Here is a 113,688-nt window from a genome sequence, read left to right as displayed (position 1 = left end):
GTGCGCTGGTAGACGAGGCCCATCCAGCCTTCCATGGACTCGTGTGCGTAGTTTTTGGCCTGTCCTGTCGCGGCCAGTGACGCGACCACTATGTCCCGATCGACCTGCCGCCAGGTATTCTCCGAAATCAGAACCGGCGGGGCGTGATCTGGAGTGGCGCACCCCGCCAACGCCACCATCAAGGCGACGGTCAAGGCGAAGATCCGGGAACATCGACTCAACATCGCAGCCCCCTAAAACAGATTCGACAGCGGTAGCCTGCCCGCCATCGGATATGTTTCAACCAAGCACTTCACACGACTCATACGGGTTTAATTGCTCCGCAGACCTGAGTGGGCTGCTCTCTTCCTCCTAGCAAGCTTCCTATGGTGCTTTTGCAGCTTTGCCGCCCTCTGCAACGGAACGTCCAGCACGTCCGATCACAGTGATTTGAGTATAGGTGTCGAGAACGGCATCAAGAAAATACGGTGAGAAGGTATGACTCGGCTCGCATCGTTGGTGCTTCGATGCCCACCCAAGCAAGAGACCGTGCAGCAAGTTGATCCGCTGCGTGCGGCTTGCGTAATTGCACTTACTTGACCACCCGCTTGCACAGCAACTGACCAGCCATTTGCATTCACGCTGACCAACTGTTTGCAGTTAATGGGTGTCAGCGGGTACCACTCAGGGGAAGTGCGTCAGCCAAGCACTGAAGGACAGCAACCGACCCCGTCTGCGTGAAAACAGCCAGCATCTCGACCAACATCCAGGCGGGTCGCGCTTTGGCGGCCAAAGCAATCGATGACCGCAGATCGCGGTATAGGCGCAGAGGTAAGCCCTGACATTGGTTGAGTGCCCTGCTGGAGGCTTATATGAGGCGGAAAAAGGCCATTACTCTTTAGGCCCGCATTGCTTCAAGCGCTCCAGCGATGCCGAGGATGGCAGGTTGTTATCGCCTGTTTGTTGGGCGAACCATTGCATGATCCGCGAACGCGCCGGGTGCAATGCGGCTGAGGGTTGCAGGTACATCGAATAGACCCCCTTGGTCTTCAAAGGAGAACCGAACGGGACAACCAGTACTCCGCGATCAATAGACTCCTGAGCCAGTGTCATGTCGGTCATGGCTACCCCCAGACCTCGTGCTGCGGCATCGAGCGCCAACTCGTCGAGGTTGAAGGGTATCTGCCTATAGTCTTCCAGCGACTTACCGCCATTGGCTGCCAGCCAATGCTTCCAGTCCTGCTTGTCCGTCGAACGATGGAGCAGCGGGAAGCGTACCAAGTCATCCAGCGACTCAAGTGGCTGGGCCGAGCTGCCCAGGCCGGGGGCGCATACCGGAATCAGCGCCTCCTCGAACAGGTTCAGGCAGGCCGGATCACTGGACGGCGCGGGCAGATAGAGGATGTAGGCATCGCTATCGCTGGACGGTTCGACGACTTCCGTCGCAACAGTCTCGATCGACAAGGATATGTCCGGGTAACGCCTATAGAAGTCGGTCAATTTCGGCAGCAACCAGCGGACCGCCAGCGACACATGCATACGTATGCGAAAGGGGCGCTCCTGCGGAGAAATCCGGCTCTCCAGCACTTTCAATTGCTCCAGAATTTTCTGCGCAGTGCTCAGGACCTGTTCACCTTCCGCGGTCAGACGGACACTGCGGCTGTTCCTCACGAACATGGGGGTACCGAAGTGACTCTCCAGCTGCTGAATCTTTCGGCTCACTGCGCTTTGGGTCAAACAGAGCTCTTGTGCAGCTTGGGTGAAGCTGTCCGAAGCGGCAACCGCTACCAGGGCCTGCAAGTCCTGGAGAGAGGGAAGGCGATGAAATCTATCCATGCGTTTTGAGAATAGCCCAATGAGTTTATAACGTTGGTTATATCACTCTGAGCCTCATACATTCTAGCCATAGAGTCCGCCACCCTAAAGCTCTCCATGCTTGTTCTGCATGTTGTCATCCTTCGGTCAGGCGCGGCTCATAAGGGACGGCAGTTACTCGGCTAGTCCAGGCGACAGTATGTGAGGCGATGCTATGAAGAATGAGTGTGGTTGGATTCCGCTGGCTGGACACTCGCCCCGCCGGGAGTGCCTGAGCGGTACGGAAAAGGCCGACTGGCTGGTGATAGGCGCGGGTATTACTGGGCTTTCAGCCGCTCATGCGCTGGCTGACATGCATCCTCATGCACGGATCGTGATCGTTGACCGGCAGCGGGCGGCGCAGGGGGCCTCGGCGCGCAATTCCGGGTTCGTGGTGGCCCACGAGCAGCCCGGCGTCGATGAACTGGTCGGTAGCCGGGACTTCGCCGGTTACGAAGTGGATACCTCGATCTCGCGTGCCGCCAGTGAGGAAGTACGCATGCGTATTGCCCGCCTGGGCATCGAGTGCGAATACAAGGACTCCGGCTATTTCTTCGCGGTCAGCGATCCGCACAAGCTGACGCATGTCGACGCTCGGCTGGAAACGCTACGGGCCGTCGGTGCTTCTGCGCAACTTCTGGAAGGCGAACGCCTGGCCCAGAAACTGGGAACCCGGCATTACCGAGCGGCGATCTGGTGCGGCAACGGCAACGCGCTGCTGCAGCCGGCGAAATACGTGAAGGGCCTGCTGGATACGCTGCCGGCCACTGTGACCCTGTTCGAGGATACCGATATCTCCGGCCTGGAGCGTCTGGGCAGGGGGCGTCTGCGCACCAATGGCCCTGGCGGCAGCATCGAGGCGAAGCAGGTACTGGTCTGCCTGAATGCCTTCCTTCCCCGCGTGGGTGTACGCGACAGCGGGACTTTCCCGATGGAGCTCAGCGCCAGCCTCAGCCGGCCGTTGAGCGACGAGGAGTACCGCCGCATCGGTGGTGTGGAACCTTGGGGCGTGCTGTCCACCCGGCCGCTCGGCGCCACCGTGCGGCTTACCCCGGATCGGCGCGTGCTGATCCGCAACACCGCGGAATACCGGACTCGGGACTTGTCCGGCAGTGAACTCTTGAGCCGCCGCAAACACCATTTGCTCGGCTTGCAGCGACGCTTCCCCTGGTTTGCCGAGCAGGACATCCAATACACCTGGACCGGGCACCTGAGCGCGTCGCGCTCCGGACAGCCCTATTTCGCCAAGGTCGAAGAGGGTCTGTTCGCCGTGGCTGGATGCAACGGTTCGGGCGTTGCGCGCGGCACCCTCTGGGGGCGGCTGCTTGCCGAACTGGCATCGGGTGGCGATTCGCCAATTTTACGCGCGGTCATGGGCAGGGCCCAGCCTGGCTGGTTACCCCCGCGCCCTTTGCTCGACATAGGCGCAATGCTGCGGATGCGAGTGGAGGCGGTTAGAGCCAGGACGGAAATCTAGAAAACTCGGCTGTCACAACAAGAACGAAAGCTCCTCAACAAGAAGGTGACTGAACATGAACGTCAATAAGAACTACCTCGCGGCATTGCTCACCACGTTTTCGGCAACGACTTACGCTGCCGGAGAAGTCAACATCTCCAACTGGACCGGGTATATCGCCGACGACACCCTGAGCAATTTCACCCGTGACACGGGAATCAAGGCGACCTACGACACCCACGACAGCAACGAGGTGCTCGAGTCCAAGCTGATGACCGGGAATACCGGCTATGACGTGGTCAGCCCCTCGAACCATTTTCTCTCCAAGCTGATCAAAGCGGGCGCGATTCAGAAGCTCGACAAGAGCCAGTTGCCAAATTGGGAAAACCTCGATCCAGTGCTGATGAAAGTGCTAGAGGCCAACGACCCGGGCAACCAGTATGGTTACCCCTACATGTGGGGTACCGTCGGCATCGGCTACAACGTCGAGAAGATCAAGGCGATATTCGGCGACACCGAGATCACCCGTTCCTGGCGCATGCTGCTGGACGAAAACAACATCAAGAAGCTGAACCAATGCGGTGTGGCGATGATCGACAACCCCACGCAGATCCTGCCAATCACCCTCAACTACCTGGGGCTGCCCCACCATAGCCACGACCCAGCGGATTACCGTAAAGCCGAGCAGGCCCTGCTGAAGATCAGGCCTTACATCCAGTATTTTCAATCATCCAAGTACGTCACCGACCTGGCTAACGGCGATATCTGCGCCGTCATCGGCTTCAACGGCGACATTCTGCAGGCGGCACGCAGCGCCAAGGAGGCGAACAACGGAGTAGAAATAGCCTATTCGATCCCCGAGGAAGGCTCCACCCTGTGGTTCGACATGATGGTCATGCCGAAGAACGCGCCGCACGAAAAGAACGGCTATGCCTACATGAATTACCTGCTCGATCCAAAAGTCATCGCCAATATCAGCAACGCTATCCATTATGCCAATCCCAACACGGCAGCCGATGCCTATGTCCACCCGTCCCTGAGAGCCGAACCGGCGGTTTATCCGCCGAAAAAGGCGATGGACAAGCTGTTCACCGTAGAGGAGTTGCCATCCAAAATCGTGCGTCAGAACACCCGCCTGTGGACCAAGCTGAAAACCAATACCTAGACGCTTTCGAGTGCCCCTCCTGGCCGTTCTCTGCTGGTCGTCACTACGGCGTGTGCTGGTCAAGTCGAATGCAAACGGTTGGTCAGCACGAATGCAATTGACTGGTCAGTGGCAATGCAAATAGGTGGTCTCAAGTGCGATGCAATTACGCACGGCCTTCTTGGAGCACTACTGTTTTTCGCTCTCCGTGGGTAAGCGCCTAACTATGCGCTTACTCGTCAAACTCGGCATACTCACAACCGTAATGACCAACAAGGACTGTTAAATATGATCCCCAAGCTGCTTATCACCATAGGCATAACTTTCTACGCCATCGTTGTTCCTGTCCTAGAACTGAACGAGTCTCACGTATTCAATCCTATGTGGGAACCTCACGCTCGCCTGCATGAAGCCTGGCAACTCGTTACCAATACTGCGATTGGAGTCTTCTGTTTCTGGCTCACCTGGTTCAGAAACAACATTCGCCTAAGCAGCCTTATGACCTTCTTTGTCACGGGCGGCTTTCTTCTTGCCTATGTACTCCGCGATAGCTACGGCGGCTCAATGACGCTTTCTGATGGCACTGAAAAAACAATCTTCGAAATCAACTTGGGTTTGTTTGCATATACCCTTGCAATCCTCTTGGCCGTCGGCGCCTTGATTATGGACAAACCTTCAAGACCGACAATTCAATCATGAGTCTTTCCACCTAACAGGCGCTGCAAAAAGCTCGACACCTTGGCGCAGATGGCCGCGACACGATCAAACCGATAAGCCGTGGCAGAGCGTAACCCCGGCACATAACTTGTATGCACCGCACCAGCCGCCTACCTTGTCAGCGGAGCGCTTTGAACCCTGGGGCGACCCGGCACACGCTGCCACCGACAGGTTGGCGGCTGCCGCAGCCCCATCACTGAACCACCGGCCATCGGCAGGAGAACCGTATGTCCAGCGTCGGTTATCACGAACCCATTGAAGAGCTGTCCGCTGAAACCCGCGACATGCACAGAGCCATTGTTTCGCTGATGGAGGTACTGGAAGCCATTGATTGGTATAACCAACGCGGCGATGCCTGCAAGGACGCGGAACTCAAGGCCATCCTTGCGCACAATCGCGACGAAGAAAAAGAGCATGCGGCCATGGTGCTGGAGTGGATTCGGCGCAAAGATCCGAAGCTTTCCACACAACTGAAAACGTATCTGTTCAGCGATAAGCCCATCGCGCACAAGTCATAACCCCTCGCCGGCCGCTTGCGGCGCGTGCGGACTTGCATGCCAGCCCCTGGAGACATCACCTTGAGTACACTTGCACCCTGGCTGATTGCCGGCAGCGCAGCGATCATTCTGCTGCTGGGTGTTGCTCACCTTGTTTACACCTTCCACGGCCCCAAGCTGTTGCCCCGCGACACAGAGTTACGGGCGCGGATGCAGGCGGTGTCGCCGGTCATTTCGCGTGAAACCAGCATGTGGAAGGCCTGGGTCGGCTTCAATGCCAGCCATAGCTTTGGCGCTCTGCTGTTCGGTGGCGTGTATGGCTATCTGGCACTTATGCATGGCGCCTTTCTGTTCCAGTCCGGTTTTCTGCTTGCGCTTGGGTTGTTGATGCTGCTGGGCTATGTATTCCTGGGCAAACGCTATTGGTTCAGCATTCCGTTTCGCGGCATCGTGCTGGCCACCGCCTTGTATGCACTCGCGCTGCTCAGCCATTGGGCATGGGCATGAACAGGCCACTGCCGCCGCACCAGGCCACCTGGCAGGTTTATTCCGGCTTGCCGGTATTAACCTGGCCGGGACGGTTACAATGGTCGCCCTCTTCTTTGCGGCCCTTGTCATGACAGACCCCATTCGCCTCTCCAAACGCCTTGTCGAACTGGTCGGCTGCTCTCGCCGGGAGGCGGAGCTGTACATCGAAGGTGGCTGGGTCACGGTCGATGGCGAGGTGATCGAGGAGCCGCAATTCAAGGTGCTGGAACAGAAGGTCGAGCTGCTCGCCGAGGCCGTGCTGAGCAAAGCCGAGCCGGTCACCTTGTTGCTGAATCAACCGCCAGCGGCCGACTCCAGCGCAGCGCTGCAATTGATCAGCCCGGCGACACTGTCGGTCGACCACCGCTATGGCACGCGCCCGCTCAAGGGCCATTTCGTGCGGCTGAGCCCGACCGCGCCCTTGCAGGCGGATGCCGGCGGTTTGCTGGTGTTCACCCAGGACTGGCGAGTGCTGCGCAAGCTCACCGATGACGCGGCCAAGCTCGAACAGGAGTATGTCGTCGAAGTGGCCGGCGAGATCGCCGAGCACGGGCTCAACCGACTCAACCGACTCAACCACGGCCTGACCTACAAGGGCCATGTGCTGCCACCGGTGAAAGCCAGCTGGCAGAACGAAACCCGCCTGCGTTTTGCCCTGAAAAACCCACAACCGGGGCAGATCGCGCGCATGTGCGCCAGCGTCGGCCTCACGGTCGTCAGCATGAAGCGCATCCGCATCGGCGGCGTCTCCATGGGCAAATTGCAGCCCGGCCAATGGCGTTATATGGCCACGACCGAGAAGTTCTAATTTCGGCGCATGCCCGCCTGACGACGTTGCGGCGTCGTCTCCATGAATCCATCAGGACACCACAATGATCAATAACGATGTATTGCGCAGCGTGCGCTACATGCTCGATATCAGCGACGCGAAGATCGTCGAGATCATCAAGCTCGCCGATTACGACGTGCCGCTGAACGATGTCAGCGCTTTTCTGAAAAAGGACGAAGAAGAGGGTTATCTCGATTGCAGCGATGAAGTGATGGCGCACTTCCTCGATGGCCTGGTGTTCCACAAGCGCGGCAAAGACGAAAGCCGCCCGACGCACCCGATGGAGTTGCCGGTCACCAACAACATGGTACTGAAAAAGCTGCGCGTGGCTTTCGAGCTGAAGGAAGACGACATGCACGCCATTCTGCAGGCCTCCGACTTCCCGGTCTCCAAGCCGGAGCTGAGCGCGCTGTTTCGCAAGTTTGGCCACAGCAACTACCGCACCTGCGGCGATCAGCTGCTGAGAAACTTCCTCAAGGGCCTGACCCTGCGTATTCGCGGCTAAGCCACCACCCTCCCGCGCATGGCCGTGCATTCCCAAGCGCGATAGTGCCTCCGCGATTGCCTCTCGCCGATTAGGGTATGCCCACCCATCGCTAAGAGGACTCGCCATGCACCCCTACTTCTCCCTGCAAGGCCGTACGGCCCTGGTCACCGGCGGTACCCGCGGCATCGGCAAGATGATTGCCAAGGCCTTCGTCGAGGCGGGTGCCACGGTGTATGTGTGCGCCCGCGATGCCGAGGCCTGTGCGCAGACCGCTGCCGAACTCTCGGCCTTCGGCGCCTGCCACGGCCTGGCCGCCAACCTGGCCAGCGAGGAAGGCGTCGAAGCGCTGGCGGCACAGCTGAGCCGTGACATCGGCCAGTTGGACATTCTGGTGAACAACGCCGGCACGACCTGGGGCGCGCCCCTGGAAAGCTACCCGGTGAAGGGCTGGGAAAAGGTCATGCAGCTCAACGTCACCTCGGTGTTCAGCTGCATCCAGCACTTGCTGCCGCTGCTGCGCAAGGCGGGCTCGGCGGCGAACCCGGCGCGGATCATCAATATCGGCTCGGTAGCCGGGATTTCCTCCTTCGGCGAAGACGCCTATGCCTATGGCCCGAGCAAAGCCGCGCTGCACCAACTGTCGCGGATACTGGCGCGCGAACTGGTCAGCCAGCACATCAACGTCAACGTCATCGCCCCCGGGCGCTTCCCGAGCAAGATGACCAGCCATATCGCCAAGGATGCCGAGGCCATGGCCGAAGACACCGCCTTGATCCCGATGCAGCGTTGGGGCCGCGAAGAAGAGATGGCGGCACTGGCGATCAGCCTGGCGAGTACCGCCGGGGCCTACATGACCGGCACCATCATCCCCATCGATGGTGGCTTCAGCCTCTGAGGCGCGCCTACCCTTGGTCGGCTGTCGCGGCCCCGCACGCCGGCTCTGCTAGCGTTATCTGGTGGGGATAACGCGACCTCTCGCAGCCACACCGCGAGAAGGAGGACAGCCATGAACAAGGCAAACTGGCGCTTGCAGGGCGTGGAATTTTCTTCCTGCAACTGCAACTGGGGCTGCCCATGCCAATTCAGCGCCTTGCCCACCCACGGCAATTGCGAAGCCGTGGTTTCGATGCGGGTCCAGCACGGGCACTTCAACGACACCTCACTGGATGACCTGTGCTGGGTTGGCACGTTCGCCTGGCCCAGAGCCATCCATGAGGGCAATGGCCGCTGCCAGCTGTTTATCGAAGACAAAGCCTCGCCCGCGCAGCGCGAGGCACTCCTGAGCATTCTTTCCGGCGCGGAGACGGAGCCCGGCGCCACGGTGTTCCAGGTGTTCAGCAGCACCGTCACCGAGGTGTACGAACCGCAGTTCGTGCCGATCGAATTTTCGGTCGACATGGCCAGTCGTCAGTCTCACACGCTCATCCCCGGCGTGCTGGAGGTAACCGGTGAGCCGATCCGCAACCCGGTCACCGGTGAGCCCCAGCAGGCCCGCTTGATCCTGCCCGACGGCTTCGAATTCACCGAAGCGGAAATGGCCAGCGGTAGTTATCAGACCCACGGCGCCATCAAGATCAGCTCGAAGCAGAGCCACGGGCACTTCGCCCGATTGCATTTCACCGGTGAGGGTGTGGTGCGCTAGTGGCGCTCAGGTTATCCGCTGGGGCGGCTGGCAGCGTCCAGCACAGCCGGCGCCTGTGGCCATTGCGCCCGGAACAATGGCTGCTGTTGCTTTGCCTGCTGGCGCTGAGCGGCCTGGCGTGGCTGGCACTGCAACGGCTGGCGGTCAGTATGGCCGCGCCCGGTGGTATGGCAGACGTGGCCATGGCCGGCATGCCGATGCCCTGGAGCTTCGGCGATGCCGTGCTGATGTTCGCCATGTGGGTGGTGATGATGATCGGCATGATGCTGCCCAGCACCATCCCGATGCTGCTGATGTACCAGCTGATGTTGCGCAAAAACCAGCCCGATGCGCAGAGGCGTTGGGCGCTGTCGCTGTTCTGCCTGGCCTATGCGCTGGTGTGGAGTGGCTTCAGCCTGCTTGCCACCCTGCTGCAATGGGGTCTGGAGCAACTCACCCTGCTCAGCCCCGGCATGCGCGGCCGCCCGCTGCTCGCCGCGGGCCTGTTGCTGGCGGCCGGCACCTACCAACTGTTGCCCAGTAAAACCGCCTGCCTGGAACACTGCCGCGGGCCGTTGCATTTCCTGCTGGCGTACTGGCGGCCCGGTGCCTGGGGCGGTTGGCGCATGGGCCTGGCCCACGGCCTTTACTGCCTGGGCTGCTGCTGGATGCTGATGGGGTTGCTGTTTGTCGGCGGGGTGATGAACCTGCTGTGGGTCGCCATGCTCGGCGGCTACGTCCTGCTCGAAAAGACCTTGCCCGGCGGGCGCTGGCTCAGCCGGCTGGCTGGTCTGCTGCTGTTGGGCTGGGGCCTGTTCCTGTTGGTCGGCCTGTTGCGTACTTGAGCACTGGCCAAGCGCCCGCACGCAGGTATGATGGCGCGGTTTCCAGCCAGTCTCGTGCCCATGCCCTACTCCGTCTCGCCCATCGGCTTCGTGCGCTCCTGCTTCAAGGAGAAATTTGCCATTCCGCGCCAGCCGCAACTGGCCCCGGCCGCCCGTGGCGTGCTGGAACTGCTGTCGCCGTTCGATCACGCCGACGCCATTGAGGGCTTGGAGCAAGTCAGCCATGTCTGGCTGCTGTTCCTCTTCCATCAGGCGCTGGAAGACAAGCCACGTTTGAAGGTCCGACCGCCGCGCCTGGGCGGCAATCGCTCGCTCGGGGTGTTCGCGACCCGCTCGACGCACCGGCCCAATGGCCTTGGCCAGTCGGTGGTCAAGCTGGAGCGGGTCGAACCCGGCAAACTCTGGCTGTCCGGCATCGACCTGTTGGACGGCACGCCGGTGCTGGATATCAAACCCTATGTACCCTATGCCGACCGGCTCGATACGGCCTTCAACCGGATTGCAGACGCCGCTCCAGCGCTGATCGCCGTGGATTGGGCCGCTGCCGCGCTACCCCAGGCCCAGGCCCACGCGCAGCGCCTGGGCGAACCGCTGCTCGAGTTGATCGAGCAATGCCTGGCGCAGGACCCGCGCCCGGCCTATCAGCAGCCTGAGCCCAACCGCCGCTACGGCACCCAGTTGTGGGACGTGCAGGTGCGCTGGCACTACCCCGAGCCCACGCGCATCTGCGTGCTGGAAGTAGTGGACGCCTGAACGGCGGCTGGCATGTTCTGCATCCATTCATGGCGTAGAACAGAGCAGACGCGAAGCGTTTGGCGCTGCACTCCCACGCGGAGCGTGGGAACGATCAACACCCGAGTGCGTCAGCTGCGTGCGGGGTTAAGCGCCAGCCCGTCGGCCTCGATCACCTCCTGGGTGACGATCAGTGGGTTGACCAACGGCCGGCTGGCGAGGAAGTGCGCCGTCAGCATATGCGCCTCAAATGCCGCCTCGTCGGTGTAAACCTCGTAGAGATAAAGCAGATCTGGATCGCTGCGATCACGCAGCACATCGAACGCCAGGCAGCCTGGCTCATCGCGCACCGAGGCCGCGGCGTTGACACGCATGGCGGCCATGAAGGCCTCGAAGCTGTTGGGCTTTAGCTGGGTCTTGAGAATCAGGCAGTACACAGAGCAGTCCTTTTTGTCTTATATTCCAGGTAAATTGTATACAAATTGGAGTACAAGAAGATGCTCGACCGCCCCAGCCAGCTTAACGGCTTACGCCACCTGGCCCTCTTGGTACCGAATCTGGAAGACTGCGAGCGCTTTTATGTCGAGGTGCTCGGCATGCAAGTGCTGCACCGCGCCAATGAAGACCTGGTGTACCTGACCTGCGGCAACGACAACCTCTCCCTCGGCCGCGCCTATGCCAAGAGCAGCGGCGCGCAGGCGGTCGATCACTACGGTTTTATCGTCGACAGCGTCGAAGAGCTAGAGGCCTGGTATCAGTATCTGAAGGCGCAGGACGTCACCCTGCTCGACCGCCCCTTCGATCACGGTGATGGCGCACGCAGCTTTCATTTGCTCGACCCCGCCGGCAACAAGGTGCAGCCGATCTATCACCCCGCGCTGTCCGGCCAGCGTTTCAGCCACACCTGAGAGGCGGCTGCACTCGCCGACGTTGAAGATAGCGCCTACGCAGACACAAAAAAGCCCGCCAATTGGCGGGCTTTTTCAGCCACTGCGGGCAGCTTACTTCTCGACGAAAGCACGCTCGATCAAGTAATCACCCGGTTCGCCCATGCGTGCCGAGATTTTCAGGCCGAAGCCGTTCAGCACTTCGCTGGTCTCGTCGAGCATGCTCGGGCTACCGCAGATCATCGCGCGGTCGTCCTGCGGGTTGATCGGTGGCAGGCCGATGTCGCTGAACAGCTTGCCGCTGCGCATCAGGTCGGTCAGGCGACCCATGTTCTCGAATTCCTCACGGGTTACCGTGGGGTAATAGATCAGTTTTTCTTTCAGCGCGTCACCGAAAAATTCGTTCTGCGGCAGGTGCTCGGTGATGAATTCCCGGTAGGCCACTTCGTTCACGTAACGCACACCGTGAATCAGGATGACCTTCTCGAAACGCTCGTAGGTTTCCGGGTCCTGAATCACGCTCATGAACGGCGCCAGACCAGTACCGGTGCTGAGCAGATAGAGGTGCTTGCCCGGCAGCAGATCGTCCAGCACCAGGGTGCCAGTTGGTTTGCGGCTGACCATCAGCTCGTCGCCGGGCTTCAGGTGCTGCAGTTGCGAGGTCAGCGGGCCGTCCTGCACCTTGATGCTGAAGAACTCCAGGTGCTCTTCGTAGTTCGGGCTGGCGATCGAGTAAGCACGCATCAGCGGGCGCCCGCTCTCTTGCTGCAGACCGATCATCACAAACTGGCCGTTCTCGAAACGCAGGCCAGGATTGCGAGTGGTCTTGAAGCTGAACAGGGTATCGTTCCAATGGTGGACGCTGAGCACACGCTCTACGTTCAGGTTGCTCATGCAGGCTTCCTCGGAAAATCGCTCACACCCGACGGGTGCTGTTGCGCGGCATGTTAATGGTGGCCACAATATCTGTTAAGTGAATTATTAAGATATAGGTTATCGGTTATATAGATATGCGATTCACTCTCCGCCAACTGCAAGTGTTTGTCGCTGTCGCGCAGCAGGAAAGCGTGTCGCGCGCGGCCGAGTCGCTGGCCCTCTCGCAGTCGGCCGCCAGTACCTCGGTGACCGAACTGGAGCGGCAATCCAACTGCCAGCTATTCGATCGCGCCGGCAAGCGCCTGTCGCTCAACGCCCTCGGCCATCAGCTGTTGCCGCAGGCCGTGGCCTTGCTCGATCAGGCCAAGGAAATCGAGCGCATGCTCAACGGCAAGGGCGGTTTCAGCTCGCTTTCCGTTGGCGCCACCCTGACGGTGGGCAATTACCTGGCCACCTTGCTGATCGGCAGTTTCATGCAGGACCACCCGGAATGCCGGGTCAAACTGCACGTACAGAACACCGCTCACGTTGTACAACAGGTGGCGCATTACGAAATTGATCTGGGCCTAATCGAAGGCGATTGCCAGCACCCGGATATCGAAGTGGAGCCCTGGGTCGAGGATGAACTGGTGGTGTTCTGCGCCCCGCAGCATCCGCTCGCCCGCCATGGCCAAGCCAACCTGGAAGAGCTGACCCGCGAGGCCTGGATTCTGCGCGAACAGGGGTCGGGCACGCGCCTGACCTTCGACCAGGCGATGCGTCACCACCCGACAGCGCTGAATATCCGCCTGGAGCTCGAACATACCGAGGCGATCAAACGGGCGGTGGAATCCGGCTTGGGGATTGGCTGCATCTCGCGCCTGGCGCTGCGCGATGCGTTCCGCCGGGGTAGCCTGGTGCCGGTGGAAACCCCGCAGTTGGACCTCACCCGACAGTTCTACTTCATCTGGCACAAACAGAAGTACCAGACCAGCGCCATGCGCGAGTTTCTCGAGCAATGCCGCCAGTTGACCGCTGGCGTCAGCCGCAGCGACGAGATCGTGTTGCCGTCGATCGCCTAGCGAAACCGCCTTACAGCAGAATCACCGCCCAGACGCTGCCGATCAAGCTCAGCGCGACAAACTGCGCGGCGCTGCCCATGTCCTTGGCATTTTTCGACAGCGGGTGCAGATCCAGCGAGATACGATCGATTGCCGCTTCGACTGCCGAGTTGAGCAACTCGACGATCAAGGCCACCAAGCACACGGCGATCATCAAGGCCCGCTCGACACGGCTGACGTCGAAAAAGAACGCCAGCGGAATCAGCAGCGCATTCAACAATACCAGCTGGCGAAAAGCAGCCTCACCGATGAAGGCGGCGCGCAGGCCGTCGAACGAATAGCCAGCGGCGTTGAGGATGCGTTTCAGGCCGGTCTGGCCCTTGAATGGCGACATGGGAAAACAACCAATATGTTGTGAGGGCTGCAGGCTAAGCCAGAAGCGGTCAAAAAAGCGTGAAAGTGGGCGCGACGAATGGGCTCAACTGGCGGGAATGGATTCCAGATGTTGCAACAATAGCGCCGCCTGAGTGCGCGTGCGCACGTTCAGTTTGCGGAAAATGGCCGTGACGTGGGCCTTGATCGTCGCCTCGGAAACGCCCAGTTCATAGGCGATCTGCTTGTTCAGCAGGCCGTCGCAGACCATGGTCAGCACCCGGAACTGCTGCGGCGTCAGGCTGGCCAACCCGGCGCTGGCGGCCTTGGCTTCGGCCGACACACTGGCGCCTTCGAGCGCCTGCGGCGGCCACCAGACATCGCCGTCGAGCACCACCCGCACAGCCTGCTGGATGGTTTCCAGCGAACTGGATTTCGGAATGAAGCCGCTGGCCCCGAAAGCGCGGGAGCGGGCCACCACGGCGGCCTCTTCCTGGGCCGAGACCATCACCACGGGAACCTGCGGGTACTGCCCGCGCAGCAGCACCAGCCCGGAGAAGCCATAGGCGCCAGGCATATTCAGGTCGAGCAGGACCAGATCCCAGTCGGCCTTTTCCCCAAGGCGGGCTTCCAGTTCGGCGATGCTGGCGGCTTCCACCAACCGCACCTGCGGGCCAAGGCCAAGGGTCAGCGCCTGCTGCAGGGCACTGCGAAACAACGGATGATCGTCGGCAATCAGGATTTCATAGGCGGCCATTGGGCATATCCTGTTCTTGTTGTGGGCCGGAGGCGGCGCTCAGCATGCCGAGCCGTGATGGGGTGGTCAAGTTCAAAGCTTTCCGGCACAGTTCGCGGCTTTTCTTGCCGAGAATGACCATGCGAAGCCAAGCCTTGCGCGCCGACCTGTTAATGCTGATCACCGCGGTGATCTGGGGCGCGTCCTTCGTTGCCCAGCGCCTGGGCATGGATACGATCGGACCCTTCCTCTATACCGGCCTGCGCTTTGCCCTGGCGGCGCTGGTTCTGCTGCCTCTGGTGCTGCGGCGCCCGGCGAACGGCGCTCAGCCTGAACCCTTCCTCACTCGCGGCCTGCTGCTCGGCGGCGGGTTATTGGGCCTGGCGCTGACCCTCGGCATCAACCTGCAGCAGGTCGGCCTGCTGTTCACCAGCGTGACCAACTCCGGCTTTATCACCGGGCTCTACGTGATCATAGTGCCGCTGCTGGGCCTGGCACTGGGTCACAAGACCGGTCTCGGCACCTGGCTGGGTGCGAGCCTGGCGGTGCTTGGCATGTTCCTCTTGAGCGTCGGCGAGAATTTCCATGTAGCCTCAGGCGACTGGCTGCAACTGGCCGGCGCCTTCGTCTGGGGCGTGCACGTGCTGCTGGTGGGCTTTCTCGCCAGCCGGCATGATCCGATCCGCCTGGCCTTCCTGCAATTCGTCGTCTGCGCGCTGGTTAGCCTGCTGCTGGCGTTGACCCTCGAGGAGATCCAGCTGGACGCCGTTCTCCAGGCCGGCCCGGCGATTCTCTATGGCGGCCTGTTCGGCGTGGCGATCGGTTTCACCCTGCAGGTGGTGGCGCAGAAACACGCAATCGCCTCCCACGCGGCGATCATCCTCTCCCTGGAAGCGGTGTTCGCCGCCATCGCCGGCGCGCTGTTCCTCGGCGAAACCCTGGTACTCAAAGGCTATATCGGCTGCGGCCTGATGTTCGCCGGCATGCTGGTGGCGCAGTTATGGCCGAAGAAGGCACCCGACGACCAGACGCTCGAAAGCAAAACCGTGTGACACCAATACGGGTTTGCGTTCGTTGCTAGCTGCGCACTACCAGCACTCAAGCGTGAATCTATAGATAGGCCGCCAGCCGCTGGTGTGTCTCGTCCTCCAGATCAACCGCGCGCTGATACTTGGCGCCCAGGTAATGCGCGGTGAATACCTCCAGGTACGCATCCAGCGCCGCGCCGGCGGTTGCTTCACCGGCCAGCTCCAGGCACAACGCCGCCACCTCCGACGTACAGAGGTGGTCGTCACGCTTGGAGCGCCGCAGGCGATAGCGCGACAGTTGCTCGGGTTGCAGGCTGAGCACCGGCAGGCTGTCGAGGTAAGGGCTTTTGCGGAACATCTTGCGTGCTTCGGTCCAGGTCGCATCGAGCAGGATAAACAACGGGCGCTTGCCCTCCTCCAGCGTGACCTCGGTCACCACCCGTTCAGGCGCGACGAATTCACCGGGGAAGACCAGGTAGGGCTGCCACTGCGGGTCATCGAGCAGTTGCGGCACCTCGGGCTCGACCGAGGTGCGAAACCAGCTATAGGCAAAGGTGTCCGGCACCACGTCGGCAATCAACCAACCGGTATTGGTCGGCTTCAACGGCTCCACGTCGTGCATCAACAGGCAGACTCCCGCCCGTGTCTGCATCCGCGGTCGCCAGGCGCACAGGCAATAGCTGTCGATCACTCGGCACTGCGCGCAGCGTATCGCCCGCGAACCACGCGCGACGAAGGGTTTGGTGCTGCGTTCCAGACGCTCGGCGCGCAGCCGGGATACGGCATGGCTCATCGCAGCGGGCGCGCAAAAAGAGTAACGCTGAACATACGGGCAATCCGACCGACAAAAGAGGTCGCCGAGTTTATCAGAGGCCAGGTGCAAAACCGCCTGCCGCCGGGCTGAGGCAGGCCAAGACGCTGCGGCAGCCCGCCCATCAGCCCATGCCAGGCGAAGAGCCGTCCCGGCGACTTTCCAGATTGGCCCCCGGCCCCAGAACCGCTGGTTGAATGCCAGGCTTGATCTCACCTGGCGGCTTGCTCAGGATGCGCGCAGCTAAAGCTGCGAACTATTGGCTACGCGGGTGAACACCTGCCACGATCCGCAGTCAAAACCGTTTCATCGCTATGGAGATTTACATGTTGCGCGTTATGGCCCTTGCCCTCTGCTTCGTCCTGCCCACAGCACACGCCGCCTCGCTCAAGGATTACGAGCTGGCCAAAATGCTGGATAAAGTGGCCAAAGAAAGTAGCGTTGGCACGCCACGGGCGATCAACGAAGACATTCTCGACCAGGGCTACACCGTCGACGGTAACGAGTTGGTCAATCACCTGAGCGTGCGTGAAGGCCACGCCGCACAGATGCGCGGCAACCCCGACGCGGTTCGCGCGCAACTGGCCAACAGCGTGTGCCGCAATACCGGCTATCGGCAGTTGCTGGCCCGTGGCGCCGGGCTGCGTTACGACTTCACCGAGTACAAGAGCAATAAACCGATCACCACCGAGCGCTTCAGCAAAACCGACTGCGGCCTGAAGTAATCCGCCTGCTGCGCCACTGGCGCAGATGGCAGACCTGCGCACAACGCCCACTTCGTGCTACAAACTTGAGAAGCTGGCATCGCCAGCGAGGTGTCTACGGCGGCTAATTGCAGTAGTAAGCTCGGCACCTTGAGCTTTACTGAACATCAGGAAGAGCGAAAACCTCAATCACTGCGCGAGCACTTCACGCAAAAGCCCTGATCGAGCAGGCCCGCTTTTGAACCACACACCGCTCGCACTCGAAGTCAGCGCTGATCGATACACAACCCTATCGATCGTCGACTGCCAGACCCCAACGGGTCTGATTGCGCAATTCAAGCCAAGCCGCCTGAATTGCCCGCGACACCGCCCGTGTCGCAGCCGTGCCCAGTGGCACAGCCAAAGGTTCTGCAGCACAAGGAGACGTTGAATGCCTTACGAACCGGACGACTACCTATCTCGTCACTTCCAGACCAGCGGAATCGACCTCACCAGCAAGATCGACGAACTGGTCGCGCTGACTGCCCCTGGCAGCAGCCTCAATCGAGCGCTTTACCGCGACATGCTGATCACCGTCATCCGCATGGCCCAAGCCGACCGCAATCGCTGGGACGCGAAAATCATGCTGCAAACCTTGCGTGAAATGGAGCACGCCTTCAGCAACCTCGAACAGTTCAAGCGTCGGCGCAAAGTCACTGTCTTCGGCTCCGCGCGCACCCCGGTCACACACCCGATCTATGCGTTGGCCCGCGAACTCGGCGCCACGCTGGCGCGCTATGACTTGATGGTGATTACCGGTGCCGGCGGCGGCATCATGGCGGCAGCCCATGAAGGCGCAGGGCTGGAGAACAGCCTGGGCTTCAACATCACCCTACCCTTCGAGCAAGGCGCCAACGCCACCGTCGAAGGCAGCGCCAACCTGCTGTCGTTCAAGTTCTTCTTCCTGCGCAAGTTGTTCTTCGTCAAGGAGGCCGACGCGCTGGTGCTTTGCCCAGGCGGCTTCGGCACCCTGGATGAAGCCCTGGAAGTGCTGACCCTGATCCAGACAGGTAAAAGCCCGCTGGTGCCCGTGGTACTGCTGGACGAGCCGGGCGGCAGTTTCTGGCAGGACGCCCTGGCCTTTATCCACAAGCAACTGGAGAGCAATGGCTACATTCTTCCCAGCGACATGAAGTTGATTCGTCTGGTCCACAGCGCCGAAGAGGCGGCAGAAGAAATTGCCCAGTTCTATAGCAACTTCCACTCCAGCCGCTGGCTCAAGGAACGCTTCGCGGTTCGCCTGAACCACCCCATCAGCGAGACAGCACTGGCGCGGCTGCATGACGATTTTGCCGATCTGTGCAAAAGCGGCAGTTTCGAGCAGCAATCACTGTTCGAGGCCGAACGCGACGAACCCGAATTGAGCTACCTGACCCGTCTGGCCTTCACCTTCAATGGCCGTGATCACGGCCGTTTGCGCGAACTGCTCGACACCCTCAACCTGCCGGAAAATTGGGCAAAACCTGCCTAGCTCCGTCCCGCCGTAGCTGAATCCTCCTCGACATCCAGCCATGCGCAAAGCGCGTGGCTTAAGGCTGCCGACGAAAAACTCAGTCGTCTAGGACGCCGCGCAACAGGCGACCAATCAAATCCAGTGGGTAGCCGCGGTAACTGAGGAAACGCCCCTGCTGAGCACGCTCACGCGCATCGCGGGGCAGCTCTCCGGCAAACTTGCGGCGCCAGACTTCCTCCAGCTGTTCACGCCAGTTGATGCCGCTCTCGCGTAAGGCCTGCTCGATATCCGCGCGGGCCAGACCGCGCTGCGTCAACTCTTCGCGGATGCGCAGCGGCCCATAGCCGGAGCGCGCGCGGTAGGAGACGAAGCTTTCCAGATAACGGGATTCAGAAAGCAAACCCTCTTGCGCAAGGCGGTCGAGAGCGGGTTCGATCAATTCAGCAGGGGCCCCGCGCTGGCGCAGCTTACGCGTCAGCTCGACACGCCCATGCTCGCGGCGCGCCAGGAGATCCATGGCGGTCCGCCGCACTGCGGCAGGGCTGTCGAGCACGACGGACATGGCGCGAATCAGGCGTCCGCGTCAGCCAGGTCATCCGCCGTACTGGTAGCCGCTGCAGCCGCCGCGGCTGCAGCGGCATCCTTGGAGGCCATCAACAGCTTGTCGCGAATCTGCTTCTCGACTGTCTTGCCCACTTCCGGGTTGTCTTCCAGGTATTTGGCGGAGTTCGCCTTGCCCTGGCCGATCTTGTTGCCGAGGTAGCTGTACCAGGCGCCGGATTTTTCCAGCAGGCCAAGCTGCACACCGAGGTCGATGATTTCACCGTTGCGGTAGATGCCTTTGCCGTAAAGGATCTGGAACTCGGCCTGACGGAAGGGCGGCGCCACCTTGTTTTTCACCACTTTGACGCGGGTTTCGCTGCCGACCACCTCGTCACCCTCTTTCACCGCACCGGTACGGCGGATGTCCAAACGGACCGAGGCGTAGAACTTCAGGGCATTACCACCGGTGGTGGTTTCCGGGCTACCGAACATCACGCCGATCTTCATGCGGATCTGGTTGATGAAGATCACCAGGCAATTGGCGTTCTTGATGTTGCCGGTAATCTTGCGCAGCGCCTGAGACATCAGACGGGCTTGCAGGCCGACGTGCATATCGCCCATTTCGCCTTCGATCTCGGCCTTGGGCACCAGCGCTGCCACGGAGTCGATCACGATCACATCCACGGCATTGGAGCGCACCAGCATGTCGGTGATTTCCAGGGCCTGCTCGCCGGTATCCGGCTGCGACACCAGCAGGTCATCGACATTCACGCCCAGCTTGCCGGCGTATTCGGGATCGAGGGCGTGCTCGGCATCGACGAACGCGCAGGTCGCACCCATTTTCTGCGCTTCGGCAATCACCGACAGCGTCAGCGTGGTTTTGCCGGAGGATTCAGGGCCGTAGATTTCGACGATCCGGCCTTTCGGCAGACCGCCAATGCCCAAGGCGATGTCCAGCCCCAGCGAGCCGGTGGAAATGGCCGGAATCGCCTGGCGATCCTGATCGCCCATGCGCATTACCGCGCCTTTGCCGAATTGTTTTTCAATCTGGCCAAGGGCCGCAGCCAAGGCGCGCTTCTTATTCTCGTCCATTGAATCCTCACGTGATCAAGAGGGCCTAACGGCCGCTAACAACTGTATAAGTAGCCAGTATTATTCCATACGGCAAGTCGCACGCCTACCCCTGAACTGGATTTTCTCCTGCAGCTAGTCGGATCAGCCCAGCCAGCGCGGCCTCAACCGTTTGTCGGCGAACTTCCGTGCGATCACCTGCAAACTGCCGACGCTGAGCGTAGAGCAACTCACCGCCGCACCAAGCCAGCCAAACCGTACCAACGGGTTTTTCCACTGAACCTCCATCCGGCCCCGCCACACCGCTTACGGCAACGGAAAAGTGCGCCGCACTTTTAACTTGCGCACCGCGCGCCATGGCCTCGACCACTTCACGACTGACCGCGCCAACCGATGCGAACAACTCGACCGGCACATCCAGTTGCAGCGTTTTTTGCCAGTTCGAATAGGTGACATAACCCGCTTCGAACCACACCGAACTGCCGGGAATACGGGTGATCGCCTCGGCAATCCCGCCGCCCGTGCAGGACTCGGCGGTGGTCACCCGGGCATTCAAGGACTGCAGGCATTCGCCAAGCTGCGCGGCAAGACGGGTAATCTCTTCCAAGACCTTCTCCGGGGTTAAAGCGGACGGGTGGGATACCGTACACTAGCGCCTTTTGCACGCAAGGCCTGGTAATGAGTCAGAGCGACCTTTCCGCACACACCCCGATGATGCAGCAATACTGGCGGCTGAAAAATCAGCACCCGGATCAGTTGATGTTTTACCGCATGGGTGACTTCTACGAGATCTTCTATGAGGACGCGAAGAAGGCCGCCAAGCTACTCGACATCACCCTGACCGCCCGTGGCCAGTCGGCCGGCACTGCCATTCCGATGTGCGGAATTCCTTATCATGCCGCCGAGGGCTATCTGGCCAAGCTGGTCAAGCTCGGCGAGTCAGTGGTGATCTGCGAACAGGTCGGCGACCCGGCGACCAGCAAGGGCCCGGTCGATCGCCAAGTGGTGCGCATCATCACCCCGGGAACCGTGAGCGACGAAGCGCTGCTCGACGAACGCCGCGACAACCTGCTGGCCGCTGTCTTGGGCGACGAGCGCCTGTTCGGCCTGGCCGTGCTGGACATCACCAGCGGCCGCTTCAGCGTGCTGGAAATCAACGGCTGGGAGAACCTGCTCGCCGAGTTGGAGCGCCTCAACCCGGTCGAGCTACTGATACCGGATGACTGGCCACAAGGTCTGCCCGCCGAGAAGCGCCGTGGCGTGCGGCGTCGCGCACCCTGGGACTTCGAACGTGATTCGGCGCTCAAAAGCCTCTGTCAGCAGTTCGCCACCCAGGATCTGAAAGGCTTCGGTTGCGAGACCCTGACCCTGGCTATCGGTGCCGCCGGCTGCCTCTTGGCCTACGCCAAGGAGACCCAGCGCACCGCCCTGCCGCACTTGCGCAGCCTGCGCCATGAGCGCCTGGACGATACGGTGATCCTCGACGGCGCCAGCCGCCGCAACCTCGAACTGGACACCAACCTCGCCGGCGGGCGCGACAACACCCTGCAATCGGTGATCGACCGTTGCCAGACTGCCATGGGCAGTCGCCTACTGACCCGTTGGCTGAATCGCCCGCTGCGCCAACGCGCAGTGCTCGACGCGCGCCAGGAGTCCATCGCCTGCCTGCTGGAACGCTATCGCTTCGAGAACCTGCAGCCGCAACTGAAAGAGATCGGCGACGTCGAGCGCATCCTCGCCCGGATTGGTCTGCGCAATGCCCGCCCACGTGACTTGGCGCGCCTGCGCGACGCCCTCGCGGCACTGCCTGAATTACAGACAGCGATGGTCGATCTGGACACCCCGCACCTGAATGAACTGGCGGCGACGGTCAGCATGTATCCCGAACTGGCGGATCTGCTGCAACGCGCGATCATCGACAACCCACCGGCGGTGATCCGCGAGGGTGGCGTGCTCAAGACCGGTTACGACGCGGAGCTGGACGAACTGCAATCGCTGAGTGAAAACGCCGGGCAATTCTTGATCGACCTCGAAACCCGCGAAAAAGCCCGGACCGGACTGGCCAACCTCAAGGTCGGCTACAACCGCATCCACGGCTATTTCATCGAGCTGCCGAGCAAACAAGCCGAGCAAGCGCCTGCCGACTATATCCGCCGGCAGACGCTCAAAGGCGCCGAGCGCTACATCACTCCCGAACTGAAAGCCTTCGAAGACAAAGCGCTCTCAGCCAAGAGTCGCGCCCTGGCCCGCGAAAAAATGCTCTATGACGAGCTGCTGGAACGCCTGATTGGCCACCTCGGCCCATTACAGGACAGCGCTAGCGCACTGGCCGAACTGGATGTGCTGAGCAACCTGGCCGAACGCGCGTTGAACCTAGACTTGAATCGCCCGCGCTTCGTCGATGAGCCGCGCATGCACATCGTGCAAGGGCGCCATCCGGTGGTGGAACAGGTACTGACTACACCTTTCGTCGCCAATGACCTGACACTCGATGACAGCACCCGGATGCTGATCATCACCGGACCGAACATGGGTGGTAAATCCACCTATATGCGGCAAACCGCGCTGATCGTGCTGCTTGCGCACATCGGCAGCTTCGTCCCCGCCGCCCGTTGCGAGCTGTCGCTGGTCGACCGGATTTTCACCCGGATCGGCTCCAGCGACGACCTCGCCGGCGGCCGTTCGACCTTTATGGTGGAAATGAGCGAGACCGCCAATATCCTGCACAACGCCAGCGACCGCAGCCTCGTGCTGATGGACGAAGTGGGGCGCGGCACCAGCACTTTCGACGGCCTGTCGCTGGCCTGGGCGGCCGCCGAACACCTGGCAAAATTGCGCGCCTACACGTTGTTCGCCACCCACTATTTCGAGCTGACGGTACTGCCGGAAAGCGAACAGGTGGTCGCCAACGTGCACCTGAGCGCCACCGAACACAACGAACGCATCGTCTTCCTGCACCATGTTCTGCCCGGCCCGGCGAGCCAGAGCTACGGCCTGGCGGTTGCACAACTGGCCGGCGTACCCGGCGATGTAATCCTGCGTGCCCGCCAGCACCTGGCGCGCCTGGAAACCACCAGCCTACCCCATGATCTGCCACGCGCAGAGCCCGGGCAGCCCGCCCCGCCGCTGCAAAGCGACATGTTCGCCAGCATGCCGCACCCCGTGCTCGAGGAATTGGCCAAGATCAATCCGGATGATCTAACTCCGCGCCGCGCGCTGGAGCTGTTATATACACTGAAAACGCGAATCTAACGCCCACCCGCACAAGCTGTTAGAATCGCGCGCGCTTTGGGATGCTGTGGCCTATTAGCCTGGTGCCGCAGCTATAATTTCCCGAGCCGAGGAGTCCAACCCATATAAGGACTCCCCAGCCGCCTGAGGAGAGAATTAGAAATGACCTTCGTCGTCACCGACAACTGCATCAAGTGCAAATACACCGACTGCGTGGAAGTCTGTCCGGTGGACTGCTTCTACGAAGGCCCGAACTTCCTGGTGATCCACCCGGACGAGTGCATCGATTGTGCACTGTGCGAGCCTGAGTGCCCGGCCCAGGCCATCTTCTCGGAAGATGAAGTACCCGAGGATATGCAGGAGTTCATCGCACTGAACTGCGACCTGGCTGAAATCTGGCCCAACATCACCGAGAAGAAAGAAGCCCTGGCAGACGCCGAAGAGTGGGACGGGGTTAAAAACAAGCTGGAGCAACTGGAACGCTGATTGCTGCAGACTTGAACGCAAAAGGCCCGCATCTGCGGGCCTTTTTGTTTGCCTGGTACTTTTCTCCAGGCAAAAAAAGGGGCGGTTTGACCCGCCCACTCTTATTTCCCTACTCCCTTTTTCTCCCATCTCATCGTCCTGATGAATCGCGTCCCGCGATGTTCCCGACCAACCTCCTTGTCAGCCCGTGTCAGTCCTTAGACACAGCCCAGATACTAGCGATATCCCTGGCGACCGCAAGCCAGGCAATTACGACTCAGAAGCGTTAAGCTGCATGCACTAAAAATATTAAATCCTTAACTATCAATAACTTATATAAATATAAGTGCTTTGCAAGCCACTTACTGGCCACCCTTCTGTGCAATGACTTACACCACTTGTAAGCAATCACTTACAAGGCCAGACATAAAAAACCCGACCGAAGCCGGGTTTTACTTGAGCGTCAAACGCTTACTGAAACAGCGCATCGCTCGACAGGCCGTTTTTCTCCAGAATTTCACGCAGACGCTTGAGTGCCTCTACTTGAATCTGCCGCACACGCTCACGGGTCAAGCCAATCTCCTGGCCAACCTCCTCCAGTGTGCAACTTTCGTGACCGCGCAGCCCAAAGCGCCGCACCACGACCTCACGCTGCTTATCGGTCAGCTCCGACAGCCACTGGTCGATGCTCTGCGACAGGTCATCGTCCTGCAACAACTCGCAAGGATCGGTCGGTCGGTCATCGGTCAGGGTATCGAGCAGCGTCTTGTCGGAGTCGGGGCCAAGGGAAACATCCACCGAGGACACCCGCTCGTTCAGCCCCAGCATGCGCTTGACCTCGCCGACCGGCTTTTCCAGCAGGTTGGCGATCTCTTCGGCCGAGGGTTCGTGGTCGAGCTTTTGCGTCAGTTCACGCGCAGCACGCAGGTATACGTTCAACTCCTTGACCACATGAATCGGCAACCTGATCGTCCGGGTCTGATTCATGATGGCGCGCTCGATCGTCTGCCGAATCCACCAGGTGGCATAAGTCGAGAAACGGAAGCCGCGCTCAGGGTCGAACTTCTCCACGGCTCGAATCAGGCCGAGGTTGCCCTCTTCGATCAGATCCAGCAGCGACAGGCCGCGATTGACGTAGCGGCGAGCAATCTTCACCACCAGGCGCAGGTTGCTTTCGATCATGCGCTTACGCCCGGCCGGATCGCCCTTCTGCGCCAAGCGCGCGAAGTGCACTTCCTCTTCCGGGGTAAGCAGGGGGGAGAAACCGATTTCGTTGAGGTACAGCTGAGTTGCGTCTAGCGCACGTGTGTAGTCGATGTACTTGTGTTGCTTGGGTGAGGTGGCCTGTTTGGCTCTGGTGCGTTTGGGTGGAGTATCGGACTCCTCATTCAACGGTTCATCCAAGACGATGCCGGGCTCCATCAGGAGCACTTCATCATCTAAGTCAAACTCCGGCGCTTCTTTGTTGAGTGCCATTCTTGTTGTCCCTTGCTGAGTTCGACAGCAAGCTCTGACGACGCCTTAGTTCCCTGGCAACGCCTGAGCCCGTCCTCCTACATGGTGGAGCGGGCCGACAGCGGATCAACGATCAGGCAGGAATTGCAGCGGATCTACAGGTTTGCCCTGACGACGAATCTCAAAGTGAAGTTTCACTCGATCCGCCCCTGTGGAACCCATTTCGGCAATCGTCTGCCCAACTTTGACCTGCTGCCCCTCCCGTACCAAAAGCCTGCGGTTGTGGCCGTAGGCGCTTACGTAGGTATCGCTGTGCTTGATGATCACCAACTCGCCGTAGCCCCGTAAACCACTCCCGGCGTACACCACGGAACCATCAGACGCAGCTAAAATAGGCTGTCCTAATTCCCCGGCTATATCAATTCCTTTATTCAAACTGCCGTTTGAGGAGAAACGCCCGATCAAACTGCCGTTAGCCGGCCAGGCCCAACCCGAGGCCGAACGGGTTACCGTCTGTACCGGCGTAGTGGCAGGAGACTGCACGACAGGTGCCTTGACCGGGCGAACGACCGGTGCCGGCGACGCTGGCCCGGCTGGCGATTTGACCGCAGACGACGGCACCACCACCGGCCTGGCGGCTGCCACCGAGGAGCCGCCCGACTTGCCATCGAAGCGAATCGCCTGGCCAACCCGAATGGTGTAGGGCGCGGGAATCTTGTTGCGCGCCGCCAAGGCCTTCCAGTCCCAACCAAAACGGAAGGCGATCGAATAGAGCGTATCGCCACGCCGCACCACGTATTGCCCACTGGTGACGGGTTGACGTTGCGGGGCGGCGGCTGCGCGGTTGTTGTTGCGATCGACCACCTGCACGGTAGTGGATGGCGAACTGCTGCAGCCCGCCAATAACGCACTGAAAACCAGGCCACCCAGTAGACGCTGTACGCCTCTGATGCAAATCCACTGCTGAATGGCTGTGAGACTCACCCGCCTCTCCCTTTCCGGTGACTGTTCATGATTACCATTGTGCAGAAATTATTCGGCGCAGCCAGCCGCACGATTAGCGCTAAACGCCCGGGGCTGTTTTTTGCTTCAACTCGCACCGACAGTCAAGCCAGGGGGCCATTGAGCAGCGGCACGAAACGCACCGCATCCAGCACATGCCGAGAGAAACCATTCTCTTCACGGACGATCAGCATCAGTTGCTGAACGTCGCCTGCGCCGACTGGAATCACCAGACGCCCGCCAGGCGCCAACTGATCGAGCAGTGCATGGGGCACCTCGGCCGCGGCCGCCGTGACGATGATGCCATTGTAGGGCGCCAGCGCCGACCACCCCTCCCAGCCATCGCCCCAGCGAAAGACCACGTTACGCAGGTTGAGTTCGAGCAACCGCTCTTTGGCGCGGTCCTGCAGCACCTGAATGCGCTCGACCGAGAACACCCGCTCGACCAACTGCGCGAGCACCGCCGTCTGGTAACCCGAGCCCGTGCCGATTTCCAGCACCTTGTCCAAAGGGCCGGCCGCCAGCAGCAACTCGGTCATGCGCCCAACCATATACGGCTGGGAGATGGTCTGGTTATGCCCGATGGGCAGGGCGGTGTCTTCATAGGCGCGATGGGCCAGCGCCTCGTCGACGAACAGATGCCGAGGGGTACGGCGGATCACTTCGAGCACCCGGGCGTTGGACAGTCCTTCCTCGTACAGGCGCTGGATCAAACGCTCGCGGGTACGCTGCGAGGTCATGCCTATGCCACGGTGTTGCAAATCGTCTTGCCCGCGAGCCATCAGAGCAAGCCCTCCAGCCAACTGTCGAGGCCACTGAAAGCCTCATGGAAAGTCCGGTCCAGCTGCAGTGGGGTAATCGACACATAACCCTGCATCACCGCATGGAAGTCCGTACCCGGACCGCCATCCTCGGCATCGCCGGCTACCGAGATCCAGTAGCCTTCCTTGCCACGCGGGTTCATCACCTTCATCGGCGCCGCCGCACGGGCGCGATGGCCGAGGCGGGTCAGCTGGATGCCGCGGATATGGTCCAACGGCAGATTGGGGATGTTCACGTTGAGCACGGTGCGCGGCGGCAACTCGAGTTGGTCATGGGCAGCTACCAGTTTACGCGCGAAATAGGCCGCGGTCGGCAGGTTGTCCGGCTGACGCGACAACAGCGAAAAGGCGAAGGCCGGCCGGCCGATGAAACGGCCTTCGAGCGCCGCCGCCACGGTGCCGGAATAGAGCACGTCATCCCCCAGGTTGGCGCCCAGGTTGATACCCGACACCACCATGTCCGGAGCCGACGGCAACAAGCCGTTGAGGCCCAGGTGCACGCAATCGGCAGGCGTGCCGTTCAGGCTGATAAAGCCGTTAGCGAGATATTGCGGGTGTAGCGGACGGTCGAGGGTCAGGGAGCTGCTTGCGCCGCTCTTGTCCTGATCCGGGGCGATGACCACGCACTCGGCATAATCCACCAGCGCGGCATGCAGCGCGGCGAGGCCGGGTGCAGTCACTCCGTCGTCGTTCGAAATCAGAATACGCATGGGTTATCCGTCTGCCCTGCCGGCAGCAGATCGACGAGCTCGCGCACCACTACGGTGGCAAAGCATCCAGCCGGCAGGACGAATTCCAGTTGCAGAATGTCAGGCTCGGGATAATGCCACGTCAAACCGCCAATGGGGAGGCGCAGGATGCGCCGTTCGTGAGCCATGCCCGCGGCGACCAGCCAGTCGCGCAATGCCGGTTCACGTTCAGCGACCGTCTGCTCCAGAATATGCGCCGCTCCAGCCGTCGGCGACTCACCAGCGCCCCACATCGGCCCCGTGGGATGCAGGTCGAGAATTGCCAACCGCGGGTCACTGCACTCGGCCTCGCCCGCCGGGAAAAAACTGCGGCTGTCGGTAAAGGCAAGCAAATCACCGACCCGCGCCTGCTGCCAGCTGCCATCCGTGACACGGGCCGCCAGCACCTGATTGAACAGGTAGCTGCGCGCCGCCGAGAGCAGACGCGAGCGCAGGTTGCGTTGCTCCGGCAACGCCTGGCGGCTGGCAAAATCGCGCGCCTGCAACACATTGCCGCCCTGATAAGCAAAGCGTTGGCTGCCGAAATAATTCGGCACGCCCTGGGCCACGATTCGTTGCAGACGCGCGTCCAGGGCAGCGGGATCGCCGCTCAACTGGGTCAGGCGCAAGGTGAAGCCATTCGCCGCATGGGCGCCACGGTGCAACTTGCGCTTGTGCCGCGCGACCTTGAGGATGCTCAGGGTTTCGCCTTCGGCGGCGGACAGATCCGGGTCGGCCTTGCCCGGCAGGTGCAGGCTGAACCACTGACGGGTCAACGCCTGCCGGTCCTTCAAGCCGGCATAGCTGATCATCTTCAGCGGCACACCAGCAGCGCGAGCCAGTCGGCGGGCGGCCTCTTCGGTGTTCAGCCCGCGCTTCTCCACCCACAGCCAGAGGTGCTCACCCTCGCCGGCCAGTGGAATATCCAACACTTCATCGACCTGAAAGTCTTCCGCTGTTGCCTTCAGCACAGCACGGCCGACGGCTTCGCCATGGGCTCGCGGGCCAAGCAGTTCGTACTCGTTCATAAGCGAACCAACAGGGCAACGGCATGCACGGCGATACCTTCTTCGCGGCCGGTAAAGCCGAGTTTTTCAGTAGTCGTGGCTTTCACATTCACCTGATCCAATTCAACCTCAAGATCGGCGGCAATCGCCGTACGCATCGCGTCGATATGCGGCGCCATCTTGGGCGCCTGGGCAACGATAGTGGTGTCGACGTTGCCGACCTTCCAACCCTCGGCCTTGAGCAAACCCAGCACATGACGCAGCAGTGCCCGGCTGTCCGCGCCCTTGAACTGCGGATCGGTATCGGGGAAGTGTTTACCGATATCACCCAGGGCCGCCGCGCCGAGCAAGGCATCGCTCAGCGCATGCAACAGCACATCGCCATCGGAGTGGGCGATCAAGCCGAATTTATGGGAAATCTGCACGCCACCGAGGGTGATGAAGCGGCCCTCGCCGAAGCGGTGCACATCGTAGCCGTGGCCAATACGTATCGAACTGCTCATGAAAAAATCAGGCCCTGAAAAGTCAGGTCCCGATTCTAACCGCTTTGGCTGGCGTTAGCCTTTCAGAGCGTGCGCATGATGTCGCAAATGCTCATCGATAAAGCTGGCGATGAAGAAATAGCTATGGTCATAGCCCGGTTGCAGCCTGAGCGTCAGCGGGTGATTGGCCGCCTTGGCGGCTGCCTCCAAGGCCTCGGGCTTCAACTGATTGACGAGGAAATCGTCGCGATCGCCCTGGTCCACCAGGATCGGCAACTTTTCTGTCGCCTCCGCCAACAGTGCGCAGGCATCCCACTCGCGCCAACGCGAACGATCTTCGCCGAGATAGCGCGAAAACGCCTTCTCGCCCCAGGGGCAGGACGACGGATTGCTGATCGGTGCGAAGGCCGACAGCGACTGATAGCGCCCGGGATTGCGCAACGCGCAGACCAAGGCCCCATGCCCGCCCATCGAATGGCCACTGATGCCACGCTTGGTCGAAACCGGGAAGTGCGCTTCGATCAGCGCAGGCAGCTCCTGTACCACATAGTCGTGCATTCGATAATGCCGCGCCCAGGGTTCCTGGGTGGCGTTCAGGTAAAAGCCGGCACCCAGGCCGAAATCCCAGGCACCATCCGGGTCACCCGGTACATCCGCCCCGCGCGGGCTGGTGTCCGGCGCGACGATGACCAACCCCAGCTCGGCTGCCAGGCGCTGGGTGCCGGCCTTGTGCATGAAGTTCTCATCGGTGCAGGTCAGCCCGGACAGCCAGTACAGCACCGGCAGCCTGGCGCCCTGCTCAGCCTGCGGCGGCAGGTAGACGGCAAACACCATGTCGCAACCGAGCACCTCGGATCGGTGCCGATAACGCTTGTGCCAGCCGCCGAAGCTTTTCTGGCAGGAAATATTTTCCAGAGTCATGACGATCTCCGTAGGGTATGCCGTGTGCAGCACATGAATGCCTGGTGCGCACGACGCACCCTGCTTTCAGAAATGGATAACGGTGCGGATGCTCTTACCTTCATGCATCAGGTCGAAAGCCTCGTTGATCCGCTCCAGGCCCATGGTGTGGGTAATGAAGGTATCCAGCGGAATCTCGCCCTTCTGCGCCTTCTCCACATAGCTCGGCAGCTCGGTACGCCCCTTCACGCCACCAAAGGCTGAACCGCGCCAGACGCGACCGGTGACCAGTTGGAACGGCCGGGTGCTGATTTCCTGGCCGGCACCGGCGACACCGATGATGATCGACTCGCCCCACCCCTTGTGCGCGCACTCCAGCGCCGCGCGCATCAGCTGCACATTGCCGACGCACTCGAAGCTGTAGTCGACGCCGCCATCGGTCAGCTCGATGATCACGTCCTGAATCGGCTTGGCGTAATCCTTCGGATTGATGAAGTCGGTAGCACCCAATTCCCTGGCCACGTCGAATTTGGCCGGGTTGATATCGATGGCGATGATCCGCGAAGCCTTGGCCATCTTGGCGCCGATGATCGCTGCGAGGCCGATGCCGCCAAGACCGAAAATCGCCACGCTAGCGCCCTCTTCGACCTTGGCGGTATTCAGCACCGCACCAATGCCGGTGGTCACGCCGCAACCGAGCAGGCAGACCTTTTCCAGCGGCGCGTCCTTGGGGATCTTGGCCAGGGAAACTTCCGGCAAAACGGTGTACTCGGAGAACGTCGAGCAGCCCATGTAGTGGTAGATCGGCTGCCCCTGATAGGAAAAGCGGCTGGTGCCATCCGGCATCAGACCCTTGCCCTGGGTCGCGCGCACGGCGCTGCACAGATTGGTCTTGCCTGATTTGCAGAATTTGCACTCGCCGCATTCCGCGGTGTACAGCGGAATCACATGATCGCCGACGGCAACAGACGTCACGCCTTCACCGACGGCTTCGACGATACCGCCGCCTTCATGGCCGAGAATCGACGGGAACACGCCTTCCGAGTCGGCGCCGGACAGCGTGTAGGCATCGGTGTGGCAAACGCCGGTGGCGATGATGCGCACCAGCACTTCGCCGGCTTTCGGCGGCTCGACATCCACTTCGACGATTTGCAGTGGTTGGTTGGGCGCAAAAGCAACGGCAGCACGCGACTTGATCATGGAGGTTCTCCGGCAGTTAAAACGATGGGCAGAGTGTAGATCAGCGCCATTTGATTAATAATCCACAGCAAAGCAAAACATTATTGCCATACAGGGATAATAAACCGCCATGAATCGCTGGGAAGGCCTGGACGAGTTCGTCGCCGTCGCTGAGTGCGGCCAATTCACCGCGGCCGCCGAACGCCTCGGCGTGTCCTCATCGCACATCAGCCGGCAAATCGCGCGCCTGGAAGATCGCCTGCAAACCCGCCTGCTGTACCGCAGCACCCGGCGCGTGGCCCTGACCGAAGCCGGGCAAACCTTTCTGCAGCATTGCCAGCGCCTGCAGGATGCCCGCGAGGAAGCGCTGCGCGCGGTCGGCGAACTGACCAGCGAACCCAAGGGCCTGCTGCGCATGACCTGCGCGGTGGCCTATGGCGAGCGCTTTATCGTGCCGCTGGTGACCGGCTTCATGACCCGCCATCCGCAGTTGCGAGTGGACATCGAACTGAGCAATCGCACCCTCGACCTGGTGCACGAGGGTCTGGACCTGGCGATTCGCCTCGGACGCTTGCAGGACTCGCGCCTGGTGGCGACGCGCCTGGCGCCGCGGCGCATGTACCTGTGCGCGGCGCCTGCCTACCTGGAACGCTATGGCCGCCCCCACAGCCTGTCGGAACTGAGCCGTCACAACTGCCTGATCGGCAGCACGGAGACCTGGGGATTTCAGCAGAACGCGCGGGAATATTCGCAACGGGTACAGGGCAACTGGCGCTGCAACAGCGGCCAGGCGGTATTGGACGCGGCACTGCGTGGCCTGGGCCTGTGCCAGTTGCCGGACTATTACGTTCAGGAACATTTGAAGAGCGGCGCCCTGATCTCGCTGCTGGAAAACCATCAGCCGCCGAATACCGCCGTCTGGGCGCTATACCCGCAGCAACGGCACCTGTCGCCGAAGGTGCGTCAACTGGTCGACCACCTGAAAGCCGGTCTGGCCGAGCGGCCGGAATATTTGAACACCTCGATGTAGGCGTAGGGTGGGTTAGCCGCGTAGCGGCGCAACCCACCATCGGTGCCGCAAGGCACCCAGGCAGCACATGATGAGAAGAACGACGGCCGGCCCGCTGGGCCGGTTGGTGGGTTACGGCCTGCGGCCTAACCCACCCTACAAAACCGTTTCAGCGTTTTTGCGACCAGCGCTGACGCAACCACTCAAGGTCTTCCGGGCGGGTGATTTTGAGATTGTCGGCGCGACCCTCGATCAAGCGCGGCGCCTGACCGGCCCACTCGATCGCCGAGGCCTCATCGGTGATCCGCACCCCGGACACTAGGGCATCGGCCAATACCCGCTGCAAGGCACCGAGGCGAAACATCTGCGGGGTAAACGCCTGCCAGATCACCGAGCGATCGACGGTTTCCGCCACCCGGCCATTGGCATCGGCACGCTTCAAGGTATCGCGCGCCGGCACGGCGAGTAGGCCGCCAACCGGGTCATCGGCCAGCTCGGCGAGCAACAGGTCGAGATCGAAGCGCGACAGATTTGGCCGCGCGGCATCATGCACCAACACCCAGTCGTCGGCGTCGGCCCCCAGCTCGGCCAGGCGCAGCAGACCGCTGAGTACCGAATCCGCCCGCTCGGCGCCACCCTCGGCACGCTGGATGCGCGCGTCACGCGAATACGCCAACTGCGGCCAATAGGGGTCATCACCGGCCAGGCTTACGACCAGGCCGCGCAGTTGCGGGTGCCCGAGAAAACAGTCCAGGGTGTGTTCGAGAATGGTTTTGCCGGCCAGTTCGAGGTACTGCTTGGGGCGGTCGGCGCACATGCGGGCGCCTACCCCGGCAGCAGGAATCAGGGCCCAAAAGGCGGGAATTACAGAGGAAATCATTCGGTCAACTGGTAGAGGGTTTCGCCCTCTTTGACCATACCGAGTTCGTGACGGGCACGCTCTTCGACGGTTTCCATACCCTTCTTCAGCTCCAGCACTTCGGCTTCGAGGATACGGTTGCGTTCGAGCAGGCGCTCGTTTTCACCAGCTTGCTCAGCGATCTGACGTTGCAGGTCGGTGACCTGCGCCAAGCTGCCCTCGCCCACCCACAGACGATACTGCAGGCCAGCCAGCAGCAGGATCAGGACGACGAACAACCAGTAGGGGCTTCGCATGAAAAATCGGATATCCACATGAAAAGGGCAGCTAACGCTGCCCTTTTTACCATTCCTGGCTTAACCGCGGAACTCGGCGCGACCACGGTACGGTGCTTTCGCACCCAATTGCTCTTCGATACGCAGCAATTGGTTGTACTTGGACACGCGATCGGAGCGGCACAGCGAGCCGGTCTTGATCTGGCCAGCAGCAGTACCCACGGCAAGGTCGGCGATGGTCGAATCTTCGGTTTCACCGGAGCGGTGCGAGATCACGGCCGTGTAGCCAGCCGCCTTGGCCATCTGGATGGCTTCCAGGGTTTCGGTCAAGGTGCCGATCTGGTTGAACTTGATCAGGATCGAGTTGGCGATGCTCTTGTCGATGCCTTCCTTGAGGATCTTGGTGTTGGTCACGAACAGATCGTCGCCAACCAACTGCACCTTGGCACCGATCTTGTCGGTCAGCACCTTCCAACCATCCCAGTCGGACTCGTCCATGCCATCTTCGATCGAGATGATCGGATAACGCTGGCTCAGGCCCGCCAGGTAATCGGCGAAACCGGCCGCGTCGAACACCTTGCCTTCGCCCGCCAGGTCGTACTTGCCATCTTCGTAAAACTCGCTGGCCGCGCAATCCAGCGCCAGGGTCACGTCGGTACCCAGCGTGTAACCCGCATTGGCCACGGCTTCGGCGATGGCTGCCAGCGCGTCTTCGTTGGATGCCAGGTTCGGCGCGAAACCACCCTCGTCACCCACCGAAGTGCTCAGGCCACGAGCCTTCAGCACGGCTTTGAGATGATGGAAAATCTCGGTGCCCATGCGCAGGCCGTCGGCGAAGGTCTTGGCGCCAACCGGCTGGACCATGAATTCCTGGATGTCGACGTTGTTATCGGCGTGCTCGCCGCCGTTGATGATGTTCATCATCGGCACCGGCATGGAGTAAACGCCCGGCGTGCCGTTGAGGTTGGCGATGTGCGCGTACAGCGGCAGGTCCTGGTCGTGGGCAGCGGCCTTGGCGGCGGCCAGGGACACGGCGAGGATCGCGTTGGCACCCAGGGTGGCTTTGTTTTCGGTGCCATCGAGGGCGATCATCGCCCGGTCGAGCGCTTGCTGGTCAACCGGGTCCTTGCCCAGCAGCAGGTCGCGGATCGGACCATTGATGTTGGCCACTGCCTTCAACACGCCCTTGCCCAGGTAACGGCTCTTGTCGCCATCACGCAGTTCCAATGCCTCGCGGGAACCGGTGGAAGCGCCGGACGGCGCGCAGGCGCTGCCAACGATACCGTTGTCGAGGATCACATCCGCTTCTACTGTGGGGTTGCCACGGGAGTCCAGAACCTCACGACCTTTGATGTCGACGATCTTTGCCATTGCTACTAACACTCCAAAAATTGACGAAAACGGCGCTGCAGAGAAGTGGGCGCTGCCGTCTGCGAATATTGAAAACCAATCGAGCCGGCTACGACGACTATCTGACTCACGGGTCAGAGCTCGTCCGAGCGGCACTTTACCGAAGAATGAGGTGCTTAGGCAGTCTCAATCGGCGGAAAACTCTTCACCAGGTCATCCAGCGCCTTGAGTTGCGCGAGGAAGGGCTCCAGCTTGTCCAGACGCAACGCACAAGGGCCGTCGCACTTGGCATTGTCCGGATCCGGGTGGGCTTCGAGGAACAGCCCGGCCAGCCCCTGGCTCATGCCGGCCTTGGCCAGATCGGTGACCTGGCCACGACGGCCACCGGCAGAGTCGGCACGCCCGCCCGGCATCTGCAGGGCGTGGGTCACGTCGAAGAATACCGGGTAGTCGAACTGCTTCATGATGCCGAAGCCGAGCATATCGACCACCAGGTTGTTGTAACCGAAGCTCGAACCGCGCTCACAGAGGATCAACCGGTCATTCCCGGCCTCCACGCACTTGGCCAAGATGTGCTTCATCTCCTGGGGCGCGAGGAACTGGGCTTTCTTGATGTTGATCACCGCACCGGTCTTGGCCATGGCCACCACCAGGTCGGTCTGCCGCGACAGGAACGCCGGCAACTGGATGATGTCGCAGACCGCTGCCACCGCTGCCGCCTGATGGGGCTCGTGCACGTCGGTGATCACCGGCACGCCGAAGGTCTTCTTCACTTCCTCGAAGATCTTCATACCCTCTTCCAGGCCGGGGCCACGGAAGGAGCTGACCGAGGAGCGATTGGCCTTGTCGAAGCTGGCCTTGAACACGTAGGGGATGCCGAGCTTCTCGGTCACCCGCACGTATTCTTCGCAGGTCTTCATGGCCAGATCGCGTGATTCGAGCACGTTGATGCCGCCGAACAACACGAAGGGTTTGTCGTTGGCGATGTCGATAGCGCCAACGCGGATGACTTTCTGGGTCATGCCTTTCTCGCTTTCTGCGCCAGGGCCGCGTTAACGAAACCGCTGAACAGCGGGTGGCCGTCACGCGGCGTAGAGGTGAACTCCGGGTGGAACTGGCAAGCGACGAACCACGGATGATCCGGTGCTTCGATTACTTCGACCAGCGCGCCATCGCCGGAACGCCCGGTAACTTTCAGGCCAGCGGCCTGCAATTCCGGCAACAGGTGGTTGTTCACCTCGTAGCGGTGGCGGTGACGCTCGACAATCACATCCTTGGCGTAGCAACCGTGCACCAGCGAGCCGCTTTCCAGCTGGCAATCCTGGGCACCCAGACGCATGGTGCCACCCAGGTCGGAAGCCTCGGTGCGGATTTCGACGCCACCGGCGGCATCTTCCCACTCGGTGATCAGGCCAACCACCGGGTGAGCACCGACCTTGTCGAACTCGGTGGAGTTGGCATCGTTCCAGCCCAACACGTTGCGGGCGAACTCGATGACCGCAACCTGCATGCCCAGGCAGATGCCCAGGTAAGGAATCTTGTTTTCACGGGCATATTTGACCGTGGTGATCTTGCCTTCCACGCCGCGCAGACCGAAACCGCCCGGTACCAGAATGGCGTCGACGCCTTCCAGCAGACCGGTGCCTTGCTGCTCGATGTCTTCCGAGTCGATGTAGCGCAGGTTGACCTTGGTGCGGTTCTGGATGCCGGCGTGACTCATCGCTTCGATCAGCGACTTGTAGGCGTCGAGCAATTCCATGTACTTGCCGACCATGGCGATGGTGACTTCATGCTCCGGGTTGAGCTTGGCGTCCACCACCCGTTCCCACTCGGACAGATCGGCACCGCCGCACTCCAGGCCGAAGCGCTCGACGACGAAATCGTCCAGACCCTGGGCATGCAATACGGAAGGAATCTTGTAGATCGTGTCGACGTCTTCCAGGCCGATCACCGCACGCTCTTCGACGTTGGTGAACAGGGCGATCTTGCGCCGCGAAGAAATGTCGATCGGGTGGTCGGAGCGGCAAATCAGCACGTCCGGTTGCAGGCCGATGGAGCGCAGTTCCTTCACCGAATGCTGGGTAGGCTTGGTCTTGGTCTCGCCGGCGGTGGCGATGTACGGCACCAGCGTCAGGTGCATCAGCATCGCGCGCTTGGCGCCGACTTCCACACGCAGCTGGCGGATGGCTTCGAGGAACGGCTGCGATTCGATGTCACCCACGGTGCCACCGATTTCGACCATGGCCACGTCGGCATCGCCGGCGCCCTTGATGATGCGGCGCTTGATTTCGTCGGTGATGTGCGGAATCACCTGGATGGTCGCGCCCAGGTAATCACCCCGGCGCTCTTTGCGCAACACGTCTTCGTAGACGCGGCCGGTGGTGAAGTTGTTGCTCTTGGTCATCGTGGTGCGGATGAACCGCTCGTAGTGGCCCAGGTCAAGGTCGGTCTCAGCGCCGTCGTGGGTGACGAACACCTCACCGTGCTGGAACGGGCTCATGGTGCCCGGATCGACGTTGATGTAGGGGTCCAGTTTGAGCATGGTGACCTTCAGGCCCCGCGCCTCCAGGATAGCCGCCAATGAAGCCGAGGCGATGCCCTTCCCCAATGAAGAAACAACACCGCCCGTGACGAATATGTAGCGCGTCATGAAAAACCCTAGAAGTCTGCGTTTAAGCGGTCAGCGCCGCCGGGGAAAGCTGAAGGAAGGCCTGAGCCCACCCATTATCAGCAGAACCTTGACGGGTGCTGCCTTGAAAATTGAAAGCCATCCACCGATTCCAGGGGAATCTGCAGAAGCTGTATGAGACGGGAGCGTAGTCTACCGGAAAGGGCCTTTCAGCTCAAACGTTGGTCATTCGTCGGCGCTTGCCAGATCAGTTGCCAACCCTGCACGACGGAGCCATCGAGCCCAGGCAGGTTGGCAACCGCGAGCAACTCGTCGGCACGATAGAGCAAGGGCAAGCGCGCGCGCGCAAACGCCGGCAACCCGGCCTCGTTAAGCAGGCGCTTGAGATCGCGATGACCGCGACCGGGCACGTGCAACACCTCGCCACCCTGACGATAGCGCACCTGCAATGCGCCTGTCGGTCCTCGCCCTTGCAGGCGCAAACAACCATTGCCGGGCAACGCCAGCGGTTGCTGACTGTCAGGCCAGGGCAACGCCAGAGGCGCGCCGCGCAACCAGTCGCCGCTCAGCCACCACAACCGTCCGTCGGCTCGACGCAGTTCACCCTGGGCCAAGCGCCAGATCGGCACGGCATCCACCGCCGCATCGCGCAGATTCTCCCAGCCAGCCCAATGTTCGCTATCGGGCAAAGACGTCAGCGGCGCCAGCCAGTGGCGCAACGCATTGCGCTGGCGCGCCGCCGACAATGCCGACAACGGCGCCAGCGCCAGTGAGGGCAATGGCAACCAGGGAAAGGCCGACGGCGTTTGCGCACCTGCCAGATCGAGCGCCGCCAACTCATCCAGCAGGCTCTGGGCCTCGCGCAGGTGGGCCGCGCTACGCGCCAGGGTAGGCACGGCTTGCGGCCAGTGCGCCGTCAGTTGGGGGAACACCTGATGCCGCAGGTAGTTGCGCGAGTAGCGGGGGTCGCTATTCGACGGGTCCTCCACCCAGCTCAGCCCGTGCGCATCGGCATAGGCCTGCAACTCGGCGCGCGAGCAGTCCAGCAATGGCCTCAGCAACTGCCCGCGCCCCAGCGCACGATTGCTCGGCATACCCGCCAGACCGCGCACCCCCGCCCCACGCAGCAGCCGGAACAGCAGGGTTTCCGCCTGATCGTCGCGGTGCTGGGCCGTCAGCAGCACCTCGCCATCAGCCAAGGCCTCGCTGAACGCCCCATAACGCGCCTCACGGGCGGCACGCTCGAGACTGGCACCGCTGGCAACCTGCACCCGCAACACCTGCACGGGCACCCCCAGCTGGGCGCAGATGCCTTGGCAATGCTGCGCCCACAGATCGGCAGCAGCCTGCAGGCCGTGATGGATATGGATAGCGGAAAGTGACGGCAAAGCCTCGCGCTTGGCAAGGCTGGCCAGCAGATGCAGCAGAACGGTGGAATCGAGCCCGCCAGAAAAAGCGATGCGCCAGGCTGGCGCATCACGCCAGGGCGCCAAGCGCGCTAGCAACCTGGCAGACAGGTCCACTCAGGCGATGCCGTAACTCATCAGTCGCTCATAACGCCGGGCCAGCAGCGCCTCGGTATCGAACTTCTGCAGCGACTTCAATTGCGTCGTCAGCTCCTTGCGGATCGACTCGGCCGCCACATCTGGCGATGCGTGCGCGCCACCCAGGGGTTCATCGATGACTTTGTCGACGATACCCAGGCCTTTCAAGCGCTCGGCGGTAATGCCCATGGCTTCCGCGGCATCCGGCGCCTTGTCGGCGGTTTTCCACAGGATCGAGGCGCAACCTTCCGGCGAGATCACCGCATAGGTCGAGTACTGCAACATGTTCAGTTGATCGCAGACACCAATGGCCAGCGCACCACCGGAACCGCCCTCGCCGATCACCGTGGCGATGATCGGGGTTTTCAACCGTGCCATGACCCGCAGGTTCCAGGCGATGGCTTCGCTCTGGCCACGCTCTTCAGCGTCAATACCCGGATAAGCGCCCGGCGTATCGATAAAGGTCAGGATCGGCATCTGGAAACGCTCGGCCATTTCCATCAGGCGGCAGGCTTTGCGATAGCCTTCCGGACGCGGCATGCCGAAGTTGCGCCGAACCTTCTCGCGCACTTCGCGACCTTTCTGATGGCCAATGACCATAACCGGCTGGTCATTCAACCGCGCCACACCGCCAACGATTGCCGGGTCATCGGAGAAATGCCGATCGCCATGCAGCTCATCGAACTCGGTAAAAATGTGCTCGATGTAATCCAGGGTGTAGGGCCGGCGCGGATGGCGGGCCAACTTGGCGATCTGCCAACTGGTCAGATTGCCGAAGATGCTGGCAGTCAAGCTGTTGCTCTTGTCCTGCAGGCGCGCAATTTCATCGCCGATATTCAGCGAGTTGTCGTTACCGACCAGGCGCAACTCTTCGATCTTTGCTTGCAGATCGGCGATCGGCTGTTCGAAATCGAGAAAATTCGGGTTCATAGTCATCCGTCTTGCGTATACGGCCAGGTGGCCGGGCGGCTGAGTCCGTGTAGCGCCTTACCTTACGGGATCAGGCGCATTCAGGTCGAGATTAAAAGTGTGGAGAGTGATCCCGCACACTTTAGCGGTAGTGCAAAAAGACGTTGTCGCGCCCGAACTGGTCACGCAATGTTTGAATCAAGCTATCCGCCGGGTCGATCCGCCAGCCTTCACCGAACTGCAACAGTGCCTTTGCTTCGCTGCCGGTGTAATCCAGGGTGATCGGGCAGGCGCCGCGATGGCGCTTGCACAACTCCGCCAACCAGCGCAGCCGGTCGCCTTTCAGCGCATCGCTGCGCACCCTGACGCGCAGGCTTTCCGCCAGTGAGGTGCGGGCATCCTCCAGGCTCATCACGCGCTTGGCGCGCAGGCGCAGGCCGCCGGAGAAGTCATCGTTGCTGACCTCGCCCTCGACCACCACCAGCGCATCGGTCTGCAACAGCGCCTGGGCCGAGTGGAACGCCTCGGCGAACAGCGAGGCTTCGACCCGCCCGGAGCGGTCGTCCAGGGTGATGAAGCCCATCTTGTCGCCCTTCTTGTTCTTCATCACCCGCAGGTTGACGATCAGCCCCGCCACCGTCTGCGATTCGCGCGACGGCTTGAGGTCGATGATCCGCTGCCGGGCAAAACGCCGGACTTCGCCTTCGTATTCGTCAATCGGGTGACCGGTGAGGTACAGCCCCAGGGTCTCTTTCTCGCCGCGCAGCCGCTCCTTGAGCGTCAGCTCCTTGGCCCGCTTGTGGTTGGCGTAGACATCCGCCTCGGTATCGGCGAACAAGCCGCCGAACAGGTCGGCATGCCCGCTGTCATGGCTGCGGGCGGTCTGCTCGGCGGCCTGGATCGCCTCCTCCATCGCGGCCAGCAGCACGCCACGGTTGCGGTCGATATTGGCCTGGTAGGCTTTGATTTCGTCGTGAAAATACGGCCCGAGACGGTCCAGCGCGCCGCTGCGAATCAAGGCGTCGGTGGTGCGCTTGTTGATGCGCTTGAGGTCGACCCGCGCGCAGAAATCGAACAGGTCCTTGAACGGGCCGTCCTTGCGCGACTCGACGATCGCCTCCACCGGTCCTTCGCCGACGCCCTTGATCGCGCCCAGGCCGTAGACGATGCGGCCATCGTCGTTGACCGTGAACTTGAATTCCGAGGTGTTCACATCCGGCGCATCGAGACGCAGCTTCATGCTGCGGCACTCTTCGATCAAGGTCACGACCTTGTCGGTGTTGTGCATATCCGCCGACAGCACCGCCGCCATGAACGGCGACGGATAATGGGTTTTCAACCAGGCGGTCTGGTAGGAGACCAGGCCATAGGCGGCCGAGTGGGATTTGTTGAAGCCGTAGCCGGCGAACTTTTCCACCAGGTCGAAGATGTTGCCGGCCAGGTCCGCGTCGATGTTGTTCTTCGCGCAACCCTCGATGAAACCGCCACGCTGCTTGGCCATTTCCTCGGGCTTTTTCTTACCCATGGCGCGCCGGAGCATGTCCGCCTCGCCGAGGGTGTAACCGGCCATCACCTGGGCGATCTGCATCACCTGTTCCTGGTACAGGATGATGCCGTAGGTCGGCAGCAGCACCGGCTTGAGGCCGTCGTACTGGTAATCCGGGTGCGGGTAGGCGAGCTCGGCACGGCCGTGCTTACGGTTGATGAAGTCGTCGACCATGCCCGACTGCAACGGGCCGGGGCGGAACAAGGCCACCAGTGCGATCAGGTCTTCCAGGCAGTCTGGCTTGAGCTTTTTGATCAGCTCCTTCATGCCACGCGATTCAAGCTGGAACACCGCGGTGGTTTCAGCCTTTTGCAGCAGGCTGTAGGTCGGCTTGTCATCCAGCGGGATGAAGTCGATGTTCAACGGCCCGTCGCCGACCTTGGCGCGGTCACGGTTAATGGTTTTCAGCGCCCAGTCGATGATGGTCAGGGTGCGCAGGCCGAGGAAGTCGAACTTCACCAGACCGGCCGCCTCGACATCGTCCTTGTCGAACTGGGTCACCAGGCCGCCGCCCTCGTCGTCGCAATAGATCGCCGAGAAGTCGGTCAGCTTGGTCGGCGCAATCACCACGCCGCCGGCGTGCTTGCCAACGTTACGGGTGATGCCCTCGAGCTTGCGGGCCATGTCCCAGATTTCCGCCGCTTCCTCGTCGACCTTGAGGAAGTCGCGCAGGATCTCCTCCTGCTCGAAAGCCTTTTCCAGGGTCATGCCGACTTCGAACGGGATCATCTTCGACAGGCGGTCGGCCAGGCCATAGGACTTGCCCTGCACCCGTGCCACATCGCGCACCACCGCCTTGGCCGCCATGGTGCCGAAGGTGATGATCTGGCTGACCGCGTTGCGCCCGTAGGTTTCGGCCACGTACTCGATGACCCGGTCGCGACCATCCATGCAGAAGTCGATATCGAAGTCGGGCATGGAGACCCGTTCCGGGTTGAGGAAGCGCTCGAACAGCAGGTCGTACTGCAGCGGGTCGAGGTCAGTGATCTTCTGCACATAGGCCACCAGGGAACCTGCGCCCGACCCACGGCCCGGGCCGACCGGAATGCCGTTGCGCTTGGCCCACTGGATGAAGTCCATCACGATCAGGAAGTAACCGGGGAAGCCCATCTGGATGATGATATCCAGCTCGAAATTCAACCGGTCGACATACACCTGGCGCTTGGCTTCGTAGTTCGGCGTGGTGTCTTTCGGCCAGAGCACGGCCAGGCGCTCTTCCAGGCCGTCGAAGGAGACCTTGCGGAAGAATTCGTCCATGGTCATGCCGTCCGGCACCGGGAAGTTGGGCAAGAAGCTCTTGCCCAACTGCACCTCGATATTGCAACGCTTGGCGATCTCGACGCTGTTTTCCAGCGCCTCCGGCAGGTCGCTGAACAGTTCCCACATCTCTTCCGGCGATTTCAGGTACTGCTGATCACTGTACGTACGGGCCCGGCGCGGATCGTCCAGGGCCCGGCCTTCGCCGATGCAGACGCGGGTTTCATGGGCTTCGAAATCGCCCTGCTTGATGAAACGCACATCGTTGGTCGCCACCAGGGGTGCCTCGCAACGCTCGGCCAAGGCCACGGCCAGGTGCAGATACTCTTCGTCGTTGACCCGGCTGGTACGCTGCAATTCCAGGTAGAAACGCTCGGGAAACACTGCCTGCCATTCGCGCAAGGAGGCCTCGGCCTCTTCTGGATTGCCCGCCAGCAGGTTCAGGCCGATTTCGCCTTCTTTGGCGCCGGACAGCGCGATCAGCCCCTCGGCCGCTTCTTTCACCCACTCGCGCTCGATGATCACTTCACCGTTGCGCTGGCCTTCGATAAAACCACGGGAAATCAGCTCGGTCAGATTGCGGTAACCCTTGGCGTTCATCACCAGCAGGGTCAGGCGACTGAGGGGGCCGTCTTCGTCCTTGCTTGCCAGCCACAGGTCGGCGCCACAGATCGGTTTGATCCCGGCCCCCATGGCCGCCTTGTAGAACTTCACCAGCGAGCACATGTTGCGCTGATCGGTAACCGCCACTGCCGGCATGCCTGCAGCCGCCGCGGCCTTGACCAGCGGCTTGACGCGCACCAGGCCATCGACCAGGGAGAACTCGGTGTGCAGACGCAGGTGAACGAACGAAGCGGTCATGGTGATCCTATAAAAACGCAAAAACGACAAGGCCCGGATTGTACCGGGCCTTGGCGCAAACATCAGCTTGCAGGCTTGGCGCGGCCTAAATTTCCAGCAGCAATTTGCGCACGGGCGCGAAGGAGCGCCGATGGATCGGCGTCGGCCCCAGACGTTGCAGGGCTTCCAGATGCTGCGCCGTGGGGTAGCCCTTGTGTCCGGCGAAGCCGTAACCGGGGTACTGCGCATCCATTACCTGCATCTCGCGATCACGGCTGACCTTGGCCAGAATCGACGCCGCGGCGATCGCCGGCACCAGGCTGTCGCCTTGAATGACCGAACTGCTGGGCACCTTCAATTGCGGGCAACGGTTGCCATCGATCAGCGCCAGCCTGGGCGTGACGCTCAGGCCTTCGACCGCACGCTGCATGGCCAGCATGGTGGCGTGAAGGATATTCAGGCGGTCGATTTCCTCGACCTCGGCGCGGGCGATGCACCAGGCCAGGGCCTTTTCGCGGATTTCATCGAAAAGTTTTTCCCGACGCGCCTCGGTCAGCTTCTTCGAATCGTTGAGACCGAGGATCGGTCGACGCGGATCGAGAATCACCGCCGCCGTGACCACCGCACCGCACAACGGCCCACGGCCGACCTCATCGACGCCGGCGACCAGTTCTTCGACCAGGGTGAAATCCAGCCCCAATTGCATCAGCTCGGCCCGATCAGCTTGAGCACCGCCGACGCCGCCTCGGTCGAGGCATCGCGACGCAAGGCCCGATGGATCAGATCGAAGCCTTCGGTCTGCGCGTCACCGCCCTCAAGCAATGGCGCCAGTACCTGCGCCAGCGCGTCCGGTGTAGCGGCATCCTGGAGCAGCTCCGGCACCAACAGGCGCCCGGCCAGCAGGTTGGGCAACGACACGTAAGGGCTTTTCAGCAAACGCTTGAGGATCCGGTAGGTCAACGGCGCCACGCGATACGCCACCACCATCGGCCGTTTGTAGAGCAAGGCCTCCAGCGTGGCCGTGCCCGAGGCGATCAGCACCGCATCGCAGGCAGCCAAGGCCGTATGGGATTGGCCGTCGAGCAGGCTCAGCGGCAAGTCCCGCCCAGCCAGCATCGATTCAAGCTGCACACGCCGCTCGGGGCTGGCGCACGGCAGCACAAAGCGCGTACCGGGGCGCAAGGCGCGCAGGCGCAGCGCCGCTTCGAGGAACAGCTCGCCCAGCCGCGCGACTTCCCCGCCACGACTGCCGGGCATCAGGGCGACCAGCGCAGCGTCCGCAGGCAGGCCCAGCTCGGCCCGTGCGGCAGCCCGATCGGCCTGCAACGGGATGACATCGGCCAGCGGATGACCAACGAAGCGCACCGGCACGCCATGCTCGTCGTAGAACTGCGCCTCGAACGGAAACAGCGTCAGCATCAGGTCGCAGGCATCGCGGATCTTCAGCACGCGCTTCTGGCGCCAGGCCCAGACCGACGGGCTGACGTAATGCACGGTCTTGATGCCGGCACGCCGCAGTTTGAGTTCGACGCCGAGGTTGAAATCGGGCGCATCGATGCCGATGAACACATCCGGCTTGGCCGCAATCAGCGTGCGAATCAGTCGATTACGTCGCGACAGCAGCTCCGGCAGGCGACCGAGCACCTCGACCAGGCCCATCACCGCCAAGCGTTCCATGGGGAAATACGGGCTCAGCCCCTCGGCCTGCATGCGCGGGCCACCGACGCCGATGAACTGGATATCCGAGTGCTGGCTTTTCAGCGCCTGCATCAGCCCGGCGCCGAGAATGTCGCCAGAAGCCTCGCCAGCCACGATGGCGACGCGCAATAGACGCGCCATGTCAGCGGGTGATGCCGCGTGACGAGGCCTGGATGGAGTCGATGAATACCGCCACTTCGGGGTATTGGGCAGCCGATTCGGCCAGTTCGGCCAAGGCTTTGTCGACGGTCAGACCTTGACGGTAAACCACCTTGTAGGCCCGGCGCAGCGCCTGGATCGCGTCCTCGCTGAAACCACGCCGGCGCATCCCCTCGAAGTTCATGCTGCGTGCTTCGGCCGGGTTACCGAACACCGTGACATAGGCCGGCACGTCTTTGCCGATGGCCGTGCCCATGCCGGAAAAGCTGTGGGCGCCGATGTGGCAGAACTGATGCACCAGGGTAAAACCGGAGAGAATCGCCCAGTCATCGACATGCACATGGCCCGCCAGCGCGGTGTTGTTGACCAGGATGCAATGGTTGGCGATCACGCTGTCGTGGCCGATATGCGCATAGGCCATGATCAGGTTGTGATCGCCGATGGTGGTCTCGGCACGATCCTGCACCGTACCGCGATGGATGGTCACACCCTCACGGATCACGTTGTGATCGCCGATCACCAGGCGTGTTTCTTCGCCCTTGTACTTGAGATCGGGTGTGTCTTCGCCTACCGAGGAGAACTGGTAGATGCGGTTGTGCTTGCCGATCCTGGTCGGGCCCTTGAGGATCACATGGGGGCCGACCACTGTACCCTCGCCGATTTCCACACCAGCGCCGACGATTGACCAGGGGCCGACTTGAACGTCGTCTGCCAGCCTGGCGGTCGGGTCGATGATTGCGCGAGGGTCAATCAAACTCATAGTTTGCGTTCCGCACAGATGATTTCAGCCGAGCATACTTCTTTGCCGTCAACGCTGGCGCGGCACTTGAATTTCCAGATGCTGCGCTTGGTGCTGACGAAGGTGGCTTCCAGGATCAGCTGGTCGCCCGGCGTCACCGGCTGGCGAAAACGCAGCTTGTCGGAGCCGACGAAGTAGTAAAGGGTGCCATCGGCCGGCTTCACGTCAAGCATCTTGAAACCGAGAATACCGGCCGCCTGGGCCATGGCCTCGATGATCAATACGCCCGGCATGATCGGGTGTTCCGGAAAATGCCCATTGAAAAACGGCTCATTGATGCTGACATTTTTATAAGCACGAATACTCTTGCTCTCGGCAACATCCAGCTCGACCACGCGATCCACCAGCAGGAACGGGTAGCGGTGCGGCAAGTATTCGCGGATCTGGTTAATGTCCATCATGTTCGGAGGAGCCTGTAGTGAAGGTTGGGGACTCGCGTTTACCGCGGGTCACGCATCAGATGAAGCATCCCCGGCCGGGGTCACGGCCGCCAGGCGCTTTTCCAGCTGCTGCAGGCGCCGGGCCATGTCATCCAGCTGGCGGAAGCGCGCGGCGCTTTTCTTCCAGTCCGCGGCCGGTTGCATAGCAGTTCCGGAGGAATAGGCGCCCGGCTCGGTGATCGAGCGGGTGACCATGGTCATGCCGGTGACGAAAACGCCATCGCAGATTTCGATATGTCCAACCAGGCCGACGCCACCAGCCAGCATGCAGTGCTTGCCGATTTTAGTGCTACCGGAAATCCCGACACAGGCGGCCATCGCGGTGTGATCACCGACCTGCACGTTGTGCGCGATCATGATCTGGTTATCCAGCTTGACGCCATTGCCGATCACCGTATCGGCCAGGGCACCCCGGTCGATGGTGGTGTTTGAGCCGATTTCGACATCATCGCCGACAGCTACGCCGCCGATCTGTGCGATTTTCTGCCAAACGCCCTTCTCGTTGGCAAAGCCGAAGCCCTCGCCACCGATAACCGCACCGGACTGGATGACCACCCGCTTACCGATGCGCACATCGTGATAAAGGGTCACCCGCGGGGCGAGCCAGCCGCCCTCACCCAGCACGGTACGCGCACCGATAAAACAATGCGCGCCGATGGTCACGCCCGCACCGATTTGCGCACCACTTTCGACTACCGCATAAGGGCCCACGCTGGCACTGGCATCGATCTGGGCATCGGCTGCAATCACCGCGCTCGGATGTACGCCTGCCACCGACTTGGGCTTGGGGTCGAACAAGTGGGAAATCTGCGCATAGGCCAGATACGGATTAGCCGTTACCAGGCAGGCACCGCCATAACCCTCGGCATCGCCGGGCGTCAGCAGCACGGCGCCCGCACGGCACTCGGCGAGAAACTTGCGGTATTGCGGGTTGGCCAGGAAACTCAGCTGATCAGGGCCAGCCTCGTTCAGCGTGGCCAGCCCGGTGATCACTTTGTCGGCAGCGCCACACAAGGTGGCGCCAAGGCGCTCGGCCAATTGACCGAGGGTAAAAGCGGGAACAGTCATGATTAACGCAGCTGATTCATGCGCTCGATGACTTGGCGAGTGATGTCGAACTGAGGTTTGACATCGATCACCGCGCCGCGCTCGAGCACCAGGTCGAAGCTACCCTTCTTGATCACTTCCTCGACCGCCTTATCCAGATTCGGCTTCAGTTTCTTCAGCATTTCGCGGTCGGCAACGGCTTTGGCTTCGTTCAGTTCCTTGGACTGGAACTGGAAGTCACGGGCTTTCTGCTTGAATTCGAGCTCAAGGCGTTCACGCTCGCCCTGCTGCAGCTTTTCGCCTTCCTTGACCAAACGATCCTGAATGCGCTTGGCATCGGTTTCCAGGTTCTTCAGTTTGGTCAATTGCGGGCCGAACTTCTTTTCCGCATCCACGGCGTACTTCTTCGCCGAATCGGATTCGAGCAGCGCCATTTGATAATTAAGCACTGCGATTTTCATCTCAGCGAATGCTGGGGCCGCCATGAAGGCAACACTTAACAGAACCAATTGAGTCAACTTACGCACGATGTGCTCCTGCAAAAAACTGTTGTCGTTTAAATTATCAGACAGTTAGAACGTCTGACCGAGGGAGAACTGGAATACCTGGGTATCGGCGTCGTCCGGTTTCTTGATCGGCATGGCCAAACTGAAGCTGAGCGGGCCCAGTGCAGTAATCCAGGTCACACCGACACCGACGGAACTGGCGAGGCTGTTCAGATCGAGATCACAGCCACTGTCGCCGCGGTTTTTCTGCGTGGAACTGCAATTGGTGTCGAACACATTACCGACATCCCAGAACAACGAAGTCCGCAGCGAGCGCTGATCCTTGACGAACGGCAGCGGGAACAACAACTCGGCACCACCCTGGATCAGCACATTACCACCGAACGGCAGCGGGTCTTGATCCGGGTCGGTAAAGCGACCATTAGCATCAGGCCCGGAAATAATTGCCCCGGTATTCGGATCACGTACCACGCTCGGTGTACTGCGCGGACCGAGGCTGCTGTCCTCGAAACCACGTACCGAGTTGAAACCGCCAGCATAGTAGTTCTCGTAGAACGGCAAGCCAGAGGTAGAACCATAACTATCGCCATAACCCAGTTCGGTATGGAAACGCATGGTGGTGGACTTGGTCAGCGGCTGGAACAGCTGACCACGGTAGTCGAGCTTGAAGAACGACAGATCACTGCCCGGGATGGTGCTTTCCAGCACCAAACTCTGCGAATGACCACGGTTAGCCAGCACACCACGGTTCAGGGTCGACTCGGACCAACCGGCCGAGGCCTTGAAGTTGAGGAACTTGTCGCCTTCCTGGTCGAGGAAAGTCAAGATTTCGTCGACGGTATAGACGCCAGTACTGATCTCATCCTGCTGCGCGGTCAGACCAAAGGTCAGGCGCGCCGTCTCGCTGATCGGATAACCAACGCTGACACCACCACCCAGGCTGTCGACCGCATAACTGGAAACATCGGTATCCAACTCATCGTAGTCGGTAGTGCGGTAGAAGGCGTTGTAACCCAGGCTCACGCCATCGACCGTCCAGTAGGGGTCGACGAAGCCGAAGTTATAGCGGGTCTGGTATTCGCTGCGAGTCAGACCGATGCTGACCTTGTTACCGGTACCGAGGAAGTTGTTCTGGCTGATCGAGCCACCAAGGATCAAGCCGGCATTCTGGGCAAAACCAACGCTCGCCGTGATCGAGCCGGATGCCTGTTCTTCGACGCTGTAGTTCACGTCGACCTGGTCATCGGTACCCGGCACTTGCGGGGTTTCGACGTTGACTTCCTTGAAGAAGCCGAGACGTTCCAGACGCGTCTTGGACTGGTCGATCAGGTAGGTAGAAGCCCAGCCGCCTTCCATCTGACGCATTTCGCGACGCAGCACTTCGTCTTCGGACTTGGTGTTGCCGCGGAAGTTGATGCGATTGACGTAAGCACGCTTGCCTGGATTGACCACGAAGGTGATCGAAACCGTGTGGTCTTCGTCATGGGCTTGCGGCACGCCATTGACGTTGGCGAAGGTATAGCCTTCGTTACCCAGGCGACGGGTGATCAATTCCGAGGTGGTGGTCATCACTTTACGCGAGAAAACCTGACCTTCCTTGACCAGCAGCAACGCCTTGATCTCTTCCTCGGGAACCTTCAGGTCACCGCTAAGCTTGACGTCACGCACGCTGTACTTCTGCCCTTCATCGACGTTGACCGTGATGTAGACGTGCTTCTTGTCCGGGGTAATGGATACCTGGGTGGAGGAGATATCCATGTTGATGTAGCCGCGATCCAGGTAATAGGAACGCAGGCGCTCCAAGTCGCCCGACAGTTTTTCACGGGCGTACTTGTCATCGTTCTTGAAAAAGGACAACCAGTTGGTGGTCTTCAGTTCGAACAGGTCGATCAGGTCTTCGTCGGGGAAAACGCTGTTACCCACCACGTTGATGTGCTGAATAGCCGCGACCGTGCCTTCATTGATATTGATCTTCAAGGCCACGCGGTTACGCGGCTGCGGAATCACTTCCGTTTCGATCTCTGCCGAGTAGCGGCCCTGGGCCACGTACTGGCGCTGCAACTCGTTGCGTACGCCCTCGAGCGTGGCGCGCTGGAAAATCTCGCCTTCCGACAGGCCCGACTGATTCAAGCCCTTGAGCAGGTCTTCGCTGGTGATGGCCTTGTTACCTTCGATCTCGATGCTTGAAATCGAAGGCCGCTCGACCACGGTAATGACCAGCACGCTGCCATCTCGACCGAGTTGGATATCCTGGAAGAAACCGGTTTTGAACAGCGCACGAGTGGCATCCACCAGCTGACGGTCATCCGCCACCTCGCCAACATTGAGTGGCAAAGCACCGAACACGCTGCCGGCGGACACCCGCTGCAAGCCATTGACGCGAATATCGGAGATGGTGAAGGACTCGGCGTGAACTTCGGCGATCATCAGTGCGGCAAGCACTACGGTTAGCAGCAGACGTTTCATGAAGTCCTTTCTTATTCCAACTGACGATAAAAATCTGCCGCGGAAGGCGACACTTTTGTAATGTGGAGAGCTTAATTCAGTAGTGCGTTACAGCCGACTCAGGTCATTCACCAGGGCAAGTAGCATGACCCCGACAACCAGACTGATGCCGATCTGCATCCCCCAACCTTGCACGCGCTCTGACAAGGGGCGACCCCGCACCCACTCGACCAGATAAAACAGCAGATGCCCCCCGTCCAGCACGGGAATCGGCAAAAGATTGAGAACCCCCAAACTGATGCTCAGATAGGCCAGGAAATTCAGAAAATCCCCTACACCTGACTGGGCCGAAGCGCCCGCCACTTTAGCAATGGTTATCGGCCCGCTCAAGTTTTTTACCGAGAGCTCGCCGAAGAGCATTTTCTTCAGAGAATCAAGGGTCAGGACGCTCATTGTCCAGGTTCGCTTGAAGCCCTCGCCCACGGCCTCCAGAGGCCCGAAGCTGACCTCGCGCAGCATCTCGGCAGGCCATTCGACGCCCTGCACCCCTGCGCCCAAATAACCCGTACGCGCCTTGTCTTGACCTTTGGCTGCGAGGGTCAATGCCACGTCGGAACGTTGCCCGGCGCGCTCGACCGATAGCACCACGCGCTGATCCGGACGCAGACGCACCCGATCGACCAGTTGCTGCCAGTCATCAATGGCCACGCCATCCACGGCCAGCAGGCGGTCCCCCACTTTCAGGCCGGCAGCCTGCGCCGGACCTTGCGGGTCCAACTCGGCCAAGATGGCCGGCACGGCTGGGCGCCAGGGACGAATACCCAGGGAAGCGATCGGATCAGGCTCATCCGCGCCTTTCAACCAATCGCGCAGCACCAGTTGGCGCGGGCTTTCGCCACTCGAACCCTGCTCACGCACCAACAGATCGACCGTACCGGTCTCACCCAGGCGGCGCACCAACTGCAAATTGACGGAGGCCCAGCCCGTGGTCGGCTCACCATCCACCGCGATGATTTCCTCGCCGGCGGCCAAACCGGCCTCAGCCGCCAGGCTACCGACTTCCACCGCCCCGATCACAGGTCGCACCTGCTGGCTGCCGAGCATGGCCAGCGCCCAGAAAAACACCAGAGCAAGAATAAAGTTGGCGATCGGACCCGCCGCGACTATGGCTATCCGCTGCCCCACCGATTTGCGATTGAAGGCCTGCCCCAGCTGTTCGACGGGCACATCACCCTCGCGCTCGTCCAGCATCTTGACGTAACCGCCCAAGGGGATGGCGGCAACCACGAACTCCGTGCCCTGGCGATCATGCCAGCGCAGCAGTGGCGTACCGAAGCCAACCGAGAAGCGCAGCACCTTCACACCACAGCGACGGGCAACCCAGAAATGACCGAACTCGTGGAAGGTAACCAGAACCCCGAGCGCGACCACGAGGCCAAATACCATATAAAGCGTGCTCATCTACATCCTCGGGGCTATTGCCCGTGACGATTCAACCGTTGCTCGGCCAAGGCGCGCGCCCTGGAATCCGCCGCCAACACGACATCCAAACTTTCGACCGCAGTCGCTGGCTCAAAATTCAACACAGCTTCGATGATACTCGCGATCTCGGGGAAACGAATGCGCCGGTCGAGAAAGGCGGCCACCGCCACCTCATTGGCCGCATTCAAGATCGCCGGCGCCGTACCACCCGCCTCGGCGGCCTGGCGCGCCAGACGCAGGCAAGGAAACCGCAGTTCGTCCGGCGGCAGGAAATCCAGGCGGGCGATACTGAACAGATCCAGCGGCGCCACGCCAGAGTCGATCCGTTCCGGCCAGGCCAGGGCATGGCTGATGGGCGTGCGCATGTCCGGGTTACCCAACTGCGCCAGTACCGAGCCGTCGACATAGTCGACCAGCGAGTGAATCACGCTCTGCGGATGAATCACCACCTCCACCTGGGCGGGCTTGGCGTCGAACAACCAGCAGGCCTCGATCAATTCCAGGCCTTTGTTCATCATGCTGGCCGAGTCCACCGAGATCTTGCGTCCCATCGACCAGTTCGGATGGGCACAGGCCTGCTCCGGCGACACCTGTTCCAGCTCGGCCATCGGAGTCTGCCGGAACGGCCCGCCCGAAGCGGTCAACAGAATCCGCCGCACACCGACCGTACCAAGCCCACGGGCGTAGTCGTTCGGCAGGCATTGGAAAATCGCATTATGCTCGCTGTCGATCGGCAGCAGCACGGCACCGCTCTTGCGCACCGCCTGCATGAACAGGGCGCCGGACATCACCAGCGCCTCTTTATTGGCCAACAGGACTTTCTTACCGGCTTCGACCGCCGCCAAGGTGGGCTTGAGCCCCGCCGCACCGACGATCGCAGCCATCACCGCGTCGACCTGCGGGTGCGCAGCCACTTCGCACAACCCGGCCTCCCCCACCAGCACCCGCGTCGCCAGACCGCCTGCCTGCAAGCCGCCCTGCAGGCAGCGCGCAGCCTCGGCATCCGGCACCACCGCATAACGGGGGCGGTAGAGCAGGCACAAGGCTTCCAGCTCGGCCAGCCGGGAAAAGCCGCTCAAGGCGAACACTTGATAACGCTCGGGATGGCGGGAGATCACGTCAAGGGTGCTCAAACCGATGGAGCCGGTCGCCCCCAGCACAGTGATCTGTTGCGGCCGGCTCACAGCGACCCCCAACCCGCACTCCAGAGCAGCGCCGCGAACGTCGGGATAGCGGCGGTCAGGCTGTCGATGCGATCCAGCACACCACCATGCCCTGGCAGCAGATTGCTACTGTCTTTGAGCCCGGCCTGGCGCTTGAACATGCTCTCGGTCAGATCACCAACCACCGAGACCAGCACCACCAGCGCCGCCCCCGCCAACCCCAACACGAATTCATTGACCGACCAACCGCGATAGACGCCGACCGCGGCCGTGATCAGCAGGCTGGCGAACAAGCCGCCGAACACGCCCTCCCAGCTCTTGCCGGGGCTCACCTGCGGGGCCAGCTTGCGTTTACCGAACGCCTTGCCAGAGAAATAAGCGCCGATATCCGCCCCCCAGACCAGCACCATCACCGCCAGAATCAGGCCGTTGGCCAGCGGCCACTGTTTGAGCAGCACCAGACCTTGCCAGGCCGGCAGCAGGATCAGCAGGCCGATCACCAGTTTGGCCGGCGCGCCAGCCCAAAAGCGACTGCTCGACGGAAAGCTCAGCACCAGCAAGGTGGCCAGCAGCCACCAAACGATTGCCGCCAGCAACACCCAGGGCGCGAACGTCGGCACCTGGTAAAACAGATAGAGCAGTACGCCGACCAGCAACCCATAACCAACACGGACCGGCTGCGCGGTAAAGCCAGCCAAACGCGCCCACTCCCAGCCACCCAAGGTCACTACCGCACCAATGAACAACGCGAAAGCGCCACCATCCAGCAGGAAAAACCCACCTAGCGCGACAGGCAGCAGCAGCAACGCCGTGATGATTCGTTGTTTCAACATTGAGCGCGAGCCTCAGCTGCCACCTGTTCGCTGGTCTTGCCGAAGCGACGTTGGCGGGTAGCGTAATCGGCCAGCGCTTTGCGCATGGCGTCGTGTTTGAAATCCGGCCAGAACAGGTCGGAGAAATACAACTCGGAATAAGCCAACTGCCAGAGCAGGAAGTTACTGATGCGGTGTTCGCCGCCCGTACGGATGCACAGGTCCGGCAAAGGCAGGTCGCCCGTTGCCAGGCAGGTCTGCAACAAACCCGGAGTGATATCCTCCGGCTGCAGATGACCGGCCTGAACCTCGCGCGCCAGGCGCTGCGCAGCCTGGGCAATGTCCCACTGGCCGCCATAGTTGGCAGCAACCTGCAGCACGAAACGCTTGCTGCCGGCGGTCAATGCCTCGGCCTCACGCATTGCCGTCTGCAACTCGGGATGGAAACGCGAGCGATCGCCGATGATGCGCAGGCTGATGGCGTTTTCATTCAGCCGCCTCGCCTCACGACGCAGCGCCGTCAGGAACAACTCCATCAACGCCCCGACCTCTTCGGCCGGCCGCTCCCAGTTTTCACTGGAGAAGGCGAACAAGGTCAAGACTTCGACGCCCGCCTCCGCGCACACCTCGATCACCGCGCGCACCGCATCGACGCCTGCTTTATGCCCGGCTATACCCGGCAGCAGGCGTTTCTTCGCCCAGCGGTTATTACCATCCATGATGATTGCCACATGACGCGGCACTGCCGCAATCCCAGCTTTGACTTTCTTGTCCATGGCGATACGGGCCGTCAGACGGCCATCAGGTCCGTTTCTTTCTGTTTCACAGCCACTTCGATATCCGCCACGAACTTGTCCGTGAGCTTCTGGATATCATCTGCAGCACGACGCTCTTCGTCTTCGCTGATTTCTTTCTCTTTGACCAGGTCCTTGAACTGGCTCAGCGCATCGCGACGGATATTACGCACAGCCACACGGGCATCTTCCGCGGCATCGCGAGCCTGCTTGGTGAAGCCCTTGCGGGTTTCTTCAGTCAAGGCGGGCATCGAGATAAGCAGGAGCTCGCCCAGGTTCGTCGGGTTGAACCCCAGCCCGGAACTCTGGATAGCCTTGTCGACCGCCGCCAGCATGTTGCGCTCGAAAGCCACCACTTGCAGGGTGCGGGAATCCTTGACCGTCACGTTCGCGACCTGATTCAGAGGGGTGTCGGCACCATAATAAGGCACCATCACCCCACCCAGAATACTCGGGTGCGCCTGGCCGGTACGGATTCGGCTGAACGCGTGCGTCAGCGATTCCAGGGTTTTCTTCATGCGCTCCTGCGCGTCTTTCTTGATCTCGTTGATCATTGCTGCCCCTCCTCGATCAGGGTTCCTTCCGCGCCACCCACCACGATATTCAGCAGGGCGCCCGGCTTGTTCATATTGAAAACCCGCAACGGCATCTTGTGATCACGGCACAGACAGATGGCCGTCAGGTCCATCACGCCCAGCTTGCGATCCAATACTTCGTCGTAGGTCAAATGGTCGAACTTTTCAGCATGGGGGTCTTTGAACGGGTCGGCGGTGTACACACCATCGACCTTGGTCGCTTTCAACACCACATCCGCATCGATCTCGATGGCGCGCAGGCAGGCGGCCGAATCCGTGGTGAAGAAAGGATTGCCCGTGCCGGCAGCGAAGATCACCACGTCACCCGAGTTCAGGTGGCGAATGCCTTTACGGCGATCGTAGTGATCGGTCACGCCCACCATGGAAATGGCCGACATGACGATGGCCGGAATGTTCGAACGCTCCAGCGCATCGCGCATGGCCAAGGCGTTCATCACGGTGGCCAGCATGCCCATGTGGTCGCCGGTTACGCGATCCATGCCAGCGGCGCTCAGGGCCGCGCCGCGGAACAGGTTGCCACCACCGATGACCAGGCCGACCTGCACGCCGATGCCAACCAGCTGGCCGACTTCCAGAGCCATGCGATCCAGCACCTTCGGATCGATACCGAAGTCTTCCGAGCCCATAAGGGCTTCGCCGCTAAGTTTGAGCAGAATGCGTTTGTAGCGAGGTTGGCGACCACTCACCTGCTGAGCCATGCGTATCTCTCCCGCGGCGTTTGAATTCGGGGCAGGCCATACAGCCCGCATTGATCGAGCACTTAGACAGCGCTCCAGGCATCCGGTGCAGGACAATGCACCAATACCGCTAACACTTGCAATTGACCGCCCTGATTTGCAAAGAGGCTGCGCGCGTAAGCGGGCAGCCTCTTTGGGGCATCATCAAAACACGCTTACTGCTTGCTGGCTGCTACCTGAGCGGCAACTTCAGCAGCGAAGTCGACTTCACCCTTGTCGATGCCTTCGCCCACTTCAAAACGGGTGAAGGAAACGATTTCAGCGCCAGCCTTCTTGGCCAGTTCACCGACCTTGATGCTGTCGTCTTTGACGAACGCCTGCTCGACCAGGCTGGCTTCGGCGAGGAACTTCTGGATGCGACCAGCAACCATTTTCTCGACGATTTCAGCTGGCTTGCCTTTGATCTTGTCTTCGTTCAGCGACAGGAAAATATCTTTTTCCTTGGCGATGAGTTCATCGGAGACGTCGGTAGGCTTGAGCACCTGCGGGTTGCTGGCAGCAACGTGCATGGCGATTTCCTTGGCCAACTCGACGCTGCCGCCTTTGAGGGCGACCAGAACACCGATGCGGTGACCGTGCAGGTAAGAGCCGACGACGTCGGCTTCAACGCTGGTCAGGCGACGGATGTTGACGTTTTCGCCAACTTTCGAAACCAGGGCCAGACGCGCTTCTTCCTGAGCGGCGATCAGCGGAGCTGCGTCGGTCAGTTTCTCGGCGAAGGCTTTTTCGATGCTGTCGCTGACGAACGACTTGAAGTCGTCCTGCAGGGCCAGGAAGTCGGTCTGCGAGTTGACTTCAACAACCACGGCACGCTTGTTGTCGTCGGAAACACGAACGGCGATAGCGCCTTCGGCGGCGATGTTGCCAGCCTTCTTGGCAGCCTTGATGGCACCAGCGGCACGCATATCGTCGATGGCTTTTTCGATATCGCCATCAGCGGCGGTCAGGGCTTTCTTGCAGTCCATCATGCCCTGGCCAGTGCGCTCACGCAGTTCTTTAACCAGCGCTGCAGTAATTTCTGCCATTTTCGAATTCCTCTTGGTAGGTCCACCCGGCCTGCCGGGCGATCAATTCTAAGGTGGCAAAAAGGGGGCCTAGCCCCCTTTTTGCGCACCGAGTGACGCTAGACGCCTTCTACTCAGCCTTCTGCTTGTTCAGCAGCAACCGGAGCTTGCTCGACGAACTCGTCGGTGCCGCCGCCAGCATTGCTGCGACCGCGAACAACGGCGTCAGCCATGGCACCCATGTACAGCTGAATGGCGCGAATGGCGTCATCGTTACCCGGGATGATGTAGTCCACACCTTCCGGGCTGCTGTTGGTGTCGACGATGCCGATAACCGGGATACCCAGCTTGTTGGCTTCGGTGATGGCAATGCGCTCGTGATCGACGTCGATGACGAACAGGGCATCAGGCAAGCCGCCCATTTCCTTGATACCACCCAGGCTGCGATCCAGTTTCTCCAGATCACGGCTGCGCATCAGCGCTTCTTTCTTGGTCAGCTTGGTGAAAGTGCCGTCTTGGGACTGGATTTCCAGCTCACGCAGGCGCTTGATCGACTGACGGATGGTTTTGTAGTTGGTCAGCATGCCGCCCAACCAGCGGTGATCGACGAACGGCGAGCCGCAACGAGCAGCTTCTTCACGCACGATCTTGCCAGCGGAACGCTTGGTGCCGACGAACAGGATTTTGTTTTTGCCCGAAGCCAGTTTCTCAACGAAGGACAGCGCCTCGTTGAACATCGGCAGGGTTTTTTCGAGGTTGATGATGTGAATCTTGTTACGCGCACCGAAAATGTACTTGCCCATTTTCGGGTTCCAGTAACGGGTCTGGTGACCGAAGTGCACACCGGCCTTCAGCATATCGCGCATATTGACTTGGGACATGATAGTTCCTTGATAAGTCGGGTTAGGCCTCCACGCATCCCAATGACCAACCCCCGGTTTAAGCCGAGAGGCACCCAGGTCACCGTGTCGATACGTGTGTGGGTTTATGCTTTCAGGCTGGAGCCCGGAAAGCGGCGCATTTTATATCACAGAAGGCGACGAAACGGAACCCGCAGTGATGAGCAGACTCGATTACCTGACTCCTTACTGGCGGCCGGCCAAGGCATATCCCATATACCGCAGGAATCACCGAGTTGTGCTTAGTTTCCCCTGACGGTCTGCTAGAATCGCGCTTTCCCGTATTTTTGCCTTGCGCCAGTAGGCGCCGAGAGAGTTCGTATGACCGTCACCATCAAGACGCCCGAGGAAATCGAAAAAATGCGCGTTGCCGGCCGCCTGGCGGGTGAAGTGCTGGAGATGATCGGCGAATACGTCAAACCTGGCGTCACCACCGAAGAGCTGGATCGCATCTGCCACGACTATATCGTCAACGTGCAGCAGGCCATCCCGGCGCCGCTCAATTACAAAGGTTTCCCCAAGTCGATCTGCACCTCGATCAACCATGTGGTCTGCCACGGCATCCCCAACGAGAAGCCGCTGAAGGATGGTGATGTACTGAACATCGACATCACCGTGATCAAAGATGGCTACCACGGCGACACCAGCAAGATGTTCCATGTCGGCAATGTGCCGGAGTGGGCCGTCCGCCTGTCGAAGATCACCCAGGAGTGCATGTATAAAGGCATCGAACTGGTTCGCCCGGGCGCCCGCCTCGGGGATATCGGTGAAGTGATCCAGAAGCACGCCGAAAAGAATGGTTTCTCCGTGGTCCGTGAATACTGCGGCCACGGCATCGGCAAGGTCTTCCATGAGGAGCCGCAAGTGCTGCACTACGGGCGCGCCGGCACCGGCATGGAACTGAAAGAAGGCATGACCTTCACCATCGAGCCGATGATCAACCAGGGTCGCGCGGAAACCCGCCTACTGGGCGACGGCTGGACCGCCATCACCAAGGATCGCAAGCTCTCGGCCCAGTGGGAGCACACCATCCTGGTGACCGCGACCGGTTATGAGATCTTCACCCTGCGCCACGATGACAGCATCCCACGCACATCGGCCTGATAGCCCACACCCTCTATAAGGAAAGCTGCTGCATGCCGCAGGTGGATCCCGAGTTGTTCGACCGCGGCCAGTTCCAAGCCGAACTGGCCTTGAAGTCCAGCCCGATCGCCGCATTCAAGAAAGCGATCCGTCAGGTTCACGAAGTGCTCGACGCCCGCTTCAAGAGCGGCCGCGACATTCGTCGCCTGGTGGAGGATCGTGCCTGGTGCGTCGACCAGATCCTGCGCGAGGCCTGGGCGCGCTTCGACTGGAGCGAAGATGCCGACATCGCCCTGCTGGCGGTTGGCGGCTATGGCCGCGGCGAGCTGCACCCTTACTCGGACATCGACCTGCTGATCCTGCTCGACAGCGCCGACCACGAGATCTTTCGCGAACCGATCGAACGCTTCCTGACCCTGCTCTGGGACATTGGCCTGGAAGTCGGCCAGAGCGTGCGTTCCATCGACGAGTGCGTCGAAGAAGCCCGTGCCGACCTGACGGTCATCACCAACCTGATGGAAAGCCGCACCATCGCCGGCCCGGAACATCTGCGCCAACACATGATGGAAGTCACCGGCAGCGCACAGATCTGGCCGAGCAAAGACTTCTTCCTGGCCAAGCGCGAAGAACAGCGTGCCCGGCACGGCAAATACAACGACACCGAATACAACCTCGAACCCAACGTCAAAGGCTCGCCCGGCGGCCTGCGCGACATCCAGACCATCCTCTGGGTCGCGCGGCGACATTTCGGCACGCTCAACCTGCACTCGATGGTCGGCCAGGGGTTTCTGCTGGAAAGCGAATACGCCTTGCTCGCCTCCTCCCAGGAATTCCTCTGGAAAGTGCGCTACGCCCTGCACATGCTGGCCGGCCGCGCCGAAGACCGTTTGCTCTTCGATCACCAACTCGGCCTCGCCGGCCTGTTGGGCTTCGAAGACAGCAACAGCAAGCTGGCCATCGAACGCTTCATGCAACAGTACTACCGCGTGGTGATGAGCATTGCCGAGCTCGGCGAGCTGATCGGCCAGCACTTCGAAGAGGCCATCCTGCACACGGGTGAAACCAGCCAGGCGCAACCCTTGAATAACCGCTTTCAACTGCGCGACGGTTATATCGAGGTGAACCATCAGCAGGTTTTCAAACGCACGCCGTTCGCGATTCTGGAAATCTTCGTGCTGATGGCACAAAACCCGGAAATCAAGGGCGTACGCGCCGACACCATCCGCCTGCTGCGCGACCACCGACACCTGATCGACGCCGACTTTCGCAACGACATCCGCAATACCAGCCTGTTCATCGAGCTGTTCAAGTGCGAGATCGGTATCCACCGCAACCTGCGGCGGATGAACCGCTACGGCATCCTCGGCCTGTATTTGCCCGAGTTCGGCGACATCATCGGACAGATGCAGCACGACCTGTTCCATATCTATACGGTCGATGCGCACACCCTGAACCTGATCAAGCACCTGCGCAAACTGCAGTACACGCCGATCTCGGAGAAGTTTCCGCTGGCCAGCAAGCTGATGGGCAGGCTGCCCAAGCCCGAGCTGATCTACCTGGCCGGCCTCTACCACGATATCGGCAAGGGCCGCGGCGGCGACCACTCGGAACTCGGCGCGGTGGACGCGGAGGCCTTCTGCCTGCGCCATCAACTCCCCGCGTGGGACAGCCGGCTGATTGTCTGGCTGGTGCAGAACCACTTGGTGATGTCGACCACCGCGCAACGCAAGGACCTGTCCGACCCGCAGGTGATCCACGACTTCGCCCAACTGGTCAGCGACCAGACGCGCCTGGACTATCTCTACGTGCTGACGGTGGCCGACATCAATGCCACCAACCCCAGCCTGTGGAACTCCTGGCGCGCCAGCCTGCTGCGCCAACTGTATACCGAGACCAAGCGTGCCCTGCGCCGCGGCCTGGAACACCCGGTCGACCGCGAAGAGCAGATCCGCCAGACGCAGGGCGCCGCCCTGGATATCCTGGTGCGCAGTGGCACCGACCCGGACGATGCCGAGCAGCTCTGGTCGCAGCTCGGCGATGATTACTTCCTGCGCCACACCGCCGGCGATGTGGCCTGGCATACCGATGCGATCCTGCAGCACAGCACGAGCCACGACCCGCTGGTACTGATCAAGGAAACCACCCAGCGCGAATTCGAGGGCGGCACGCAGATCTTCATCTACGCGCCGGACCAGCACGACTTCTTCGCGGTGACGGTGGCGGCCATGGACCAGCTCAACCTGAACATTCACGATGCGCGGGTGATCACCTCCACCAGCCAGTTCACCCTCGACACCTATGTCGTGCTCGACGCCGACGGCGGTTCGATTGGCGACAACCCGGCGCGGATCAAGGAAATCCGCCAGGGCCTGGTCGATGCGCTGAAGAACCCGGATGATTACCCGACTATCATCCAGCGCCGCGTACCGCGCCAGCTCAAGCACTTCGCCTTTGCCCCGCAGGTGACCATTTCCAACGATGCGCAGCGCCCGGTGACCGTACTCGAACTGATCTCCCCCGACCGCCCCGGCCTGCTCGCGCGGATCGGCAAGATTTTTCTCGACTTCGACCTGTCGCTGCAGAATGCCAAGATCGCGACCCTTGGCGAGCGCGTGGAAGACGTATTCTTCGTCACCGATGCGCACAACCAACCGCTGTCGGACCCGGACCTGTGCGCCCGCCTGCAGGCGGCGATCATCCAGCAGTTGTCCGACGCCGACGGCCATAAAGTCGAATTGTCCCGTATCAGTATCTAGCTCGAACTCAGGGTGCGAGCGGCCAACGACCGCCTCGCACCGAACATGATCCACCGCAGCGCGCTGCGCTTAATTGACGCCCGAACCATGAATGACGCCCTGACGCACCTGCAGCCCTACCCCTTCGAGAAACTTCGCGTGCTGCTGGCCGGTGCCCAACCGCCGGCAAATAAACCGCCGATCGCCCTGTCGATCGGCGAGCCGAAGCACCGCTCGCCCGCCTTCGTCGCCGAAGCCCTGGCCAGCAATCTCGAACAGCTGGCGGTCTACCCGACCACTCTGGGCATCCCGGCCCTGCGTGAAGCCATCGCCCACTGGTGCACTCGGCGCTTCGAGCTGCCCGCCGACTGGCTGGACGCCGCACGGCATGTACTGCCGGTCAACGGCACCCGGGAAGCGTTGTTCGCCTTCACCCAGACCGTGGTGCAGCGTCGCCCCGACGCTCTGGTGGTCAGCCCCAACCCCTTCTATCAGATCTATGAAGGTGCCGCGCTGCTCGCCGGGGCCACGCCGCACTACCTGGCATGCCTGAGCGAAAACGGTTTCAACCCGGATTTCGACGCCGTGCCAGCCGATATCTGGCAGCGTTGCCAGATTCTGTTCCTTTGCTCGCCGGGCAACCCCACGGGTGCGCTGATTCCGCTGGAAACCCTGAAGAAGCTGATCCAGCTGGCCGACCAGTACGACTTCGTGATCGCCGCCGATGAGTGCTACAGCGAACTGTATTTCGACGAACAACAACCGCCCGCCGGGCTGCTGAGCGCCTGCGTCGCCCTGGGCCGCAGCGACTTCGCCCGCTGCGTGGTGTTCCACAGCCTGTCCAAGCGTTCCAACCTGCCGGGCCTGCGCTCAGGCTTCGTCGCTGGCGACGCCGACATTCTGAAATCTTTCCTGCTGTACCGTACCTACCACGGCTGTGCCATGCCGGTACAAACCCAGTTGGCCAGCGTCGCGGCCTGGAACGACGAAGCCCATGTGCGCGCCAACCGCGACCTGTACCGCGAAAAGTACGACGCCGTGCTGGATATCCTCACACCCGTGCTGGACGTGCAGCGCCCGGATGGCGGCTTCTACCTGTGGGCGAAAACGCCCATCGACGATGCCGAGTTCACCCGCGCACTGTTCGCCCGCGAACACGTGACCGTGGTGCCCGGCTCGTACCTGTCGCGCGAGGTCGATGGCCTGAACCCGGGCGCCGGGCGCGTGCGCATGGCCCTGGTCGCACCACTGGCGGAATGCGTCGAAGCCGCCCAACGTATCCGTGACTTTGTGAAAGGCCTTTGAACATGAGCATCACGCTTTACGGAATAAAAGCCTGCGACACCATGAAGAAGGCCCGCACTTGGCTCGACGAGCAGGGTGTGAGCTACAGCTTCCATGACTACAAAGCCGTTGGCATCGACCGCAGCAACCTGAGCAAGTGGTGCGCAGAACACGGCTGGGAAAGCGTGCTCAACCGCGCGGGCAGCACCTTTCGCAAACTGAGTGACGCGCAGAAAAGCGATCTCGACCAAAACAAAGCCATTGAACTGATGGTGGCGCAGCCCTCGATGATCAAACGCCCGGTCCTCGACCTGGGTGGCCGTACCCTGCTCGGCTTCAAACCGGACAACTACGCGGCAGCCTTTAAGTAAGCCGCCGAAGAACAAAACCCGCCAGGCCCGCAAAGCAAACGCCTGGCTAAAACGCTTTAACCGTGACCGCCAAAGGCTCCTTAGCCACGGCCTGAACCACCTATTTTGTTAGAGGAAATAGCATGTCCCACTCCCTATTCAGCCTGGGCTTCGGCGTCGGCACGCAAAACCGTCAAGGCAACTGGCTCGAAGTGTTCTATGCCCAGCCGCTGCTCAACCCGTCCGCCGAACTTGTGGCCAAGATCAGCGAAAAAATCGGCTACAACGGCGGCAACCAGGCACTCAGTTTCAACACCAGCCAAGCCACCGAGCTGGCCGACCTGCTCAAGGGCGTCGATGCTGCCCAGGCCGCGTTGCTCACCCGCCTGGCCGAAAGCCACAAACCACTGGTCGCCACCCTGATCGCCGAAGACGCGGCACTGACCTCGACCCCCGAGGCCTACCTCAAGCTGCACCTGCTCTCCCATCGTCTGGTCAAGCCCCACGGCCTGAACCTCACCGGGATCTTCCCGCTGCTGCCGAACGTGGCCTGGACCAGCCAGGGCGCCGTAGACCTGGTCGAGCTGGCCGAACGTCAGCTGGAAGCGCGCCTGAAAGGCGAGCTGCTGGAAGTCTTCTCGGTGGACAAGTTCCCGAAAATGACCGACTACGTGGTACCGGCCGGCGTACGCCTGGCGGACAGCTCGCGCATCCGTCTGGGTGCCTATGTCGGTGAAGGCACCACCGTGATGCATGAAGGCTTCGTCAACTTCAACGCCGGCACCGAAGGCCCAGGCATGATCGAAGGCCGTGTTTCCGCTGGCGTATTCGTCGGCAAAGGCTCGGACCTGGGTGGCGGCTGCTCGACCATGGGCACCCTGTCCGGTGGCGGCAACATCATCATCAGCGTGGGCGAAGGCTGCCTGATCGGCGCCAACGCCGGCATCGGCATCCCCCTGGGCGATCGCAACACCGTCGAGTCCGGCCTGTACATCACCGCGGGCACCAAAGTCGCCCTGCTGGACGACCAGAACCAACTGGTGAAAGTGCTCAAAGCCCGCGAGCTGGCCGGCCAGCCCGACCTGCTGTTCCGCCGCAACTCGCAAACCGGCGCCGTGGAGTGCAAAACGCACAAATCCGCCATCGAGTTGAACGCCGCGCTGCACGCTCACAACTAACAGGCCCGCAACTAACCAGGCCGCGACAAGCGTAGGGTGGGTTAGGCCGTAGGTCGCAACCCACCACCCATAAGCCAAACGACCAAGGGTGGGTTACGCCGCCGGCACGGCTAACCCACCCTACGGATTCGATATGTCCCTAGCCTCCCCCTGGCGCGCCGACTTCCCGGCACTTGCCGCACTTGAAGCCGAAGGCCAGACCTACCTGGACAGCGCCGCGACGGCGCAAAAGCCACAGGCTGTGCTCGACGCCCTGCTCGGCTACTACGCCAAGGGTGCCGCCAATGTGCATCGGGCCCAGCATCTGCCCGGTGAACGTGCGACCCGCGCCTTCGAGGATTCGCGCAAAAAGATCGCTGAGTGGCTGAATGCCGCCAGCCCTAACGAAATCATCTTCACCCGCGGTGCGACCGAAGCGTTGAACCTGCTGGCTTACGGGTTGCAGGAACAACTCCAGGCCGGCGATGAAATCGTCATCAGCGCCCTGGAACATCACGCCAATCTGCTGCCCTGGCAACAGCTCGCGCAACGCCGTGGCCTCAAACTGCTGATTTTGCCGCTGGACTCAAACGGGCTGATCGATCTGCCCGCCGCGCAGCACCTGATCGGCCCACGTACCCGTCTGCTCGCCGTCAGCCAACTGTCGAACGTACTGGGCAATTGGCAACCCGTGAGCGAGCTGCTGGCCCTGGCCAAGGCCCACGGAGCCCTGACAGTAGTGGACGGCGCCCAAGGTGCGGTGCATGGTCGTCATGCCCTGCAAGCACTGGGCTGCGACTTCTACGTGCTGTCCAGTCACAAGCTCTATGGCCCGGATGGCGTTGGTGTGCTCTATGGCCGCGCGTCGGCGTTGCAGCAGCTGCAACCTTGGCAATTCGGCGGTGAAATGCTGCTGCACACCGACTACCACTCGGCCAAGTTTCGCCCTGCGCCACTGGGTTTCGAAGCGGGAACGCCAGCGATTGCCGCAGTGATCGCCCTCGGTGCGACGCTCGACTACCTCGACACCCTTGATCCCGTGGCGGTCAGCCGGCACGAAGCCGCGCTGCACAGCGAGCTGTTGGCCGGTCTGCAGGCACGCACCGGCGTGCGCCTGCTCGGCACGCCACAAGTGGCCCTGGCCAGCTTCGTGGTCGAAGGCATCCACAGCGCCGACTTGGCGCACCTGCTCACCGAACAGGGCATCGCCGTACGCGCCGGCCATCATTGCGCCATGCCGCTGCTGAAAAGCCTCGGCCTGCCCGGGGCGATTCGCGTGTCGCTCGGCCTGTATAACGATGGCCGCGATCTGCAACGTTTCTTCAGCGCCCTGGATCACGCCCTGGAACTGTTGCGATGAGCCTGCCGGATGCCGCCCAGGCCGCGCTGCAGGCCTTTACCCAGCCCGCAAGCTGGGAGCAGCGCGCACGATTACTGATGCAGTGGGGCGAGCAGTTGCCCGCACTGAACGACGAGCAGCGCAGTGACCAGTACCGCGTGCATGGCTGCGAAAGCCAGGTCTGGCTGAGCGGCACCGTGCAGGATGGCCACTGCCGGTTCCGCGCCGGCAGCGATGCGCGCCTGATCCGTGGCCTGCTGGCGCTGCTGCTGGCCCGGGTCAACGGTTTGTCGGCGGCGGAACTGGCCAATGTGGACCTGGCGGATTGGTTCACCCAGCTGGGCCTGGCCCGCCACCTGTCGCCATCGCGCAGCAACGGCCTGAATGCCGTACTGCAACGGATGCGCGAACTGGCCGCCCGCCTGGACTGAAGAGCGCAGCACCGAAGCCAAGCCTGGCTTGCTGTGCGCCCTTGCAGTGCAGGCTGGGCTTCGCGCGGCTCAGCCCAACCTGTGCACTCAGCGTTCCGATGGTCGGCGCGCGCCGGCCACCAGTTTGTCGACCGCCTTGGCCGCGGCGACCATGCCGAAGGTCGCGGTCACCATCATCACCGCGCCGAAACCACCGGCACAGTCGAGCTTGACCCCCTCGCCGACGAAACTCTTCTGCAGGCAGATGCCGCCATCCGGCTTCGGGTAACGCAGTTGCTCGCTGGAAAACACACAGGGCACGCTGTAGTGGCGACCCGGCGTGCGGGAAAAACCATAGTCGCGGCGCAGGGTCGAACGCACGGATGAGGCCAGCGGGTCGTTGAACGTCTTGTTCAGGTCGCCGACCTGGATCAGCGTCGGATCGATCTGCCCACCGGCGCCACCCGTGGTGATGACCTGAATCTTGCGCCGCTTGCACCAGGCGATCAGCGCAGCCTTGGCGGCGACGCTGTCGATGCAGTCGACCACGCAATCCATGTGCGGCGTGATGTACGCGGCCATGGTCTCGCGGGTGACGAAATCGCTCACCGCATGCACCACGCACGCCGGGTTGATGGCCCGAATGCGCTCGGCCATCACCTCAACCTTGGGCTGGCCGATGGCGCCCTGCAGTGCATGGATCTGCCGATTGGTGTTGGTCACGCAGACATCGTCCAGATCGAACAGCGAAATCTCGCCAACGCCACTGCGGGCCAGGGCTTCCGCGACCCAGGAGCCGACCCCGCCGATGCCCACCACCGCCACATGGGCGGCGTTCAGCCGCGCCAGTCCCATCTGGCCGTAAAGCCGGGCGATACCGCCAAATCGTTGCTCGTCTGTACTCATCACACACCTCAGCGTTGCCTTGCCCGTCATCTGCCGCGCAGGCCGGCGCGCATTATAGGAAGGCGCGCCGGCGGCCCCAAGCCCTGCGCGGCGCCGGCCGGCTGTTTTTCTACCGATGGCTGACGCTATAGTCAGCGGCATAACGATAAAAGGAATGGGCCATGCGTAACTTCAGCTTCTATAACCCGACCAAGATTCACTTCGGCGAAGGCCAGATCGCCAAGCTCAACAAGGAAATCCCCGCCGGCAGCCGGGTGCTGGTCACCCACGGCGGCGGCAGCATCTTCCAGAACGGCGTCTGGGAGCAGGTGGAAGCCGCGCTGGCCGGCTACAGCGTCAGCCGTTTCGGTGGCATCGAAGCCAACCCGCAATTCGATACCCTGGTCCGCGCGGTCGAACAGGGCAAGGCCGAACGTTGCGACTTCATCCTCGCGGTCGGCGGCGGCTCGGTGATCGACGGCAGCAAGTTCATCGCCGCGGCCTTGAGCTACGCCGGCGACCCCCTCGACCTGCTCACCGGGACCCGCGTACACGCCGCGCTGCCGATGGGTTGCGTGCTGACTCTGGCGGCGACCGGTTCGGAGAGCAACCCCCATGGCGTGATCACCCATGTGGCGCGCCAGGAAAAACTCTCGTTCTCCAGCGCCCTGCTCTATCCGCGTTTCGCCATACTCGACCCGCGCACCACCTTCAGCCTGCCGGCCAAGCAGATCGGCAACGGCGTGGTCGACGCCTTCGTGCATACCCTCGAGCAGTACCTGACCTTCCCGGTCGATGCACCGCTGCAGGACCGCTACGCCGAAGGCCTGTTGCTGACCCTGATCGAGGAGGGCCCGAAGGCGCTGGCCAACCTCGAGGACTACAACGTCCGCGCCAACCTGATGTGGTGCGCCACCCAGGCGCTCAACGGCCTGCTCGGCTGCGGCGTGCCGCAGGACTGGGCGACCCATATGATCGGCCACGAGCTGACCGCGCTGTATCACCTCGATCATGCGCAAACCCTCGCCGTGGTGCTGCCGGCCCTGCTCGGCGAGCGCCGCGAGAGCAAGCGCGCCAAACTGCTGCAATATGCCGCGCGGGTCTGGCAGATCGAGCAGGGCGACGAGGAACAACGCATCGACGCGGCCCTCGCCGCCACCCGCAGTTTCTTCCAGCGCATGGGGGTGCCGACCAGCCTGTCCGAGCACGGCCTCGACGCCGAGGTGATACCGCAAATACTGGCGCAGCTGGAACGGCACAACATGATCAAACTCGGCGAGCATCGCGATATCGACCTGGCGGCCAGCGAGCGCATACTTCTGCGGGCGCTGTGAAACACCTCGGTCGTTAAAAACTGTTTAACTGTGGGTGGCCGCAGCCAGCGGCAGCGGGTCGGAAAACAGCCGGGCGACCGCGCCGGCCAGCGAACTTCTGCAGCCCTGCGCTGACCAAGGCTAGCAGGCTGCGTCTCCATGCAGTGCCGCGCCGCTGGCGGGAGCTATACAGCCATTTGACGCCGGAGTAGGATGCGCGCCGACCGGCGCTCGCCGGCATGTCCCCGTTCCACCCTTTGGAACCTGAAACGTCTATGTCATCGCGTAAATTTGGACTCAACCTGGTGGTCTTCGTGGCAATCGCCGCGTTGTTCACCGGCATCTGGGCACTTTATAACCGCCCGGTAACCGCCCCCGACTGGCCCGAGCAGATCTCCGGCTTCTCGTTCTCGCCGTTCCGCCTGGATCAGAATCCACAGAAGGATCAGTACCCGAGCGACGAGCAGATGCGCCAGGATCTCGAGCTGCTGAGCAAGCAGACCGACAGCATCCGCACCTACTCGGTGGACGGCAGCCTGGGCGATATCCCACGCCTCGCCGAAGAATTCGGCCTGCGGGTGACCCTTGGCATCTGGATCAGCCCGGACGAGGAGCGCAACGAGCGCGAGATCGCCCGCGGCATCGAGATCGCCAACTCCTCGCGCAGCGTCGTGCGGGTGGTGGTGGGCAACGAAGCGCTGTTCCGCCGCGAGGTCACCACCAAGCAGCTGAGCGTGTTCCTCGACCGCGTCCGCGCTGCCGTCAAAGTTCCGGTGACCACCTCCGAGCAGTGGCACATCTGGGAGAAATACCCACAACTGGCCAACCACGTCGACCTGATCGCCGCGCACGTCCTGCCCTACTGGGAATTCATCCCGATGGAGGACTCGACCCAGTTCGTCCTCGATCGCGCCAAGGACCTGAAAAAACTCTTCCCGAAAAAGCAGCTGCTGCTTTCCGAAGTGGGCTGGCCGAGCAACGGCCGCATGCGTGGCGGCGCCGATGCGACCCAGGCCGACCAGGCGATCTACCTGCGTACGCTGGTCACCACCCTGAACGCCAAGGGCTACAACTACTTCGTCATCGAGGCCTTCGACCAACCGTGGAAAGCCAGCGATGAAGGCTCGGTAGGCGCCTACTGGGGCGTGTACAACGCCGCCCGCCAGCCGAAGTTCGCCTTCGAAGGCCCGGTCGTGGCCATTCCGCAGTGGCGCGTACTGGCCATCGGTTCGGTGGTGCTGGCCATGCTCGCCCTGGCCTTGCTGCTGATCGACGGCAGCGCCCTGCGCCAACGCGGCCGCACCTTCCTGACCTTCGTCGCCTTCGCCGGCGGCTCGGTGCTGGTGTGGATCGGCTACGACTACAGCCAGCAATACAGCACCTGGTTCAGCCTCACGGTCGGCCTGTTGCTCGGGGTTGGCGCGATTGGCGTGTTCATCGTGCTACTGACCGAGGCTCATGAGCTGGCCGAGGCGGTGTGGACCCATAAACGCCGCCGGCCATTCACCCCGGTGATCGGCGACAGCGCCTACCGGCCCAAGGTCTCGATCCACGTGCCGTGCTACAACGAGCCGCCGGAGATGGTCAAACAGACCCTCGACGCGCTGGCCAACCTGGATTACCCAGACTTCGAAGTCATCATCATCGACAACAACACCAAGGACCCGGCGGTCTGGGAACCGGTGCAGGCCTATTGCGAACAGCTCGGCCCACGCTTCAAGTTCTACCATGTCGCACCGCTGGCCGGCTTCAAGGGTGGCGCGCTGAACTACATCCTGCCGCACACCGCGCCGGACGCCGAAGTGGTGGCGGTGATCGACTCGGACTACTGCGTCGACCGCAACTGGCTCAAGCACATGGTGCCGCACTTCGCCGACCCGAAAATCGCCGTGGTGCAATCGCCGCAGGACTACCGCGACGGCAAGGAAAGCACCTTCAAGAAGCTCTGCTACGCCGAATACAAGGGTTTCTTCCACATCGGCATGGTGACGCGCAACGACCGCAACGCGATCATCCAGCACGGCACCATGACCATGATCCGCCGTACCGTGATGGACGAATTGAAGTGGGCCGACTGGACCATCTGCGAAGATGCCGAACTGGGCCTGCGGGTATTCGAGAAAGGCTATTCCGCCGCCTACGCCTACGACAGCTTCGGCAAGGGCCTGATGCCGGACACCTTCATCGACTACAAGAAGCAGCGCTTCCGCTGGGCCTACGGCGCCATTCAGATCATGAAAGGCCATGCCGCCAGCCTGTTCCGTGGCAAAGACACCGAACTCAAGCGCGGCCAGCGTTACCACTTCGTCGCCGGCTGGCTGCCGTGGGTCGCCGATGGCCTGAATATCTTCTTCACCATCGGTGCGCTGCTCTGGTCCGCGGCGATGATCATCGTGCCGCAGCGGGTCGACCCGCCGTTGCTGATTTTCGCCATTCCGCCGCTGGCGCTGTTCTTCTTCAAGTTCGGCAAGATCGTGTTCCTCTACCAGCGCGCGGTCGGCGTCAACCTGAAGGATGCGTTCTGCGCGGCACTGGCCGGTCTGGCGCTGTCGCACACCATCGCCAAAGCGGTGCTGTACGGCTTCTTCACCACCAGCATCCCGTTCTTCCGCACGCCGAAGATGCGTTCCAGCCACGGTTTCATGGTGGCGATGGCCGAGGCTCGCGAAGAAGTCTTCATCATGCTGCTGTTGTGGGGCGCGGCGATCGGCATCGGCATCGTCCAGGGCTTCCCCAGCGCGGACGTGAAGTTCTGGGTCGCCATGCTCCTGGTCCAGTCGCTGCCGTACCTGGCGGCGCTGATCATGGCGCTGCTGTCGTCCTTGCCTAAACCGATGGAAACAGCGGAAGTGGCGCTGCAAGAGTAAGTCCGTAGGGTGGGTTAGCCAGGGGTGTTTGGCCCGGACACATGGGCGTAACCCACCATGGTTCAACAAGCGGCACGGCCCTGGGAAATGGTGGGTTACGCCGCTACGCGACTAACCCACCCTACGAACCTGAACGGCGGCCATTGGCCGCCGTTTTTGTTGCTGCGCGCCAATCGTTGCAACCACGAAAAACCCGTAGGCGCGGGCCATGCCCGCGACAGGCGGTTCGCGGGCATGGCCCGCGCCTACGTACAGCGCCCGTCGCCAGATTCAACCGGCCTCAGCTCTGCGCCCCTGTTGAAGCACATATTGCTAGAATGGCGCCCTTCTCGACCGAACACCGCTGCCGGAGCCGCTTGATGACTGCCCTTTCGCCCACGCTTTCGCCCACCCTCGAACTGGCCTGCGACCTGATCCGCCGTCCTTCCGTGACGCCCGAGGACGCCGACTGCCAGGCGTTGATGATCAAGCGCTTGAGCGCCCTGGATTTCGCGGTGGAGCCGATGCGCATCGAAAACGTCGACAACTTCTGGGCCACCCACGGTGGCGAAGGTCCGGTACTGTGCTTCGCCGGGCATACCGACGTGGTGCCGACCGGCCCGCTGCAGGCCTGGCAGCACCAGCCGTTCGATGCCCTGATCGACGAGCACGGCATGCTGTGCGGGCGCGGCGCGGCGGACATGAAGGGCAGCCTGGCGTCGATGATCATCGCCGTGGAGCGCTTCGTCGCCGAATACCCGCAACACAAGGGCGCCATCGCCTTTCTGATCACCAGCGATGAGGAAGGTCCGGCCCACCACGGCACCAAGGCCGTGGTCGAGCGCCTGGCAGCCCGCGGCGAGCGGCTAGACTGGTGCATCGTCGGCGAACCGTCGAGCACCTCCCTGGTCGGTGACGTGGTCAAGAATGGCCGCCGCGGCTCCCTCGGCGCCAAGCTGACGGTGCGCGGCGTGCAGGGCCATGTGGCCTACCCGCACCTGGCGAAGAACCCGATTCACCTGGCCGCCCCGGCGCTCAGCGAACTGGCCGCCGAGCATTGGGACGATGGCAATGCCTTCTTCCCGCCGACCAGCTTCCAGATCTCCAACCTCAACGCCGGCACCGGCGCGACCAACGTCATTCCGGGTGAGTTGGAGGCGGTGTTCAACTTCCGCTTCTCCACCGAATCCACGGTGGAAGGCCTGCAACAGCGGGTCGCCCGCATTCTCGACAAGCATGGCCTGGACTGGCATGTGGAGTGGGCGCTGTCCGGCCTGCCGTTCCTCACCGAACCGGGCGAGTTGCTCGACGCCGTGGCCGCCAGCATCAAGGCCGTCACTGGCCGCGAGACCACCCCCTCCACCAGCGGCGGCACCTCGGACGGGCGCTTCATCGCCACCCTCGGCACCCAGGTGGTCGAGTTGGGGCCGGTCAATGCCACCATCCACCAGATCAACGAACGGGTACTGGCCAGCGATCTCGACGTGCTGACCGAGATCTACTATCAGACCCTGGTGAAGTTGCTCGCCTGATGCTGACCTGTCCGATCTGCGCAGCGCCCTTGAGCGCCGTCGATAACGGCGTGGCCTGCCCGGCCAATCACCGGTTCGACCGCGCGCGCCAGGGCTACCTCAACCTGTTGCCGGTGCAGCACAAGAACAGTCGCGACCCCGGCGACAACCTGGCGATGGTCGAGGCGCGGCGGCGCTTTCTCGACGGCGGTCACTACGCACCGCTGGCCCGGCGCCTGGCCGAGTTGGCCGCCGAACGCGCGCCGGCGCGCTGGCTGGATATCGGCTGTGGCGAGGGTTATTACACCGCGCAACTGGCCAGCGCCCTGCCGGCAGCCGACGGCTACGCCCTGGATATCTCCCGCGAGGCGGTCAAGCGTGCCTGCCGGCGCGACCCGGGCCTGACCTGGCTGGTGGCGAGCATGGCGCGCATTCCGCTGGCGGATGCCAGTTGCCAGTTCCTTGCCAGCGTGTTCAGCCCGCTGGACTGGCAGGAGGCCAAACGCCTGCTCGCCCCCAGTGGCGGCCTGATGCGCATCGGCCCGACCAGCGAGCATCTGATCGAGCTGCGCGAAAAGCTCTACGACGAAGTGCGCGACTACAGCGACGACAAGCACCTGGCCCTGGTGCCTGAAGGCATGCAGCAGGCCCATAGCGAGGTGCTGCGCTTCACCTTGCACCTCGCTACGGCCCAGGCGCGTGCCGACCTGCTGGCCATGACTCCGCACGGCTGGCGCGCCAGTGCCGAGCGCCGTGCCATGGTCATCGAACAGCCGTTAGAGGTCACGGTGGCGGTGCGCTACGATTGGTTTCAACTCGATCGGTAACCCAGCGGATGCCGGCAGGCGATAGCGAACAACGGAACATCCACGACTGGACTGTTCAAACGATTAAGAGAGGATTGCCATGCGCCAACCTGATATCGAGATCTACCTGAAGGACGCCGACCACACTGCCATCGCCAGTTGGCTGAGCGCAGTGCTCGGCCCTTGCACGGAATGGCGGCAACAGGGCCAGACCTACAAGTGCGACATCGACAGCGCGGCCGGCGTGATCCCGCTGACCTGGCTGCCCAAGGCCGTGGGCAAGTGGCACAGCCTGTACCTGGAAAGCGACTCGACACCCTGGGCCGACGACCTCGCCTGCGCCCGTGCAGCCTTTGCCGCCCTGGGTGTCGAGGTGCGCTGCGCACCGGGCGGTTGGAGCGAAGAGGAAAGCGAGGAAACCGCCGACCGCTGGATCAGGATCAGCGCCGACGGCGAAGAAGAAATCACCTGGCACACGTCCTAACGCCGATAAAGCCATGGTGAGCAGTTGTGGGGCCTATGAACCCTGTGATGGCTTCGAGGACTGTGGGAGCGCGGCTTCAGCCGCGATTGCTTTTAGCTCAAATCGCGGCTGAAGCCGCTCCCACAAAGCAAATCTGGTCAGCTCAGCTCAGCTCAGCTCAGCTCAGGCCATTACGCACCGCACAAACAACAAAGGCCCGTCATTGACGGGCCTTTGTTTTTAACGAGCGCTAGAACCTGAGGGAAGGTTTCAGGCTTTAGTCACATCTTCGGCCTGCGGGCCTTTCTGACCATCGATAACAGCGAACTCGACACGCTCACCTTCGTTCAGGGAGCGGTGGCCTTCGCCGCGAATGGCGCGGTAGTGAACGAAAACATCGGCGCCACTTTCACGCTGAATGAAGCCATAGCCTTTGGAATCATTGAACCACTTAACGGTTCCAGTCTCACGATCAGCCATTACAACTTTCTCCAACTCGCATTTTATTATTGCCTCTTGACGAGGTATCGACGGATCAGCAAAAGCGTACGACTTGGACAGCTTACTCAGGCCAAACCCCGCCTGGATCGGCTATCTCGCAGCACGCACTAAACGTGACCACCGCCGGAGTATAAAACAAGCGCAAGTCCTGCCAAGGACTTTTTCGGTAATGGCGGAAAGCCACGGAGAATAGGCCTTAGAGCCCTACTCCCAGTGAATTCACAGCCCCTTCGAATGCCCATTTGCCAACCCCGCACTCGCCGCTGCTCGAGCAAACCCTGGGGTGCGCAGGCGCACCCCAGGCCAAGCCCATGGCCAGCAAGCCCATCAGGCCTGGCGGCGCCGACGCCACACCCACAAGGCCAGCACGGCCAAGGTCAGCAGCAACGGCACCAGGGCGATGTTGATGAACTTCAAGGTACGACCCAGCGCCTCGATATCGGCATTCAACTGGTAGCGTACTTCACGCAGCTCTTTGCGCAGGGTCACCCGCTCTTGCAGGAACTGCTGCACGGTGGCTTGCTGTTCCGGCGTCAGCTCCTGGGTCTTGCTCGGGTCCTGGGCCTGCTGCAGAGCCGCGAGCTTCTGCTCGGTGTCGGCCAAGCGCGTCTGCAGGGTCTCCTCCTTCTGGCGGAACTGCACTTCGGCGTCGCGCTGCAGGGACTCCACCACGCTGAACGGGCGGCTGAAGCGACCACGCGAACGCACGCTGATCAGCGCATCGGAGCCGGCCAGGTTATCCAACGCGTTGATCGCGAAGGTGGCGTTATCCGCCCACGGCTGTGGCACCCGCTGGCCGAACATTTCCTGCACCTGCACCCACATGCGATCGCTCAGCAGGTCGGTATCGGCCACAGCGATGACGTTGATGTTCGCCGCCTCCTTCAGGCCATCCTTGCGCCCCTCGATGCCGTTGGGAAAGGCGCTCTGTGCCGCGCCGCTGATCCGCGCGGCGACGGCATAGCGCTCGCCGGTCGGTTGCAGCTCGCGAATCAGTTCTTCGGGATTGCGCAGCGTGCCAAAACGCTGGGCGTCGAACGGCATGGCGTATTGCGAACTCTGAATCAGCGGCATGAAACGGGTCTTGGCCCCTTCCACCGGCTCGAGGATACCGGCGGTGGCCAGCGTGATGGTTTCCAGGCCGGCGGTGCTGACGTCGGTCTGGTCCAGCGCCGCCTGTGGCAGGCTCAGCCAGCCGGCATGGCGGACCGCCCGCTGCCCCTCGCCCATGCTCACCGACATGGCGTAGGAGCCATCGCCGAGCACCTTGCCCGGCACCAAGCGCACGCCCCAGGCCTTGAACAGCGGTTCGAGGTCGGAGGCCTTGTCTGCGCCCGGCATCTCACCCGGCAGAGACATGCCGGTGTCCGCTTCACTGTAAGGATCGACGAACACCAACAGCTTTCCGCCCCGCAGCACGAACTGGTCGATGGCGTAGAGGGTCGGCTGTGGCAGCTGCTTGGGATGCACCAGCAGCAATACCGAAACCGTTTCCGGGATCTGGTCGATGCCCGGTTTGAGGCTCTCGACCTTGAACTGCTGACGTATCTCCTCCATCACCATCCAGGCCGGGGTCGGCTGGCGGGCCTGCATATCGAAGCCGCCGTTGAGTTGCAGGGTGGACAGCACGCCGACCAACGGTCGCTCAGGCTTGGCCAGGCTTTGCACCAGACGGCTGATGTCGTATTCGAGGAACTCCTCATTATCGAGCGGGAAGAAGGGAATCACCTCCCGGCCCTCCGCGCCACTGGTACCGGCCAGGCCGAAGTAGGCCTGTTCGCCGGCCTGATTCAGCGGCACGGCCTGCAAGCCATACTGCGCCGCCTGGTCTTCCTGCTCCGAGAACGGTTGCGGGTCGATGACATGCAGCTTGAGCTTGCCATCCGCCGCCCGCTCGTAGGCCTTGAGCATCTCCTCGACCCGCTTGGCGTAGTTGCGCAGGACCACCAGGTCCTTGGTGCTTTTGTCCGAGTAGAAGAAGTACAGATCGATCGGCTTATCGATCTCGGCGAGGATTTTCTTGGTGCCGGCGGAAATGGTGTAGAGCTTCTGCTCGGTCAGATCCAGCCGGCTGTCGGTCAGGGTCAGGCTGGAGAACAGGTTGAAGGCTAAAAATGCCAGGGCGATCAGCAGAAGCCCGGCGCCGGAATACATCAACTTTTTCATGCGGGCGTCCTCAGTCGGCTTTCTTCAGATCGACGACCACCGCGGTGGCGGTCAGCCAGGCGGCGATCAGGGTGACGAAATACAGCAGATCGCGCAGATCGATCACGCCCTTGCTGATGGCATCGAAGCGGGTCAGAAAACTCAGCGAAGCCACCGAGTCCAGCAGCCACTGCGGCGCCCAGCCACTGAACGCATCCAGCACCAGCGGCAAGCCGCTGACGATGAACAGGAAGCAGGCACTGACCGTGAGGATGAAGGCGATCACCTGGTTCTTCGCCAACGCCGACATGCACGAGCCGATCGCCAGGTAGGCGCCGGCCAGCAGCCAGCTGCCGATATAACCGGTAAGGATCGCGCCGTTATCCGGCTCGCCCAGGTAGTTGACGGTGAGCACCATCGGAAAGGTCAGCAGCAGCGCCAGGCCGGCAAAGGCCCAGGCGGCAAGGAACTTGCCGAGCACCGCTTCGGCACGGGTGATCGGCAGCGTCATCAACAGCTCGATGGAACCGGATTTGCGCTCCTCCGCCCACAGGCGCATGGCAATCGCCGGCACCAGGAACAGATAGAGCCAGGGGTGGAAACTGAAGAACGGCGCGAGATTGGCCTGGCCGCTCTCGTAGAAACCGCCGAGGTAGAAGGTGAATACCCCGGACAGCACCAGGAAAATCAGGATGAACACATAAGCCAGCGGCGTGGCGAAATAGCTCGCCAGCTCGCGCTTGAACAATACCGGCAACTGCTTCATACCGCCTCCCCGCGCGTCAGTGTGCGGAACACTTCGTCCAACCGACCGCGCTCGACATTCAGCTCCTTGACCGCCCAGCCCCGCTGGCCGAGCAAAGCATTGACCTGCGGAAAAATCACCTGCCCTGGCTGCGCCAGCACTGTCAGGCCGTGTTCGAGTTCGTTGACCTCCACCCCCGCCACACCGGGCAGCGCCGCAAACGCGGCCTGGTCCAACGCCTCGGCGCCGACCAGCGTGACCGCCTGGTGGTAGCGCGAACGGCTTTCCAGCTCGAACGGCGTGCCGTCGGCCAGCAGCTTGCCGTGGGCGATCACCACCGCACGGGTGCAGACCGCCGTCACTTCCTCGAGGATGTGGGTCGAGATGATCACGATCTTGTCTTTTGCCAGGTTGCGGATCAGCCCGCGCACCTGGTGCTTCTGATTGGGGTCGAGGCCGTCGGTGGGCTCGTCGAGAATCAGCACTTTCGGGTCGTGCAGAATCGCCTGGGCCAGGCCGACGCGGCGCTTGAAGCCCTTGGACAGGGTGTCGATGGTCTGATTGAGCACCTGTTCCAGTTCGACCTGGGTCACGGCCGTCGCGACGCGCTGTTGCTTCGCCTTACCCTTGAAACCGCGGATCTCGGCGATGAATTCGAGAAAGCCTTTGACCGTCATGTCGCCATAGCACGGCGCGCCTTCCGGCAAATAGCCGATCTGCTGCTGGGCCTTGAGCGTCTGCGTGCGGATATCGAAACCGAGGATGCTCGCCGTGCCGGACGTCGGCGTCAAAAAACCGGTGAGCATCTTCATGGTGGTGGACTTACCGGCGCCGTTCGGCCCGAGAAACCCCAACACCTCCCCTTCTTGAACGCGGAAGGACAAATCGTCCACCGCCAGTTTGCCCACCGCCGAACGCTGGGCGAATCGCTTTGTTAGATTTCTTATCTCGATCATGGTCGCTCGCCATTTTCGGTAAAGACCCCAACCACTCTGATCACGGGGCCCGTAAGGACCCATCTCGACCCCAGGGAAACCCAGCGGAGACAGGCTGCCAAAATGCCGCCGGACTATATGAAGCCCTCGGCGCCATTGCAAGACAGCCTGCCACCCTGACCGTTACACAGAGTGTTTCCGCAAATGACTGTATAACTCGTCGGTCAAGGTGTGACCTGATAGCCGCGCCCTTGCAGACAGCTGGAATAGGCCGCCGGGTCAACTCCACTGGTGGTCGTTGGTTCCTCGCGACGCTCCTCTCTACGATCCTGCCGCTGGCGCGAGCCGCCGACCACGGCTCCTACCGCTGCAGTCTCCTTGGCGCGATTCTGGCGGTATTCCTGCTGCACATCCTCGTCGACCCGGTCGTACACTTCCTCATGTTGGTTTCCGCGCACCTGCGCCCCAACAGCGCCGGCGGCGGCACCGGCCGCGGCGCCGCGCAGCCGCCCACCGGTCTGGGGTGTGCTGGTGGTACTGCCGGTGGAGCCGGCAGCAATACTCTGGCAATCCGCCACATCCTGCTGGACCTGCTGGGAACTCTGCCCCTTCAAAGGCACTACTGTTTCAGCCTGCGCCTGGGCATAGGCTCCCGATAAGGCAACGCACAGAAAAAGCGATGAAAACCTGTTCATAGCAACCTCCTCAAAGACCATGGGCTACACACCGTCACCAGAGCGGCAACCACACTACAATCACCCGCTAATCACCCGCTGAGTGGAAACGGCAGGTTTAAAGGATAGTTTCCAGTCGGCCGCGAGTTGCGGAAAATCCAGAGCAACTCGCGCTGAACGTCAGCGCATATGGCTTTTGCCGCCGGACGGTGGATGCGGCACACTAGCCGCCCCGAGCAGACGCTCGTTTTTCGACTCGACCAGCAGACGCCGTATGACCCGTTCCCCGCTTCGCCGCCTCGTGTTTGGCACCCTGCGCCGCCTTCTTTACCTCTGGGTGCGCTCGGAAACCATCAATCAGTCCGCCTTCACCTTGAAGCTCGACCGCAGCAAACCGGTACTGTATGTGCTGCAGCAGCCGTCGCTCAGCGACCTGGCCGTGCTCGACACCGAGTGCCAGAAGGCCGGCCTGCCACGCCCGGTGCGGCCGGTAACCGTCGGCGAACTGGTGGAACCGGCGGCCTTCTTCTACCTGAGCCCCGAGCCCGACTGGTTCGGCCGGCAGGACAAACGCGGCAGCTCGCCGACCCTGGTTCGCCTGGTCAGCGCGATCAACCAGCATGCCGTCGAAGACGCGCAGATCGTGCCGGTCAGCGTGTTCTGGGGGCAGTCACCGGATCGCGAAACCAGCCCCTGGAAGCTGTTGTTCGCCGACAGCTGGGCGGTCACCGGGCGCCTGCGCCGCTTGATCAGCATTCTGATTCTCGGCCGCAAGACCCGCGTGCAGTTCTCCGCGCCCATCCACCTGCGCGAACTGATCGAACAGGACAAAGGCCACGAACGCACCTTGCGCATGGTCCAACGCCTCCTGCGCGTGCACTTTCGCAACCAGAAATCGGCGGTCATCGGCCCGGACGTATCCCACCGGCGCAACCTGGTCAAAGGCCTGATCCACGGCCCACTGGTGCGCCAGGCCATCAGCGAGGAAGTCGAGCGCGAGAAAATCCCGGTCGAGAAAGCCGAGGCCCTGGCCCTGCGCTACGGCAACGAGATCGCCTCGGACTACACCTATACCGCGATCCGCTTCCTTGAAGTGGTGCTCAGCTGGTTCTGGAACAAGATCTACGACGGTATCAAGGTCAACCATATCGAAGGCGTGCAGGACGTCGCCCAGGGCCATGAGGTGATCTATGTGCCCTGCCACCGCAGCCATATCGACTACCTGCTGCTGTCCTACCTGCTGTTTCGCAACGGTTTGACCCCGCCGCACATCGCCGCCGGCATCAACCTCAACATGCCGCTGATCGGCAGCCTGTTGCGCCGTGGCGGTGCCTTCTTCATGCGCCGCACTTTCAAGGGCAACCCGCTGTACACCGCGGTATTCAACGAATACCTGCACACCCTGTTCAGCAAGGGTTTTCCGGTCGAGTACTTCGTCGAAGGCGGCCGCTCGCGTACCGGGCGCATGCTGCAACCAAAGACCGGCATGCTGGCCATCACCCTGCGCAGCTTCCTGCGCTCCAACCGCCTGCCGGTGGTGTTCGTGCCGGTCTATATCGGCTACGAGCGTGTGCTGGAGGGCCGTACCTACCTCGGCGAGCTGCGCGGCGCGAGCAAGAAGAAAGAGTCGATCTTCGACATCTTCAAGGTCATCGGCGCCCTCAAGCAGCGCTTTGGCAGCGTCTGGGTCAACTTTGGCGAACCGATCAAGCTGGCTGAATTCCTCGACCAGGACCAGCCCGGCTGGCGCGAGCAGGAACTGGGCCCGCAATATCGCCCGGCCTGGCTGAGCGACACCACCAACCGCCTCGCCGAACGCGTCGCCCAACACCTGAACGAAGCCGCCGCGATCAACCCGGTCAACCTGGTGGCCCTGGCGCTGCTATCGACCAGCAAACTGGCCCTGGATGAGCGCGCCCTGACCCGCGTGCTCGACCTGTACCTGACCCTGCTGCGCAGCGTGCCCTACTCGCCGCACACCACCCTGCCCGAAGGCGACGGCCAGGCGCTGATCGAATATGTGCAGGGCATGCAACTGCTCGCCGAACAAAAGGATGCCCTCGGCAAAATCCTTTACCTCGACGAGCAGAACGCGGTGTTGATGACCTACTACCGCAATAACGTGCTGCACATCTTCGCCCTGCCGGCGCTGCTCGCCAGCTTCTTCCAGAGCAGCGCGCGGATGAGCCGCGAGCAGATCCTGCGCTACACCCGCGCGCTCTACCCCTACTTGCAGTCCGAGCTCTTTATCCGCTGGAGCCTGGATGAACTGGATGCGGTGGTCGATCAGTGGCTGGCGGCCTTCGTCGCTCAGGGTCTGCTCAAGTTCGAGGCCGACGTCTATGTACGACCGGCGCCCAGCTCGCGGCATTTCGTCCTGCTGACCCTGCTCTCGCGCGCCATCGCCCAGACCTTGCAGCGCTTCTATATGGCCATCGCCTTGCTGCTCAACGCCGGCCAAAACGCCATCAGCGCCGAGGAACTGGAAGACCTCTGCACCGTCATGGCCCAGCGCCTGTCGATCCTGCATGGCCTGAATGCCCCGGAGTTCTTCGACAAGAGCCTGTTCCGCCACTTCATCCAGACGCTGCTGGACCTCGGCGTGCTGCGCCAGGACGAAGCCGGCAAACTGAGCCATCACAAGCTGCTCGGCGAACTGGCCGAAGGCGCGGCCAAACGCGTGCTGCCGGCCGAGATTCGCCTGTCGATCCGCCAGGTGGCGATGGATCGCAGCGAGGATGCGCCAGAGCCGCTTTAACCCTACCCGCCCGCCAGTGCCGCGCAGAAGCGGTACTGGCGGGGCCTGGATGCCTGCCGCGCAGATATCGGGGGCTTGCCGGGATGAGAGCTACGCCGGGGTTAATCGCCCCTGACGACGCGGGATACTCGACGCCCTCAACGCCGTGTTCGGCGCCTGAAGCCTGACCTCTACTCAGCTACGAAGGTGCTGTGGACAGGGTGATGGCAAATCAGTAGCGTCGCAGGGGTGAGGCCAATCCGTTCGGGCTTGCTACCCTTCTCATATCTGTCGTCAAGATGTGTCACGCTGGCAGCAAGCACAGCCGGCAATGCACAGAGGCACAGACGGGCAAGAGGCGTTATCGGCAACCGGCGGCGCATAAGAACGCCTGCCGTGTCGTCTTACTTACAGGTAGATGCCCCAAGTGCAAACCGTTGCGAAGTACCCGCTGTTCTGGTGGCGCTGGCTGGTAGCGGCAACCATCGTCGTGATCCTCTTCGGCATCAGCATGGTGCTGGCTCCGGGGCTTATCCGTCAGGGTTTCAGCCTGACCCTCTATGCCACCCCTGAGCATATAGACACCTTCGGCACCGAGGCCGTCGCCTACATCGCGCTCGTGCATGCCATCCTGGGTGCCGTTATGTTCGGTTGGGGCTTTGCCCTGCTCTACACGCTGCTCGGCCCTTTTCGGCGCGGCTCTCGGGAAGGCTGGCAAACCCTCGCGGTTTCCATCGCCGCCTGGATCATTCCGGACACCGCGTTCTCGCTCTGGTCCGGCTTCTGGCAGAACGCCGTGCTCAACCTGGCCTTTGCACTGCTGTTCGCCGTGCCACTTGCAGCCACTTACCGTGCCTGCCATAAAGCATGTACCTGACCGGCCCAAAGTCCGAGACATAACGCTTAACTTTCCCAGGCGGTATGCTTGCCCATGGCAACAAAAAACTACGCACCCTTGGCCAGTTTTATAGACCTGCTGCTCGACGCGATCTGCATTGTCGATGCCGAGGGGCGCTTTGTATTTGTCAGCGCTGCCTGCGAACGCATTTTCGGCTACACGCCAGAGGAAATGATCGGCAGGGCCATGATCGAGATGGTGGTGCCCGAGGACAGGGCAAGAACCCTGAACGCGGCCAACGAGATCATGTCAGGGCAGCCCAAGCCCTATTTCGAGAACAGTTACCTACGCAAGGATGGGCAAGTCGTCCGCATCATGTGGTCGGCTCGCTGGTCGGAGGTCGATCAACTGCGAATCGGGGTGGCGCGCGACATCACCGAACGCAAACAGGCCGAGTCGATGCAAGCCGCGCTCTATGCCATTTCCGAAGCCGCGCACGCCGCCGAGGATCTGCTGACCCTGTTTCAGCGCATTCATCAGATCATCGGCGAGTTGCTGCCAGCCGCGAACTTCGCCGTCGCGCTGCACGATGAGAAGAATGACCAGCTGAGCTTTCCTTACCAAGTAGACGAGCATGACCAGACCCCCGCCGCGCAAAAGCCGGCCGCCGGCACGCTCAGCGCAGAAGTGATCCGCACCGGGCAGCCGCTGCTGCTGACACCCGAAACGCTGAGCGAGCTTCCCGAGCGCTTGCGAGCCGCGATAACCAGGAATTCGCTGTGCTGGCTGGGCGTCCCGCTCAACTCGCAAAAAGGCACCATCGGCGCGCTGGTGGTCAAGAGCTACTCGGGCGGTGCGCGCTACAACGAAAAGGATAAGGAACTGCTGCAGTTCGTTTCCACCCAGGTGGCCGCCGCCATCGAACGCAAACAGCTGCACGCCCGACTGCAGCACATGGCGCAATACGATCAACTGACCAACCTGCCCAACCGCGCCCTGCTGCATGACCGGCTGAAAAGCGCGTTCGCCAGGGCGCGGCGGGAACAAGGGCGATTCGCCCTGCTCTACCTCGACCTGGACAAATTCAAGCAAGTGAACGACAGCTTCGGTCACACCGCAGGCGATCTACTGCTGCAAGAGGTGGCCAAGCGCCTCAAGCAGTGCGTGCGCGAAGCGGATACGGTCGCGCGCATCGGCGGCGACGAATTCGTGGTGCTGCTCGACAATATCCAACAATCGCAACACGCCTCGGTCGTGGCGGAAAAGATTTGCAGCGCGCTCAATCAGCCCTTGGACATCGGCGGCCACCGCCTGCAGATTCTGCCGAGTATCGGAGTCGCGCTCTATCCCGAGCATGGCGCCGAAGCGCAACAACTGCTTAAGCATGCCGATGAAGCCATGTACTTGGCGAAAAGGAACGGCGGAAACCGCTTTCAGATGCAGCTCGGGCCAAACCCTGCCGGTGACGATGCCAGGACAGAATCGCCGGCATAACCGCCTGGGCTTTTCCCTGCGCTCACGTCATCCGCCTCGCTCATGGGGACCGCCTTCAGTGGCCCCTTAGCCAAATCGCCAGGTGCCACATGGTTGCGCGAAACAACCGCTCGGAATACGAAAGCCGAATGCATCCTCGCTGTTCTGGCAAAAATACGTATTACCCATGGGCGGTCACGAACGATCTGCTTGAACGACCGCGCTACGGCATCAGCCACGACGACCCCGGCATCACAGCGGCGGAGCAATGCCGGTACGATGCCTGCGCGGAGGTTGCGGCGGACTTCGTTGCCTCAGGAGACGCATTCAAGGCAAGCATCCCAGGCGGCAGGTATGCGGTGCTCGTCTTCAAGGGGCAAGCCGAACAGATAGTCGAGGCCTGGGCCGCGCTGCTCCGGGACTGGCTACCCTCCAGCGGGCTTCAGCTCGATGCCCGTCCATGCTTCGAGCACTACCCGAAAGACGCAACCTATGCCCCCCAAACCGGGACGTTCGAGTGCGAGTTATGCATTCCCGTGGTTGCGCTCTGATGGTCACAGCTATCCAATCAGCTTGTCTCTACGCGCTTGGCTGAGAGCCCCCAAGGCTTTCTTGTATGACCACTCAATCAACTCGGCCAAATACACGGCCGGCACGCTGCGGGTATCGACGATTGTCACCCAATGGTATCGGGCCATGTACCTCGCCGGCTTGATCCCAGAAACATCCGTCAGCTCAACGAAGCGATCAGGCGTCACCCGGATGCTAAAGCGCCATTTTTCCGGGTCGCTGGTTTTGAAGTAGGCAAAGTTTTTGCCGCCGACGGAGTAGACGAGAACGTTACTTGGATGCCCATGCAGCTGGGCGGTAGCGCCCGGGAAGCGGCCGCAAAAATCCTTGAGCTGTGTCGGGTCCATGGCTGTTGGGTGAGAGCCTAAGGTTTGAAATGAGCGAGCCGGCGCATGGCCTACTGCGTTTGAGTGAGTTGTTGACCCGACGCTCATGAAAACGGTGGAAGCTCTGGATGGCGAGGCAAAGCGTCTGCGTACTCAACCCAGGACAGATGCTCGTTGTACCAGTAATGCAACGTCGGCTTAACCGACTCCGGGGTATCGAGGCTGCCGATAGTGAGGTCGATCAACGCTGGCAGGAAGGTAGCCGTGAAGCTGATTTGAGTGCCACAGCATTCGCAGAAACCACGCTTTGCGTCCGATGATGAAGCGTAGGCTTTCACCTTTCCTTTGCTGAAACGCACCTGGCTTTCATGGAACATGGCCCAGGCAACGGCCGGTGCTGCGTTGGCCCGACGACACATTGAGCAGTGGCAGATTGCAGCGAGAATTGGCGTGCCTGTGACTTCATAACGCACTTCATCGCACTGGCAACCGCCCTCAAGTCTTTGCTCCATCACCTTTCAAGCTCCTCCGATAAACCAGCCACGCCTATGCAACATCATGTCGCGCGTGCCCGCGATGTGATGCGCTATAGCATTCTTAATTGTCCAATCAGCCTTTTATCCTCAGGCAGGGCACTGCAAACGAGACACTGCTCAAGCGGATTTTGCAGCAAGCCAAGCAACGCTAGTAAAACTTCGTAGTTTGTCCACCGAGCGCTTGCTGAAGATGAGACCCGGCTGCGTGAGGCGCGACCTGGTGGGGTGGTGTTCTGTCACCCAGTAAGCGACGTTTCAATCCACGCCCTGCGTGAGGCGCGACCTTGCCCACTTAATAACTCGGCGACAGCTATAAGAAAAACCCTTCAGTTCCGCGAACCGCCGCCAAGACCGCGAATAAGTGGGCTTCGGTATTTCACCGAAAGAATTAAGCTCAATAAATCAGCACTCTAAAGAAACGCGAACCTACAGAGGTTTTGCCGGCCACTTCTGGTTCGCAAAAAACTAGAGGATGAGTGGGCCGTTAAGATCCAGCACTACCTTGGCACCGATATGTTCGACTTTGCTTTGCCAGTTTGTGCCCAGATAATAAAAGCGCAGGCTATCTTGCTCGGGGTCGATGATGCCGCAGAGGCGCTGTTTGAGAAATGTCCATTGGGCCGCATCGACTTCTATCTCGAACACTGAGTACTGCACCCGCTGCCCATAATCGCGGCATGGCCACCTCCACCGCAATTTTCTGAGCTGCCTATGCGGCAGTGAAGACAGTCCCCCGCGGCTGATCCGTCTCCGGCTCTTTCTGAGCTGCCTATGCGGCAGTGAAGGAAGTACGCCAGCTTGTTCGTGGCGCCGGTCATTTCTGAGCTGCCTATGCGGCAGTGAAGTGGCTTGCCAGCTTGGGTTATCGTCCGCGCTTTTTCTGAGCTGCCTATGCGGCAGTGAAGCAGGACAGGTTGCCGGCATCTGCTGCCAGTTTTTTCTGAGCTGCCTATGCGGCAGTGAAGCTGTTGACCGCTGGCGCCGTTTTACTGGTTTTTTTCTGAGCTGCCTATGCGGCAGTGAAGCTGTCGTGCGAGCATTGAACATAAACGATCCGTTTCTGAGCTGCCTATGCGGCAGTGAAGCAGGCCAAGTGGCTGGCGCGTTTGACTCTCAATTTCTGAGCTGCCTATGCGGCAGTGAAGATTGCCAGGTGTACGGTAGCGACCAGTGGGTTGTTTCTGAGCTGCCTATGCGGCAGTGAAGGGCGACCTGGCCAGGTGAAGGCGTGGCGACTTTTTCTGAGCTGCCTATGCGGCAGTGAAGTCAGCCTTAGAGAAGGTCTTGCCGACTGCCAATTTCTGAGCTGCCTATGCGGCAGTGAAGCTGAATCAGATCACGCGCAAACGGCTTCCACTTTTCTGAGCTGCCTATGCGGCAGTGAAGCTTGGCGGCGTTATGCGCTTCCTGCTCGGCTTTTTCTGAGCTGCCTATGCGGCAGTGAAGTTTTGTATCTGTATCTGTATCTGTATCTGTATTTTCTGAGCTGCCTATGCGGCAGTGAAGTAGCGCTTGCCGTAGCTGACTGAGCTGGCAATTTTCTGAGCTGCCTATGCGGCAGTGAAGTTGCTGGCAGTCGGGTCGAGGTCAACCACCTGTTTCTGAGCTGCCTATGCGGCAGTGAAGTATTTGATGTGGATTTCGCCATAGTACCCAGCTTTCTGAGCTGCCTATGCGGCAGTGAAGCCGTACATGCAGCTGTATGTCGCGGACTATCTTTTCTGAGCTGCCTATGCGGCAGTGAAGAAGAGCGCCAAATGGCTGGTCGTTGAAGTGCTTTTCTGAGCTGCCTATGCGGCAGTGAAGTACCTATGTTGCCGCCCAGGCAGGACACTACATTTCTGAGCTGCCTATGCGGCAGTGAAGGTCAGCAGTTTCGGGAATGCCCTGGTCAGCACTTTCTGAGCTGCCTATGCGGCAGTGAAGTACGCGGTTAACGTAGTCTTGCAGCGCTGTTATTTCTGAGCTGCCTATGCGGCAGTGAAGGACTGCACTGATCGAGGCGGGGTAATTTCTCATTTCTGAGCTGCCTATGCGGCAGTGAAGGACTGCACTGATCGAGGCGGGGTAATTTCTCATTTCTGAGCTGCCTATGCGGCAGTGAAGCCTAGACGGACCAGAATGCATACGCCTTGATATTTCTGAGCTGCCTATGCGGCAGTGAAGGTGCGCAGGCGTCCAGCCTTCGACGCTCACTTTTTCTGAGCTGCCTATGCGGCAGTGAAGTTTCATCATCTCGCTTGCAGCCGACGCATACTTTTCTGAGCTGCCTATGCGGCAGTGAAGCATGGCTGCGCCAAGGAAGATGCTGACGCCATTTTCTGAGCTGCCTATGCGGCAGTGAAGCCATCGGCCTTCGGCGTCTCAGTAACCTTTTCTTTCTGAGCTGCCTATGCGGCAGTGAAGGGTGACACCGACTTTTCGCTCACTGATGAAGTTTTCTGAGCTGCCTATGCGGCAGTGAAGCTGTAGTGCTTTTCGAAATCCGTTAGCCTGATTTTCTGAGCTGCCTATGCGGCAGTGAAGCCTTGCGTGATGGGCTTGCCGTAAACGCTCATTTTCTGAGCTGCCTATGCGGCAGTGAAGAGCGGAAAGACGGAGCGCTTCAAACGCTTCCTTTTCTGAGCTGCCTATGCGGCAGTGAAGCTGCGAACCCGATACGGCTCAAGTCCATGCTCTTTCTGAGCTGCCTATGCGGCAGTGAAGTGCGGAGATGAAAGAAAAAGCCCCGCACTGGTTTTCTGAGCTGCCTATGCGGCAGTGAAGATGAACGTCTCGCATGAAGATAAGGCCATGCTTTTCTGAGCTGCCTATGCGGCAGTGAAGGATGTGTTGCAGCTGCTCGATACGAGCATCGATTTCTGAGCTGCCTATGCGGCAGTGAAGTCCGTGTTGAGGCGGATTTGGTGGCGGTAACTTTTCTGAGCTGCCTATGCGGCAGTGAAGAATATCAAGCATTGGCAGTCGCAGAGTGATCATTTCTGAGCTGCCTATGCGGCAGTGAAGGGTCGCCAGGTCGCCAGGTCGACAGGTCGCCATTTCTGAGCTGCCTATGCGGCAGTGAAGAGTTGCTCCGTCGTTTTCATCATGTAGCCCTCTTTCTGAGCTGCCTATGCGGCAGTGAAGATTGGTGGCGGTATCTCGCAGGTGACGGGCACTTTCTGAGCTGCCTATGCGGCAGTGAAGTTCTACGGTTACCTGCCCGGCGATTGCCGACATTTCTGAGCTGCCTATGCGGCAGTGAAGTGCTGCGCCTTACCCTGGCCATCCTCCTGGTATTTCTGAGCTGCCTATGCGGCAGTGAAGCCACCGATGCGCTCCAGGTCCTGCTTCTCCTTTTTCTGAGCTGCCTATGCGGCAGTGAAGTTCTGTGCCGCTGCCGCCCTGACTTCTGGCGTTTTCTGAGCTGCCTATGCGGCAGTGAAGGATGACGGCTCGGCGCGGCATTCAGCGCAGTATTTCTGAGCTGCCTATGCGGCAGTGAAGTCCCACGCACCGTGCGAGTGCAGCAGCGTGGCTTTCTGAGCTGCCTATGCGGCAGTGAAGGAACCTGACGTCTCCATCTATGCGCGGGAGCATTTCTGAGCTGCCTATGCGGCAGTGAAGGCACAAGCCCTGTTCCAGCAGGGCTTTTTGTTTTTCTGAGCTGCCTATGCGGCAGTGAAGTCTCAGAGGCACCACAGGGCCGAATCTCATCATTTCTGAGCTGCCTATGCGGCAGTGAAGCCAAAGCCCAGCGATTTGCCCACCTGCTTGAATTTCTGAGCTGCCTATGCGGCAGTGAAGTAGGGGCTGTAAGTCATAAGATCCTGCTTTTTAAAGATCAATCAGCCACTAACTGCGTTTTACCCTTTTTTGGGCTGGTGCTGTAAGTGGCTGATTTATATGACCTCAGCTTGCTGATGTAAAACAGGGTGAAAAATATCAGAACCAGGGGATGGTCGCTCCACTACCAAGGCCATAGGCGTTGAAAGCCCCCTCCTCTGGGACTTTCTGAAGGGGGCCGTGTTGGATAAACAGCCGAAAGCTCTGCCCTGTGCTTTGGCTGAGCAGGCTGATAAAGGGCAATGTCAGGCTGCGCTCCGCAGTATCGGGAATACGCTGCATGGCCTCTTCTGCCGTCAGGTTATGCCGGTGCATAAGTCGCCGGCGCAAGCGTTCGGCGCTGCTTTTTACCTGCACCCGGCTGACGCTTCGATACTGCACAGCCTCGGGCACAGCCGCCACGTCGCTTAACTGCACATGATCCTGCATACCGCTCAGCCATGCCTGCGCCAACAGATCGTGCAAGGCGGCGGTTGAACCATGCAGCCGCAAGCACTCGCCCAGCGCGGGACGCTCAGGTTGCACCGCGGGAAAACTGATGCCGATAACCCGGTTCTGCAAGACCACCAGCGCGCGGTGCAGCTTGGCGAATAAGGCATTCATCAGTTGAGGGGCAGAAAACTCCGGATCGGGCCGCAGGCGGATATCGAGGTAATGGTCCATGGATCAGCCCTTGTCACTGTCGCCGAATACTCCGCCACGGATCAGGGTGGCCAGCACAAAGTGCTGCTGCCCTTCCTCCGGCGCTTGCTCCTTGAGGATCCAGTTATCCAGCAGAGTATAAAAATCCAGTCTCTGCTTCGGTTGACGACAGGCCTTACCCTGGGAGGTCACAGAGCCATAGGGTTCCACGGCAATGGGACCGAGGCCATCCTCGTCCGGGTACCAGGTATCGATGGTGCGCAGGGCGTTGCCGATTTTCTGCGAGTGCATCGCGGCGACCTCGCAGACCTGATAGAGGGTTTTGCTCTTTTGGCCTTTCTTGTCGCCGCGATCGAGGATCAGTTCTTGCGAGGGGAAGACTTCCTGTCCGTCACCGATACGGGCAAAGGCGGTGATGTCCAGCAGCACATAATCCTTACCGGCCAAGCCGCTTTCGACCACGGCAGCCAGCTCAGTCAGGCTCTTGGCTGCCGGCCCGGAGGCCTCGAAATCACGCCAAGGCAGGCTCAGGGCATCGAAGGTCCAGAGTGCGGCATCGCCACCCTCACGCTTGTGCCGTACCTGCACCTCAACCGCTTCCGCGCCCACCCGGTTACGCCAAAGGAAACGCGCATTCGCCAGGTTATGGGCATAACGCCGCGCCAACTCCTTGAAGCCGTGATTGCTTACATAGCTTTGCACCGTGGCTTGTAGCTGTTGCTGATACTCGGCGTTGTTACAAGCCGAAGGCGTACCCGCGCCACCGAGTACCCGCAGAGTGAAGCGCACACGCAGGGTATCGGCATCGTTAGGCAGGGTGGCCACGTCCACGGTCTGCAGGTTGGGCGACTGGATAGAGGCGTCCAGCTTGGCCGGATCCTGGTCCTTGGTTTTCAGGCGATTGGAAATGGTGCCGCGTACCGATTTCTCCCGCACGGCGATATTGGGCCACTGCGCGGCAGCCGCACGATCCTCCCAACGTCCGGCACTGAACAGGGCATCGGAAGGATCGAGCTTGCGTTCGAAGGCCAGGACGGAAGCGGTTTTCAGTTCGGTTTTAGCCATTTTGCAGTTTCCTTATGCAGTGGTTTCCAAGGGAGAAAAATCGTTGCTGCAGCGGTACAACCCGGCAACCGGGTCAGCCCGGTGATACCAGAGCAAGTCGAGCAGATTGTCGATGCGGTGCGGGCTAAGCCATTCGCCCAGCCCAAGCAGGCTTTCAACGAAACGAAACGGCGTTTCGGTATCACGGGCGTTGGCCACTTCACCTGCGGCATAGAGCGGCGAAACCGCGGCATAACCGAGCGGCACGGGCACCAGCCAGCCCGGCTTGCGGCGCAGGCTCCAGTTGGCACTCTGTGGAGTGTCCGGGTCTGCCGCTTCTGGCTCGAAGTTCAGTCGGGACTGGTCCAGTAATGCGTCCAATGCGTTCGAGCCTTGTGTTGCCAACAGCTCCTGGCGTTCGACCAGAGCAAAGCCCGGCAACAGCTGGCGGCGTAACTTGCGTGACTCTGCACGGGCATCGGCGGCGTCTTCCGGCCACAGTTGTAAGCGCGGCGAATAGTGGCGACCGCTTGGGTTGGGCAGAATGCTGCCGCCTGCCAGGCGCAGCCCTCCGGCGATACTGAGCAGGCGCTCGGCAATTTCCGTACGGACATCCTCACCCTCGAACAGCTCGCCTCCGCTGACGCCAATGAGCAGGCTGACTTCAAAATGCGCCCGCCCCTCTTCGACAATGGCGGCGGTCTTGCCCTCTTTATCCACCGGGTTGCGCGTCAGGCTGAAGACCCGTGTGCGCCGCCCGGCGGGTTGGAATACCTGGGGTTCGAAGCGGTGGCAGACGATGCCAACACCCTCCAGGCGTAGATCGAATTCGCTGACGGAGCGGCGCCCAAGGGCATGCACGAAGCCGGTAAAGGCGCTGGGCGCCGGAAAACCCCAGGTCAATGGGCTGGAGATGGCATTGGCGTTTTGCACATACAGGCGCGGCAGAATCAGCAAGGCGTGGGGGATGTTACTCATCTTGGCCAATCTCCTGACGGATCATCTTCAGTTCGCGCTCAAGAACGCTGACCCAGTGGTGATATTCATCATCGCCCAGCACCCGGCGCTCACTCTGCACGGCGTTGTTCAACCATTTGGCGAAACGCGAGCAGACCTCACCGCACCAATCGCCACGGCGCAGTTGGCTGGCGAACTGCTCGTCGATTTCCGCACGATAGGGGTCGAGCCAGAGCGCTTCTGCGCTGTCCAGTCGGCAGTCTCTGGTGGCACTCCAGCCCGGCGCCAACTCATGCAGCTCGGCGGCAAACTGCAGCACTTCATCGCAAAGACCCACGACCAGTTGTTGACGCGCCTGGCGGATAGCCCGGTTGTTGTAGGTGGTGCTCGCGAGAAACTCGCGCAAGGCCTTACTCAGCTCACGCACGCGCTGGCGGCGAGCGAACCAACCAGTGAACACCGATTGCACTTGGGTAGGCGGCGTGAGCGCAGCACGGCGCCAGGTCGGCGGCAGCGAAGGCAACAGGTAGCTCTCGCCACGCCGCTCGCTATTGAGCTGGCTGATGTTCTGCGGCTTGGTGCCGCCGAAGTTCTGAATCACCAGATTGGGGTATTCCCGGTAGCCCTGAGCCCAGGGACGTTTTTCGCGATAGGCACTGCGCGCGGCTTGTGCCTCTTCGGAAAAACGATCGCGTTGAATACAGGCATGCACGCGATGCACTAGCGAGGTCGGGAACAACGGCGCTAGTAGGTGATAGCCACCGTCCGGCAGAGGGAAGTACAGCTGTTTGGCCAGTTTGTGTGAGGTCGGCGGGCCTTTACCTTCGACGATGCCGGCGAAGGCCTGTAGCCAGTCGGCGGCTTGCTCGGGCTGATCGGATAAGGCCGCTTGCAATGCCGGGTCGTCCTCGCCCACCCGTTTCAACAAGCTTTTGCCCGCATGCTCCAGCTTGAGAAACTTGTACACGTCCAGCGCCGCGGCATTACCCACCACATCGTCATCGCGCTCACTGCCCAGACTGTGCGTGCCCACCAGCGCCGGCGCCTGGACACTGTCGCGCAAATAAAAACTGCTGCCGCGGGCATCGGGATGGGTGAATTTAAGCCCGAAGTTGACCAACTGAATCTGCCCGACACGCCGGGCAGCGTCTTGCAGCCAGGCTTCAGGGCGATGCTCTTCCAGCAGTTGCTGGTGTTTCTCCTGTTCGCCTTCGCCGAGCTTTTCCAGCTTGGCTTGCAGGCGCTCCTGAATAAATCCGTGGATCAGCGCTTTAAGGGCGCCAATCTCGCTCGCATCCGCTGAGCTGTCCGTCATCTGTCGCGTCTCCTTGCTTTTTCAGAGAGATATTACTTAAACGCTACCCCAAGCCCAACTCTACTTGTCTAGCTCTATAAAAAACGTCGAAAGCCGAGTACCGGGTGATAGCGCCACCCCATTCCATCGGTTTTCTTGGCCAAATCGATCACTCCGAAGCGTCGGGCGCAGGCAGGCAGTTCAATGCCCAGTTCATCCGCCAATTGCGTCAACTCAGCCAGGTAGTCCGGCTCGCCCCAAAAGCCGATACGCGACCCAAACTCGAGCGGGAACGCTTCCAGCAGGTTATTCATCGCAATCAGCTGCCCATCTTCCTGCTGAAACTTGAAGTGCAACAGCTCATCTTCATCGGGCTCCAGCACATAACGCTGATGCCCTAGCGGGTCATCGCGAAATCGCTGCTTGCGCTGCAACTCGCCAGACAAGGCCGCCTGGGTTTGCCACCAGAGCGGCACCGACAAACCGGATAGCGCCGTGTCACCGAGCATCAGGGCCCGCAGCCGCGCATGCTCCAGATCGACCAGATTGGCCCATGGCTGAAGCGCGGCCCGCTCGGCGATACGCGGGCGGGCGTCGATCATAGCGATCTGCTCGGCGGTCAGCACATCGCTCAAGCGATGGCTGGCGAGCGGAAAATCCTGACTCTCGAAGCCCGGCTTGCAGAAGACCGGCGTCTGGCCTTCCAGTGCTTTTACGTTGCTCTCCAGCAGGTAGAGGTTGGGTGACGCACACCGTCCAGACCGATGACGGCGAATGCGCCCGGCCAGCTGAATAATCGAGCGCATGGAAGATGGCTCGACTATGCCCCAGTCGTAATCGTGGTCGCGCCCGACCTCTGCCACCGGCGAAGCCAGCAGCACGAAAATCTGCTCCTGCTCGGGGCTGGCATCGAGCCAGGCACGCAACTCCGGGTCGGCAAAAATAGCTTCCTCCTGATGACGACTCAACAGCCGGTCGAGGCGCTTTTCGATGGCCGAGCGCATCAGCAACAGATGGCGCGCGTGGTAACAGCACAGATGAATCCGACAACCGGTCTCGGCGCCTAGCTTGAACAGCGCCTGGGCGACATCGATCATCGGGTCGATATTGGCCATGCGCACCAAGCCGAAGCTGACGCGCTTTTGGCTGATCGGGTCGACGCTGTGATGCCGCCGGTGCAGTTCGTGGATCATGCGCCGCAGATGGCCAGCCAGTTCGCTGCGCACTTCGGCCGCGCCGCTAGCGGCGATGGGCAGCGGCTGGATCTGCGCCAAACGTCGCACCTCGGCCTGAGCCAGCTTGGCGATACGCTTAGCGACAAAAGTCTCATGGGCATCTACGAATGGCTGCGCGGCCGCATGTTCACTCGCGTCCACCCCATACTCGTCGAACCAGGCGCAACAGACCGCTAACGGCTGGCCGGGCACACCACGGTTGGCCTGAAAAGACCGCCGCCCTTCGAGGTAGGCCGCGAACAGGCCCTGGATCAAGGCCGGCGGCAAGGTCGCCGAGGACAGCAGCACACGACTGCCGAGCAAGCCGGCCCAAAATACCAGACGGCTCAGAGCGGGCAGATCGTTGAGGTCGAAGTCGTCCGGCTCATCCAGTACCAGATCCGCGGTCATCAGTCGCAGCATTGGCGCGATCTGTCGGCCTCCGCGCGTGCCTTCGGTGGCCGGAATCAAATGATCGACGGTGCTGACCAGGATGGGTGCATCGAGCAACCGTTGCGCTTCGGGACTTTTACCCAGCCAGTGCTTGAGCGCACCCTCCTCCAGGCTGCCTTGGTAATGCACATAGCTGTCGTCACTCAGCAGATCCTCGGCGGACTCCGAACCGCAACGTGCTAACTGGGCATTGGCGCGCTCGAAAAGTTCTTTTGCCGCCACGCCGCCAACCACCACCGCAAGGTCGTCTTCACCGAGTTTCAGCCGTTCGCGGTAAGCCTTACCGGTCTGCAAGGTCAAGCTGCGCAGGCCGAGGGCGATGGAAAACCGCGCCCCGCGCTGCGGGTCGGCCAGACCATAGAGAATGCGGCCATTGGCCAGGGTTTTACCGCAACCGGTGGAGGCCATATTGACGCCGAAGAAACCCTGCCGGGCCGAGCGGACCTGCAGAGAGGTGGCGAGGTCATAAGCTTTGTCCTGCCAGCGAAAATGGGCATCCTCGCTGCGCCGCTTAAAACCTTTATGCCGGGCGATGCTCGGTAACTTGTGCAGCAGTTGCGGCAGGCTGCGGGAAATACGGCCACTGTGTACCGCCACACCAATTAGATGCTCGTCCAGACGCTGCTTCAGTGCGCCCGTCTCCCGGTCTGTATTGGCGTACAGCGGGTAGTTGGCATCGCCATAACGCGCATGGGAAGGCTCACTGGAGTAGTGATGATCGGCCAGCATCAATACCAAGCGTGCGACATGGGTCACATAGGGATTTAGCAACCAGTCCGTGGTGCTAAACCCGCTGCGCGCCAGCATGCGCTGCGCCAGCTTCGCCGCATGCTCGCACCAGTGCTGGCTGGCAAATGGCAGAGGTTTGTTGAAGGTCCAGCAGGCGGTTTTTTCCTCAGGGAGCGCTTGTTCACGGGCGGCGTTCCAGGCGGGCGTCACAGCTTGCGGCAGTCTCGCCAGGATTTGCGAATGCAGTACTGCATCAAAAGACTGCACCGGCAGACGGTGGTGACTGAGGATCAACCAGCCGATGGTCCGCGCCAAGGGTGGCAGCGTGTTGAAAGGACTGCGGGGGGTAGGCTTGTCGATGCCATCTCTGAGCAGCCGGTCTTGCCAGCCGTTATCCGCTTGGCTGCTCGTCAGGGTAGCCAGACGCTGCAACCACGCCTCATCGCCATCGTCACCGACGAAGGCCTGAAACAGGCGTAGCGACACCCACTCATGGCGATAGGCATCCGCCAGCGGCTTACCGTTCTTAATATTCAGTTTGTTCTGGAACGCCTGACTGGCCTTGCCGAAGTCATGGAACAGCGAGGCCAATCCGGCGAGCAGACGGATATCGTCGCCCGTGTGCCAGTCGTTCTCATCCTGGCTACGCAGGACATTACGCTCGGTGGTATTGGTCGGCACCGCGCCCTGGGCGTTGAAACGGCTGACATCACCCACTACCCACAGTAGTTCGCTGTGGTCGCGTCCGCGAATCCAGTGACAGGCCACCGAGGTGTTACGCCGCGCGGTCTTTTTCAGCAGTCGGCGCAGTGTATCCAGCCCCTGCTGGGTGATCGGAGTTTGCCAGCTGCGCTCACCCCGACGCTCGGCGAATTGGTCGAGAATGCGCCGGCTTTCACTCAGCGCACGCTTATCGCATTGGCAAATAAACAGAACATTCACCGGGCCGGCCTCCCCAGTTGCTCCGCGACTATCTTGAGACTGTCGAGCATAAAGTCCAGGGCCTCACTGCGGGTCAGGCTTTCGATACAGGCCTGGCGAAACTCCTGCTCATCGTTACCGCGCATGGCCGAGATAAAGGCCTGGGGCAAAATCATTGCGTCCTTGACCAGATCCGCCGCATCGAACACCAGGCCACCGCGGCGCGTCTTGCCATGCAACACCGCCAAACCGTGAGGCAGCCCGAGCACCCAGGTTGCCGTCGCGGCCAGGCCATAGGCCAGGTAATTGCCATGATCGAGAAAACGGTTAGCCGGATCGTTGCCACTGCCGCGTTTGGCCCGCACGAAGTCGCCATACTTCACTGCGCGCGCCGCCAACTTGAACAACAGCTTGGTCAGCCGGGCCTCTTCGGTCAGCAAAAAGGTGTGATCGGGCGCAGCATTCAAAGCCTTGAGGGATTGCTCCAGAGCCGCTTCCAAAGCGGCTGGATCGACCTGGAAGCCGGCCTCCGTAAGCGGGCGGTTATTCAGCCACTGCTGACGTATGCGCTCCAGACGCAGCCGTTGAAACGCCTTGGCCGCTTCCAGACGCAGTTCATCATCGAACCAGAAACGCACCCAGAGCTGCAGGTATTCGGTGGGCCGGTATTCGCTCTGCGGCGAAAACCAGGCCACCTCGATATCGATCTCGTTGGCACTGAACAACGGTGTGCCCCCTCCGCCGGAAAACCCCACCAATACGCCGGCTTTGGCTAGTTCCCGCATAGCCGCCTGAGTGATCGAAGTACCCGTACCCAACAGCACCGTCGTGGTATTGGCGATGGGGATATTCCAGTACAGCGAACGCTTGCCTTCATCGGTCACATACTCGACCCGCCCGCCATTGACCAATACGCGGCAGTATTCGAGGTAATAGATGTTGGCGCGTTTAGAGTGCAGGATCGATTTGAGTTCAGAGGGGCTAAAGTCATCCATCGCCGTAATTATCCTTTGGTTGCAGTGACAGCTTTCCCTCTGAACCCGTGGTGCAGAGCAGATCGATCGGGGAAAACTGTAAACGTCGGCACCGCCAAGCTATACAGTAAAAGCTCTAAAAACCAGACGGGGAATTGCCACAGGTAAAGTCTTCGCACAGATGCCACGCGGAGCCTGTCGTGCTCCTGCCGCTATGCTTCAACAACACGCAGATTTTCTCCACTGCTCCGCTCCGCTAAGCTCACCTGCCCTCCCTGCCACAAGGATGCTGTCATGTTTCGTCTTACTGCCCTGGTTGCCGGCCTTGCCCTCTCGGCCAACGTATTCGCCCTGTCCCTGACCGACCTGAGCCAACAGGATGCCAGCGGCGGGCTCAAGGATGCCTTGACCCAAGGCGCGCAAATCGCCGTCAAGCAACTGGGCAAACCCGGTGGTTTCAGCAATAACGAAGACGTCCGTATCGAGCTACCGGGCAACCTCGGCAAAGCCGCCAAGGCCATGAAGATGATGGGCATGGGCGCGCAAGTCGAGCAGTTGGAAGCGAGCATGAACAAGGCCGCCGAAGCCGCCGTACCGCAGGCCCAGGCGCTGCTGGTGGATGCGGTGAAGAAGATGACCGTGCAGGACGCCAAAGGCATCCTCAGCGGGCCGGACGATGCGGCTACCCAGTACCTGAACAAAACCAGCCGCGAGCAGATCCGCGCCAAGTTCCTGCCCATCGTCAAGCAGGCGACCGATCAGGTTGGTCTGGCCAAGCAATACAACAGCTTCGCCGGCCAGGCCGCGAGCTACGGCGCTATCGACGCGAAGAGCGCCAACATTGAAAGCTATGTCACCGAGCAAACCTTGAACGGTCTGTTCGAGATGATCGGCAAACAGGAAGCCAGCATCCGCGAAAACCCGGCCGGCGCCGCCACCAGTCTGGCGAAGAAGGTATTCGGCGCGTTGTGATGGTCAGCGCCTGAACCTAGGGGCGGTCTCGGAGCGAAGCGACAGTCCATCAGCCCCATGGAACGCTTGCCTGACAAGTCCCAGAAGCGGATATGAAAAAGCCCGGTCAACTGACCGGGCTTTCTATTGGCATTGCTGCAAGCGGCTAAGCAGCCCGGCGCGGCTCTTCCTTGACCCTGAACCACGCGGCATACAGCGCCGGCAGGAACAACAGGGTGAGTGCGGTGGCGACGATCAGCCCCCCCATGATCGCCACGGCCATCGGCCCGAAGAAGGTGCTGCGCGACAGCGGAATCATCGCCAGCACCGCCGCCAGGGCGGTCAGTACGATAGGTCGGAAACGCCGCACCGTGGCTTCGATGATCGCGTGCCAGCGGTCGATGCCGGAGGCAATGTCCTGCTCGATCTGGTCGACCAGAATCACCGAGTTGCGCATGATCATCCCCGCCAGAGCGATGGTGCCGAGCATGGCGACGAAGCCGAACGGCTGGCGGAACACCAGCAGGAACAGCGTCACGCCGATCAGCCCCAGCGGCGCGGTGAGAAACACCATCGCCGAACGCGAGAAGCTCTTGAGTTGCAGCATCAGCAGCGTCAGCACCACCACGATGAACAGCGGAACCCCGGCGTTCACCGACTTCTGCCCGCGGGCCGAATCCTCGATGGTGCCGCCGACATCGAGCAGGTAGCCGGCCGGCAGTTTCGCGCGGATCGGTTCCAGGGTCGGCAGTATCTGTTTGACCAGGCTGGCCGGCTGCTCCTTGCCGTAGATATCCGCCCGTACCGTGACAGTTGGCAGGCGGTTGCGGTGCCAGATGATGCCTTCCTCGAAACCGTATTCGAGTGTGGCGATCTGCGACAGCGCGACGCTCTGACCGTTATCCGTCGGCACCGCCAGGCTCGGCAGCAAATCCAGTTCCTGCCGCTCGCGCACGGTACCGCGCAGCAGTATCTCGATCAGCTCGTTACCTTCACGGTACTGGCTGACACTGCTGCCGGACAACGAGCTCTGCAGGAAGCGCGACAGATCGGCGCTGCTCACCCCGAGGGCCCGTGCCCGTTCCTGATCGATGCTCAGGTGCACCACCTTGCTCGGCTCTTCCCAGTCCAGGTGCACGTTCACCACATGCGGGTTCTCGCGCACCTTGTCGGCGACTTGACGGGCCAGCTTGCGCACTTCTTCAATGTGCTCGCCGGAAACGCGGAATTGTACCGGGTAGCCCACGGGCGGGCCATTTTCCAGGCGCGTCACGCGGGTGCGCAGGGTCGGGAACTCCTCGCCCAGGCGCTCAATCAACCAGCTGCGTATCACCTCGCGGTCCTCGATGGTTTTCGCCAAGACCACGAACTGGGCAAAGCTGGCGGCCGGCAGTTGCTGGTCCAAGGGCAGGTAGAAGCGCGGTGAGCCGGTACCGACATAGGCCACATAGTTATCGATGCCCGGATGCTCCTTGAACATCTGTTCCAGGCGTTTGACTTGCTCCTCGGTGGCATGCAACGAAGCGCCTTCGCTGAGTTTCAGGTCGACCATCAATTCCAGGCGGCCCGAGGACGGGAAGAACTGTTGCGGCACGAAGCGGAACATCACCAGCGCCGCAACGAAGAGGCCGAACGTCAGCAGAAGCACCGTCTTGCGTCGCCGCACGCACCACTCGACCAGGCTGCGTACGCGCTGGTAGAACGGCGTCGAATAGGGGTCATGGCCTAGGGCGCTGCCGCCATGCTTGGCGGCGTGCAGCTTGGCCAGGTCCGGCAGCAAGCGCGCGCCGATATACGGCACGAAGATCACCGCCGCGATCCATGAGGCCATCAACGCGATAGACACCACCTGGAAGATCGAGCGGGTGTATTCGCCAGTACCGGACTGCGCCGTGGCAATCGGCAAAAAGCCGGCCGCGGTGATCAACGTACCGGTGAGCATCGGAAAGGCCGTGCTGGTCCAGGCGAAACTGGCGGCTTTCAGGCGGTCATAGCCCTGCTCCATTTTGATCGCCATCATCTCGATGGCGATGATCGCATCGTCGACCAGCAGCCCGAGCGCCAGTACCAGGGCGCCGAGGGAGATTTTGTGCAAGCCGATGCCAAAGTAGTACATGGCGGTGAACGTCATCGCCAGCACCAGCGGAATAGTCAGCGCCACCACCAGGCCGATGCGCAGGCCGAGGGAGAAGAAGCACACCAGCATGACAATCGCCAACGCCTCGACCAGCACTCGAACGAACTCGCCAACACCAGTTTTCACCGCCGCAGGCTGATCCGAGACCTTGCGCAACTGCATGCCCGCCGGCAGGTTTTCCTGCATGCGCGCGAACTCGCCTTCGAGCGCCTCGCCCAGGATCAGAATGTCACCACCGGGCTTCATCGACACGGTCAGGCCAATCGCCTGTTCGCCCATGAAGCGCATCTGCGGCGCGGGTGGGTCGTTGAAGGCACGGCTCACCTCGGCCACATCGCCGATGCGGAAGGTGCGATCACCAACGCGGATCGGGAAGTCGCGAATCTCTTTCACCGACTCGAAGCGCCCGGTCACGCGCAACTGGATGCGGTCACTCGGTGTTTCGAAGAAACCCGACGAGGCCACGGTGTTCTGCGCCTCCAGCGCCTGCTGCACGGCGGCCAGCGGCAGGCCGAGGGTGGCCAGTTTGACGTTGGACAGTTCGATCCAGATCTTCTCGTCCTGCAACCCGAGCAGATCGACCTTGCCGACGTCCTTGACCCGTTGCAGTTGCAACTGGATGCGGTCGGCGTAGTCCTTGAGCACGGCGTAGTCGAAGCCCTCACCGGTCAGCGCATAGATGTTGCCGTAGGTGGTGCCGAACTCGTCGTTGAAGAACGGCCCCTGAATGCCGGCGGGCAAGGTGTGACGGATATCGTTGATCTTCTTGCGAACCTGATACCACAGCTCCGGAATATCTTTGGAGTTCATCGAATCGCGCGCAATGAACGTCACCTGCGACTCACCTGGACGCGAGAAGGAGATGATCTTGTCGAAGTCGCCAGTCTCCATCAGCTTCTTTTCGATGCGCTCGGTGACCTGCCGCGCCACTTCCTCGGGGCTCGCGCCCGGCCAGTTGGTGCGCACCACCATGGCCTTGAAGGTAAACGGCGGGTCTTCGCTCTGGCCCAGTTTGGTATAGGACAGTGCGCCGACGACGGCCATCAGCAACATGATGTAGAGGACGATCTGGCGGTTGCGCAGCGCCCATTCCGATAGGTTGAAGCTCATCCGTGATTACTCCTGCGCCGCCAGCTTGACCGCTCGATTGTCGCGGTCCACCGGCCGCACCACCTGGCCTTCACGCAGCACCTGCACGCCGGCGGCGACCACCCAATCGTCGGCCTGCAAGCCTTCGAGGATCGGCACCCGCTGCTCGCCGTAAGGGCCGATGCGCACCGGCGCGCGTACCAGCTTGGAGTCCTTGGGATCGACCACCCAGACAAAGGGGGCGCCGTTCTCCGCGCTCAGCGCCGAGAGCGGTACCGACAGCGGTACCGCACCCTCGACCGGAACGAAAACCCGGGCGCTCTGCCCCAACTCGGCGGGCACCTTACCCTCGCTGAAGGCTACCCGCGCGGCAAAGGTGCGCGACAGTGGATCGGCGGCGGGCGATAGTTCGCGGATACGCCCCGAGAAACGTTGATCCGGTTGCGACCAGAGTTCCACTGCCACCACCTGGCCGATTTTGAAGCGCTCGAAGGCGTGCTCCGGCAAGCTGATCAGTACCTCGCGCTCACCGTCAGCCGCCAGTGTGAAGACTGTCTGCCCGGCAGCCACCACATTACCGACTTCGACCAGACGTCTGGCCACGACCCCGGTCTGCGAGGCACGCAGCACCGAATACCCGGCCTGATTGTTGGCCACATCGAACTCGGCCTTGACCTGCTTCAAACGCGCCTCACCGGCACGATAGAGGTTCTCGGCGTTGTCGTACTGCGAACGGCTGACCATTTGCCGGGCTAGCAGGGTTTTGTAACGGTCCCGCTCGCTGCGCACCAATTGCAGATTGGCCGTGGCCGCCGCCACCTGGGCCCGCATGGCCTCCAATTGCAGGCGCACATCCTGCGGGTCGAGTTCAGCCAGGGGCTGATCCTTCTGCACCCGCTGCCCGACATCGACCAGACGCTTGGCAACCTTGCCGCCGATACGGAAAGCCAGGTCCTGCTCCAGACGCGCGCGCACCTCGCCAGGGTAGGTATCCATCACCTCGCCAGCCGGCTGCGGCTGCACGACCATGGCCGGGCGCACCGACTGCCGCACCGGCTCACCGTTACCACAGGCAGCAAGCAAAACGAGAAGAGAAGCAGGCAGGACAAGCGGCAAGGCAGGGCGGAACATGATGGAAGACCTTTCGCAAAGAAGGTTTTGAATAATTATACTGACGGGTATAGTAAAAATAGCAAACTCACCAGTCCAGTATTAAAATGCGGAATGTCTAACAAACTATTACCTGCCAGTGGCCCGGGGCGCCCGAAAGATCCCGCCAAACGTCGAGCCATCCTCGAGGCGGCGAAGACCCTGTTCCTGCGCCATGGCTACGACGGCAGCAGCATGGATGCCATCGCCGCCGAAGCGGGCGTTTCCAAGCTGACGGTGTACAGCCACTTCACCGACAAGGAAACGCTGTTTTCCGCCGCGGTGAAGTCCAAGTGCGAAGAACAATTGCCGGAGTTGTTCTTCGAACTTCCGGACGCCGTGCCGATCGAGACCGTACTGCTGAACATCGGCCGCGGCTTTCATCGGCTGATCAACAGCCACGAATCGATCGAACTGCATCGCCTGATGGTGACCCTCGGCACGCAGGACCCGAAGCTTTCGCGGATCTTCTTCGACGCCGGCCCGCAGCGCATCCTGACCGAGATGGAGCACCTGCTGAACAAGGCCGATAAGACCGGCAAGCTGCGCATCGACAAACCAGTGAACGCCGCCGAGCACTTCTTCAGCCTGATCAAGGGCGGGCACAACTTCCGCCTGTTGATCGGCTGCTGCGCCCCGCAGAAAGGCGAAGAAGCCGAGCAGCACGTGCAAGAGGTGGTGGAGTTGTTTATCAGGGCCTATAGGCTCGACTAGCGCGCCGCCTGGTTAAGCCTTGGTCTCTGTAGGCTGGCGTAAATCCTCGGGTCGGTTAGCCGTAGGCGTAACCCACCATCCAGCGTGCAAGCGGCGGTGCCCGTCGGCACCCGTGGTGGGTTACGCCGCTATGCGGCTAACCCACCCTACGGATCTGAGCGGCCAATCTGCCGGGCGCCGGCGAATCAGGCCTTGAGCGCCTTCTTCGGATAGATGTCGTAGCGGCTGGATTTGCCGTCCAAGGCGTAGCTCGGCTTGGGCCCGTCGATGATCGGCGCCTTGCGCGGGCGCTTGACCACCACCCGGTGGCTGGCCAGCGCCAAGGCCGCTTCGAGCAGTGCCGGCGCATCGAGGTCGTCGCCGACCAAGGGCCGGAACAGGCGCATTTCCTTTTTCACCAAAGCGCTTTTATCGCGGTGCGGGAACATCGGGTCGAGGTAGATCACCTGTGGCGGCTCGCCTTCCCAGCCCCGCAGCAATTCGATGGCGTTGCCGACCAGCAGACGCATCTGTGCCACGATCGGGCCGACCTCGGCATCCCGCGCGGCGCGGCTCAGGCCATCTTCCAGCAAAGCGGCGATCAGCGGTTGACGCTCGATCAACGTCGTCTCGCAGCCCAGGCTCGCCAGCACGAAGGCATCGCGGCCCAGCCCTGCGGTAGCGTCCAGTACCCGTGGGCGCACACCAGGTTGCACGCCGACCGCCTTGGCGATCATCTGCCCACTGCCGCCGCCGAACAGCCGGCGATGGGCGACCGCGCCCTCGATGAAGTCCACCCGCACCGGTCCCGGCGCCTGCGGGCCGAGCTCGATCAACTGCAAGCCCTGCTCGCCCAGTTGCAGGACAAACTCCGCCTCGCCCTGCAACGGCAAAGCCAGCCGCTCGGCCCAGACACGCGCTGCCCCGGCATAGTCGGCCCCAAGGGCTTCGACCCGAATTCTGGCAATCTGCCGCTCATAACTCATCAGGGAACACGCTCAAAAAATGATCAAAACAGCCAGCGCTCGGTTGATAACCGGCCAGAGCGGTATTCTGCCAGAGCCGGGAATATCCGGTCGCACTGAGTTCGACATGATCAAGACCTCTTCCTACGTCCACACCAGCCCAACCCAAGCGACCACCAGGGAGTAAAATGCAGTCTTGAGTTCAAGGAATGGCCAGCATGTCTGCCCCACTCTGCCAACGCCTGGAAGTTCCAGGCGGTAAGCCAATCAAGCTGTGGACCCACGCTTTGCCGGTCGAACCCCAGGCGTTGCAACAGCTGCGAAACACTGCGCGCATGCCCTTCATCCATGGCCATCTGGCGGTAATGCCGGATGTGCATCTGGGCAAGGGCTCGACCATCGGCAGCGTGATCCCCAGCAAGGGCGCCATCATTCCGGCCGCGGTCGGCGTCGACATTGGCTGCGGCATGCTCGCCGCACGCACCAGTTTGCTGGCCGCCGACCTGCCGGATAACCTCGCCGGCATCCGCCGCGCCATAGAACGCGCCATTCCCCATGGCAAGAGCTTCGGCAGGCACGACACGGGCGCCTGGCAGGACGCGCCGCCGCTCATCGACAAGAGCTGGCAGCCGCTGGCCAAGCGCTTCGCCCAGATCACCGGTAAATACCCACACCTGGCCAAGACCAATAACCGCCTGCATCTGGGCACGCTGGGCGGCGGCAATCACTTTATCGAGGTCTGCCTGGATGAGGCCCAGCGAGTCTGGCTGATGCTGCATTCGGGCTCGCGCGGAGTCGGGAACGCCATTGGCCGCTGCTTTATCGAACTGGCCAAGGAGGACATGGGCAAAGCGCTGGGTAACCTGCCGGATGTTGACCTGGCCTACCTCAAGGAAGGTACTCGGCACTTCGACGACTATGTGCAGGCGGTGGAATGGGCGCAGGACTATGCCCGCACCAACCGAACGCTGATGATGCACCTGCTGGTGGAGGCCCTGCGTGGCGAACTACGGCGACCTTTCGAGGCACAGTTGGAGGCGGTCAACTGCCACCACAACTACGTCTCCCGCGAGTTTCACTTCGGTGAAGAGCTGCTGATCACCCGCAAAGGCGCGCTCAGCGCCAAGCTCGGCGAGCTGGGCATCATCCCCGGCAGCATGGGCGCGCAATCATTCATCGTGCGCGGCAAGGGCAACCCCGAGAGTTTCTGCTCGTGCAGTCACGGCGCCGGCCGGCTGATGAGTCGCACCGAGGCCAGGCGCAGCTTCAGCCTGGCCGACCATCAGCGCGCCACGGCCGGCGTGGAGTGCCGCAAGGATCAGGCGGTAATCGACGAAACCCCCGGCGCCTATAAGCCGATCGATAAGGTCATGGCCGCGCAAGCCGACCTGGTGGAAATCGTGCACAGCCTCAAGCAGATCGTTTGCGTCAAAGGCTGAAGCCACATTGCCTCGACGACTCCTGCGTCAAGCCTTGAACAACGCATTGATCTGCGCAAAAGGCAGCGCCTGCTCGGCAAAGCTGAAGCGCCCCTGGCTGCGGATCTCTTGCGCCGCCCGGAAAAACTCGCCGTAAGCCGCACGCGCCAAAGCCGAGCCGACACTCACCCGCTTGACTCCCAGCTCGGCCAATTCCTCAAGTGACAATGTCAGCCCGGCCAACCCCATCAGCACGTTCACCGGCTTGGGCGCCACGGCGCGCACCACAGCAATTATTTCCTCCCGCGTGCGCAAGCCTGGCGCATAGAGCACATCGGCACCCACCACCGCGAAGGCTTCGAGCCGGCGAATGGTATCGGCCAGATCGAGACGACCATGCAGCAAGTTTTCCGCCCGCGCCGTGAGCATGAAGGGAAAAGGCAAACTCCGGGCCGCAGCAGCCGCTGCCGCCACCCGCTGCACCGCCAGCTCAAACGGATAGATCGGCGCATCCGCACGGCCGCTGGCATCTTCGATCGAGCCACCGACCAAACCGACAGCCGCCGCCCGCAATATGGTTTCGGCGCAGCCTTGCGGCTCATCGGCGAAGCCATTTTCCAGGTCCGCGGCAACCGGCAAGGGTGTGGCTGCAACGATCGCCTGGGCGTTGGCCAGGCTGTCGTCGCGGGAAATAGCGCCCTCGGCATCCGGCCGCCCCAAGGAAAACGCCAGGCCGGCGCTGGTCGTCGCCAACGCTTCGAAACCCAGGGCCGCGAGCATTTTCGCCGAACCCGCATCCCAGGGATTGGGGATCACAAAAGCCCCTGCACGCTCGTGCAGGGCTTTGAAGGCTTGGGCGCGGCTGGCTTGCGTGGGCATGACGAGGCTCCGTCTGATCGGCTACTGGAAGCCAAAACCTTAGCGCAGTTTTCGCCGCCAAGATGCGCCTGTCATCCAGTAGGTGGCTGGTTCAGAGCAGGCCGAGCTGCTCCACTTCAGGTGCGCCGATCAACTCCGGCAAGGCGGGCAAGCCTGGCAGCAGCGCACTGAGCTGCGCATGAAAACGCCGGGCCAACTGTGGCGCCAAACGGTTGTCCGAGGTATGCAGGAACACATAAGGCGTGCGGCCCTCCTCGATCCAGCCGGCGACCTTGGGCAGCCACGGGGCGAGAAAAGGGTCATTGGCCTCCAGCTCGGGATGACCGATAAAGCGCAATTGCGGAAACTGCGTGAACGCCGCCGGACGGGTCGGCAGTCGCGGCTTCTTCGCTTGCGCGTGCAGCACGGCGGGCGCATCCGATTGACAGCTGAACAACGCACGGGAATCCAGACAAACGCGCTCGACGCCCCGCTCCAGCAGCAGGCGGTTGAGCGCTCGCTCCTCCTCGCCTTTGGCGAAAAAGGCCGGATGCCGCACCTCTACCGCCAACGGCCCGGCCAATTCGGCGAGAAACCCCGTCAGCTCGGCCAGGCGTGGCGGGCCAAAGCTGGCGGGCAGCTGCAACCAGAGCGGCGCCACCCGCGCGCCCAGCGGCGCAAGCACATGCTGGAAAGCCTGCGCGGCACCCAACTGCTCGCCCAGATGATCGGCATGGCTGATATCGCGCGGCAGCTTGGCGCAGAAGCGAAAGCCCACCGGCATTTGTGCCGCCCAGCGCTGGACCGTCTCGGCGGAAGGCCGCGCATAGAAGGTGGTGTTGCCCTCCACGGCATTGAAGACCCGCGCATAGAGCGCGAGAAACTCCGCCGGGCGGGCATTGTCGGGATAGAGGCTGTCACGCCAGGCCGGCTCGCTCCAGGACGGGCAGCCGAGGTAGTAAGGCAGCATAAATGCAGGGCTTACGCGTAGAGGTCGAGGCCAAGCACTTCCGGCGCATCCGCCTCGCTGGCGTAACTGGCAGTGCTGGCATAGCTGGCCAACGCCTGGGCCGCGCGATTGCTCACTGCCCGCTGGTTGATCAGGTCCTGCGGCCGCGCGGGCAGGCTGTCGCTGCTGGCGTAGCTGGCCTGCACGCGACGCGCTTGAGCGGTAGTTTCCAAACCCTGGGTGCTGGAAGGCGACGTCGGCTGTTCACGACGGCTTTCCTCCTCGCGCTGCACTTCGCGAAAAGGCGTGACTGCGCTGCCCGGTCGGGAGCTGCGGTCCAGCGAATAGGAGGAAGTGAATCCGTCGATGCGCATCTACTGCTCGTGCTTCTCGTATCAGGGCTGGGTAAGTTCGGCCAATGGACTTGTCCAAGGCTAACAGTAGCAATGTAACGACAGTCACGGCGCGGCGCAATTGCACCGAGACCCGCCGGACAGTCGGGGGTTACTGCGGAGCCTTGGGCGTAGCGACCTTGTCACGCAGATAAACCGGCTGCGCTTGGTCAGCCGGCAGTGCTTCGCCACGCGCCCAGGCGAATTGCGCCAGGCTCAGCAGGTCCTGGGCGTGCGGCAACATAGCCGCGTCCTGCCCGCTGAGCGCCACCGGAATGCGTGCCCCGTAGGTGCCCCAGCCAGTACCGGCGCCGAACCAATCGCCAGTGGCATCGAATGGCAGACAGGCTTGCTCCGGCGGCAGCACCGCTTCCAGCCCGGCCAGGCGCATTTCACCGTTTTCCTGGCGATAGCACCCCCAATACACCTCATCCATGCGCGCATCGATGGCCGCTGCCACCTGGCTGGCACCCTGCTCGCGCAACGCCCGCTGGGCCAGCACCGCCAGATTGGAAATCGGCAACACCGGGCGCTCAAGGGCGAATGCCAGGCCCTGCACCACGCCGATGGCGATCCGCACTCCGGTAAAGGCCCCGGGCCCACGCCCGAAGGCAATCCCATCGAGCGCCGACATGCTCACACCCGCCTGCGCCAGCAGCTCCTTGATCATCGGCAGCAGACGCTGGGCGTGCAGGCGCGGAATCACCTCGTAATGACTGAGCACCTTGCCCTCGTGCAGCAAGGCAACGGAGCAGGCTTCGGTGGCGGTATCCAGGGCCAGCAAGGTGGTCATCGGCGGTTCCGGGCGGGAAAAAGGGCGGGAATTGTAACAGCCAAATGCGCCGACGAGCGCCGCTGAAACGACAACGGCCCGCAAGCGGGCCGTTGTCGACGCAGCAGAACCGACTTATCAGCTCAGTGCTTCAAGTACCTTGTCGGTGATCGCTTCGACCGTACCGACGCCCGCAATGTGGCTGTACTTCGGCTTGCCCTGCGCGGCGGCGAGTTTCTGGTAGAAGTCCACCAGCGGCTTGGTCTGAGAATGATAGACCGACAGACGATGACGCACGGTTTCCTCGGTATCGTCTTTGCGCTGGATCAGGTCTTCGCCGGTCACATCATCCTTGCCAGCCACTTTTGGCGGGTTGTAGAGGGTATGGTAAACGCGGCCGGAAGCTTCGTGCACACGGCGACCGGCGATACGCTGAACGATCTCTTCGTCATCGACGGCGATTTCGACCACGTTGTCCAACTCGACACCGGCTTTTACCAGGGCTTCGGCCTGGGGAATGGTGCGCGGGAAGCCATCGAACAGGAAACCCTTGGCGCAATCGGCCTCGCTGATGCGCTCTTTGACCAGGTTGATGATCAGGTCATCGGAAACCAGACCACCGCTGTCCATCACGCCTTTGGCTTGGAGACCCAGTTCGGTTCCAGCTTTCACGGCAGCACGCAGCATGTCGCCAGTGGAAATTTGCGGAATACCGAATTTTTCGGTGATAAAGCGAGCCTGAGTACCTTTGCCGGCACCGGGCGCCCCCAACAGAATCACGCGCATCACTGTGCTCCTCAAGATTTGAATAGAAATCGTTGGACTCGCCTCATGGGGCCAATCTCTGAATTAGGTCCCGGCAGCACTGGGGAGTCGATTTAAACACGACCCCAACGGCCAAAAGGTTGATCAAGATACACAGCGCACCGATAGCGCACAAGCCACCGAAAGTCGGATAGGCCAGGGGCTTTGGTGCCATTGTGGAACCCCCTGCGAGCGTTTATGCCGCCTGCTCAACCGGTGTTGCGCAAACCGGCAGCGATGCCCGCCACACTGACCAGCAAAGCCTGCTCAAGAGGGCTGCCCACCAGGCTCTCGGCCTGTCTAGAACGGGCCAGCAGCTCGACCTGGAGCAGGTGCAACGGGTCCAGGTAGGTGTTGCGCACGCTGATCGATTCCAGGGTTTCCGGGCTATGGGCGAGCAGCTGCGACTGCCCGGTCAGACCCAGCACTACCGCGCAGGCCTGCGACAATAGGTCGCGTAAGTGCGCACCCAAAGGACACAGTTCCGACGCCACCAAACGCTCGTCATAGAGTCGGGCGATGGCCACGTCGGCTTTCGCCAGCACCATCTCGAGCATATCGATGCGTGTGCGGAAAAACGGCCAGTGCTCGCGCATCTGCGCCAGCAACTCACCCTCACCACGGCTCAGCGCACGACTCAAGGCCGCCTCCCAGCCCAGCCAGGCCGGCAGCATCAGGCGGGTCTGGGTCCAGGCGAAGATCCAGGGGATCGCCCGCAGGCTTTCCACGCCACCCTCGCGGCGCTTGGCCGGCCGGCTGCCGAGCGGCAGCCGGCCCAACTCCTGCTCCGGCGTGGCCTGGCGGAAGTACTCGACGAACTGCGGATGCTCACGCACCACGGCGCGATAGGCCCCTACACCATCGGCCGCGAGCCGGCCCATCAACTCACGCCAAGCGGGCTCCGGCACTGGCGGCGGCAGCAAGGTCGCCTCCAGCACCGCGGCCAGATAGAGGTTGAGGTTCTGCTCGGCAATATCCGGTAAACCGAACTTGAAGCGAATCATCTCGCCCTGTTCGGTGGTGCGAAAGCGCCCCGCCACCGAGCCCGGCGGTTGCGAGAGGATCGCCGCATGGGCCGGACCGCCGCCGCGCCCGACCGTGCCGCCGCGGCCATGGAACAGCAGCAGCTCGACCTGGTGCTGACGGCAGACTTCCACCAGGCTTTCCTGGGCGCGGTACTGCGCCCAGGCGGCGGCCGTGGTGCCGGCATCCTTGGCCGAATCCGAGTAGCCGATCATCACTTCCTGCGGGCCGTGCAGGCGCGCGCGATAGCCCGGCAAGCCGAGCAGACGGTCAATGGCCGGGCCGGCGTTTTCCAGGTCGGCCAAGGTCTCGAACAGCGGCACCACGCGCATTGGGCGCTGAAGGCCGGATTCCTTGAGCAACAGCTGTACGGCCAGCACATCCGAAGGCGCACCCGCCATGGAGATCACATAGGAGCCCAGCGAGGCCTCTGGCGCCGCTGCCACCACGCGGCAGGTGGCGAGCACTTCGGCGGTGTCGGCCGAGGGTTTGCACTGCGCCGGCAACAGCGGCCGACGGTTGTTCAGCTCACGCAGCAGGAAGGCAATCCGCGCCTCTTCATCCCATTCGGCATAGTGCCCGAGCCCCAGGTAATCCGTGATCTCGTTCAGCGCCGCGGCATGCCGGCTGGCGTCCTGGCGGATATCCAGGCGCACCAGAAACAGGCCGAAAGTCGCCGCACAGCGCAGGCAGTCGAGCAACGGGCCATCGGCGATCGCACCCATGCCGCACTCATGCAGCGAGTGATAACAGAGCTCCAGCGGCTCAAGCAGCTCGCTATTGTTCTGCAGCACCGCTGGCGGCGCCGGCAGGTCGCCGGCCAATGCCGCTTCGGCCCAGGCGCGGGTAGCCTTCAAGCGCTCGCGCAGCTGTTTGAGCAGCGCCCGATAAGGTTCCGCACTGTCCCCGACCAAGGCCCGCACGGCGCTGCTGGCCTGCTGCATGGACAGCTCGGCGGCCAGGTTGTCGACATCGCGCACATACAGATCCGCCGCCATCCAGCGCGCCAGCAACAGCACTTCACGACTGACTCGCGCCGTGACGTTCGGATTGCCGTCGCGATCGCCGCCCATCCACGAAGCAAAGCGGATCGGTGCGGCCGTCAACGGCAGGCGCAGACCCGTGGCGCTATGCAGCGCCTCGTCGGCGCGGCGCAGGTAATTCGGCACGGCCTTCCACAGCGAATGCTCGATTACCGCAAAGCCCCACTTCGCCTCATCCACCGGGCTGGGCCGGCTGCGGCGGATTTCCTCGGTGTGCCAGGCTTCGGCGACCAACCGCTGCAGACGCAGCCTGGCCTGCTCACGCTCACGGGCACAGAGGTCGCCACGGTCCTGTGCGGCCAACTGCGCGGCGATGGCATCGTATTTTTGAATCAGGGTGCGGCGCGAGACCTCCGTCGGGTGTGCGGTCAGCACCAGCTCGATGTCCAGCCGGCCGAGCTGGCGGGCCAGGACTTCGGCACTCTGGCCATTGGCTTTCAGGCGGGCCAACAGGTTCGGCAGTACCTGCACTTCGAACGGCTCAGGCTCATTCGGCCCACGCCGGCGCACCTGGTGGTACTGCTCGGCGATATTGGCCAGGTTGAGGAACTGGTTGAAAGCCCGTGCGACCGGCAACAATTCATCTTCGGCGAGCTCGTCGAGGGTGGTCGTGAGTTGCTGGGCGCCATCGGCAGAGCCTTGCCGGGCCGCTTTGGCACCCTTGCGGATGCGCTCGATCTTGTCGAGAAAAGCCGCGCCACGCTGGGCGCGAATGGTGTCGCCAAGCAGTTCGCCAAGCTGGTGAACGTTCTCGCGCAAACGTGCGTCGATTTCCGCCATAACCGTTTTCTCCGCCGAAACTGGAACCTGCAAGAACCTTGAAGCGAGTTCGTGGTTGATCCGCTACCCGGACGGGCCGCCCTGCAGAACAGCCGAAAACATGGGTTGCACGGTAGAGAGTGCCCAGCGCGCCACCTTCTTACAAGCGTGCGACGAAAGACATCTGCCCAGGCTAGAGCGGGCTAGGCTAATTAAGGTAGGTCCCAAAAGGATTTACCAACCCGGCAGGCTGATGCCTGGGAGCTCGACAACCGCCCACCACGAGCGGGCATGGGAAGAGGTATTTATGAAGATTCGCGAACTCGTTAGCCATTGGGAACAGAACGCCAAGGGCCGCCTGACGAATAATCTCTACCAGATCCATCTGGACCTGGAGTCCGCCGCGCGCCTCGCCGCGCTGACCGAGATGTACCCCAAACGCCACCCAGAAGAACTGCTCGGTGAGTTGCTCGGTGCCGCCCTGGAAGAGCTCGAAGCCAGCCTGCCCTACGTCAAAGGCAGCCAGGTGGTGGCCACGGACGAACAGGGTGATCCGCTGTACGAAGACATTGGGTTGACGCCGCGCTTCCTCGCGCTGTCACGCAAATACCTGCATGAGTTGGTGCAGCAACAGGACAGCGCCAATCATTGAG

104 protein-coding genes and 1 CRISPR repeat array (1 of these 105 running past the window's edge) are annotated in these 113,688 nt (G+C 61.5%); of the genes, 39 read left to right on the top strand and 65 right to left on the bottom strand.

Annotated features, from left to right (window positions below):
• Together AC3IYG_RS06925 and AC3IYG_RS06920 are read right to left on the bottom strand one after the other, a co-directional pair.
• Positions 1–194, bottom strand: partial view of a hypothetical protein gene (locus tag AC3IYG_RS06925; RefSeq protein ID WP_489313049.1) — the start only. It extends 823 nt beyond the left edge of the window; only the first 194 of its 1,017 coding nucleotides appear in the window; its start codon is at positions 192–194; its stop codon lies beyond the left edge, outside the window.
• Between the two features lie 676 nt (positions 195–870).
• A complete protein-coding gene (locus tag AC3IYG_RS06920; protein WP_489313048.1) occupies positions 871–1,815 on the bottom strand; it encodes a LysR substrate-binding domain-containing protein in 945 nt (314 codons plus the stop codon).
• Between the two features lie 193 nt (positions 1,816–2,008).
• Between AC3IYG_RS06920 and AC3IYG_RS06915 the strand changes: the two genes are divergently transcribed.
• From AC3IYG_RS06915 to tsaA, 11 genes are all read left to right on the top strand, one after another.
• Positions 2,009–3,310, top strand: a complete 1,302-nt coding sequence (locus tag AC3IYG_RS06915; protein WP_489313047.1) for an NAD(P)/FAD-dependent oxidoreductase — start codon at positions 2,009–2,011, stop codon at positions 3,308–3,310.
• Positions 3,311–3,365: 55 nt separating this feature from the next.
• Positions 3,366–4,454: a polyamine ABC transporter substrate-binding protein gene (locus tag AC3IYG_RS06910; protein WP_489313046.1), complete on the top strand. Its 1,089-nt coding sequence runs from the start codon at positions 3,366–3,368 to the stop codon at positions 4,452–4,454.
• Positions 4,455–4,721: 267 nt separating this feature from the next.
• Positions 4,722–5,132, top strand: coding sequence for a hypothetical protein (locus AC3IYG_RS06905; RefSeq protein ID WP_489313045.1), 411 nt, complete (start codon positions 4,722–4,724; stop codon positions 5,130–5,132).
• A 245-nt stretch (positions 5,133–5,377) separates the two neighbouring features.
• A complete protein-coding gene (locus tag AC3IYG_RS06900; RefSeq protein ID WP_489313044.1) occupies positions 5,378–5,668 on the top strand; it encodes an encapsulin-associated ferritin-like protein in 291 nt (96 codons plus the stop codon).
• 60 nt (positions 5,669–5,728) lie between these two features.
• The gene (locus tag AC3IYG_RS06895) at positions 5,729–6,154 is read left to right on the top strand and encodes an LIC_13387 family protein (RefSeq protein WP_489313043.1); all 426 of its coding nucleotides are present in this window, start codon (positions 5,729–5,731) and stop codon (positions 6,152–6,154) included.
• Between the two features lie 109 nt (positions 6,155–6,263).
• Positions 6,264–6,983, top strand: coding sequence for an rRNA pseudouridine synthase (locus tag AC3IYG_RS06890; RefSeq protein WP_489313042.1), 720 nt, complete (start codon positions 6,264–6,266; stop codon positions 6,981–6,983).
• Between the two features lie 64 nt (positions 6,984–7,047).
• A complete protein-coding gene (locus AC3IYG_RS06885; RefSeq protein ID WP_489313041.1) occupies positions 7,048–7,509 on the top strand; it encodes a YehS family protein in 462 nt (153 codons plus the stop codon).
• Between the two features lie 106 nt (positions 7,510–7,615).
• Entirely contained in the window at positions 7,616–8,386 is a 771-nt protein-coding gene (locus tag AC3IYG_RS06880; RefSeq protein ID WP_489313039.1) for an SDR family oxidoreductase, read from the top strand.
• Between the two features lie 111 nt (positions 8,387–8,497).
• A complete protein-coding gene (locus tag AC3IYG_RS06875) occupies positions 8,498–9,133 on the top strand; it encodes a DUF1326 domain-containing protein (RefSeq protein ID WP_489313038.1) in 636 nt (211 codons plus the stop codon).
• Positions 9,133–9,957, top strand: a complete 825-nt coding sequence (locus AC3IYG_RS06870; protein ID WP_489313037.1) for a DUF2182 domain-containing protein — start codon at positions 9,133–9,135, stop codon at positions 9,955–9,957. Before AC3IYG_RS06875 ends, AC3IYG_RS06870 begins: the two co-directional genes overlap by 1 nt.
• 60 nt (positions 9,958–10,017) lie before the next feature.
• Entirely contained in the window at positions 10,018–10,710 is a 693-nt protein-coding gene (gene tsaA, locus AC3IYG_RS06865) for a tRNA (N6-threonylcarbamoyladenosine(37)-N6)-methyltransferase TrmO (protein WP_489313036.1), read from the top strand.
• A gap of 110 nt (positions 10,711–10,820) precedes the next feature.
• Here the strand turns inward: tsaA and AC3IYG_RS06860 are convergent, their stop codons facing one another.
• Complete coding sequence (locus tag AC3IYG_RS06860; RefSeq protein WP_489313035.1) at positions 10,821–11,126, bottom strand: putative quinol monooxygenase; 306 nt, start codon at positions 11,124–11,126, stop codon at positions 10,821–10,823.
• Between the two features lie 60 nt (positions 11,127–11,186).
• Between AC3IYG_RS06860 and AC3IYG_RS06855 the strand changes: the two genes are divergently transcribed.
• On the top strand, positions 11,187–11,597 hold the full coding sequence (locus AC3IYG_RS06855; protein ID WP_489313034.1) for a VOC family protein: 411 nt from the start codon (positions 11,187–11,189) through the stop codon (positions 11,595–11,597).
• 93 nt (positions 11,598–11,690) lie between these two features.
• Here the strand turns inward: AC3IYG_RS06855 and fpr are convergent, their stop codons facing one another.
• Entirely contained in the window at positions 11,691–12,470 is a 780-nt protein-coding gene (gene fpr, locus AC3IYG_RS06850) for a ferredoxin-NADP reductase (protein ID WP_489313033.1), read from the bottom strand.
• A 116-nt stretch (positions 12,471–12,586) separates the two neighbouring features.
• Here fpr and AC3IYG_RS06845 point away from each other — a divergent pair, with 116 nt between their 5' ends.
• Entirely contained in the window at positions 12,587–13,513 is a 927-nt protein-coding gene (locus tag AC3IYG_RS06845) for a LysR family transcriptional regulator (protein ID WP_489313032.1), read from the top strand.
• Between the two features lie 10 nt (positions 13,514–13,523).
• Here AC3IYG_RS06845 and AC3IYG_RS06840 read toward each other — a convergent pair whose 3' ends face one another.
• Complete coding sequence (locus AC3IYG_RS06840; protein ID WP_489313031.1) at positions 13,524–13,886, bottom strand: diacylglycerol kinase; 363 nt, start codon at positions 13,884–13,886, stop codon at positions 13,524–13,526.
• Between the two features lie 84 nt (positions 13,887–13,970).
• On the bottom strand, positions 13,971–14,621 hold the full coding sequence (gene erdR / locus AC3IYG_RS06835) for a response regulator transcription factor ErdR (protein ID WP_489313030.1): 651 nt from the start codon (positions 14,619–14,621) through the stop codon (positions 13,971–13,973).
• A 119-nt stretch (positions 14,622–14,740) separates the two neighbouring features.
• Here erdR and AC3IYG_RS06830 point away from each other — a divergent pair, with 119 nt between their 5' ends.
• Positions 14,741–15,652 (top strand): DMT family transporter, encoded by a 912-nt coding sequence (locus AC3IYG_RS06830; RefSeq protein WP_489313029.1) that lies wholly within the window; start codon positions 14,741–14,743, stop codon positions 15,650–15,652.
• 58 nt (positions 15,653–15,710) lie between these two features.
• Here AC3IYG_RS06830 and AC3IYG_RS06825 read toward each other — a convergent pair whose 3' ends face one another.
• Positions 15,711–16,421, bottom strand: coding sequence for a tRNA-uridine aminocarboxypropyltransferase (locus AC3IYG_RS06825; protein ID WP_489313028.1), 711 nt, complete (start codon positions 16,419–16,421; stop codon positions 15,711–15,713).
• A gap of 344 nt (positions 16,422–16,765) precedes the next feature.
• On the opposite strand from AC3IYG_RS06825, the gene AC3IYG_RS06820 reads away from it, so the two are divergent.
• Complete coding sequence (locus AC3IYG_RS06820; protein WP_489313027.1) at positions 16,766–17,164, top strand: quorum-sensing-regulated virulence factor family protein; 399 nt, start codon at positions 16,766–16,768, stop codon at positions 17,162–17,164.
• Between the two features lie 409 nt (positions 17,165–17,573).
• Positions 17,574–18,653, top strand: coding sequence for an LOG family protein (locus AC3IYG_RS06815; protein ID WP_489313026.1), 1,080 nt, complete (start codon positions 17,574–17,576; stop codon positions 18,651–18,653).
• Positions 18,654–18,732: 79 nt separating this feature from the next.
• Here AC3IYG_RS06815 and recX read toward each other — a convergent pair whose 3' ends face one another.
• The 3 genes from recX to AC3IYG_RS06800 all read right to left on the bottom strand — a co-directional run bounded on the left by recX (position 18,733) and on the right by AC3IYG_RS06800 (position 20,856).
• Positions 18,733–19,197 (bottom strand): recombination regulator RecX, encoded by a 465-nt coding sequence (recX, locus tag AC3IYG_RS06810; protein WP_489313025.1) that lies wholly within the window; start codon positions 19,195–19,197, stop codon positions 18,733–18,735.
• Between the two features lie 8 nt (positions 19,198–19,205).
• Positions 19,206–20,270, bottom strand: a complete 1,065-nt coding sequence (gene recA / locus AC3IYG_RS06805) for a recombinase RecA (protein WP_489313024.1) — start codon at positions 20,268–20,270, stop codon at positions 19,206–19,208.
• 85 nt (positions 20,271–20,355) lie between these two features.
• Positions 20,356–20,856 carry a CinA family protein gene (locus AC3IYG_RS06800; RefSeq protein WP_489313023.1) on the bottom strand — a complete coding sequence of 167 codons (501 nt, stop codon included), beginning with the start codon at positions 20,854–20,856 and terminating at the stop codon, positions 20,356–20,358.
• Between the two features lie 71 nt (positions 20,857–20,927).
• On the opposite strand from AC3IYG_RS06800, the gene mutS reads away from it, so the two are divergent.
• Both mutS and fdxA read left to right on the top strand, forming a co-directional pair.
• Positions 20,928–23,501, top strand: a complete 2,574-nt coding sequence (mutS, locus tag AC3IYG_RS06795; protein ID WP_489313022.1) for a DNA mismatch repair protein MutS — start codon at positions 20,928–20,930, stop codon at positions 23,499–23,501.
• A 141-nt stretch (positions 23,502–23,642) separates the two neighbouring features.
• Positions 23,643–23,966: a ferredoxin FdxA gene (fdxA, locus tag AC3IYG_RS06790; protein WP_137885132.1), complete on the top strand. Its 324-nt coding sequence runs from the start codon at positions 23,643–23,645 to the stop codon at positions 23,964–23,966.
• A gap of 450 nt (positions 23,967–24,416) precedes the next feature.
• Here fdxA and rpoS read toward each other — a convergent pair whose 3' ends face one another.
• The 8 genes from rpoS to AC3IYG_RS06750 form a co-directional block, all read right to left on the bottom strand.
• On the bottom strand, positions 24,417–25,421 hold the full coding sequence (gene rpoS, locus AC3IYG_RS06785) for an RNA polymerase sigma factor RpoS (protein ID WP_489313021.1): 1,005 nt from the start codon (positions 25,419–25,421) through the stop codon (positions 24,417–24,419).
• A gap of 105 nt (positions 25,422–25,526) precedes the next feature.
• Positions 25,527–26,384, bottom strand: coding sequence for a peptidoglycan DD-metalloendopeptidase family protein (locus AC3IYG_RS06780; RefSeq protein WP_489313020.1), 858 nt, complete (start codon positions 26,382–26,384; stop codon positions 25,527–25,529).
• A 122-nt stretch (positions 26,385–26,506) separates the two neighbouring features.
• Entirely contained in the window at positions 26,507–27,142 is a 636-nt protein-coding gene (locus AC3IYG_RS06775) for a protein-L-isoaspartate(D-aspartate) O-methyltransferase (RefSeq protein WP_489313854.1), read from the bottom strand.
• 41 nt (positions 27,143–27,183) lie between these two features.
• Positions 27,184–27,933: a 5'/3'-nucleotidase SurE gene (surE, locus tag AC3IYG_RS06770; RefSeq protein WP_489313018.1), complete on the bottom strand. Its 750-nt coding sequence runs from the start codon at positions 27,931–27,933 to the stop codon at positions 27,184–27,186.
• On the bottom strand, positions 27,921–28,979 hold the full coding sequence (truD, locus tag AC3IYG_RS06765; RefSeq protein WP_489313017.1) for a tRNA pseudouridine(13) synthase TruD: 1,059 nt from the start codon (positions 28,977–28,979) through the stop codon (positions 27,921–27,923). Before truD ends, surE begins: the two co-directional genes overlap by 13 nt.
• Positions 28,976–29,449 (bottom strand): 2-C-methyl-D-erythritol 2,4-cyclodiphosphate synthase, encoded by a 474-nt coding sequence (gene ispF / locus AC3IYG_RS06760; protein WP_489313853.1) that lies wholly within the window; start codon positions 29,447–29,449, stop codon positions 28,976–28,978. Before ispF ends, truD begins: the two co-directional genes overlap by 4 nt.
• Positions 29,450–29,515: 66 nt before the next feature.
• Positions 29,516–30,361, bottom strand: coding sequence for an S-formylglutathione hydrolase (fghA, locus tag AC3IYG_RS06755; protein ID WP_489313016.1), 846 nt, complete (start codon positions 30,359–30,361; stop codon positions 29,516–29,518).
• 66 nt (positions 30,362–30,427) lie between these two features.
• Positions 30,428–31,540, bottom strand: a complete 1,113-nt coding sequence (locus tag AC3IYG_RS06750) for an S-(hydroxymethyl)glutathione dehydrogenase/class III alcohol dehydrogenase (RefSeq protein WP_489313014.1) — start codon at positions 31,538–31,540, stop codon at positions 30,428–30,430.
• Positions 31,541–31,649: 109 nt separating this feature from the next.
• Here AC3IYG_RS06750 and AC3IYG_RS06745 point away from each other — a divergent pair, with 109 nt between their 5' ends.
• Positions 31,650–32,549, top strand: a complete 900-nt coding sequence (locus tag AC3IYG_RS06745) for a LysR substrate-binding domain-containing protein (RefSeq protein WP_489313013.1) — start codon at positions 31,650–31,652, stop codon at positions 32,547–32,549.
• Between the two features lie 148 nt (positions 32,550–32,697).
• Here AC3IYG_RS06745 and ispD read toward each other — a convergent pair whose 3' ends face one another.
• The 23 genes from ispD to rpsB form a co-directional block, all read right to left on the bottom strand.
• Positions 32,698–33,408 (bottom strand): 2-C-methyl-D-erythritol 4-phosphate cytidylyltransferase, encoded by a 711-nt coding sequence (ispD, locus tag AC3IYG_RS06740; RefSeq protein WP_489313012.1) that lies wholly within the window; start codon positions 33,406–33,408, stop codon positions 32,698–32,700.
• The gene (ftsB, locus tag AC3IYG_RS06735; protein ID WP_489313011.1) at positions 33,405–33,683 is read right to left on the bottom strand and encodes a cell division protein FtsB; all 279 of its coding nucleotides are present in this window, start codon (positions 33,681–33,683) and stop codon (positions 33,405–33,407) included. The genes ispD and ftsB overlap by 4 nt, the downstream gene beginning before the upstream one ends.
• Positions 33,684–33,743: 60 nt before the next feature.
• On the bottom strand, positions 33,744–35,033 hold the full coding sequence (gene eno, locus AC3IYG_RS06730; protein WP_489313009.1) for a phosphopyruvate hydratase: 1,290 nt from the start codon (positions 35,031–35,033) through the stop codon (positions 33,744–33,746).
• A gap of 155 nt (positions 35,034–35,188) precedes the next feature.
• Entirely contained in the window at positions 35,189–36,034 is an 846-nt protein-coding gene (gene kdsA / locus AC3IYG_RS06725) for a 3-deoxy-8-phosphooctulonate synthase (RefSeq protein WP_489313008.1), read from the bottom strand.
• On the bottom strand, positions 36,031–37,662 hold the full coding sequence (pyrG, locus tag AC3IYG_RS06720; RefSeq protein WP_489313007.1) for a CTP synthase: 1,632 nt from the start codon (positions 37,660–37,662) through the stop codon (positions 36,031–36,033). The genes kdsA and pyrG overlap by 4 nt, the downstream gene beginning before the upstream one ends.
• A gap of 188 nt (positions 37,663–37,850) precedes the next feature.
• A complete protein-coding gene (gene tilS, locus AC3IYG_RS06715) occupies positions 37,851–39,164 on the bottom strand; it encodes a tRNA lysidine(34) synthetase TilS (protein ID WP_489313006.1) in 1,314 nt (437 codons plus the stop codon).
• Positions 39,165–40,115 (bottom strand): acetyl-CoA carboxylase carboxyltransferase subunit alpha, encoded by a 951-nt coding sequence (locus AC3IYG_RS06710; RefSeq protein WP_489313004.1) that lies wholly within the window; start codon positions 40,113–40,115, stop codon positions 39,165–39,167. It lies immediately after the preceding gene.
• A 121-nt stretch (positions 40,116–40,236) separates the two neighbouring features.
• Positions 40,237–43,758 carry a DNA polymerase III subunit alpha gene (dnaE, locus tag AC3IYG_RS06705; RefSeq protein WP_489313002.1) on the bottom strand — a complete coding sequence of 1,174 codons (3,522 nt, stop codon included), beginning with the start codon at positions 43,756–43,758 and terminating at the stop codon, positions 40,237–40,239.
• Between the two features lie 85 nt (positions 43,759–43,843).
• Positions 43,844–44,443, bottom strand: a complete 600-nt coding sequence (gene rnhB / locus AC3IYG_RS06700) for a ribonuclease HII (protein WP_489313001.1) — start codon at positions 44,441–44,443, stop codon at positions 43,844–43,846.
• Complete coding sequence (lpxB, locus tag AC3IYG_RS06695; protein ID WP_489312999.1) at positions 44,443–45,576, bottom strand: lipid-A-disaccharide synthase; 1,134 nt, start codon at positions 45,574–45,576, stop codon at positions 44,443–44,445. The genes rnhB and lpxB overlap by 1 nt, the downstream gene beginning before the upstream one ends.
• Position 45,577: 1 nt before the next feature.
• Positions 45,578–46,354, bottom strand: coding sequence for an acyl-ACP--UDP-N-acetylglucosamine O-acyltransferase (lpxA, locus tag AC3IYG_RS06690; RefSeq protein ID WP_489312998.1), 777 nt, complete (start codon positions 46,352–46,354; stop codon positions 45,578–45,580).
• Positions 46,351–46,794: a 3-hydroxyacyl-ACP dehydratase FabZ gene (gene fabZ / locus AC3IYG_RS06685; RefSeq protein ID WP_489312997.1), complete on the bottom strand. Its 444-nt coding sequence runs from the start codon at positions 46,792–46,794 to the stop codon at positions 46,351–46,353. Before fabZ ends, lpxA begins: the two co-directional genes overlap by 4 nt.
• A gap of 48 nt (positions 46,795–46,842) precedes the next feature.
• Positions 46,843–47,901: a UDP-3-O-(3-hydroxymyristoyl)glucosamine N-acyltransferase gene (gene lpxD / locus AC3IYG_RS06680; RefSeq protein ID WP_489312996.1), complete on the bottom strand. Its 1,059-nt coding sequence runs from the start codon at positions 47,899–47,901 to the stop codon at positions 46,843–46,845.
• 2 nt (positions 47,902–47,903) lie between these two features.
• Positions 47,904–48,407: an OmpH/Skp family outer membrane protein gene (locus AC3IYG_RS06675; RefSeq protein WP_489312995.1), complete on the bottom strand. Its 504-nt coding sequence runs from the start codon at positions 48,405–48,407 to the stop codon at positions 47,904–47,906.
• A 45-nt stretch (positions 48,408–48,452) separates the two neighbouring features.
• Positions 48,453–50,852 (bottom strand): outer membrane protein assembly factor BamA, encoded by a 2,400-nt coding sequence (bamA, locus tag AC3IYG_RS06670; RefSeq protein ID WP_489312994.1) that lies wholly within the window; start codon positions 50,850–50,852, stop codon positions 48,453–48,455.
• Between the two features lie 87 nt (positions 50,853–50,939).
• Positions 50,940–52,292: a sigma E protease regulator RseP gene (gene rseP, locus AC3IYG_RS06665; protein WP_489312992.1), complete on the bottom strand. Its 1,353-nt coding sequence runs from the start codon at positions 52,290–52,292 to the stop codon at positions 50,940–50,942.
• Positions 52,293–52,306: 14 nt separating this feature from the next.
• Complete coding sequence (ispC, locus tag AC3IYG_RS06660) at positions 52,307–53,497, bottom strand: 1-deoxy-D-xylulose-5-phosphate reductoisomerase (RefSeq protein ID WP_489312991.1); 1,191 nt, start codon at positions 53,495–53,497, stop codon at positions 52,307–52,309.
• Entirely contained in the window at positions 53,494–54,309 is an 816-nt protein-coding gene (locus AC3IYG_RS06655; RefSeq protein ID WP_489312990.1) for a phosphatidate cytidylyltransferase, read from the bottom strand. The genes ispC and AC3IYG_RS06655 overlap by 4 nt, the downstream gene beginning before the upstream one ends.
• On the bottom strand, positions 54,303–55,064 hold the full coding sequence (gene uppS, locus AC3IYG_RS06650) for a polyprenyl diphosphate synthase (RefSeq protein WP_489312989.1): 762 nt from the start codon (positions 55,062–55,064) through the stop codon (positions 54,303–54,305). Before uppS ends, AC3IYG_RS06655 begins: the two co-directional genes overlap by 7 nt.
• Before the next feature lie 14 nt (positions 55,065–55,078).
• Entirely contained in the window at positions 55,079–55,636 is a 558-nt protein-coding gene (gene frr / locus AC3IYG_RS06645; RefSeq protein WP_489312988.1) for a ribosome recycling factor, read from the bottom strand.
• Positions 55,633–56,376, bottom strand: coding sequence for a UMP kinase (gene pyrH, locus AC3IYG_RS06640; protein ID WP_489312987.1), 744 nt, complete (start codon positions 56,374–56,376; stop codon positions 55,633–55,635). The genes frr and pyrH overlap by 4 nt, the downstream gene beginning before the upstream one ends.
• Before the next feature lie 194 nt (positions 56,377–56,570).
• The gene (gene tsf, locus AC3IYG_RS06635) at positions 56,571–57,440 is read right to left on the bottom strand and encodes a translation elongation factor Ts (RefSeq protein WP_489312986.1); all 870 of its coding nucleotides are present in this window, start codon (positions 57,438–57,440) and stop codon (positions 56,571–56,573) included.
• Positions 57,441–57,553: 113 nt separating this feature from the next.
• On the bottom strand, positions 57,554–58,300 hold the full coding sequence (gene rpsB, locus AC3IYG_RS06630; RefSeq protein WP_489312985.1) for a 30S ribosomal protein S2: 747 nt from the start codon (positions 58,298–58,300) through the stop codon (positions 57,554–57,556).
• 339 nt (positions 58,301–58,639) lie between these two features.
• On the opposite strand from rpsB, the gene map reads away from it, so the two are divergent.
• From map to AC3IYG_RS06595, 7 genes are all read left to right on the top strand, one after another.
• Positions 58,640–59,422 carry a type I methionyl aminopeptidase gene (gene map, locus AC3IYG_RS06625; RefSeq protein ID WP_489312984.1) on the top strand — a complete coding sequence of 261 codons (783 nt, stop codon included), beginning with the start codon at positions 58,640–58,642 and terminating at the stop codon, positions 59,420–59,422.
• Positions 59,423–59,454: 32 nt separating this feature from the next.
• Positions 59,455–62,157 (top strand): [protein-PII] uridylyltransferase, encoded by a 2,703-nt coding sequence (locus AC3IYG_RS06620; protein ID WP_489312983.1) that lies wholly within the window; start codon positions 59,455–59,457, stop codon positions 62,155–62,157.
• Between the two features lie 87 nt (positions 62,158–62,244).
• Positions 62,245–63,441, top strand: a complete 1,197-nt coding sequence (gene dapC, locus AC3IYG_RS06615; protein ID WP_489312982.1) for a succinyldiaminopimelate transaminase — start codon at positions 62,245–62,247, stop codon at positions 63,439–63,441.
• Positions 63,442–63,443: 2 nt separating this feature from the next.
• A complete protein-coding gene (locus AC3IYG_RS06610) occupies positions 63,444–63,791 on the top strand; it encodes an ArsC family reductase (RefSeq protein WP_489312981.1) in 348 nt (115 codons plus the stop codon).
• A gap of 122 nt (positions 63,792–63,913) precedes the next feature.
• Complete coding sequence (gene dapD, locus AC3IYG_RS06605; protein ID WP_489312980.1) at positions 63,914–64,948, top strand: 2,3,4,5-tetrahydropyridine-2,6-dicarboxylate N-succinyltransferase; 1,035 nt, start codon at positions 63,914–63,916, stop codon at positions 64,946–64,948.
• Positions 64,949–65,081: 133 nt separating this feature from the next.
• Positions 65,082–66,287, top strand: coding sequence for an aminotransferase class V-fold PLP-dependent enzyme (locus AC3IYG_RS06600; protein ID WP_489312979.1), 1,206 nt, complete (start codon positions 65,082–65,084; stop codon positions 66,285–66,287).
• Positions 66,284–66,697 carry a SufE family protein gene (locus AC3IYG_RS06595; RefSeq protein WP_489312978.1) on the top strand — a complete coding sequence of 138 codons (414 nt, stop codon included), beginning with the start codon at positions 66,284–66,286 and terminating at the stop codon, positions 66,695–66,697. The genes AC3IYG_RS06600 and AC3IYG_RS06595 overlap by 4 nt, the downstream gene beginning before the upstream one ends.
• A gap of 87 nt (positions 66,698–66,784) precedes the next feature.
• On the opposite strand, the gene tcdA is transcribed toward AC3IYG_RS06595, so the two are convergent.
• A complete protein-coding gene (gene tcdA, locus AC3IYG_RS06590; protein ID WP_489312977.1) occupies positions 66,785–67,582 on the bottom strand; it encodes a tRNA cyclic N6-threonylcarbamoyladenosine(37) synthase TcdA in 798 nt (265 codons plus the stop codon).
• Positions 67,583–67,743: 161 nt separating this feature from the next.
• Here tcdA and AC3IYG_RS06585 point away from each other — a divergent pair, with 161 nt between their 5' ends.
• The 5 genes from AC3IYG_RS06585 (at position 67,744) to AC3IYG_RS06565 (ending at position 74,521) form a co-directional block, all read left to right on the top strand.
• Positions 67,744–68,895 (top strand): iron-containing alcohol dehydrogenase, encoded by a 1,152-nt coding sequence (locus AC3IYG_RS06585; protein WP_489312975.1) that lies wholly within the window; start codon positions 67,744–67,746, stop codon positions 68,893–68,895.
• A gap of 254 nt (positions 68,896–69,149) precedes the next feature.
• Positions 69,150–71,741, top strand: coding sequence for a glycosyltransferase (locus tag AC3IYG_RS06580; RefSeq protein WP_489312974.1), 2,592 nt, complete (start codon positions 69,150–69,152; stop codon positions 71,739–71,741).
• A gap of 359 nt (positions 71,742–72,100) precedes the next feature.
• Positions 72,101–73,252: a succinyl-diaminopimelate desuccinylase gene (gene dapE / locus AC3IYG_RS06575; protein ID WP_489312973.1), complete on the top strand. Its 1,152-nt coding sequence runs from the start codon at positions 72,101–72,103 to the stop codon at positions 73,250–73,252.
• A complete protein-coding gene (locus tag AC3IYG_RS06570) occupies positions 73,252–74,058 on the top strand; it encodes a putative RNA methyltransferase (RefSeq protein WP_489312972.1) in 807 nt (268 codons plus the stop codon). Before dapE ends, AC3IYG_RS06570 begins: the two co-directional genes overlap by 1 nt.
• A gap of 79 nt (positions 74,059–74,137) precedes the next feature.
• Positions 74,138–74,521, top strand: coding sequence for a hypothetical protein (locus AC3IYG_RS06565; RefSeq protein ID WP_489312971.1), 384 nt, complete (start codon positions 74,138–74,140; stop codon positions 74,519–74,521).
• Positions 74,522–74,770: 249 nt separating this feature from the next.
• Here the strand turns inward: AC3IYG_RS06565 and AC3IYG_RS06560 are convergent, their stop codons facing one another.
• The 5 genes from AC3IYG_RS06560 to AC3IYG_RS06540 all read right to left on the bottom strand — a co-directional run bounded on the left by AC3IYG_RS06560 (position 74,771) and on the right by AC3IYG_RS06540 (position 79,521).
• On the bottom strand, positions 74,771–74,980 hold the full coding sequence (locus tag AC3IYG_RS06560) for a cold shock domain-containing protein (protein WP_119955863.1): 210 nt from the start codon (positions 74,978–74,980) through the stop codon (positions 74,771–74,773).
• Between the two features lie 348 nt (positions 74,981–75,328).
• Positions 75,329–77,167: a GldG family protein gene (locus AC3IYG_RS06555; RefSeq protein WP_489312970.1), complete on the bottom strand. Its 1,839-nt coding sequence runs from the start codon at positions 77,165–77,167 to the stop codon at positions 75,329–75,331.
• Positions 77,168–77,177: 10 nt separating this feature from the next.
• Complete coding sequence (locus AC3IYG_RS06550) at positions 77,178–77,912, bottom strand: ABC transporter permease subunit (RefSeq protein ID WP_489312969.1); 735 nt, start codon at positions 77,910–77,912, stop codon at positions 77,178–77,180.
• Positions 77,909–78,847, bottom strand: a complete 939-nt coding sequence (locus tag AC3IYG_RS06545) for an ABC transporter ATP-binding protein (protein WP_489312968.1) — start codon at positions 78,845–78,847, stop codon at positions 77,909–77,911. The genes AC3IYG_RS06550 and AC3IYG_RS06545 overlap by 4 nt, the downstream gene beginning before the upstream one ends.
• 203 nt (positions 78,848–79,050) lie before the next feature.
• Complete coding sequence (locus AC3IYG_RS06540) at positions 79,051–79,521, bottom strand: hypothetical protein (protein ID WP_489312966.1); 471 nt, start codon at positions 79,519–79,521, stop codon at positions 79,051–79,053.
• Between the two features lie 253 nt (positions 79,522–79,774).
• Here AC3IYG_RS06540 and plsB point away from each other — a divergent pair, with 253 nt between their 5' ends.
• The 4 genes from plsB to AC3IYG_RS06520 all read left to right on the top strand — a co-directional run bounded on the left by plsB (position 79,775) and on the right by AC3IYG_RS06520 (position 85,099).
• Positions 79,775–82,258, top strand: a complete 2,484-nt coding sequence (gene plsB, locus AC3IYG_RS06535; RefSeq protein ID WP_489312965.1) for a glycerol-3-phosphate 1-O-acyltransferase PlsB — start codon at positions 79,775–79,777, stop codon at positions 82,256–82,258.
• A gap of 406 nt (positions 82,259–82,664) precedes the next feature.
• Positions 82,665–83,114: a hypothetical protein gene (locus AC3IYG_RS06530; RefSeq protein WP_489312964.1), complete on the top strand. Its 450-nt coding sequence runs from the start codon at positions 82,665–82,667 to the stop codon at positions 83,112–83,114.
• Positions 83,115–83,168: 54 nt separating this feature from the next.
• Positions 83,169–84,569: a sensor domain-containing protein gene (locus AC3IYG_RS06525; RefSeq protein WP_489312963.1), complete on the top strand. Its 1,401-nt coding sequence runs from the start codon at positions 83,169–83,171 to the stop codon at positions 84,567–84,569.
• A gap of 89 nt (positions 84,570–84,658) precedes the next feature.
• On the top strand, positions 84,659–85,099 hold the full coding sequence (locus tag AC3IYG_RS06520; RefSeq protein WP_489312962.1) for an AraC family transcriptional regulator: 441 nt from the start codon (positions 84,659–84,661) through the stop codon (positions 85,097–85,099).
• A gap of 9 nt (positions 85,100–85,108) precedes the next feature.
• Here AC3IYG_RS06520 and AC3IYG_RS06515 read toward each other — a convergent pair whose 3' ends face one another.
• The 9 genes from AC3IYG_RS06515 to cas1f form a co-directional block, all read right to left on the bottom strand.
• A complete protein-coding gene (locus AC3IYG_RS06515; protein WP_489312961.1) occupies positions 85,109–85,465 on the bottom strand; it encodes an MmcQ/YjbR family DNA-binding protein in 357 nt (118 codons plus the stop codon).
• 83 nt (positions 85,466–85,548) lie between these two features.
• The gene (locus AC3IYG_RS06510; RefSeq protein WP_489313852.1) at positions 85,549–85,956 is read right to left on the bottom strand and encodes a GFA family protein; all 408 of its coding nucleotides are present in this window, start codon (positions 85,954–85,956) and stop codon (positions 85,549–85,551) included.
• Between the two features lie 489 nt (positions 85,957–86,445).
• A complete protein-coding gene (gene cas2 / locus AC3IYG_RS06505; RefSeq protein WP_489332165.1) occupies positions 86,446–86,676 on the bottom strand; it encodes a CRISPR-associated endonuclease Cas2 in 231 nt (76 codons plus the stop codon).
• A 1-nt stretch (position 86,677) separates the two neighbouring features.
• Positions 86,678–89,766: a CRISPR direct-repeat array (repeat unit 28 nt; unit sequence TTTCTGAGCTGCCTATGCGGCAGTGAAG).
• 138 nt (positions 89,767–89,904) lie between these two features.
• Positions 89,905–90,468 (bottom strand): type I-F CRISPR-associated endoribonuclease Cas6/Csy4, encoded by a 564-nt coding sequence (gene cas6f / locus AC3IYG_RS06500; protein ID WP_489312959.1) that lies wholly within the window; start codon positions 90,466–90,468, stop codon positions 89,905–89,907.
• 3 nt (positions 90,469–90,471) lie between these two features.
• A complete protein-coding gene (gene csy3, locus AC3IYG_RS06495; protein ID WP_489312958.1) occupies positions 90,472–91,512 on the bottom strand; it encodes a type I-F CRISPR-associated protein Csy3 in 1,041 nt (346 codons plus the stop codon).
• Positions 91,513–91,524: 12 nt separating this feature from the next.
• Positions 91,525–92,469: a type I-F CRISPR-associated protein Csy2 gene (gene csy2, locus AC3IYG_RS06490; RefSeq protein WP_489312957.1), complete on the bottom strand. Its 945-nt coding sequence runs from the start codon at positions 92,467–92,469 to the stop codon at positions 91,525–91,527.
• On the bottom strand, positions 92,462–93,763 hold the full coding sequence (gene csy1 / locus AC3IYG_RS06485) for a type I-F CRISPR-associated protein Csy1 (RefSeq protein ID WP_489312956.1): 1,302 nt from the start codon (positions 93,761–93,763) through the stop codon (positions 92,462–92,464). The genes csy2 and csy1 overlap by 8 nt, the downstream gene beginning before the upstream one ends.
• Before the next feature lie 74 nt (positions 93,764–93,837).
• The gene (cas3f, locus tag AC3IYG_RS06480; RefSeq protein WP_489312955.1) at positions 93,838–97,080 is read right to left on the bottom strand and encodes a type I-F CRISPR-associated helicase Cas3f; all 3,243 of its coding nucleotides are present in this window, start codon (positions 97,078–97,080) and stop codon (positions 93,838–93,840) included.
• Complete coding sequence (cas1f, locus tag AC3IYG_RS06475; RefSeq protein WP_489312954.1) at positions 97,077–98,054, bottom strand: type I-F CRISPR-associated endonuclease Cas1f; 978 nt, start codon at positions 98,052–98,054, stop codon at positions 97,077–97,079. The genes cas3f and cas1f overlap by 4 nt, the downstream gene beginning before the upstream one ends.
• Before the next feature lie 273 nt (positions 98,055–98,327).
• On the opposite strand from cas1f, the gene AC3IYG_RS06470 reads away from it, so the two are divergent.
• Positions 98,328–99,005 (top strand): DUF4197 domain-containing protein, encoded by a 678-nt coding sequence (locus AC3IYG_RS06470; RefSeq protein WP_489312953.1) that lies wholly within the window; start codon positions 98,328–98,330, stop codon positions 99,003–99,005.
• Between the two features lie 145 nt (positions 99,006–99,150).
• Here AC3IYG_RS06470 and AC3IYG_RS06465 read toward each other — a convergent pair whose 3' ends face one another.
• The gene (locus AC3IYG_RS06465) at positions 99,151–102,231 is read right to left on the bottom strand and encodes an efflux RND transporter permease subunit (RefSeq protein ID WP_489312952.1); all 3,081 of its coding nucleotides are present in this window, start codon (positions 102,229–102,231) and stop codon (positions 99,151–99,153) included.
• A 6-nt stretch (positions 102,232–102,237) separates the two neighbouring features.
• Positions 102,238–103,341: an efflux RND transporter periplasmic adaptor subunit gene (locus tag AC3IYG_RS06460; protein WP_489312951.1), complete on the bottom strand. Its 1,104-nt coding sequence runs from the start codon at positions 103,339–103,341 to the stop codon at positions 102,238–102,240.
• Positions 103,342–103,434: 93 nt separating this feature from the next.
• Here AC3IYG_RS06460 and AC3IYG_RS06455 point away from each other — a divergent pair, with 93 nt between their 5' ends.
• Positions 103,435–104,073 (top strand): TetR/AcrR family transcriptional regulator, encoded by a 639-nt coding sequence (locus tag AC3IYG_RS06455; RefSeq protein WP_489312950.1) that lies wholly within the window; start codon positions 103,435–103,437, stop codon positions 104,071–104,073.
• A gap of 185 nt (positions 104,074–104,258) precedes the next feature.
• Here AC3IYG_RS06455 and AC3IYG_RS06450 read toward each other — a convergent pair whose 3' ends face one another.
• Positions 104,259–105,038: a class I SAM-dependent methyltransferase gene (locus AC3IYG_RS06450; protein WP_489312949.1), complete on the bottom strand. Its 780-nt coding sequence runs from the start codon at positions 105,036–105,038 to the stop codon at positions 104,259–104,261.
• Positions 105,039–105,235: 197 nt separating this feature from the next.
• Here AC3IYG_RS06450 and AC3IYG_RS06445 point away from each other — a divergent pair, with 197 nt between their 5' ends.
• On the top strand, positions 105,236–106,456 hold the full coding sequence (locus tag AC3IYG_RS06445; protein ID WP_489312948.1) for an RtcB family protein: 1,221 nt from the start codon (positions 105,236–105,238) through the stop codon (positions 106,454–106,456).
• Positions 106,457–106,483: 27 nt separating this feature from the next.
• Here AC3IYG_RS06445 and AC3IYG_RS06440 read toward each other — a convergent pair whose 3' ends face one another.
• From AC3IYG_RS06440 to ppc, 6 genes are all read right to left on the bottom strand, one after another.
• Complete coding sequence (locus AC3IYG_RS06440; RefSeq protein ID WP_489312947.1) at positions 106,484–107,314, bottom strand: isocitrate lyase/PEP mutase family protein; 831 nt, start codon at positions 107,312–107,314, stop codon at positions 106,484–106,486.
• Positions 107,315–107,405: 91 nt separating this feature from the next.
• Positions 107,406–108,263: a DUF72 domain-containing protein gene (locus AC3IYG_RS06435; protein ID WP_489312946.1), complete on the bottom strand. Its 858-nt coding sequence runs from the start codon at positions 108,261–108,263 to the stop codon at positions 107,406–107,408.
• A gap of 11 nt (positions 108,264–108,274) precedes the next feature.
• A complete protein-coding gene (locus tag AC3IYG_RS06430) occupies positions 108,275–108,616 on the bottom strand; it encodes a hypothetical protein (protein ID WP_489312945.1) in 342 nt (113 codons plus the stop codon).
• A 130-nt stretch (positions 108,617–108,746) separates the two neighbouring features.
• Positions 108,747–109,427, bottom strand: a complete 681-nt coding sequence (tsaB, locus tag AC3IYG_RS06425) for a tRNA (adenosine(37)-N6)-threonylcarbamoyltransferase complex dimerization subunit type 1 TsaB (protein WP_489312944.1) — start codon at positions 109,425–109,427, stop codon at positions 108,747–108,749.
• Positions 109,428–109,544: 117 nt separating this feature from the next.
• The gene (gene adk, locus AC3IYG_RS06420) at positions 109,545–110,192 is read right to left on the bottom strand and encodes an adenylate kinase (protein WP_489312943.1); all 648 of its coding nucleotides are present in this window, start codon (positions 110,190–110,192) and stop codon (positions 109,545–109,547) included.
• 227 nt (positions 110,193–110,419) lie between these two features.
• Positions 110,420–113,056, bottom strand: coding sequence for a phosphoenolpyruvate carboxylase (ppc, locus tag AC3IYG_RS06415; protein ID WP_489312942.1), 2,637 nt, complete (start codon positions 113,054–113,056; stop codon positions 110,420–110,422).
• Positions 113,057–113,342: 286 nt separating this feature from the next.
• Between ppc and AC3IYG_RS06410 the strand changes: the two genes are divergently transcribed.
• Positions 113,343–113,687 carry a pilin assembly protein gene (locus tag AC3IYG_RS06410; RefSeq protein ID WP_489312940.1) on the top strand — a complete coding sequence of 115 codons (345 nt, stop codon included), beginning with the start codon at positions 113,343–113,345 and terminating at the stop codon, positions 113,685–113,687.
• Position 113,688 lies beyond the last annotated feature (1 nt).

The sequence above is a fragment of the Pseudomonas sp. KH_027 genome, assembly GCF_057838565.1.
This window is presented reverse-complemented; position numbering and strand designations above follow the sequence as displayed.

What these genes read in the sequence shown, in the direction of transcription:
- mutS (WP_489313022.1), top strand. Translation starts at nt 20,928, where the DNA reads ATGAGTCAGAGCGACCTTTCCGCACACACCCCGATGATGCAGCAATAC.
- plsB (WP_489312965.1), top strand. Translation starts at nt 79,775, where the DNA reads ATGACCCGTTCCCCGCTTCGCCGCCTCGTGTTTGGCACCCTGCGCCGC.
- truD (WP_489313017.1), bottom strand. Translation starts at nt 28,979, where the DNA reads ATGAACGAGTACGAACTGCTTGGCCCGCGAGCCCATGGCGAAGCCGTC.
- ispD (WP_489313012.1), bottom strand. Translation starts at nt 33,408, where the DNA reads ATGATTTCCTCTGTAATTCCCGCCTTTTGGGCCCTGATTCCTGCTGCC.
- uppS (WP_489312989.1), bottom strand. Translation starts at nt 55,064, where the DNA reads ATGGACAAGAAAGTCAAAGCTGGGATTGCGGCAGTGCCGCGTCATGTG.
- AC3IYG_RS06915 (WP_489313047.1), top strand. Translation starts at nt 2,009, where the DNA reads ATGAAGAATGAGTGTGGTTGGATTCCGCTGGCTGGACACTCGCCCCGC.
- AC3IYG_RS06745 (WP_489313013.1), top strand. Translation starts at nt 31,650, where the DNA reads ATGAATCGCTGGGAAGGCCTGGACGAGTTCGTCGCCGTCGCTGAGTGC.
- cas1f (WP_489312954.1), bottom strand. Translation starts at nt 98,054, where the DNA reads ATGGATGACTTTAGCCCCTCTGAACTCAAATCGATCCTGCACTCTAAA.
- dapE (WP_489312973.1), top strand. Translation starts at nt 72,101, where the DNA reads ATGACTGCCCTTTCGCCCACGCTTTCGCCCACCCTCGAACTGGCCTGC.
- map (WP_489312984.1), top strand. Translation starts at nt 58,640, where the DNA reads ATGACCGTCACCATCAAGACGCCCGAGGAAATCGAAAAAATGCGCGTT.
- tcdA (WP_489312977.1), bottom strand. Translation starts at nt 67,582, where the DNA reads ATGAGTACAGACGAGCAACGATTTGGCGGTATCGCCCGGCTTTACGGC.
- csy1 (WP_489312956.1), bottom strand. Translation starts at nt 93,763, where the DNA reads ATGACGGACAGCTCAGCGGATGCGAGCGAGATTGGCGCCCTTAAAGCG.
- AC3IYG_RS06455 (WP_489312950.1), top strand. Translation starts at nt 103,435, where the DNA reads ATGTCTAACAAACTATTACCTGCCAGTGGCCCGGGGCGCCCGAAAGAT.
- AC3IYG_RS06855 (WP_489313034.1), top strand. Translation starts at nt 11,187, where the DNA reads ATGCTCGACCGCCCCAGCCAGCTTAACGGCTTACGCCACCTGGCCCTC.
- AC3IYG_RS06825 (WP_489313028.1), bottom strand. Translation starts at nt 16,421, where the DNA reads ATGAGCCATGCCGTATCCCGGCTGCGCGCCGAGCGTCTGGAACGCAGC.
- AC3IYG_RS06840 (WP_489313031.1), bottom strand. Translation starts at nt 13,886, where the DNA reads ATGTCGCCATTCAAGGGCCAGACCGGCCTGAAACGCATCCTCAACGCC.
- rseP (WP_489312992.1), bottom strand. Translation starts at nt 52,292, where the DNA reads ATGAGCACGCTTTATATGGTATTTGGCCTCGTGGTCGCGCTCGGGGTT.
- AC3IYG_RS06750 (WP_489313014.1), bottom strand. Translation starts at nt 31,540, where the DNA reads ATGATCAAGTCGCGTGCTGCCGTTGCTTTTGCGCCCAACCAACCACTG.
- fabZ (WP_489312997.1), bottom strand. Translation starts at nt 46,794, where the DNA reads ATGATGGACATTAACCAGATCCGCGAATACTTGCCGCACCGCTACCCG.
- AC3IYG_RS06920 (WP_489313048.1), bottom strand. Translation starts at nt 1,815, where the DNA reads ATGGATAGATTTCATCGCCTTCCCTCTCTCCAGGACTTGCAGGCCCTG.
- AC3IYG_RS06410 (WP_489312940.1), top strand. Translation starts at nt 113,343, where the DNA reads ATGAAGATTCGCGAACTCGTTAGCCATTGGGAACAGAACGCCAAGGGC.
- recX (WP_489313025.1), bottom strand. Translation starts at nt 19,197, where the DNA reads ATGTCCGTCGTGCTCGACAGCCCTGCCGCAGTGCGGCGGACCGCCATG.
- csy2 (WP_489312957.1), bottom strand. Translation starts at nt 92,469, where the DNA reads ATGAGTAACATCCCCCACGCCTTGCTGATTCTGCCGCGCCTGTATGTG.
- AC3IYG_RS06890 (WP_489313042.1), top strand. Translation starts at nt 6,264, where the DNA reads ATGACAGACCCCATTCGCCTCTCCAAACGCCTTGTCGAACTGGTCGGC.
- AC3IYG_RS06885 (WP_489313041.1), top strand. Translation starts at nt 7,048, where the DNA reads ATGATCAATAACGATGTATTGCGCAGCGTGCGCTACATGCTCGATATC.
- AC3IYG_RS06435 (WP_489312946.1), bottom strand. Translation starts at nt 108,263, where the DNA reads ATGCTGCCTTACTACCTCGGCTGCCCGTCCTGGAGCGAGCCGGCCTGG.
- tsaB (WP_489312944.1), bottom strand. Translation starts at nt 109,427, where the DNA reads ATGACCACCTTGCTGGCCCTGGATACCGCCACCGAAGCCTGCTCCGTT.
- AC3IYG_RS06550 (WP_489312969.1), bottom strand. Translation starts at nt 77,912, where the DNA reads ATGAAGCAGTTGCCGGTATTGTTCAAGCGCGAGCTGGCGAGCTATTTC.
- csy3 (WP_489312958.1), bottom strand. Translation starts at nt 91,512, where the DNA reads ATGGCTAAAACCGAACTGAAAACCGCTTCCGTCCTGGCCTTCGAACGC.
- AC3IYG_RS06525 (WP_489312963.1), top strand. Translation starts at nt 83,169, where the DNA reads ATGGCAACAAAAAACTACGCACCCTTGGCCAGTTTTATAGACCTGCTG.
- AC3IYG_RS06540 (WP_489312966.1), bottom strand. Translation starts at nt 79,521, where the DNA reads ATGAACAGGTTTTCATCGCTTTTTCTGTGCGTTGCCTTATCGGGAGCC.
- AC3IYG_RS06565 (WP_489312971.1), top strand. Translation starts at nt 74,138, where the DNA reads ATGCGCCAACCTGATATCGAGATCTACCTGAAGGACGCCGACCACACT.
- AC3IYG_RS06815 (WP_489313026.1), top strand. Translation starts at nt 17,574, where the DNA reads ATGCCTTACGAACCGGACGACTACCTATCTCGTCACTTCCAGACCAGC.
- rpsB (WP_489312985.1), bottom strand. Translation starts at nt 58,300, where the DNA reads ATGTCCCAAGTCAATATGCGCGATATGCTGAAGGCCGGTGTGCACTTC.
- AC3IYG_RS06775 (WP_489313854.1), bottom strand. Translation starts at nt 27,142, where the DNA reads ATGACCTCGCAGCGTACCCGCGAGCGTTTGATCCAGCGCCTGTACGAG.
- pyrG (WP_489313007.1), bottom strand. Translation starts at nt 37,662, where the DNA reads ATGACGCGCTACATATTCGTCACGGGCGGTGTTGTTTCTTCATTGGGG.
- rpoS (WP_489313021.1), bottom strand. Translation starts at nt 25,421, where the DNA reads ATGGCACTCAACAAAGAAGCGCCGGAGTTTGACTTAGATGATGAAGTG.
- AC3IYG_RS06710 (WP_489313004.1), bottom strand. Translation starts at nt 40,115, where the DNA reads ATGAACCCGAATTTTCTCGATTTCGAACAGCCGATCGCCGATCTGCAA.
- AC3IYG_RS06465 (WP_489312952.1), bottom strand. Translation starts at nt 102,231, where the DNA reads ATGAGCTTCAACCTATCGGAATGGGCGCTGCGCAACCGCCAGATCGTC.
- AC3IYG_RS06445 (WP_489312948.1), top strand. Translation starts at nt 105,236, where the DNA reads ATGTCTGCCCCACTCTGCCAACGCCTGGAAGTTCCAGGCGGTAAGCCA.
- AC3IYG_RS06460 (WP_489312951.1), bottom strand. Translation starts at nt 103,341, where the DNA reads ATGTTCCGCCCTGCCTTGCCGCTTGTCCTGCCTGCTTCTCTTCTCGTT.
- kdsA (WP_489313008.1), bottom strand. Translation starts at nt 36,034, where the DNA reads ATGACCCAGAAAGTCATCCGCGTTGGCGCTATCGACATCGCCAACGAC.
- AC3IYG_RS06520 (WP_489312962.1), top strand. Translation starts at nt 84,659, where the DNA reads ATGGTTGCGCGAAACAACCGCTCGGAATACGAAAGCCGAATGCATCCT.
- AC3IYG_RS06610 (WP_489312981.1), top strand. Translation starts at nt 63,444, where the DNA reads ATGAGCATCACGCTTTACGGAATAAAAGCCTGCGACACCATGAAGAAG.
- bamA (WP_489312994.1), bottom strand. Translation starts at nt 50,852, where the DNA reads ATGAAACGTCTGCTGCTAACCGTAGTGCTTGCCGCACTGATGATCGCC.
- AC3IYG_RS06655 (WP_489312990.1), bottom strand. Translation starts at nt 54,309, where the DNA reads ATGTTGAAACAACGAATCATCACGGCGTTGCTGCTGCTGCCTGTCGCG.
- AC3IYG_RS06880 (WP_489313039.1), top strand. Translation starts at nt 7,616, where the DNA reads ATGCACCCCTACTTCTCCCTGCAAGGCCGTACGGCCCTGGTCACCGGC.
- AC3IYG_RS06560 (WP_119955863.1), bottom strand. Translation starts at nt 74,980, where the DNA reads ATGGCTGATCGTGAGACTGGAACCGTTAAGTGGTTCAATGATTCCAAA.
- cas6f (WP_489312959.1), bottom strand. Translation starts at nt 90,468, where the DNA reads ATGGACCATTACCTCGATATCCGCCTGCGGCCCGATCCGGAGTTTTCT.
- dapC (WP_489312982.1), top strand. Translation starts at nt 62,245, where the DNA reads ATGAATGACGCCCTGACGCACCTGCAGCCCTACCCCTTCGAGAAACTT.
- AC3IYG_RS06585 (WP_489312975.1), top strand. Translation starts at nt 67,744, where the DNA reads ATGCGTAACTTCAGCTTCTATAACCCGACCAAGATTCACTTCGGCGAA.
- fpr (WP_489313033.1), bottom strand. Translation starts at nt 12,470, where the DNA reads ATGAGCAACCTGAACGTAGAGCGTGTGCTCAGCGTCCACCATTGGAAC.
- AC3IYG_RS06580 (WP_489312974.1), top strand. Translation starts at nt 69,150, where the DNA reads ATGTCATCGCGTAAATTTGGACTCAACCTGGTGGTCTTCGTGGCAATC.
- fghA (WP_489313016.1), bottom strand. Translation starts at nt 30,361, where the DNA reads ATGACTCTGGAAAATATTTCCTGCCAGAAAAGCTTCGGCGGCTGGCAC.
- AC3IYG_RS06595 (WP_489312978.1), top strand. Translation starts at nt 66,284, where the DNA reads ATGAGCCTGCCGGATGCCGCCCAGGCCGCGCTGCAGGCCTTTACCCAG.
- AC3IYG_RS06545 (WP_489312968.1), bottom strand. Translation starts at nt 78,847, where the DNA reads ATGATCGAGATAAGAAATCTAACAAAGCGATTCGCCCAGCGTTCGGCG.
- dnaE (WP_489313002.1), bottom strand. Translation starts at nt 43,758, where the DNA reads ATGACCGCTTCGTTCGTTCACCTGCGTCTGCACACCGAGTTCTCCCTG.
- AC3IYG_RS06875 (WP_489313038.1), top strand. Translation starts at nt 8,498, where the DNA reads ATGAACAAGGCAAACTGGCGCTTGCAGGGCGTGGAATTTTCTTCCTGC.
- AC3IYG_RS06900 (WP_489313044.1), top strand. Translation starts at nt 5,378, where the DNA reads ATGTCCAGCGTCGGTTATCACGAACCCATTGAAGAGCTGTCCGCTGAA.
- AC3IYG_RS06600 (WP_489312979.1), top strand. Translation starts at nt 65,082, where the DNA reads ATGTCCCTAGCCTCCCCCTGGCGCGCCGACTTCCCGGCACTTGCCGCA.
- AC3IYG_RS06555 (WP_489312970.1), bottom strand. Translation starts at nt 77,167, where the DNA reads ATGAAAAAGTTGATGTATTCCGGCGCCGGGCTTCTGCTGATCGCCCTG.
- fdxA (WP_137885132.1), top strand. Translation starts at nt 23,643, where the DNA reads ATGACCTTCGTCGTCACCGACAACTGCATCAAGTGCAAATACACCGAC.
- lpxB (WP_489312999.1), bottom strand. Translation starts at nt 45,576, where the DNA reads ATGGCGCGTCTATTGCGCGTCGCCATCGTGGCTGGCGAGGCTTCTGGC.
- AC3IYG_RS06845 (WP_489313032.1), top strand. Translation starts at nt 12,587, where the DNA reads ATGCGATTCACTCTCCGCCAACTGCAAGTGTTTGTCGCTGTCGCGCAG.
- rnhB (WP_489313001.1), bottom strand. Translation starts at nt 44,443, where the DNA reads ATGCAATTGGGGCTGGATTTCACCCTGGTCGAAGAACTGGTCGCCGGC.
- ppc (WP_489312942.1), bottom strand. Translation starts at nt 113,056, where the DNA reads ATGGCGGAAATCGACGCACGTTTGCGCGAGAACGTTCACCAGCTTGGC.
- AC3IYG_RS06510 (WP_489313852.1), bottom strand. Translation starts at nt 85,956, where the DNA reads ATGGAGCAAAGACTTGAGGGCGGTTGCCAGTGCGATGAAGTGCGTTAT.
- ftsB (WP_489313011.1), bottom strand. Translation starts at nt 33,683, where the DNA reads ATGCGAAGCCCCTACTGGTTGTTCGTCGTCCTGATCCTGCTGCTGGCT.
- adk (WP_489312943.1), bottom strand. Translation starts at nt 110,192, where the DNA reads ATGCGCGTGATTCTGTTGGGGGCGCCCGGTGCCGGCAAAGGTACTCAG.
- recA (WP_489313024.1), bottom strand. Translation starts at nt 20,270, where the DNA reads ATGGACGAGAATAAGAAGCGCGCCTTGGCTGCGGCCCTTGGCCAGATT.
- surE (WP_489313018.1), bottom strand. Translation starts at nt 27,933, where the DNA reads ATGCGTATTCTGATTTCGAACGACGACGGAGTGACTGCACCCGGCCTC.
- AC3IYG_RS06830 (WP_489313029.1), top strand. Translation starts at nt 14,741, where the DNA reads ATGCGAAGCCAAGCCTTGCGCGCCGACCTGTTAATGCTGATCACCGCG.
- erdR (WP_489313030.1), bottom strand. Translation starts at nt 14,621, where the DNA reads ATGGCCGCCTATGAAATCCTGATTGCCGACGATCATCCGTTGTTTCGC.
- eno (WP_489313009.1), bottom strand. Translation starts at nt 35,033, where the DNA reads ATGGCAAAGATCGTCGACATCAAAGGTCGTGAGGTTCTGGACTCCCGT.
- AC3IYG_RS06470 (WP_489312953.1), top strand. Translation starts at nt 98,328, where the DNA reads ATGTTTCGTCTTACTGCCCTGGTTGCCGGCCTTGCCCTCTCGGCCAAC.
- AC3IYG_RS06430 (WP_489312945.1), bottom strand. Translation starts at nt 108,616, where the DNA reads ATGCGCATCGACGGATTCACTTCCTCCTATTCGCTGGACCGCAGCTCC.
- AC3IYG_RS06440 (WP_489312947.1), bottom strand. Translation starts at nt 107,314, where the DNA reads ATGCCCACGCAAGCCAGCCGCGCCCAAGCCTTCAAAGCCCTGCACGAG.
- AC3IYG_RS06820 (WP_489313027.1), top strand. Translation starts at nt 16,766, where the DNA reads ATGTTGCGCGTTATGGCCCTTGCCCTCTGCTTCGTCCTGCCCACAGCA.
- AC3IYG_RS06450 (WP_489312949.1), bottom strand. Translation starts at nt 105,038, where the DNA reads ATGAGTTATGAGCGGCAGATTGCCAGAATTCGGGTCGAAGCCCTTGGG.
- AC3IYG_RS06570 (WP_489312972.1), top strand. Translation starts at nt 73,252, where the DNA reads ATGCTGACCTGTCCGATCTGCGCAGCGCCCTTGAGCGCCGTCGATAAC.
- tsf (WP_489312986.1), bottom strand. Translation starts at nt 57,440, where the DNA reads ATGGCAGAAATTACTGCAGCGCTGGTTAAAGAACTGCGTGAGCGCACT.
- AC3IYG_RS06515 (WP_489312961.1), bottom strand. Translation starts at nt 85,465, where the DNA reads ATGGACCCGACACAGCTCAAGGATTTTTGCGGCCGCTTCCCGGGCGCT.
- AC3IYG_RS06620 (WP_489312983.1), top strand. Translation starts at nt 59,455, where the DNA reads ATGCCGCAGGTGGATCCCGAGTTGTTCGACCGCGGCCAGTTCCAAGCC.
- frr (WP_489312988.1), bottom strand. Translation starts at nt 55,636, where the DNA reads ATGATCAACGAGATCAAGAAAGACGCGCAGGAGCGCATGAAGAAAACC.
- pyrH (WP_489312987.1), bottom strand. Translation starts at nt 56,376, where the DNA reads ATGGCTCAGCAGGTGAGTGGTCGCCAACCTCGCTACAAACGCATTCTG.
- lpxD (WP_489312996.1), bottom strand. Translation starts at nt 47,901, where the DNA reads ATGACTGTTCCCGCTTTTACCCTCGGTCAATTGGCCGAGCGCCTTGGC.
- dapD (WP_489312980.1), top strand. Translation starts at nt 63,914, where the DNA reads ATGTCCCACTCCCTATTCAGCCTGGGCTTCGGCGTCGGCACGCAAAAC.
- AC3IYG_RS06905 (WP_489313045.1), top strand. Translation starts at nt 4,722, where the DNA reads ATGATCCCCAAGCTGCTTATCACCATAGGCATAACTTTCTACGCCATC.
- tsaA (WP_489313036.1), top strand. Translation starts at nt 10,018, where the DNA reads ATGCCCTACTCCGTCTCGCCCATCGGCTTCGTGCGCTCCTGCTTCAAG.
- AC3IYG_RS06910 (WP_489313046.1), top strand. Translation starts at nt 3,366, where the DNA reads ATGAACGTCAATAAGAACTACCTCGCGGCATTGCTCACCACGTTTTCG.
- lpxA (WP_489312998.1), bottom strand. Translation starts at nt 46,354, where the DNA reads ATGAGTTTGATTGACCCTCGCGCAATCATCGACCCGACCGCCAGGCTG.